This is a genomic window from Kocuria sp. CPCC 205263, from assembly GCF_040981075.1.
Taxonomy (GTDB): domain Bacteria; phylum Actinomycetota; class Actinomycetes; order Actinomycetales; family Micrococcaceae; genus Kocuria; species Kocuria rosea.
In genome coordinates this window covers 225,934-339,594 of record NZ_JAVKPV010000003.1, presented here as the reverse complement: position 1 = coordinate 339,594, position 113,661 = coordinate 225,934, and the positions used below count along the sequence as shown (strand labels likewise).

At 73.1% G+C, this 113,661-nt stretch carries 104 protein-coding genes and 2 pseudogenes (2 of these 106 cut by a window edge); 33 read left to right on the top strand and 73 right to left on the bottom strand.

The genetic code is table 11. The features are described from left to right. Together hemW and lepA are read right to left on the bottom strand one after the other, a co-directional pair. On the bottom strand, window positions 1-300 hold the 5' portion of the coding sequence (hemW, locus tag RF647_RS06340; RefSeq protein WP_368810992.1) for a radical SAM family heme chaperone HemW. The gene continues 945 nt to the left of window position 1, outside the view; the window shows 300 of its 1,245 coding nt (coding positions 1-300); it begins with the start codon at window positions 298-300; its stop codon lies beyond the left edge, outside the window. Further along, window positions 300-2,156 carry a translation elongation factor 4 gene (gene lepA, locus RF647_RS06335; RefSeq protein ID WP_368810991.1) on the bottom strand — a complete coding sequence of 619 codons (1,857 nt, stop codon included), beginning with the start codon at window positions 2,154-2,156 and terminating at the stop codon, window positions 300-302. The genes hemW and lepA overlap by 1 nt, the downstream gene beginning before the upstream one ends. A gap of 169 nt (window positions 2,157-2,325) precedes the next feature. Here lepA and RF647_RS06330 point away from each other — a divergent pair, with 169 nt between their 5' ends. Beyond that, window positions 2,326-2,904 carry a type II toxin-antitoxin system PemK/MazF family toxin gene (locus RF647_RS06330; protein ID WP_368810990.1) on the top strand — a complete coding sequence of 193 codons (579 nt, stop codon included), beginning with the start codon at window positions 2,326-2,328 and terminating at the stop codon, window positions 2,902-2,904. A gap of 201 nt (window positions 2,905-3,105) precedes the next feature. Continuing rightward, a complete protein-coding gene (rpsT, locus tag RF647_RS06325; RefSeq protein ID WP_017833968.1) occupies window positions 3,106-3,366 on the top strand; it encodes a 30S ribosomal protein S20 in 261 nt (86 codons plus the stop codon). Window positions 3,367-3,481: 115 nt separating this feature from the next. Here the strand turns inward: rpsT and holA are convergent, their stop codons facing one another. Continuing rightward, the gene (holA, locus tag RF647_RS06320) at window positions 3,482-4,483 is read right to left on the bottom strand and encodes a DNA polymerase III subunit delta (RefSeq protein WP_017833967.1); all 1,002 of its coding nucleotides are present in this window, start codon (window positions 4,481-4,483) and stop codon (window positions 3,482-3,484) included. A 122-nt stretch (window positions 4,484-4,605) separates the two neighbouring features. On the opposite strand from holA, the gene RF647_RS06315 reads away from it, so the two are divergent. Then, window positions 4,606-5,484, top strand: a complete 879-nt coding sequence (locus tag RF647_RS06315; protein ID WP_368810989.1) for a potassium channel family protein — start codon at window positions 4,606-4,608, stop codon at window positions 5,482-5,484. Here RF647_RS06315 and RF647_RS06310 read toward each other — a convergent pair. The 4 genes from RF647_RS06310 to leuS form a co-directional block, all read right to left on the bottom strand. After that, on the bottom strand, window positions 5,433-8,015 hold the full coding sequence (locus RF647_RS06310) for a ComEC/Rec2 family competence protein (RefSeq protein ID WP_368810988.1): 2,583 nt from the start codon (window positions 8,013-8,015) through the stop codon (window positions 5,433-5,435). The two genes, RF647_RS06315 and RF647_RS06310, sit on opposite strands and share 52 nt — an antisense overlap. Next, entirely contained in the window at window positions 8,012-8,503 is a 492-nt protein-coding gene (locus tag RF647_RS06305) for a helix-hairpin-helix domain-containing protein (protein WP_368810987.1), read from the bottom strand. Before RF647_RS06305 ends, RF647_RS06310 begins: the two co-directional genes overlap by 4 nt. A 263-nt stretch (window positions 8,504-8,766) precedes the next feature. Then, window positions 8,767-9,087, bottom strand: a complete 321-nt coding sequence (locus RF647_RS06300; RefSeq protein WP_368810986.1) for a hypothetical protein — start codon at window positions 9,085-9,087, stop codon at window positions 8,767-8,769. 193 nt (window positions 9,088-9,280) lie between these two features. Continuing rightward, entirely contained in the window at window positions 9,281-11,773 is a 2,493-nt protein-coding gene (gene leuS / locus RF647_RS06295; RefSeq protein WP_368810985.1) for a leucine--tRNA ligase, read from the bottom strand. Window positions 11,774-11,994: 221 nt separating this feature from the next. Here leuS and RF647_RS06290 point away from each other — a divergent pair, with 221 nt between their 5' ends. Both RF647_RS06290 and RF647_RS06285 read left to right on the top strand, forming a co-directional pair. Then, window positions 11,995-13,152, top strand: a complete 1,158-nt coding sequence (locus RF647_RS06290; protein WP_368810984.1) for an alpha/beta fold hydrolase — start codon at window positions 11,995-11,997, stop codon at window positions 13,150-13,152. Next, complete coding sequence (locus RF647_RS06285; RefSeq protein WP_368810983.1) at window positions 13,149-14,270, top strand: glycosyltransferase; 1,122 nt, start codon at window positions 13,149-13,151, stop codon at window positions 14,268-14,270. The genes RF647_RS06290 and RF647_RS06285 overlap by 4 nt, the downstream gene beginning before the upstream one ends. On the opposite strand, the gene RF647_RS06280 is transcribed toward RF647_RS06285, so the two are convergent. The 31 genes from RF647_RS06280 to RF647_RS06130 form a co-directional block, all read right to left on the bottom strand. Beyond that, on the bottom strand, window positions 14,267-15,748 hold the full coding sequence (locus RF647_RS06280; protein ID WP_368810982.1) for a glutamate--cysteine ligase: 1,482 nt from the start codon (window positions 15,746-15,748) through the stop codon (window positions 14,267-14,269). The two genes, RF647_RS06285 and RF647_RS06280, sit on opposite strands and share 4 nt — an antisense overlap. Before the next feature lie 128 nt (window positions 15,749-15,876). After that, a complete protein-coding gene (locus RF647_RS06275) occupies window positions 15,877-17,991 on the bottom strand; it encodes a primosomal protein N' (protein ID WP_368810981.1) in 2,115 nt (704 codons plus the stop codon). A 2-nt stretch (window positions 17,992-17,993) separates the two neighbouring features. Further along, window positions 17,994-19,199 carry a methionine adenosyltransferase gene (gene metK, locus RF647_RS06270; protein ID WP_368810980.1) on the bottom strand — a complete coding sequence of 402 codons (1,206 nt, stop codon included), beginning with the start codon at window positions 19,197-19,199 and terminating at the stop codon, window positions 17,994-17,996. 70 nt (window positions 19,200-19,269) lie between these two features. Further along, complete coding sequence (gene coaBC, locus RF647_RS06265) at window positions 19,270-20,502, bottom strand: bifunctional phosphopantothenoylcysteine decarboxylase/phosphopantothenate--cysteine ligase CoaBC (RefSeq protein WP_368810979.1); 1,233 nt, start codon at window positions 20,500-20,502, stop codon at window positions 19,270-19,272. 34 nt (window positions 20,503-20,536) lie between these two features. Then, entirely contained in the window at window positions 20,537-21,094 is a 558-nt protein-coding gene (gene rpoZ / locus RF647_RS06260; protein ID WP_017832309.1) for a DNA-directed RNA polymerase subunit omega, read from the bottom strand. 29 nt (window positions 21,095-21,123) lie between these two features. Beyond that, on the bottom strand, window positions 21,124-21,723 hold the full coding sequence (gene gmk / locus RF647_RS06255; RefSeq protein ID WP_368810978.1) for a guanylate kinase: 600 nt from the start codon (window positions 21,721-21,723) through the stop codon (window positions 21,124-21,126). Window positions 21,724-21,791: 68 nt separating this feature from the next. Continuing rightward, window positions 21,792-22,106: an integration host factor, actinobacterial type gene (gene mihF, locus RF647_RS06250; protein ID WP_368810977.1), complete on the bottom strand. Its 315-nt coding sequence runs from the start codon at window positions 22,104-22,106 to the stop codon at window positions 21,792-21,794. Window positions 22,107-22,282: 176 nt separating this feature from the next. After that, window positions 22,283-23,200: an orotidine-5'-phosphate decarboxylase gene (pyrF, locus tag RF647_RS06245; RefSeq protein WP_368810975.1), complete on the bottom strand. Its 918-nt coding sequence runs from the start codon at window positions 23,198-23,200 to the stop codon at window positions 22,283-22,285. Further along, complete coding sequence (carB, locus tag RF647_RS06240; RefSeq protein WP_368810974.1) at window positions 23,193-26,513, bottom strand: carbamoyl-phosphate synthase large subunit; 3,321 nt, start codon at window positions 26,511-26,513, stop codon at window positions 23,193-23,195. The genes pyrF and carB overlap by 8 nt, the downstream gene beginning before the upstream one ends. 1 nt (window position 26,514) lies before the next feature. Next, window positions 26,515-27,771: a glutamine-hydrolyzing carbamoyl-phosphate synthase small subunit gene (carA, locus tag RF647_RS06235; RefSeq protein WP_368810973.1), complete on the bottom strand. Its 1,257-nt coding sequence runs from the start codon at window positions 27,769-27,771 to the stop codon at window positions 26,515-26,517. Between the two features lie 61 nt (window positions 27,772-27,832). Further along, window positions 27,833-28,336 (bottom strand): ABC transporter permease, encoded by a 504-nt coding sequence (locus tag RF647_RS06230; RefSeq protein ID WP_368810972.1) that lies wholly within the window; start codon window positions 28,334-28,336, stop codon window positions 27,833-27,835. Between the two features lie 40 nt (window positions 28,337-28,376). After that, on the bottom strand, window positions 28,377-29,693 hold the full coding sequence (locus tag RF647_RS06225; RefSeq protein ID WP_368810971.1) for a dihydroorotase: 1,317 nt from the start codon (window positions 29,691-29,693) through the stop codon (window positions 28,377-28,379). Window positions 29,694-29,699: 6 nt separating this feature from the next. Continuing rightward, window positions 29,700-30,698 (bottom strand): aspartate carbamoyltransferase catalytic subunit, encoded by a 999-nt coding sequence (locus RF647_RS06220; RefSeq protein WP_017832301.1) that lies wholly within the window; start codon window positions 30,696-30,698, stop codon window positions 29,700-29,702. Continuing rightward, the gene (pyrR, locus tag RF647_RS06215; RefSeq protein ID WP_017832300.1) at window positions 30,695-31,318 is read right to left on the bottom strand and encodes a bifunctional pyr operon transcriptional regulator/uracil phosphoribosyltransferase PyrR; all 624 of its coding nucleotides are present in this window, start codon (window positions 31,316-31,318) and stop codon (window positions 30,695-30,697) included. The genes RF647_RS06220 and pyrR overlap by 4 nt, the downstream gene beginning before the upstream one ends. A gap of 127 nt (window positions 31,319-31,445) precedes the next feature. Beyond that, window positions 31,446-32,237: an ABC transporter permease gene (locus tag RF647_RS06210; protein WP_368810970.1), complete on the bottom strand. Its 792-nt coding sequence runs from the start codon at window positions 32,235-32,237 to the stop codon at window positions 31,446-31,448. Then, window positions 32,227-33,159: an ABC transporter ATP-binding protein gene (locus RF647_RS06205; protein ID WP_368810969.1), complete on the bottom strand. Its 933-nt coding sequence runs from the start codon at window positions 33,157-33,159 to the stop codon at window positions 32,227-32,229. The genes RF647_RS06210 and RF647_RS06205 overlap by 11 nt, the downstream gene beginning before the upstream one ends. A 70-nt stretch (window positions 33,160-33,229) precedes the next feature. Further along, a complete protein-coding gene (gene nusB / locus RF647_RS06200) occupies window positions 33,230-33,640 on the bottom strand; it encodes a transcription antitermination factor NusB (RefSeq protein WP_031282389.1) in 411 nt (136 codons plus the stop codon). After that, the gene (gene efp, locus RF647_RS06195) at window positions 33,637-34,200 is read right to left on the bottom strand and encodes an elongation factor P (RefSeq protein ID WP_133410212.1); all 564 of its coding nucleotides are present in this window, start codon (window positions 34,198-34,200) and stop codon (window positions 33,637-33,639) included. Before efp ends, nusB begins: the two co-directional genes overlap by 4 nt. A 76-nt stretch (window positions 34,201-34,276) precedes the next feature. Next, complete coding sequence (gene aroB / locus RF647_RS06190) at window positions 34,277-35,392, bottom strand: 3-dehydroquinate synthase (RefSeq protein ID WP_368810968.1); 1,116 nt, start codon at window positions 35,390-35,392, stop codon at window positions 34,277-34,279. After that, the gene (locus RF647_RS06185; protein ID WP_368810967.1) at window positions 35,389-36,000 is read right to left on the bottom strand and encodes a shikimate kinase; all 612 of its coding nucleotides are present in this window, start codon (window positions 35,998-36,000) and stop codon (window positions 35,389-35,391) included. The genes aroB and RF647_RS06185 overlap by 4 nt, the downstream gene beginning before the upstream one ends. Continuing rightward, a complete protein-coding gene (gene aroC, locus RF647_RS06180) occupies window positions 35,997-37,307 on the bottom strand; it encodes a chorismate synthase (RefSeq protein ID WP_368810966.1) in 1,311 nt (436 codons plus the stop codon). Before aroC ends, RF647_RS06185 begins: the two co-directional genes overlap by 4 nt. Before the next feature lie 63 nt (window positions 37,308-37,370). Further along, the gene (locus RF647_RS06175) at window positions 37,371-38,258 is read right to left on the bottom strand and encodes a shikimate dehydrogenase (protein ID WP_368810965.1); all 888 of its coding nucleotides are present in this window, start codon (window positions 38,256-38,258) and stop codon (window positions 37,371-37,373) included. Next, the gene (mltG, locus tag RF647_RS06170) at window positions 38,255-39,232 is read right to left on the bottom strand and encodes an endolytic transglycosylase MltG (protein ID WP_368810964.1); all 978 of its coding nucleotides are present in this window, start codon (window positions 39,230-39,232) and stop codon (window positions 38,255-38,257) included. Before mltG ends, RF647_RS06175 begins: the two co-directional genes overlap by 4 nt. 244 nt (window positions 39,233-39,476) lie before the next feature. Next, window positions 39,477-40,163, bottom strand: a complete 687-nt coding sequence (gene ruvX / locus RF647_RS06165; protein ID WP_368810963.1) for a Holliday junction resolvase RuvX — start codon at window positions 40,161-40,163, stop codon at window positions 39,477-39,479. Next, window positions 40,160-42,856, bottom strand: a complete 2,697-nt coding sequence (alaS, locus tag RF647_RS06160; protein WP_368810962.1) for an alanine--tRNA ligase — start codon at window positions 42,854-42,856, stop codon at window positions 40,160-40,162. The genes ruvX and alaS overlap by 4 nt, the downstream gene beginning before the upstream one ends. Further along, complete coding sequence (locus tag RF647_RS06155) at window positions 42,856-43,227, bottom strand: hypothetical protein (protein ID WP_368810961.1); 372 nt, start codon at window positions 43,225-43,227, stop codon at window positions 42,856-42,858. The genes alaS and RF647_RS06155 overlap by 1 nt, the downstream gene beginning before the upstream one ends. Beyond that, window positions 43,224-43,652, bottom strand: coding sequence for a DUF948 domain-containing protein (locus tag RF647_RS06150; protein WP_368795952.1), 429 nt, complete (start codon window positions 43,650-43,652; stop codon window positions 43,224-43,226). Before RF647_RS06150 ends, RF647_RS06155 begins: the two co-directional genes overlap by 4 nt. A gap of 193 nt (window positions 43,653-43,845) precedes the next feature. After that, a complete protein-coding gene (gene rpsD / locus RF647_RS06145; protein ID WP_017832285.1) occupies window positions 43,846-44,478 on the bottom strand; it encodes a 30S ribosomal protein S4 in 633 nt (210 codons plus the stop codon). A gap of 365 nt (window positions 44,479-44,843) precedes the next feature. Next, window positions 44,844-46,367: a glycerol kinase GlpK gene (gene glpK / locus RF647_RS06140; RefSeq protein WP_368810960.1), complete on the bottom strand. Its 1,524-nt coding sequence runs from the start codon at window positions 46,365-46,367 to the stop codon at window positions 44,844-44,846. A gap of 62 nt (window positions 46,368-46,429) precedes the next feature. Then, window positions 46,430-47,212 carry an MIP/aquaporin family protein gene (locus RF647_RS06135; RefSeq protein WP_368810959.1) on the bottom strand — a complete coding sequence of 261 codons (783 nt, stop codon included), beginning with the start codon at window positions 47,210-47,212 and terminating at the stop codon, window positions 46,430-46,432. 112 nt (window positions 47,213-47,324) lie between these two features. Further along, window positions 47,325-49,124 carry a glycerol-3-phosphate dehydrogenase/oxidase gene (locus RF647_RS06130; RefSeq protein ID WP_368810958.1) on the bottom strand — a complete coding sequence of 600 codons (1,800 nt, stop codon included), beginning with the start codon at window positions 49,122-49,124 and terminating at the stop codon, window positions 47,325-47,327. Window positions 49,125-49,192: 68 nt separating this feature from the next. On the opposite strand from RF647_RS06130, the gene RF647_RS06125 reads away from it, so the two are divergent. Continuing rightward, a complete protein-coding gene (locus tag RF647_RS06125; RefSeq protein ID WP_035928524.1) occupies window positions 49,193-50,149 on the top strand; it encodes a sugar-binding transcriptional regulator in 957 nt (318 codons plus the stop codon). A 9-nt stretch (window positions 50,150-50,158) separates the two neighbouring features. Here RF647_RS06125 and RF647_RS06120 read toward each other — a convergent pair whose 3' ends face one another. After that, window positions 50,159-51,625: a replication-associated recombination protein A gene (locus tag RF647_RS06120; RefSeq protein ID WP_368810957.1), complete on the bottom strand. Its 1,467-nt coding sequence runs from the start codon at window positions 51,623-51,625 to the stop codon at window positions 50,159-50,161. 181 nt (window positions 51,626-51,806) lie between these two features. Here RF647_RS06120 and RF647_RS06115 point away from each other — a divergent pair, with 181 nt between their 5' ends. Beyond that, window positions 51,807-53,111: a cation:proton antiporter gene (locus RF647_RS06115; RefSeq protein WP_368810956.1), complete on the top strand. Its 1,305-nt coding sequence runs from the start codon at window positions 51,807-51,809 to the stop codon at window positions 53,109-53,111. Window positions 53,112-53,133: 22 nt separating this feature from the next. On the opposite strand, the gene dtd is transcribed toward RF647_RS06115, so the two are convergent. After that, window positions 53,134-53,586 (bottom strand): D-aminoacyl-tRNA deacylase, encoded by a 453-nt coding sequence (gene dtd, locus RF647_RS06110; RefSeq protein ID WP_095650955.1) that lies wholly within the window; start codon window positions 53,584-53,586, stop codon window positions 53,134-53,136. A gap of 55 nt (window positions 53,587-53,641) precedes the next feature. Here dtd and RF647_RS06105 point away from each other — a divergent pair, with 55 nt between their 5' ends. Next, the gene (locus tag RF647_RS06105; RefSeq protein WP_368810955.1) at window positions 53,642-53,821 is read left to right on the top strand and encodes a hypothetical protein; all 180 of its coding nucleotides are present in this window, start codon (window positions 53,642-53,644) and stop codon (window positions 53,819-53,821) included. A gap of 60 nt (window positions 53,822-53,881) precedes the next feature. Here the strand turns inward: RF647_RS06105 and RF647_RS06100 are convergent, their stop codons facing one another. Further along, complete coding sequence (locus RF647_RS06100; RefSeq protein WP_368810954.1) at window positions 53,882-54,508, bottom strand: maleylpyruvate isomerase N-terminal domain-containing protein; 627 nt, start codon at window positions 54,506-54,508, stop codon at window positions 53,882-53,884. A gap of 328 nt (window positions 54,509-54,836) precedes the next feature. Between RF647_RS06100 and RF647_RS06095 the strand changes: the two genes are divergently transcribed. From RF647_RS06095 to RF647_RS06085, 3 genes are read left to right on the top strand one after another with little or no spacing between them, the layout of a single operon-like run. Then, the gene (locus RF647_RS06095) at window positions 54,837-55,265 is read left to right on the top strand and encodes a hypothetical protein (protein ID WP_368810953.1); all 429 of its coding nucleotides are present in this window, start codon (window positions 54,837-54,839) and stop codon (window positions 55,263-55,265) included. Beyond that, the gene (locus RF647_RS06090) at window positions 55,265-56,503 is read left to right on the top strand and encodes a glutathionylspermidine synthase family protein (protein WP_368810952.1); all 1,239 of its coding nucleotides are present in this window, start codon (window positions 55,265-55,267) and stop codon (window positions 56,501-56,503) included. Before RF647_RS06095 ends, RF647_RS06090 begins: the two co-directional genes overlap by 1 nt. Next, a complete protein-coding gene (locus RF647_RS06085) occupies window positions 56,500-57,795 on the top strand; it encodes an amino acid permease (RefSeq protein WP_368810951.1) in 1,296 nt (431 codons plus the stop codon). Before RF647_RS06090 ends, RF647_RS06085 begins: the two co-directional genes overlap by 4 nt. 105 nt (window positions 57,796-57,900) lie before the next feature. Here RF647_RS06085 and aspS read toward each other — a convergent pair whose 3' ends face one another. Then, entirely contained in the window at window positions 57,901-59,721 is a 1,821-nt protein-coding gene (aspS, locus tag RF647_RS06080) for an aspartate--tRNA ligase (protein WP_368810950.1), read from the bottom strand. 144 nt (window positions 59,722-59,865) lie between these two features. On the opposite strand from aspS, the gene RF647_RS06075 reads away from it, so the two are divergent. Beyond that, window positions 59,866-61,179, top strand: a complete 1,314-nt coding sequence (locus RF647_RS06075; RefSeq protein WP_368810949.1) for an APC family permease — start codon at window positions 59,866-59,868, stop codon at window positions 61,177-61,179. Window positions 61,180-61,333: 154 nt separating this feature from the next. Here RF647_RS06075 and hisS read toward each other — a convergent pair whose 3' ends face one another. Beyond that, complete coding sequence (hisS, locus tag RF647_RS06070; RefSeq protein ID WP_368810948.1) at window positions 61,334-62,692, bottom strand: histidine--tRNA ligase; 1,359 nt, start codon at window positions 62,690-62,692, stop codon at window positions 61,334-61,336. Between the two features lie 387 nt (window positions 62,693-63,079). Between hisS and RF647_RS06065 the strand changes: the two genes are divergently transcribed. After that, window positions 63,080-64,507: a DUF349 domain-containing protein gene (locus tag RF647_RS06065; protein WP_368811126.1), complete on the top strand. Its 1,428-nt coding sequence runs from the start codon at window positions 63,080-63,082 to the stop codon at window positions 64,505-64,507. A gap of 91 nt (window positions 64,508-64,598) precedes the next feature. Next, on the top strand, window positions 64,599-65,195 hold the full coding sequence (locus tag RF647_RS06060; RefSeq protein ID WP_368810947.1) for a type IV toxin-antitoxin system AbiEi family antitoxin: 597 nt from the start codon (window positions 64,599-64,601) through the stop codon (window positions 65,193-65,195). Window positions 65,196-65,229: 34 nt separating this feature from the next. Here the strand turns inward: RF647_RS06060 and RF647_RS06055 are convergent, their stop codons facing one another. The 10 genes from RF647_RS06055 to RF647_RS06010 form a co-directional block, all read right to left on the bottom strand. Continuing rightward, window positions 65,230-67,515, bottom strand: coding sequence for a bifunctional (p)ppGpp synthetase/guanosine-3',5'-bis(diphosphate) 3'-pyrophosphohydrolase (locus tag RF647_RS06055; protein WP_251355872.1), 2,286 nt, complete (start codon window positions 67,513-67,515; stop codon window positions 65,230-65,232). 251 nt (window positions 67,516-67,766) lie between these two features. Next, a complete protein-coding gene (gene secF, locus RF647_RS06050; protein ID WP_368810946.1) occupies window positions 67,767-68,786 on the bottom strand; it encodes a protein translocase subunit SecF in 1,020 nt (339 codons plus the stop codon). Further along, on the bottom strand, window positions 68,786-70,639 hold the full coding sequence (gene secD / locus RF647_RS06045; protein ID WP_368810944.1) for a protein translocase subunit SecD: 1,854 nt from the start codon (window positions 70,637-70,639) through the stop codon (window positions 68,786-68,788). The genes secF and secD overlap by 1 nt, the downstream gene beginning before the upstream one ends. A gap of 90 nt (window positions 70,640-70,729) precedes the next feature. Continuing rightward, the gene (gene yajC, locus RF647_RS06040) at window positions 70,730-71,182 is read right to left on the bottom strand and encodes a preprotein translocase subunit YajC (protein ID WP_095650942.1); all 453 of its coding nucleotides are present in this window, start codon (window positions 71,180-71,182) and stop codon (window positions 70,730-70,732) included. Window positions 71,183-71,288: 106 nt separating this feature from the next. Next, on the bottom strand, window positions 71,289-72,410 hold the full coding sequence (gene ruvB, locus RF647_RS06035; protein ID WP_368810943.1) for a Holliday junction branch migration DNA helicase RuvB: 1,122 nt from the start codon (window positions 72,408-72,410) through the stop codon (window positions 71,289-71,291). Window positions 72,411-72,412: 2 nt separating this feature from the next. Beyond that, window positions 72,413-73,057, bottom strand: coding sequence for a Holliday junction branch migration protein RuvA (gene ruvA / locus RF647_RS06030; RefSeq protein ID WP_368810942.1), 645 nt, complete (start codon window positions 73,055-73,057; stop codon window positions 72,413-72,415). A 90-nt stretch (window positions 73,058-73,147) separates the two neighbouring features. Continuing rightward, window positions 73,148-73,744, bottom strand: coding sequence for a crossover junction endodeoxyribonuclease RuvC (gene ruvC, locus RF647_RS06025; protein ID WP_232035300.1), 597 nt, complete (start codon window positions 73,742-73,744; stop codon window positions 73,148-73,150). 26 nt (window positions 73,745-73,770) lie between these two features. Further along, on the bottom strand, window positions 73,771-74,532 hold the full coding sequence (locus RF647_RS06020; protein WP_368810941.1) for a YebC/PmpR family DNA-binding transcriptional regulator: 762 nt from the start codon (window positions 74,530-74,532) through the stop codon (window positions 73,771-73,773). Between the two features lie 141 nt (window positions 74,533-74,673). Then, window positions 74,674-75,396, bottom strand: a complete 723-nt coding sequence (locus RF647_RS06015) for a type 1 glutamine amidotransferase (protein ID WP_172604363.1) — start codon at window positions 75,394-75,396, stop codon at window positions 74,674-74,676. Between the two features lie 11 nt (window positions 75,397-75,407). Continuing rightward, window positions 75,408-76,715 (bottom strand): MurT ligase domain-containing protein, encoded by a 1,308-nt coding sequence (locus tag RF647_RS06010; RefSeq protein ID WP_368795970.1) that lies wholly within the window; start codon window positions 76,713-76,715, stop codon window positions 75,408-75,410. Between the two features lie 161 nt (window positions 76,716-76,876). Here RF647_RS06010 and RF647_RS06005 point away from each other — a divergent pair, with 161 nt between their 5' ends. Beyond that, the gene (locus RF647_RS06005; RefSeq protein ID WP_368810940.1) at window positions 76,877-77,179 is read left to right on the top strand and encodes a hypothetical protein; all 303 of its coding nucleotides are present in this window, start codon (window positions 76,877-76,879) and stop codon (window positions 77,177-77,179) included. Between the two features lie 155 nt (window positions 77,180-77,334). Here RF647_RS06005 and RF647_RS06000 read toward each other — a convergent pair whose 3' ends face one another. Further along, window positions 77,335-78,153: a hypothetical protein gene (locus RF647_RS06000; RefSeq protein WP_368810939.1), complete on the bottom strand. Its 819-nt coding sequence runs from the start codon at window positions 78,151-78,153 to the stop codon at window positions 77,335-77,337. Window positions 78,154-78,189: 36 nt separating this feature from the next. On the opposite strand from RF647_RS06000, the gene RF647_RS05995 reads away from it, so the two are divergent. Next, the gene (locus tag RF647_RS05995) at window positions 78,190-78,582 is read left to right on the top strand and encodes a VOC family protein (protein ID WP_368810938.1); all 393 of its coding nucleotides are present in this window, start codon (window positions 78,190-78,192) and stop codon (window positions 78,580-78,582) included. A 208-nt stretch (window positions 78,583-78,790) separates the two neighbouring features. Further along, complete coding sequence (locus RF647_RS05990; protein WP_368810937.1) at window positions 78,791-79,387, top strand: hypothetical protein; 597 nt, start codon at window positions 78,791-78,793, stop codon at window positions 79,385-79,387. A gap of 37 nt (window positions 79,388-79,424) precedes the next feature. On the opposite strand, the gene RF647_RS05985 is transcribed toward RF647_RS05990, so the two are convergent. The 4 genes from RF647_RS05985 to RF647_RS05970 all read right to left on the bottom strand — a co-directional run bounded on the left by RF647_RS05985 (window position 79,425) and on the right by RF647_RS05970 (window position 84,379). After that, window positions 79,425-80,882, bottom strand: a complete 1,458-nt coding sequence (locus tag RF647_RS05985) for an amino acid permease (RefSeq protein ID WP_368811125.1) — start codon at window positions 80,880-80,882, stop codon at window positions 79,425-79,427. A gap of 117 nt (window positions 80,883-80,999) precedes the next feature. After that, complete coding sequence (locus tag RF647_RS05980; RefSeq protein ID WP_368810936.1) at window positions 81,000-82,403, bottom strand: aspartate ammonia-lyase; 1,404 nt, start codon at window positions 82,401-82,403, stop codon at window positions 81,000-81,002. A gap of 109 nt (window positions 82,404-82,512) precedes the next feature. Beyond that, window positions 82,513-83,511 carry an asparaginase gene (locus RF647_RS05975; RefSeq protein WP_368810935.1) on the bottom strand — a complete coding sequence of 333 codons (999 nt, stop codon included), beginning with the start codon at window positions 83,509-83,511 and terminating at the stop codon, window positions 82,513-82,515. Between the two features lie 172 nt (window positions 83,512-83,683). Continuing rightward, window positions 83,684-84,379, bottom strand: a complete 696-nt coding sequence (locus RF647_RS05970) for a FadR/GntR family transcriptional regulator (protein WP_133410245.1) — start codon at window positions 84,377-84,379, stop codon at window positions 83,684-83,686. Window positions 84,380-84,638: 259 nt separating this feature from the next. Between RF647_RS05970 and RF647_RS05965 the strand changes: the two genes are divergently transcribed. Then, a complete protein-coding gene (locus RF647_RS05965; protein ID WP_368811124.1) occupies window positions 84,639-85,409 on the top strand; it encodes a hypothetical protein in 771 nt (256 codons plus the stop codon). A 209-nt stretch (window positions 85,410-85,618) separates the two neighbouring features. Beyond that, window positions 85,619-86,110, top strand: coding sequence for a beta-class carbonic anhydrase (locus tag RF647_RS05960; protein ID WP_368810934.1), 492 nt, complete (start codon window positions 85,619-85,621; stop codon window positions 86,108-86,110). Window positions 86,111-86,171: 61 nt separating this feature from the next. On the opposite strand, the pseudogene RF647_RS05955 reads toward RF647_RS05960, so the two are convergent. Next, a pseudogene (locus tag RF647_RS05955) lies at window positions 86,172-86,282 on the bottom strand (type I methionyl aminopeptidase); the annotation flags it as partial. On the opposite strand from RF647_RS05955, the gene RF647_RS05950 reads away from it, so the two are divergent. The 4 genes from RF647_RS05950 to RF647_RS05935 all read left to right on the top strand — a co-directional run bounded on the left by RF647_RS05950 (window position 86,280) and on the right by RF647_RS05935 (window position 88,104). After that, the gene (locus RF647_RS05950; protein ID WP_368811123.1) at window positions 86,280-86,525 is read left to right on the top strand and encodes a helix-turn-helix transcriptional regulator; all 246 of its coding nucleotides are present in this window, start codon (window positions 86,280-86,282) and stop codon (window positions 86,523-86,525) included. The pseudogene RF647_RS05955 and the gene RF647_RS05950 overlap by 3 nt on opposite strands. A gap of 197 nt (window positions 86,526-86,722) precedes the next feature. Further along, the gene (locus RF647_RS05945; RefSeq protein ID WP_368810933.1) at window positions 86,723-87,052 is read left to right on the top strand and encodes a hypothetical protein; all 330 of its coding nucleotides are present in this window, start codon (window positions 86,723-86,725) and stop codon (window positions 87,050-87,052) included. Between the two features lie 82 nt (window positions 87,053-87,134). Further along, window positions 87,135-87,710, top strand: coding sequence for a dihydrofolate reductase family protein (locus RF647_RS05940; protein ID WP_368810932.1), 576 nt, complete (start codon window positions 87,135-87,137; stop codon window positions 87,708-87,710). A gap of 7 nt (window positions 87,711-87,717) precedes the next feature. After that, entirely contained in the window at window positions 87,718-88,104 is a 387-nt protein-coding gene (locus tag RF647_RS05935; protein ID WP_368810931.1) for an MmcQ/YjbR family DNA-binding protein, read from the top strand. 74 nt (window positions 88,105-88,178) lie between these two features. On the opposite strand, the gene RF647_RS05930 is transcribed toward RF647_RS05935, so the two are convergent. Beyond that, window positions 88,179-89,099 carry a LysR family transcriptional regulator gene (locus tag RF647_RS05930; RefSeq protein ID WP_368810930.1) on the bottom strand — a complete coding sequence of 307 codons (921 nt, stop codon included), beginning with the start codon at window positions 89,097-89,099 and terminating at the stop codon, window positions 88,179-88,181. Window positions 89,100-89,210: 111 nt separating this feature from the next. On the opposite strand from RF647_RS05930, the gene RF647_RS05925 reads away from it, so the two are divergent. The 3 genes from RF647_RS05925 (at window position 89,211) to RF647_RS05915 (ending at window position 93,497) form a co-directional block, all read left to right on the top strand. Further along, entirely contained in the window at window positions 89,211-89,903 is a 693-nt protein-coding gene (locus RF647_RS05925; protein ID WP_368810929.1) for a LysE family translocator, read from the top strand. 238 nt (window positions 89,904-90,141) lie between these two features. Then, entirely contained in the window at window positions 90,142-92,679 is a 2,538-nt protein-coding gene (locus tag RF647_RS05920) for a PEP/pyruvate-binding domain-containing protein (protein ID WP_368810928.1), read from the top strand. A 137-nt stretch (window positions 92,680-92,816) separates the two neighbouring features. After that, window positions 92,817-93,497 (top strand): hypothetical protein, encoded by a 681-nt coding sequence (locus RF647_RS05915; RefSeq protein ID WP_368810927.1) that lies wholly within the window; start codon window positions 92,817-92,819, stop codon window positions 93,495-93,497. Here the strand turns inward: RF647_RS05915 and RF647_RS05910 are convergent. After that, window positions 93,460-93,897, bottom strand: coding sequence for a VOC family protein (locus RF647_RS05910; protein WP_368810926.1), 438 nt, complete (start codon window positions 93,895-93,897; stop codon window positions 93,460-93,462). The two genes, RF647_RS05915 and RF647_RS05910, sit on opposite strands and share 38 nt — an antisense overlap. Before the next feature lie 108 nt (window positions 93,898-94,005). Next, a complete protein-coding gene (locus tag RF647_RS05905; protein WP_368810925.1) occupies window positions 94,006-95,478 on the bottom strand; it encodes a PLP-dependent aminotransferase family protein in 1,473 nt (490 codons plus the stop codon). Window positions 95,479-95,485: 7 nt separating this feature from the next. On the opposite strand from RF647_RS05905, the gene RF647_RS05900 reads away from it, so the two are divergent. Beyond that, window positions 95,486-96,130 carry a YitT family protein gene (locus tag RF647_RS05900; RefSeq protein WP_368810924.1) on the top strand — a complete coding sequence of 215 codons (645 nt, stop codon included), beginning with the start codon at window positions 95,486-95,488 and terminating at the stop codon, window positions 96,128-96,130. A gap of 386 nt (window positions 96,131-96,516) precedes the next feature. Continuing rightward, window positions 96,517-97,184 (top strand): annotated as a pseudogene (locus RF647_RS05895) (DUF305 domain-containing protein). A 399-nt stretch (window positions 97,185-97,583) separates the two neighbouring features. On the opposite strand, the gene RF647_RS05890 reads toward RF647_RS05895, so the two are convergent. From RF647_RS05890 to RF647_RS05875, 4 genes are all read right to left on the bottom strand, one after another. Further along, the gene (locus tag RF647_RS05890) at window positions 97,584-97,949 is read right to left on the bottom strand and encodes a hypothetical protein (protein WP_368810923.1); all 366 of its coding nucleotides are present in this window, start codon (window positions 97,947-97,949) and stop codon (window positions 97,584-97,586) included. A gap of 93 nt (window positions 97,950-98,042) precedes the next feature. Then, window positions 98,043-98,942, bottom strand: coding sequence for a dihydrodipicolinate synthase family protein (locus tag RF647_RS05885; protein ID WP_368810922.1), 900 nt, complete (start codon window positions 98,940-98,942; stop codon window positions 98,043-98,045). A 71-nt stretch (window positions 98,943-99,013) separates the two neighbouring features. Continuing rightward, entirely contained in the window at window positions 99,014-99,760 is a 747-nt protein-coding gene (locus RF647_RS05880) for a B3/4 domain-containing protein (RefSeq protein WP_368810921.1), read from the bottom strand. Then, a complete protein-coding gene (locus RF647_RS05875) occupies window positions 99,757-100,359 on the bottom strand; it encodes a helix-turn-helix domain-containing protein (protein WP_368810920.1) in 603 nt (200 codons plus the stop codon). Before RF647_RS05875 ends, RF647_RS05880 begins: the two co-directional genes overlap by 4 nt. Window positions 100,360-100,735: 376 nt before the next feature. On the opposite strand from RF647_RS05875, the gene RF647_RS05870 reads away from it, so the two are divergent. Further along, entirely contained in the window at window positions 100,736-100,861 is a 126-nt protein-coding gene (locus tag RF647_RS05870) for a hypothetical protein (protein WP_368810919.1), read from the top strand. Between the two features lie 35 nt (window positions 100,862-100,896). Next, window positions 100,897-102,015, top strand: a complete 1,119-nt coding sequence (locus RF647_RS05865) for an MFS transporter (protein WP_368810918.1) — start codon at window positions 100,897-100,899, stop codon at window positions 102,013-102,015. 157 nt (window positions 102,016-102,172) lie between these two features. Here the strand turns inward: RF647_RS05865 and RF647_RS05860 are convergent, their stop codons facing one another. From RF647_RS05860 to RF647_RS05850, 3 genes are all read right to left on the bottom strand, one after another. Further along, window positions 102,173-103,048: an NAD(P)-dependent oxidoreductase gene (locus RF647_RS05860; protein ID WP_368810917.1), complete on the bottom strand. Its 876-nt coding sequence runs from the start codon at window positions 103,046-103,048 to the stop codon at window positions 102,173-102,175. 35 nt (window positions 103,049-103,083) lie between these two features. Then, window positions 103,084-104,511, bottom strand: coding sequence for a GntP family permease (locus RF647_RS05855; RefSeq protein WP_368810916.1), 1,428 nt, complete (start codon window positions 104,509-104,511; stop codon window positions 103,084-103,086). Between the two features lie 882 nt (window positions 104,512-105,393). Continuing rightward, window positions 105,394-106,053, bottom strand: coding sequence for a GntR family transcriptional regulator (locus RF647_RS05850; protein WP_368810915.1), 660 nt, complete (start codon window positions 106,051-106,053; stop codon window positions 105,394-105,396). 385 nt (window positions 106,054-106,438) lie between these two features. Here RF647_RS05850 and RF647_RS05845 point away from each other — a divergent pair, with 385 nt between their 5' ends. Continuing rightward, window positions 106,439-107,302 carry a transketolase gene (locus tag RF647_RS05845; protein WP_368810914.1) on the top strand — a complete coding sequence of 288 codons (864 nt, stop codon included), beginning with the start codon at window positions 106,439-106,441 and terminating at the stop codon, window positions 107,300-107,302. Then, window positions 107,299-108,327: a transketolase family protein gene (locus tag RF647_RS05840; protein WP_368810913.1), complete on the top strand. Its 1,029-nt coding sequence runs from the start codon at window positions 107,299-107,301 to the stop codon at window positions 108,325-108,327. The genes RF647_RS05845 and RF647_RS05840 overlap by 4 nt, the downstream gene beginning before the upstream one ends. Before the next feature lie 455 nt (window positions 108,328-108,782). Here the strand turns inward: RF647_RS05840 and RF647_RS05835 are convergent, their stop codons facing one another. After that, window positions 108,783-109,556, bottom strand: a complete 774-nt coding sequence (locus RF647_RS05835; protein WP_368810912.1) for an SDR family NAD(P)-dependent oxidoreductase — start codon at window positions 109,554-109,556, stop codon at window positions 108,783-108,785. A gap of 29 nt (window positions 109,557-109,585) precedes the next feature. Then, window positions 109,586-110,410, bottom strand: a complete 825-nt coding sequence (locus RF647_RS05830) for a sugar phosphate isomerase/epimerase family protein (RefSeq protein WP_368810911.1) — start codon at window positions 110,408-110,410, stop codon at window positions 109,586-109,588. Window positions 110,411-110,577: 167 nt separating this feature from the next. Here RF647_RS05830 and RF647_RS05825 point away from each other — a divergent pair, with 167 nt between their 5' ends. Further along, complete coding sequence (locus tag RF647_RS05825; RefSeq protein WP_368810910.1) at window positions 110,578-111,297, top strand: alpha/beta hydrolase; 720 nt, start codon at window positions 110,578-110,580, stop codon at window positions 111,295-111,297. A gap of 261 nt (window positions 111,298-111,558) precedes the next feature. On the opposite strand, the gene RF647_RS05820 is transcribed toward RF647_RS05825, so the two are convergent. Together RF647_RS05820 and RF647_RS05815 are read right to left on the bottom strand one after the other, a co-directional pair. Next, the gene (locus RF647_RS05820) at window positions 111,559-112,335 is read right to left on the bottom strand and encodes an HAD-IIA family hydrolase (protein WP_368810909.1); all 777 of its coding nucleotides are present in this window, start codon (window positions 112,333-112,335) and stop codon (window positions 111,559-111,561) included. Between the two features lie 177 nt (window positions 112,336-112,512). After that, on the bottom strand, window positions 112,513-113,661 hold the 3' portion of the coding sequence (locus RF647_RS05815; protein WP_368810908.1) for a heparan-alpha-glucosaminide N-acetyltransferase domain-containing protein. Its footprint extends 165 nt past the window's final position; the window shows 1,149 of its 1,314 coding nt (coding positions 166-1,314); its start codon lies beyond the right edge, outside the window; the stop codon is at window positions 112,513-112,515.

Genomic DNA, 113,661 nt, shown 5'->3' with positions numbered 1-113,661 from the left:
GGGGGTGCCGCCGCCGAAGAACACGCTGTGCAGCGGGCGGGGGGCCACCCCGGAGTCCTCCAGCACCCGGCGCGCCCAGCGGACCTCCGCCGCGGCGTCCCCGGCGTAGGCGTCCTGGGACACCCCCGCCCCGAGCTCCACGGCCGTGTAGGTGTTGAAGTCGCAGTAGCCGCACCGGACCGCGCAGAACGGCACGTGCACGTAGAGGCTGAGCGTGCGGTCCGCGGAGCCCACCGCGGCGGAGGGTGGCAGCAGTCCGTCGAGCGGGCCGGGCAGACCCTCCGGCTGGGCGGGGGCCACTACTTCTTCTTGTCCTTCGCCCCGGACTCGTCGGAGGACAGCGCCGCGACGAACGCTTCCTGGGGGACCTCCACCCGGCCGACCATCTTCATCCGCTTCTTGCCCTCCTTCTGCTTCTCGAGCAGCTTGCGCTTGCGCGAGATGTCGCCGCCGTAGCACTTGGAGAGCACGTCCTTGCGGATCGCCCGGATGTTCTCGCGGGCGATCACCCGGGAGCCGATGGCCGCCTGGATGGGCACCTCGAACTGCTGGCGCGGGATGAGCTCGCGCAGCTTGCCGGTCATCATCACCCCGTAGGCGTACGCCTTGTCCCGGTGGGTGATCGCGCTGAAGGCGTCCACCGGCTCGCCCTGCAGGAGGATGTCGACCTTCACGAGGTCCGCGGCCTCCTCGCCCTCGGCCTTCCAGTCCAGGGACGCGTAGCCCTTGGTGCGGGACTTGAGCTGGTCGAAGAAGTCGAAGACGATCTCGGCCAGGGGCAGCCGGTAGCGCAGCTCCACCCGGTCCTCGGAGAGGTAGTCCATGCCCTTGAGCTGACCGCGCTTGGACTGGCACAGCTCCATGATCGCGCCGATGAACTCGGACGGGGCCAGCACCGTCGCGGCCACCATGGGCTCGCGGATCTCGGCGATCTTGCCCTCGGGGAACTCGGAGGGGTTCGTGACCGCGCGCTCGGAGCGGTCCTCGAGGGTGACGTTGTAGCTCACGGAGGGCGCCGTGGAGATCAGGTCCAGGTTGAACTCGCGCTCGAGGCGCTCCCGGACGATCTCGAGGTGGAGCAGGCCCAGGAACCCGCACCGGAAGCCGAAGCCCAGGGCCGCGGAGTTCTCGGGCTCGTAGACCAGGGCGGCGTCGTTGAGCTGGAGCTTGTCTAGGGCGTCGCGCAGGACCGGGTAGTCGGAGCCGTCGATGGGGAACAGCCCCGAGAAGACCATCGGCTTGGGGTCCTCGTAGCCGCCCAGGTTCTCGGCCGCTGGCCGCTGGTGGTTGGTCACGGTGTCACCCACCCGGGACTGGCGCACGTCCTTGACCCCGGTGATGAGGTAGCCCACCTCACCCACGCCGAGCCCCTCCGTGGGCTTCGGCTCGGGCGAGATGACCCCGATCTCCAGCAGCTCGTGCTGCGCGCCGGTGGACATCATCCGGATCCGCTCGCGCGGGGTCAGCTTGCCGTCGACCACGCGGATGTAGGTGACCACGCCGCGGTAGGTGTCGTAGACGGAGTCGAAGATCATGGCCCGCGAGGGCGCGTCCGCGTCCCCCTGCGGGGCGGGGACCAGCTCCACGATCCGGTCGAGCAGCGCCTCGACGCCCGCACCGGTCTTCCCGGAGACCCGCAGCACGTCCTCGGGGTCCACGCCGATGAGGTTGCCGAGCTCCTGGGCGTACTTCTCCGGCTGGGCCGCGGGCAGGTCGATCTTGTTCAGCACCGGGATGATCGTGAGGTCGTTCTCCATGGCCAGGTACAGGTTCGCCAGGGTCTGCGCCTCGATGCCCTGCGCGGCGTCCACCAGCAGCAGCGCGCCCTCGCAGGCGGCCAGGGACCGGGAGACCTCGTAGGTGAAGTCCACGTGCCCCGGGGTGTCGATCATGTTCAGCGCGTAGTCCGTGCCCCCCACGTTCCAGGGCATCCGCACCGCCTGGGACTTGATGGTGATCCCGCGCTCGCGCTCGATGTCCATCCGGTCCAGGTACTGGGCCTTCATCTCCCGCGTGGTGACCACGCCGGTGGCCTGGAGCATCCGGTCCGCGAGCGTGGACTTCCCGTGGTCGATGTGGGCGATGATGCAGAAGTTTCGGAGGATCGACGGGTCGGTCGAGGCGGGAACCGGGGCATTGACGGCCAGCGGTGACACGGGCGGTCCTTTCTCCGGGAGAACGTCGCTTCCGGCAGGTCCTGGGGCTACCGGCGGGTGGACCGCGCCGGGGATTCAACTGTCTAGTTTCCCACGTTCGGTCATGGAGAGCCATTTCGGCCCGCGGGGGCCCCGACTGCGCGGGAGGGCCCCTGGCTAGAGTGGGCGCATGAAGCTGAACCTCGGCACCTTGGCCCGGCTCGCCGCCCGCGCCGTGGACGTCTACCAGCGCTCCGGACGGGGCCGCCCGGAGCAGCCCCGTCCGGGTCGACGCGCCGCGTCGGCCTCCGCGCGGCCCCGGCCCACCACCGTGCTGTCCCGGGCCGGCGACGGCCGCCCCGAGGGGCTCTCCCGCCCCTACCCCGGGGACTGGACCGGGCCGGTCCGGCTCGTCTACCGCCCACTGTCCGACGGCGAGGCCGATCCCGGCGAGATCGTGTGGACCTGGGTGCCCTTCGAGGAGGACCACCGCCGCGGGAAGGACCGGCCCGTGCTGGTCGTGGACCGGGCCGGGGACCGCCTGCTGTGCCTGATGCTCACCTCCCGGGACCACGGCGACGGGCCCGCGCAGGACCCCGACTACGTGGACGTCGGGACGGGGCCGTGGGACCCGCGGGGCCGGCCGTCCGAGGTCAAGCTCGACCGTGTGGTCCAGGTGCTGCCCGCCGACGTCCGGCGCGAGGGCGCGGTCCTGCCCGAGCACCTCTTCGACCGGGTGGCCGGACGGCTCCACCGCCTGCGCGGCTGAGCACGCGGGCCCGGCGCGCTCCGTGTCGGCACTGTCCGGCGGCGGGGCGTGGTCTGCTAGACTTTTTTGCTGTGTGTCCGCGCTGGTCGTCGGGCACTGCAGGGCGGTCGCCACACGGGCGTCCCCACTCCCACTCAGTCACATGGCTGTCCTGTTTGCCCTCACTGACCGAATTCCGCACCCATCGCCAAGGAGTGACACGTGGCCAACATCAAGTCCCAGAAGAAGCGCAACCTCACCAACGAGAAGTCGCGTCTGCGCAACAACGCGTACAAGTCCGAGCTGAAGACGCTGGTCCGCCGCGTCGACGAGGCCGTCGGCGCCTCCGACAAGGAGACCGCCCAGGACGCCCTGCGCGTCGTCTCCCGCAAGCTCGACAAGGCCGTCAGCAAGGGCGTCCTGCACAAGAACAACGCGGCCAACAAGAAGTCCGGTCTGGCCAAGCTGGTCGCCAAGATCTGATCCCGGTTCCCCGCGAACCGCGCCCGCCGCTCCGGCGGGCCGCACGGAGGCCCCGTCCCACTCAGGGACGGGGCCTCCGTCGTCCCCCGGGCCCGTTCGGCCCGGGGTTCGCCGCTCAGCGGCGGCCGGACAGGGCGATGGTGGTGATCGCCCGCTCCACCGCGTAGGCGGGGTCCCGCCCCTCGCCCTTGACCTGGGCGTCTGCCTCGGCCAGCGCCCGCAGCGCCCGCACGAGGTCCTCCTCGGAGAAGCGCCGGGACTCCTCCTGCGCCCGCTCGACCATCCACGGGGCCGCCCCGATCCGCTGGGCGAGCTGACCCGCGCCGCCGCGGGTCCCGTGCACCTGGGCGATCGTGCGCAGCTTCGCGGCCAGCGCCCCGACCATCGGGACGGGGTCCACCCCGGTGTCGAGGGCCTGGCGCCACAGCTTGAGGGCGCTCTCGGCGCGTCCGGCCAGCGCGGCGTCCGCGACCTTGAACGCGGTGGCCTCCACGCGCCCGCCGTAGTACTTCTCCACGTCGTCGAAGCTGATGCTCTCGGGGCCGTCGGACAGCAGCTGGGCGCATGCGGCGGCCAGCTCGGCCGTGCTGCTGCCCACGGCGGCGGCGAGCGCGCGGGCGGCGTCGGGGTCGATGCGGCGCCGGTGGGTGCGGAACTCGGTGACGATGAAGTCGGTCTTGTCGCGGTCGTTCTTGAGGGGCTTGCACTCCACGACGGCGGCGCCGGCGGCCTTGAGGGCGTCGAGGAGCTTCTTGCCGCGGTTGCCGCCGCTGTGCTCCCAGAGCACGACGACGTCCGGGTCGGGGGCCTGGACGTAGGCGAGGCCGTCGGCGAGGCAGTCGTCGTTCATGGCGGCGAGATTGCTGACGTGGATGAGCTTCGCGTCGTCGAACAGGGAGGGGCTGGCGAGCGCGGCGAGCTGTCCGGGGGCGTAGGCGGCGGCGTCGACGGTGGAGAGCTCGACGGGGCCGCGCCGGTCCTTGAGGGCGGTGCGGACGCGGTCGCGGGCGCGGGCGGCGAGGTAGTCCTCGGGGCCGGTGAGCAGGATGAGCGGGGTGGGCTCGACGTCGCGCCAGGTGGGTCCGGCGGTGGGTGCGGGGCGCCTCGGTGGGGTCATGGCCGCGTCCTCCTGTGGTGGCGGCCGGACGGGGCCGCCTGCTGGGTGGGGTGGTCTCCAGCTTCCCACGTCCGGGCGACATGTGGTGGCTTGGTCCCGGGTGGTGGGGTCATGATCGTGGCATGCGGAGGGGTCGCGGGGAACGGGTGGCCGGGCGGGTGCTGACGGGGGCCGCCGTCGTGTTCCTGGTGGCGTGGGCGTGGCCCATCCTCGATCCGGGGCTGGATCCGCGGCTCGTGCTGGTGTGCCGGGTGGTGCTGGGCGCGGTGTGGGCGCTGTTCGTCGGGGACTACGTGGTGCGCCTGGTGCGGGCCGGGGACTACGTGGTGCGCCTGGTGCGGGCCGGGGACCGGCGGGAGTTCGTCTCCCGTCATCTGCTGGACCTGCTGGTGCTGGTCTTCCCGGTGCTCCGGCAGCTGGAGCTGGTGCGGCTGGTCGCCCTGGTGCTCGTCGTCAACCGGCGGGCCTCGGCGGACCTGCGGGGGCGGGTGGCCGTGCACCTGGCCGGCGGGGCGCTGCTGCTGGGCGTGGTCGGGTCGCTGGCCGTGCTGGACGCCGAGCGGGGCGCTCCCGGGGCGGGCATCACGAGCTTCGGGGACGCCGCGTGGTGGACGGTCACGACCATGAGCACGGTGGGCTACGGGGACCTGTACCCGGTCACCGTGCTGGGCCGCGGTGTGGCGGTGGTCCTGATGCTGGGCGGTGTGGGGGTGCTGGGCCTGGTCACGGCTCTGCTGGCCTCCTGGCTGGTGGAGACGGTGGCCGCCCGCGGGGGCCGTGACCTGTCCCCGGAGGTCGCGGCGCTGCAGGCGCAGGTGGCGGAGCTCACCGAGCAGCTGCGCCGGCGGGAGGAGCGCGGGCCGGGTCCCCCGGACCGGGGTGCGAGGGGCGAGGACCCGCCGAGGCCCGGGACGGTGGTCCGGGGGCCGGCAGACCAGGGGGCGGCGGCCTACGGGTCGGCGGGCACGGCACGGAGCCGGCCGCCCTCGCGCAGGATATAGGCGCTGCCGTGCTCGTCCGTGCGCACGAGAGGGATCCCCCGGGTGCGCAGGTGGTCGAGGATCCGGGGGTGGGGGTGGCCGTAGTCGTTGTCCCGGCCGGCGGAGACGACAGCCAGCCGGGGACCGGCCGCGTCGATGACGGCGGTGCCGCCGTTGCGCGCGCCGTGGTGGGAGACCTTGAGCACGTCGACGTCGACGAGCGGCCCGGCGGTGCGCAGGAGGGCGCGTGCGCCCTCCTGCTCGAGGTCCCCGGTGAGCAGCCAGGAGGTGGACCCGCCGTCCTCGCCGGTGAGCTCGGCGCGCAGCACGAGGGAGGCGTTGTTCTCGTCGGAGGAGGACGGGTCGCTCCAGCGCCCCGGAGCGGTCGGTGCCGGGGCGAGGACGGTCAGGCGCAGTCCGCCCAGCGTCCGGGTCTCCCCCAGGGACGGTCGGCGGGCCGGGGTGCCGGGCAGGGCGTCGGTCAGCCCGTCCGGCGGTGCCGCGGCCGCCGTGGCGTACCAGACCTCGTCGATCCGCCCGTGCCGGGCGAGGGCGGGCAGGCCTCCGGTGTGGTCGGCGTGGGCGTGGCTGAGGACCACGAGGTCCAGGTGCTCCACCCCGCTGCGCCGCAGGCACCGTGCCAGGGCGTGCGGGTCGGGACCGGTGTCCACGAGGACGGCACGGCCCGGCGCGGTGCGCAGGAGGACGGCGTCCCCCTGGCCCACGTCGCACAGCACGGCCTCCCAGTCCGGCGGCGGACGTCGGGCGTCCACGGCGGCGCGGAGGGCCAGCGCCGCGAGGACGAGGAGCACGGCTGCGGTGGCCGCGATCCGCCGCCGCCGGCGCCGGCGGGACCGCTCCCGCCAGTGCTCCTCCGGGACGGGGACCGGCGCGGGGCCCTCGTGCAGGGACCCGGACGTCGGCCGGGGGCGCTGGCGGCGCACGTCGAGGGCGTGCACGGCGAGCAGGAGCGTCGCGCTCGCCAGGGTCATCAGCAGCACGCCCGGCAGGCCCCGGGGCCACGGAGCCAATGCCCCGGGGGCCCCGGCCAGCGCCCGGGCGGTGCCGGCGACGAGGCGCGCCCCCAGTGCGCCGACGCCCAGGGGCAGCACGGCCGCCGGGGCGCCCGCCTCGTCGGGCAGGTTCAGCAGCAGCAGTCCCGCGAGGCCGCAGACGGTCACCACCGGCACCAGCGGGGCGGCGAGGACGTTGGCCGGCAGCGAGTACACGGGCACGGCGGGCTGGAGGAGCACGAGCACCGGGGCGCACCACAGCTGGGCGGCCGCGGGGATCGCGACCGCCACGGCGAGCACCTCCGGGACCCGGGTGCCCAGCCACCGGGTCAAGGGCCGCCCGCTCACCACGATCCCCGCGGTGGCCAGCACCGAGAGGACGAAGCCGTACTCGGCGGCGAGCGCCGGCCGGACGACGACGAGGGCGATCACGGCGCCCGCAAGGGTGGCCAGGGAGACGGCGGTGCGCCCCGTGAGGAGGCTGAGGGCGGCGAGTCCGCCCATCACGGCGGCGCGCAGCACGGACGGGTTGGGACCGACGAGGAGCACGAACGCCGCCAGGGCGCCGAGGCCGGCGGCCAGGCAGGTGCGCCGACCCGCGCCGAGGGACAGCGCGGCGTGCCCGGCCAGGGCCGTGACGAGGGCGCAGTTGGCGCCGGAGACGGCCGTCAGGTGGGTCAGTCCGGTGTCCCGCATGGCCTGGTCGAGCTCCGGGCCGATCCCGGAGCGCTCGCCGAAGGTCATCCCGGGCAGCAGCCCCGCGGCGTCGGGGCCCAGTCCTGCGGTGCCGGCCACGAAGCGCTCTCGGACCTGCTCCCGCCGGCCGGGCTCCCGTGCAGGGAGGTCCGTCGGCGGGGCGGCGGCGCGCAGCACCGGGGGTCCGGGGGACGGGGGCCCGGCGGTGAGCACGGCGGTGATCCGCTGCCCCGGGACCAGCCCGGCCCAGGCGGGCCCGTCCGCGAAGACCGTGACGTCGACGTCGGCGGGTCCGCCGCGGCCCTCGTGGGTGACCTGTTCGAGGCGCAGCCCCAGGACCACGCCGGTGCGGTCCTCGTCCTCGTGGCCGGTCCCGGGGGCGGGCGCCGTCCACCGCCGGGGCGGCTCGGCCACCTTCGCCGTGACGGCCACCGTCCCGGCCCTGGCGAGCGCCGCCCCGAGCGGGCCGTGGGCGGTCTCGCGCTGGGCGGCCGTGGTGCTCAGCAGCACGGCTGTGACGGCGAGGGCGCTCAGGGCCACGGCCGACCAGGGCAGGGCCCGCCACAGCCCGGGGGCGCGGGGCCGCCCGGGAGGGGGCTCCTCCCGCCGGAGGGCGCGGGCCACGACGAGGACCAGGGCGGCGCCGAGCACCAGCGCCGCCAGGTAGAGCGCCCCGGCGGCCGCGACCCGTGCCGGGGGCAGGTGCGCGGCGACCAGACCGGTGAGCCACGCGCCCAGCGCGGCGGGGACAAGCCGCAGGTCCCAGGTGCGGCCCGGCGCGCGGGCGTCGCGGTGCTCCTGGTGCTCCAGGGCCCCGGCCCACCACTCGGCGGGGCGCCTCACACGCTCACCAGCGGGCCGAGCGACTCCATCAGGGCGGGGCCGATCCCCGGCACGGCGTCGAGGTCGGCGACGGCGGCGAATCCGCCGTGCTGCTGCCGGAACTCCACGATCCGTCCGGCCAGCACGGGCCCGACCCGCGGGAGGGTCTCGAGCTCGGCCGCGGTGGCCGTGTTGAGGTTCAGCGTCCCGCCCGGGGCTGCGCCCCCCGGTGCCCCGGTCCCGGGCGGTGCACCCGGGACCCCTGGCGGCGCCGCCGCTCCCGGCGCCGCTGCGGCTCCGGGCGCCGGACCTCCGGGAGCAGGGGCGGGAGCGGTCTCGGTGTCCGGGACGAGCACCTGCTGGCCGTCCGTGACGGGGGCGGCCAGGTTCACGGACTCCGTCACGGCGGCATCGGTGAGGCCCCCGGCGGCTTCGACCGCGTCGACGACCCGGGCCCCGGCCTCGAGGGACACGACGCCGGGGCGGGCCACCTCCCCGGTCACGTGCACGTGCAGCGTCGAACCCGCCGCGGGCGGCTGGGCCGCGGCGGGCCCGTCCCGGATCCGGTCGCCGTGCCCGCACCGGCCACGGCTCCGTCCCCGGCCCCTCGCCCGGTGTCGCCCCCGCCGTGCCGGCCGGGGTCCTGCCCGGGGTCTTGCCCGGGGTCCTGTCCGCGGTCGCCGCCCAGCTCCGCCTCGGCGAGGACGGGCCGCGCGGCAGTCTCCGGGACCTCCCCGCCGTCCCTCCCGGGCCCCAGCACCGTCCAGCTCAGCTAGGCGAGCGCGGCCAGGGCGATCAGCAGCAGCGAGGCCGGAACCCGGGTCCGGGCGGCGACCGGCCGGCGGTGGGCGGGAGCGGCCCCCGGTGCCCCGTCCTGGGGCGACGGCGCCCGGCCGGGGCCGTTGGCCTCGCCCCGGGCCTCGGCCAGCAGCGACGCCAGCCGTTCGGCGGGCGGCGGGGCACCGGGCGCGGGAGCACTGCCGGAGCCGGCCCCGGCAGCCGCCGGAACGGACGCGGAAGGCACGGGCGGGACGACGGGCGCGGGCGGGGTGGGGTTCGCTCGCCGTCGGGCGCGCGGCACGGTACCGGTCATGGCCCCAGCCCACCCCGGCCGGCCGGTCCCGCGCGCCGGACGGGGCCCCGCTGGGGACGCGCGCGGTCCCGTGGGAGACCTGTGGAGCCCGGACACCGGCCCGGCCCCCGGTCCGAGCGCCGGCCCCCGGGTGCGGGGCGGGGGCCGGGAGCGGCGGGGCGTCGTCGTCGTGCTCCCGTGCGGGAGCGGCGGCTCAGGCCACGATGTTGACGAGCTTGGGCGCGCGCACGATCACCTTGCGGATCTGGGCGTCGCCCAGCTGGCGGCGGATCGTCTCCGAGCCCAGGGCGAGCTCGCGCAGGGCGTCCTCGCCGATGTCGGCGGGCACCTCGAGCCGGTCCCGGACCTTGCCCTTGATCTGCACCACGGCGGTGACGGTGTCGTCCACCAGCAGCTCCGGGTCGACGGCGGGCCAGCCGGCGACGACGACGGAGCCCTCGTGGCCCAGCGCATGCCACATGTCCTCGGCCGTGTACGGGGCGACCAGCGACAGCAGGACCGCGACCGCCTCGACGGCCTCGCGCACGGCGGGGTCGGCGGGCCCGCAGCCGGAGTCGATGGCCTTGCGGACCACGTTCACCAGCTCCATGGTCTTGGCGATCACCACGTTGAACTTCGCGGCGTCGAGCAGCTGGGCGGCGTCGTCGACGGCCCGGTGGGTCGCCCGGCGCACGGACAGGTCCCCGTCGGCCGGGTCGGCCCCGGGGTCGCCGGTCACGTCCTGGGCCAGGCGCCAGGCCCGGGCCAGGAACTTCTGGGAGCCCTGCGGGGAGACGTCGGCCCAGTCCACGTCGTCCTCCGGCGGGGAGGCGAAGACCATGGTCAGGCGCACGGCGTCCACGCCGAACCGGTCGAGCTGCTCGCCCAGGTCCACGCCGTTGCCCAGGGACTTGGACATCGCCCGGCCCCCGTTGAGCACCTGGCCCTGGTTCAGCAGCGCCTTGAACGGCTCGGTGAAGTCCACGAGCCCCAGGTCGAAGAGCACCTTGGTGAAGAACCGGGAGTAGAGCAGGTGCAGGATCGCGTGCTCCACGCCGCCCACGTACTGGTCCACGGGCAGCCACTTGCGGGTCTGCTCGAGGTCGAACGCCGCGGTCTCGTCGTTCGGGGAGGCGAAGCGCAGGTAGTACCAGGAGGAGTCCACGAAGGTGTCCATGGTGTCGGTGTCGCGCAGGGCGGGTCCGTCGCAGGAGGGGCAGTTCACGTGCACCCAGGACTCGGCCGCCGCGAGCGGGGACCGGCCCTTGGGCGCGAGCTGCTCGCCGCGCAGGTCGTCGGGCAGCCGCACCGGCAGCTGCTCCTCGGGCACCGGCACCTCGCCGCAGGCCCCGCAGTGCACGATCGGGATGGGCGCCCCCCAGAAGCGCTGGCGGGACAGCAGCCAGTCGCGCAGCCGGAAGTTGACCTGGCGGTTGCCCGTCCCGGCGGCCTCGACCAGACCGATGGCGCGCTCGATGGCCTCGGTCTTCTCCAGCCCGGAGAGCTCGCCCGAGTTGATCAGGGTGCCCTCGCCCGTGGTGGCGGTCCCGGTGACGGCGGGGTCCTCCTCGCCGGTGTCGAGCACCGCGCGCACGGGCAGGTCGAAGGTGCGGGCGAAGTCGAGGTCGCGCTGGTCGTGGGCGGGCACGGCCATGATCGCGCCGGTGCCGTAGTCGGCCAGCACGTAGTCCGCGGCCCACACGGGCAGCTTCTCGCCGTTGAGCGGGTTGACGGCGTGGCGGCCCAGGAACACCCCGGTCTTCTGCCGGTCGGTGGCCTGGCGCTCGATGTCGGACAGCGCCTTGACCTGCTCGCGGTAGGCGGCCAGCTCCGCCGCGTGCTCCGGGGCGACGATCTGCCCGGCCAGCTCCGCGTCCGCGGCGACCACGAAGAACGTGGCGCCGTAGAGGGTGTCGGGGCGGGTCGTGAACACGGTGACCTCGCGGTCCGTGCCGCCCTCGCCGGCGCCCTCGATGGCGAAGCGCACGTGGGCTCCCTCGGAGCGCCCGATCCAGTTGCGCTGCATGGCCAGCACCCGCTCGGGCCAGTGGCCCTCGAGGGCGGCCATGTCCTCCAGCAGCCGGTCGGCGTAGTCGGTGATCTTAAAGTACCACTGGTTCAGGGCCTTCTTCGTCACCGGGGTGTGGCAGCGCTCGCACGCCCCGTTGACGACCTGCTCGTTGGCCAGCACCGTCTGGTCCTTGGGGCACCAGTTGACCGGCGAGTTCTTCCGGTACGCCAGGCCCTTGCGGTGGAACTGCAGGAACAGCCACTGCGTCCACCGGTAGTACTCGGGGTCGGAGGTGTGGATCTCCCGGGACCAGTCCGCGCTGATCGCGTAGCGCTGGAAGGAGGCCTTCTGCGTCTCGATGTTGGCGTAGGTCCACTCCGCCGGGTGGGCGTCGCGCTTGATCGCCGCGTTCTCCGCCGGCAGCCCGAAGGAGTCCCAGCCGATCGGGTGCAGCACGTCGTAGCCGCGCTGGCGCCAGTACCGGGCCACCACGTCCCCCATCGCGAAGGCCTCCGCGTGCCCCATGTGCAGGTCGCCCGAGGGATAGGGGAACATGTCCAGGACGTAGCGGCGCTCCCGCGAGCCGTCGTCGGCGGGCGCGTAGACCTGCTGCTCCGCCCAGAACGACGGCCACGCCGCCTCGATGGCACGGAAGTCGTACCCGGTGGTCTCGGTCGTGTGCTGCTGTTCGGTCACGGTCCTCGCCTTCGCGGTCGTGGACCGCCGCCGGCCCCGGAACGGGCGGCGCGCGGTCGCGTGTGCGGCACCCGGGCATCACGGATGCCCGGCGGTGCGCCGACGGTGGTGGAATCCGTCCCATCCTAGCCCAGCGCCGCCCGGCCCCCCGGCCCGCAGCGGCTAGCATCGACAGCGGGCCGGGACGCACCGGGCGCCTGCCGGGCCCGCAGGGAGGAACCATGGCGGCAGCGGCCGGCGCACGGCACGGCGCGGCGGACGGCGGCAGGCCCACCGGCACGGGCCGCGACGCCGACGTGCCGGACAGTGCGGTGCAGAACCCCTGGGCAGAGCGGCGCAGCATGGTCCTGGGCGGGCACAAGGTGCGCTACTGGTTCTACGACGTCGACCGGGCCCCCAAGCCCCTGCTCGTGCTGGTCCACGGCTTCCGCGGCGACCACCACGGCCTGCAACTGGTCGCCGACCGGCTCCGCGAGCGCTACCACGTGGTCGTCCCCGACCTGCCCGGCTTCGGCCGCTCCGAGCCCTTCCCCGACCGGCCCCACGACATCGCCGGGTACGCGGAGTTCCTGCGCGGCTTCGTGGAGACCCTCACCGACGGCGCGGTGCACGACGGCGCCCCGCACGGGGTCGCCGTGCTGGGCCACTCCTTCGGCTCGGTGGTCGCCGCCCACTTCGCCGCCGCCCACCCGGCGATGGTCGAGCGGCTGGTGCTCGTCAACCCGATCTGCGAGCCCGCGCTGGAGGGCGAACAGGCGCTGCTGAGCCGCCTGACGGTGGGCTACTACCGGCTGGGCCGGGCCCTGCCCCGGCGGCTGGGCCGGCGGCTGCTCTCCAGCTGGCTCGTCACGGACGCGATGAGCGGGGTGATGACCAAGTCGCAGGACCCCCGGGTGCGCGGCTACGTGCGCCACCAGCACCGCGCCTACTTCTCGTCCTTCGCGGACCGGGACGTGCTGCTGGAGGCCTACGAGGCCTCCGTCTCGCACACCGTCGCGGAGGTCGCGATGCAGCTGAGCATGCCGACCCTGCTGGTCGTGGGCGCGCAGGACGAGCTGGGCTCGCTCGCCGCGCAGCGGACCATGGCCTCCTGGATCCCCCGGCACCGCCTCGAGGTCCTCGACGGCGTGGGCCACCTCATCCACTACGAGGCCCCCGGGCGCACCGCCGAGCTGGTCCACGACTTCCTCTCCTCCCCGGCCCCCGAGCCGGTCCCCGGCCCGCCCCCCGGACCGGACGGCGGGCCGCCCGCGCTGCACACGCAGGCGCCCCCCGCCGACGCCCCCGCCCCCGACACCGCCCCGTTCACCGGTCTGCAGCGCATCGTGCGCCGCGGGCACCGGGCCCGCCGGGACCAGCCCGGAGGACGCCGCCGGTGAGACTGCTCCTGGACGCCCGCTACACCCGTCCCGACCGCCACGACGGGATCAGCCGCTACGGGGCGAGCCTGGCCGAGGCCGTGGCCGGTCTCGCCGGCGCAACCCCCGGCCTGGACGTGGCCCTGCTCGTCAGCGACCCCCGCCAGCTCGCCCGGCTGCCGGAGCTCCCGCACGTCACCGGGCCCTCCCCCGTGTCGGCCGCCGAGGCCGCCACGGCGCTGGTGCTCAACCGGTACGCGCCCGACGTCGTGTTCTCCCCCATGCAGACCATGGGCTCCGCGGGCCGCCGGCACGGGTTGATCCTCACCCTGCACGACCTCATCTACTACGACCACCCCGAGCCGCCCGGGGACCTGCCCGCCGCCGTGCGGGCCGGCTGGCGGCTCTACCACCGGGCCTGGTGGCCCCAGCGGGTCCTGCTGGACCGCGCCGACGCCGTGGTGACCGTCTCGCACACCACCCGGGAGCTGATCGCCGCCCACCGGCTCACCCGCCGCCCCGTGCACGTGGTGCCCAACGCCCCCCAGCCCGGTTCCGTGCTCCCCACCGGGCAGGCCCTGGCACGGCTGCCCCGGCGCAGCCGGAAGCTGCTCTACATGGGCTCCTTCCTCCCGTACAAGAACGTGGAGACCCTGCTGCGCGCGGCCGGCCGGCTCCCGGACCACGAGCTGCACCTGCTCTCCCGGATCTCCCCCGCCCGCCGCGCCCAGCTGGAGGCCCTCGTCCCGGACGGGGCGCGGGTCGTCTTCCACGACGGGGTGGACGAGACCGAGTACGCCGCCCTGCTCGCCGAGGCGGCCGCCCTGGTGCACGCGTCCCGGGCCGAGGGATACGGGCTGCCGCTCGTGGAGGCGCTCGCGGCGGGCACGCCCGTGGTGTGCAGCGACCTGCCGATCTTCCGGGAGGTCGCCGGGGGCGCCGCCGGCTACGCCGCGCCCGGCGACGACGCCGGGTTCGCCGCCGCCGTGCGCGCGCTCGAGGACCCGGCCCGGGCCCGCGCCCGGGTGCTGGCCGGGCTCGAGCGGGCCCGGGCCTACTCGTGGGATGACTCCGCGCGCGAGCTGCTGGCGGTCGCCCGCGGCGTCCACGAGGCCCGCACCCGGCGCCGCCGCGCCTAGGGCACCGACCAGGTGTGCACCGGCTCGTTCTCGTCCATGTGCTCGGCGTAGGCCTCCAGCATCCGGCGCAGGGCGGTGGGCCGGTCCGCGCCGTGGCGCTCGAAGTGCTCCACCGCCCGGGTCTGCCACACCGCGCCGTTGACCCCCGAGACGCACCGGCCCTCGATGATCCCCAGATAGCGCTCGCGCACCTCCGGGGCGACCCCCCACTCCTCGAGGCCCTGGTGGGCCAGCGGGAGGAGGTGGCGCAGGACGAGCTCGTCGGCGCTGACCTCCCCGAAGCCGGGCCAGTACAGCCGGGCGTCGATGCCGTCCCGGGCGGCGCGGGTAAAGTTCTCGGCGCAGGCCGGGAAGCTCATCCGGGTCCACACCGGCCGCTCCTGCCGGGCCAGCACGCGCGCGGCCCCGTAGTAGAACGCGGCGTTGGCCATCACGTCGGTGATCGTCGGGCCCGCGGGCAGCACCCGGTTCTCCACCCGCAGGTGCGGGCGGCCGCCGACGACGTCGTAGATCGGCCGGTTCCAGCGGTAGACCGTCCCGTTGTGCAGCCGCAGCTCCGAGAGGTCCGGGGCGATCCCGGCCCGCAGCTTCGCGGCCGGGTCCTCCTCGGAGCTCTCGGCCAGCAGCGCCGGGAACCAGCGGACGTTCTCCTCGAACAGGTCGAAGATCGAGGTGATCCACCGCTCGCCGAAGAACACCCGCGGGCGCACCCCCTGGTTCTTCAGCTCGACCGGGCGGGTGTCCGTGGCTTGGGTGAACAGCGCGATCCGGGTCTCGGCGTGCAGCCGCCGGCCGTAGAAGAACGGGCTGTTCGCGCCGAGGGCGATCTGCGGGGCGGACAGCGCCTGGGCGGCGTTCCAGTGCGACGCGAACTGGGCGGGGGCGACCTGCAGGTGCAGCTGGACGCTGGTGCACGCCGACTCGGGGGCGATCGAGTCGCACCAGGTGTCGACCCGCTCACCGGTGGGCCCCTCGATCTCGAGGCGGATGTCCTCCCCGCGCGCCACGAAGATGGAGTCGTTGAGCGCCGTGTAGCGGTTGTTGTCGCTGATCCACTCCTGCTCGTAGTGCTCGGGCCGCAGGGTGGGCAGGATGCCGATCGTCACGATCCGCGAGCCGACCCCGCGGGCCGCGGCGTCCGCGGCGTTCAGCGAGGCGCGCAGGTCCTCCTCGAGCTCCAGGGCGGCCCGTCCGGGCAGCGGGCGGGGAGGCACGTTGAGCTCGATGTTGTACCGCGCCAGCTCGGTCTGGTACCCGGGGTCGGCGATCGCGGCGAGCACCTCGTCGTTGTGGAAGTGCGGGTCGAACCTCCCGTCGACGAGGTTGAGCTCGATCTCCAGCCCCGTCATGGGCCGGTCGAACTCGAACGAGGCGCGGGCGAGCATCTGCTCGAACACGTCAAGGTCCTCGCGGACCTTCTCCCGGTAGCGCTGGCGCTGCTCGCGCGTGTAGCTGCGGGAACTGACCTCTTCGCCCACGGTGGCCTCCGACTCCCGGCCGCGGCGCGGCCCCAGGACACCAACCAACCACACAGCGGCCCGTGCGCCAACACCCGGGCGCACCCGCCGCTGCGCCGTCCGCGGGTGCGCCCCGGCCGGCGTGGTCCTCAGAGCAGGTCGGTGACGTCGCAGCGCACGTGCACCGGGGCGTGCTTGCGCAGCGCAGAGGCTTTCGACCGGGCGGCCCGCAGCCGCCGGGTGACCTCCCCGGCCACGCCGTAGCCGAAGAACAGCAGCGCCCGGTGCGGGGCCGGCTCCCCGTCGGGCCCGGGCTCGTGGTCCTCCAGGGGCGCGGGCCCGATGACCCGCACGGCGGGCGGCAGCTCGAGGTCGGCCAGGAACGCCGCGACCGCCGCGGCCGGGCCCGTCACGGCCGCCGAGCGCACGGCCGGGGGCAGGCCCAGGGACTGGCGCTCCACCAGCTCGCGCTCGGCGTACCCGGCCGGGTCCCACCGCACGAGCGCGCCCACGGCGGCCTCGTGCTCCGCGGTGACCACCACGATCCCGCCGTCCCGGGCGCGGCGCACCAGCGCGGCGGCGTTGAACCACCGGCGCAGCGTCTGCTCCGCGGCGCGCAGGGCGGGGCGCATCAGCATCCGGTTGCCGTCCAGCAGCAGGGCGGCCGCGTAGCCGCCCTCCGCGACCGGCTCGGCGCCCGGGGTGGCCACGACGAGGGCGGGCGTGCCGGGGACGTCCGCGCGCACCGCGTCGCCCGAGGACGCCACGACGGGCACCTTCGGGAACGCCCGCCCCAGCTCCTCGGCGGTGCGCAGCGCCCCGACGGTGACCAGGCGCATCCGGGGGGACCCGCAGGCGGCGCAGGACCAGGCGTGCGCCGAGCGGCCGCACCAGCCGCACCGGGGCACCCCGCGCCGGGACACGACCCCGAGGGGCCCGTCGCAGGCGGTGCAGCGGGCGGGCTCCCGGCAGCGCTCGCAGGCGAGGTGCGGGGCGTAGCCGGCGCGGGCGACCTGGACCAGGACGGGGCCCCGCTCGAGGGCCTCGCGGGCCGCGCGGTAGGCGGTCTCGGGCAGCCGGGCCCGGGAGGCCATCGGGTCCCGGGCTGCGTGGAAGGAGTCGGCGGTGGAGACGATCCGCGGGGCGTGGACGCGCAGCACGTCCCGCGCGGGGGCGATCCGGCGGGCCCACCCGGAGACGACGAGCCGCTGCGCCTCGGGGCTGACCGCGTGACCGGCGAACAGCGCCGCGCACCCGCTGCGCCCGGCGCGCAGCAGCAGCACGTCCCGGACGTGCTGGTAGGGGGCGCGCTGCTCCACGAGGTTCTCGTCGCCGTCGTCGAAGCACGCCACGAGGCCGAGGTCGTCCACGGGGGCGTACGCGGCGGAGCGGGTGCCGAGGACCACCCGGACCTGCCCGGTGGCCGCGGCGAGGAACGCCCGGTAGCGGGGCGTGGGCCCGTCCTCGGCGTGCAGGCGCACCAGGTGCTCCCCGCCGATCTCGTCCGCGACCGAGCGCTCGAGCCGCGCCAGCGCCTTCTGGTCCGCGACGACGGCGACCGCCCCGCGCCCGGCCCGCCACGCCGCGCCGATCGCGGCGGCCAGGACGTCCGTCCAGTCGTGGGCGGGATGGGCGGGCAGCACCTCGACGACGGCCCGCGGGGAGGCCCCCGCCGCCAGCTCCGCCAGGAACTGCGCACCGCCGGCGTAGTCCGCCAGCGCGGCGTCGTGGGAGGGGCCCGGGGCGTGCGGGGACAGCCCGGTCGAGTGGCCGGGCACCTCGGCCAGCCGCTGCTCGACCTCCTTCTCCACGCGGGCGACGCGGGGCGGGACGGCCACCCGGACGACGTCCGCGGCCGTGCCGGCCGAGCGGGCGGCGACGTCCTCGGCCAGCCGCGCGATCTCCGGGGCCAGCACGGGCAGCGGGGACAGCACCCGGCGCAGGGGCTGGATCCGGTGCATGACCTCGGACTCGCCCGTGCGCTCGAGCACGAAGCCCGTCAGCTCCTGCCCGCCGAAGCCGACCTTGACGCGGGCGCCCGGCACCGCCGCCCCGGCCAGCTCGGCCGGCACGAGGTAGTCGAACGGACGGTCGAGGTGCGGGACGTGGGTGTCCAGCAGCACCCGGGCCACGGGGTCGTGCTCGGCCGGCAGCACCGCGCCCACACCCTTCGCGTCCTCGCGCGGCGGCCGGGGCGGGAAGCCCGAGAGGAGCGACAGCTGCCGCGGGCCCTCCGCGGCGTCCCCGGCGCCCTCCGGGTCCACGGTCAGACCCCGGCGGCCGACCGCAGGTCCGCGACGCGGTCGGTGCGCTCCCAGGTGAACTCGGGCTCGGAGCGGCCGAAGTGCCCGTGCGCGGCGGTGCGCGCGTAGATGGGGCGCTTGAGGTCCAGGTCCTCGATGATGGCCAGCGGCCGCAGGTCGAAGACCTCACGGATGGCGTGCTCGATCCGGGTGGGGGCGACCTTCTCGGTGCCGAAGGTCTCGACGTAGAGCCCGACGGGGGCGGCGCGCCCGATCGCGTACGCGACCTGGACCTCCACGCGGTCGGCGAGGCCGGCCGCCACCACGTTCTTGGCCACCCAGCGCATCGCGTAGGCGGCGGAACGGTCCACCTTCGAGGGGTCCTTGCCGGAGAAGGCGCCCCCGCCGTGGCGGGCCATGCCGCCGTAGGTGTCCACGATGATCTTGCGGCCGGTCAGACCGGCGTCCCCCACGGGCCCGCCGCGCACGAAGTTGCCGGCCGGGTTGATGATCACCTGGGTGCCGGAGAGGTCCAGCCCGGACTCCTCGAGCACGGGGCTGATCACGCTGCGCCGCAGGTCGGAGGCGAGCTGGTCGAGGTCGTAGCCCTCGACGTGCTGGGCGGAGACCACCACGGTGTCCACGGCCACCGGGCGGTCGCCGTCGTAGCCGAGGGTGACCTGGGTCTTGCCGTCGGGGCGCAGACCCGGCAGCACGGCGGTCTTGCGCACGCGGGTGAGCTGCTCGGAGAGGCGGTGGGCGATGTGGATCGGCGCCGGCATCAGCACCTCCGTCTCGTTGGAGGCGTAGCCGAACATGATGCCCTGGTCCCCGGCGCCCTGGACGTCGCGGGCGTCGCGGGCGGTGCCCTCGCGGACCTCGAGGGACTGGAACACGCCCTCGTAGATCTCCGGGGACTGCTCCCCGACGCTGATGGACACCCCGCAGAACTCGCCGTCGAAGCCGTGCACCGAGGAGTTGTAGCCGATGTCGAGCAGCGTCTTGCGCACCACGTTGGGGATCTCCACGTAGCCGCGGGTCTTCACCTCGCCGGCGACGTGCACCAGCCCGGTGGTCACCATGGTCTCGACCGCCACGGAGGACTCGGGGTCCTGGCGCAGGAGGTCGTCCAGGATGGAGTCGCTGATCTGGTCGCAGATCTTGTCGGGGTGTCCCTCCGTGACGGACTCGGAGGTGAACAGTCTCAAGTGCTGGGTCGTCTCGCTCACGGGAGACCACACTACCGGGCGCCCCGGACGGCGCAGCGCCGCACCGGTCGGCGCCGCCGGCCCGGGCGGGTCAGGCTCCGGCGCGGACGCCGGCCAGCTCCTGCGAGATCCGCGCCACGAGCCCGCGGGCCACGTCCGCCTTGGAGCCCTCGAGCACCTGCTCGGGGGCACCGGCCGCGCTGAGCACGGTCAGGGTGGTGGTGTCCTGGCCGAAGACGAGGTTCTCGCCCACGTGGTTGACGGCCAGCAGGTCGCAGCCCTTGCGCACGAGCTTCCGGCGCCCGAACGTCAGGGGGTCGGTCTCGGCGTCCCCGGTCTCGGCGGCGAAGCCGACGAGGAGCTGGCGGCGCCGGGCGGTGTTGCGCAGGTCCACGAGCTCCCTGAGGACGTCGGGGTTGCGCACCAGCTCGAGCACCGGGTTGGACCCATCCTCGGCCTTCTTCAGCTTGGCGTCGGCGATCCGGGCCGGGCGGTAGTCGGCCACCGCGGCGGCCATCACCACGACGTCGGCCCGCGCCGCGGCGCGCACGCAGGCGCGGCGCAGCTGCTCCGCGGTGCCGGCGTGCACGACCTCGACGCCGGCGGGCACCGGCGTCTCGAGGTGGGCGGCCACGAGGGTGACCGCGGCGCCGGCGTCCCGGGCGGCGGCGGCGATCGCCACGCCCTGCTTGCCGGAGGAGCGGTTGCCCAGGAAACGGACGGGGTCCAGCGGCTCGCGGGTGCCGCCCGCGCTCACGAGCACCCGCGTGCCGGCCAGCGGGCCGTCGGGGGCGCCGCCGTCCCCGGCCAGGCGCAGCGCGGCGTCGCGGACGACCTCGGGCTCGGGCAGCCGGCCGGGGCCCGAGTCGGGGCCGGTGAGCCGGCCGTCGGCGGGCTCCAGGACGGTGTGCCCGTGGGCGCGCAGCTGCGCGACGTTGGCCTGCACGGCCGGGTTGAGCCACATCTCGGTGTGCATCGCCGGGGCGAACAGCACCGGGGCGCGCGTGGCGAGCAGCGTGGTGGTCAGCAGGTCGTCGGCGTGCCCGTGGGCGGCGCGCGCCAGCAGGTCGGCGGTCGCCGGGGCGACGACGACGAGGTCGGCGGCCTGGCCCTGGTGGACGTGGTTGACCTCGTCCACCCGGTCGAAGACGTCCGTGCTGACCCGCTGACCCGAGAGCGCCTCCCAGGTGGGGGCGCCGACGAAGCGCAGCGCGGCCTCGGTGGGAACGGGCACCACCGTGTGGCCGCTCTCGGTGAACAGGCGCAGGAGCAGCGCCGCCTTGTACGCGGCGATGCCCCCGCCGATGCCGAGGACGATCCTCACGCCGCCGCGCCCCGTCGTCGGGGTGCCGGCCCGCTCACAGGTCCTGGAGGTCCCCGGGCTCGCGCCCCGGCTCTTCCGGAGCGGCGTCCGCCGCGTCGCCGGCGCCGTCGGAGGCGTTGTCGGCGGCGATGGCCGCGCCGCTGCCGGGCAGGTCGCCCAGCGGCTCGGCCGGGCTGTCGTCGCCCGAGGAGAAGTCCACCGAGGTGCCGCCGGAGAAGGCGGCGTCCGCGGAGAAGTCCACGGCGCTCTCCTCGGTGCCCTGGGCGAAGAAGTCGGCGCCGAAGACGTCGGCGGCGAGGTCGGCCTCCGTGGTGAGCTGGCCGTTCTCGGCGAACCCGGCGTGCTCGACCGGGCGGCCCTCGATGAGGCCCTCGTCGATCTCGCGGAAGGCGATCGACAGCGGCTTCTCGTTGAGCTGGGTGTCCACGAGGGGACCGACGTACTCGAAGAGGCCCTCGTGCAGCTGCGAGTAGTAGGCATTGATCTGCCGGGCCCGCCGGGCGCCGAAGATCACGAGCCCGTACTTGGAGTCGGACTTCTTCAGCAGGGCGTCGATCGGCGGGTTGATGATGCCTTCGGTGTGGGTAGACAAGCGATTGCTCCAGACGGGGTGGACGGGTCTCAGGATGCCGGCTCGGGGTCGACCCCCATGAGCTGCACGAGTTCGGCGGCGGCGCGCTCGACCCGGTCGTTGATCACGGTGTGGTCGAACTCCGGCTCTGCCGCGAGCTCCAGTTTAGCGGTTTCCAGCCGGACCCGCTGTTCGGCCGCCGTCTCGGTGCCCCGGCCGACGAGCCGGGCGACCATCTCGTCCCAGCTGGGCGGGGCGAGGAACACGAAGTTGGCCTCCGGCATGGTGTTGCGGATCTGGCGGGCGCCCTGCAGGTCGATCTCGAGCAGGACGCTGAGCCCGCGCCCGAGGGCCTGCTCCACGGTGGAGCGCAGCGTGCCGTAGCGGTGCGAGTTGTGCACCACGGCCCACTCCAGCAGCTGCCCGTCGCGGGCCATGGCGTCGAACTCCTCGTCGGAGACGAAGAAGTAGTGGGTGCCGTCGATCTCCCCGGGGCGGGGGTCCCGGGTGGTCGCGGACACGGACAGCCACACCTGCGGGTAGTGGTCCCGGACGTAGGTCGAGACCGTGCCCTTGCCCACGGCCGTGGGTCCGGCGAGCACGGTCAGGGACGGGCGCGCGGCGCGGGGCGCGTCGAGGCTCACGGGCATCCTCCTGGGACTGGGGTGTTTCCCCCAATCTAGCGGATCGCGCCCGGGGCCTCGGCGCCCCGCCCGGCTCAGCGGTCCAGATGCTCGATGAGCGCCCTGCGCTGGTGCACGCCGAGCCCGCGCAGCCGCCGGGTGCGGGCGATGCCGATCTCGTCCATGATGGCCGCGGAGCGGACCTTGCCGATGCCGGGGGTGGCCTCGAGCAGGTCCGAGACCTTCAGTCGGCTCACGGCCTCGTCCCGGTCCGCGCGGTCGAGGATCTCGGCGACCGTCATGCGGCGCTCGTGCAGCCCCTTCTTCACGTCGGCGCGCGCCGTCCGTGCCCGGGTGGCCTTCTCTCTCGCGGCGGCTCGCTCCTCGTCGGTCAACGGACGCAGTGCCATGTGGTTCCTCCTCGTCGCCACGGACTGCAGCCCCCGTCCCACGAGAGGACGGACAGCCCGTTTGCTAAAGAAACTACATGAAGATCGATGCTTCGCAAGGCGACACGACCGTGGTGTGACCAGGGGTGTCGTCGCCGGGGAGCCGGCGGGAGGAGGCGCGGGACCACCGCGAGGGCTCAGTCCAGGGCTGCCGCCAGCTCTCCTGCCGAGCGCAGGACCGCCTCCCGCAGCGCAGGCATCTCCGGTCCCCTGCGCAGGATCGCCCGGCTCGAGGCCGCGAGCACCTGCCCGGCCGCGGCGCCGAACACGGCCGGGAGCTCCTCGGCGCGGGCGCCCTGCGCGCCGTAGCCGGGGGCGAGCAGCGGCCCGCGCACGGCCGTCAGGTCGATGCCGAGCTCGGTCAGCGCGCTGCCGACCGTCGCGCCCACCACGAGCCCGCAGGAGCCGAGACCGGCCCGGACGGCAGGCTCTCCCCCGGAACCGCGGAGCCGGTCGTTCTCGGCGGCGGCCGCGGCGCACACGGAGCCGGCCACCGACTCCCGGCCCCCGACGTGCTGGACGGAGCGACCCTCGGGGTTGGAGGTCAGCGCCAGCACGAACGTGCCGCGGCCGGTGCGGGCCGCCAGGTCGAGGGCCGGTCGCAGCGACTCGAAGCCGAGGTAGGGGCTCAGGGTCACGGCGTCCGCCGCGAGCGGGGACCCCTCCCCCAGCCACGCGGCCGCGTAGGCCTCCATCGTGGAGCCGATGTCCCCGCGCTTGGCGTCGGCGACCGTCAGCAGCTCCGCCGAGCGCGCCTGCGCGAGCAGCTCCTCGAGCACGGCGAAGCCGGCGGCGCCGTAGGGCTCGAACAGCGCCACCTGGGGCTTGATCGCGGCGGCGTGCCCGGCGGCGGCCTCCAGGACAGTCAGCGCGAACCGGCGCAGGCCCTCGGCGGAGCGGGGCAGGCCCCACGCGTCCAGCAGGCCGGGGTGCGGGTCGATGCCCACGCACAGGGGCCCGTGCTCGTCCATCGCGGCGCCCAGCCGCGCGCCGAAGGGCGCCCGGCCGGGCGCCGGGGTCACCGGGCCGGGCACCGGGGCGGTGTCCTCAGGCACGCACGGCCTCGGGCTCGTCGGCGCGCAGGAGGGCCTCCAGGCGCTGCTCGTGCTCCTGCAGGCTCGTCACGTCCCACGAGTAGGCGCGCAGCGCGGTGACGGCCTGCAGGGCGGCGCCCAGCACGGAGACCGTGGTCATCAGGGGCACGCCCACGCTGGTGGCCGCGGCGCGGATCTCGTAGCCGTCGCCGCGGGCGGCGCCGCCGGCCGGGGTGTTGAAGATCAGGTCGATCTCCCCGTCGGCGATGAGGTCCACGATGGTCCGCTCCCCGGGGGCCGTCTCGCGGATCTTGCGGACCACGGTGGACTCGATGCCGTTGCGGCGCAGCACGTCCGCGGTGCCGCCGGTGGCGAGGATCTCGAAGCCGAGGTCACGGAACATCCGCACGTAGGCGATCGAGGAGCGCTTGTCCTTGTTGGCCACGGACACGAACATCCGCCCGGACGTGGGCAGGGAGACGTTCGCCGCCGCCTGCGCCTTGGCGAAGGCGGTGTCGAAGTACTTGTCCAGGCCCATGACCTCGCCGGTGGAGCGCATCTCCGGGCCGAGCAGGGAGTCGACCACGGCCCCCTCGGCGGTGCGGAAGCGCGCGAAGGGCAGGACGGCCTCCTTCACGGCCACGGGGGCCGAGGCGGGCAGCGTGGACCCGTCGATGCGCTGCGGCAGGTGGCCCTGGGCCCGCAGCTGGGCGATGGTGGTGCCGGTGCCGATCAGGGCGGCGGCCTTGGCCAGCTGCACGCCCGTGGCCTTGGAGACGAACGGCACGGTGCGGGAGGCCCGCGGGTTGGCCTCGATGACGTAGAGGATGTCGGAGGCCACGGCGAACTGGATGTTGATGAGCCCGCACACGCCCACGCCGCGGGCGATGGCCAGGGTGGCCTCGCGCACGCGCTCGACCACGTCCGGGCCGAGGGTGATGGACGGCAGGGTGCACGCGGAGTCCCCGGAGTGGATGCCGGCCTCCTCGAGGTGCTCCATGACGCCGCCCACGTACAGGTCCGCCCCGTCGTAGAGGGCGTCCACGTCGATCTCGATGGCGTCCTCGAGGAACTTGTCGATCAGCGCGGGCCGCGAGGCGGAGACCTCGGTGGCGTTCTGCAGGTAGCGGGCCAGGGCCGGCTCGTCGTACACGATCTCCATGCCGCGGCCGCCGAGCACGTACGAGGGGCGCACGAGCACCGGGTAGCCGATGTCGTCCGCGATCCGCTTGGCGGCCTCGAAGGTGGACGCCGTGCCGTTCTTCGGCTGGCGCAGCCCGGCCTCGGCGAGCACCCGGGCGAACTCCCCGCGGTCCTCGGCGAGGTCGATGGCCTCCGGGGTGGTGCCGAGGATCGGCACGCCCGCGGCCTTGAGCTGGGCGGCGAGCTTGAGCGGGGTCTGCCCGCCGAGCTGCACGAACACCCCCAGCAGCCCGCCGGTGCGCCGCTCCGTCTCGACGACCTCCATGACGTCCTCGAAGGTCAGCGGTTCGAAGTACAGCCGCGTGGAGACGTCGTAGTCGGTGGAGACGGTCTCCGGGTTGCAGTTGACCATCACGGTCTCGTGCCCGGCCTCGCGCAGCACCATGGAGGCGTGCACGCACGAGTAGTCGAACTCGATGCCCTGCCCGATCCGGTTCGGCCCTGAGCCGAGGATCATGATGGAGGGGCGCTCGTGCCGCCCGACCTCGCTCTCCTCGTCGTAGGAGGAGTAGTGGTACGGGGTGAACGCCTCGAACTCCGCCGCGCACGTGTCCACGGTCTTGAACACGGGGCGGATGCCCAGCGCGTGGCGCACGCCGCGGACCACGTCCTCGGCCAGGTGGGCGAGCTCGCCGATCTGGGCGTCGGAGAAGCCGTGCCGCTTGGCCAGGCGCAGGGTGCGCACCGTGAGGTCGGCGTCCTGGCGCACCACGTCCGCGACCTCGTTGAGCAGCACCAGCTGGTCGAGGAACCAGGGGTCGATGCCCGTGGCCTCGTAGAGCCGCTCCACGGACGCGCCGGCCAGCAGGGCCTGCTGGACCTGCTGGATCCGCTCGGTGGTGGGCGTGCGGGTGGCGTCGACGAGCCGCGCCAGGGCGTCGTCGTCGAGCTCGGGGCGCACGAACGAGAAGCTGGAGCCCTTCTGCTCGAGGGAGCGCATGGCTTTCTGCAGCGCCTCGGTGAAGTTGCGCCCGATCGCCATGGCCTCGCCGACCGACTTCATGGTGGTGGTCAGCGTGGGGTCCGCGGCCGGGAACTTCTCGAACGCGAAGCGCGGGATCTTCACGACGACGTAGTCCAGCGTCGGCTCGAAGGACGCGGGGGTCTTGCGGGTGATGTCGTTGGGGATCTCGTCGAGGGTGTAGCCCAGCGACAGCTTCGTGGCGATCTTGGCGATCGGGAAGCCCGTGGCCTTGGAGGCGAGGGCCGAGGAGCGGGAGACGCGCGGGTTCATCTCGATGACGACGACGCGGCCGGTGTCCGGCTCGATCGCGAACTGGATGTTGCACCCGCCGGTGTCCACGCCGACCTCGCGGATCACGGCGATCGCGATGTCCCGCAGGTTCTGGTACTCGCGGTCGGTCAGCGTCATGGCCGGGGCCACGGTGATCGAGTCCCCGGTGTGCACGCCCACGGGGTCGAAGTTCTCGATGGAGCACACGACCACGACGTTGTCGTGCTTGTCGCGCATCATCTCCAGCTCGTACTCCTTCCAGCCGAGGATGGACTCCTCGAGGAGCACCTCGGAGGTGGGGCTGTACTGGATGCCGGCGCCGGCGATGCGGTGCAGGTCCTCCTCGTCGTAGGCCAGGCCCGAGCCGAGGCCGCCCATCGTGAAGGACGGGCGGACCACCATGGGGTAGCCCAGCTCCTCGGCGGCGGCCAGGGCCTCGGGCATGGAGTGCACGATGACGGAGCGGGCGGACTCGGCGCCGCAGCGCTCCACCACCCCCTTGAACTTCTCGCGGTCCTCGCCCAGGTTGATGGCCTCGACGTTGGCGCCGATCAGCTCCACCCCGTACTTGTCGAGCACTCCGTTGGCGTCGAGGGCGATCGCCGTGTTGAGCGCGGTCTGCCCGCCCAGGGTGGGCAGCAGGGCGTCGGGCCGCTCCTTGGCGATGATCTTCTCCACCACCTCGGGGGTGATGGGCTCCACGTAGGTCGCGTCGGCGAACTCGGGGTCGGTCATGATGGTCGCCGGGTTGGAGTTCACGAGGATGACACGCAGGCCCTCCTCCTTGAGCACCCGGAGGGCCTGCGTGCCCGAGTAGTCGAACTCCGCGGCCTGTCCGATGACGATCGGCCCGGAGCCGATGACCAGAACGCTGGTGAGATCTGTCCTGCGCGGCATGTCAGTTCTGCCCTTCTTCCTGTGCGTTCGGGGTGTCCTCGGAGCTCTGGGCGCCTTGGGCGCCGCCGGGGACGGCGTTGTCGATGGTCGGGTCGGCGCGGCCGTCCCGGTGGCTGTCCATCAGCTCGATGAACCGGCCGAAGAGGTAGGAGGCGTCGTGCGGGCCTGCGGCGGCCTCCGGGTGGTACTGCACCGAGAACGCGGGCAGGTCGAGGCAGTTGAGGCCCTCCACCACGTCGTCGTTGAGGCACACGTGGCTGACCTCGACGCGGCCGAACTCGCCCAGGGGCGCCTCGACCGGGCCGTCCAGGGGCGCGTCCACCGCGAAGCCGTGGTTGTGGGCGGTGATCTCCACGCGCCCGGTCCGCCGGTCCAGGACCGGCTGGTTGATCCCGCGGTGGCCGAAGACCAGCTTGTAGGTGCCGAAGCCCAGGGCCCGGCCGAGCAGCTGGTTGCCGAAGCAGATGCCGAAGAACGGGATCCCGGCGCGCAGCACCTCCCGCAGCGTCTCGATCTGCCGCTCGGCGGTGGCGGGGTCGCCGGGGCCGTTGGAGAAGAACACCCCGCGCGGGGCCAGGGCCCGGATCTGCTCGAAGCCGGTGTCGGCGGGCACCACGTGCACCCGCACCCCGCGCTCGGCGAAGCGGTGCGGGGTCATCGACTTGATGCCGAGGTCCACCGCCACCAGCTCGTGCAGGACCTCGCCGGTCCAGCCGTGCTCGGCGGGCTCCACGACGTAGGCCTCCGGGGCGGAGACGGTCTCGGCGAGCCGGCGCCCCTCCATTCGTTCGGCGGCGCCGACCTCGGCCACGAGCTCGGCGTCGGGGCGCAGCGCGGCGTCCCCGGAGAAGATCCCGCCGCGCATCGCGCCGCGGTCCCGCAGGTGGCGGGTGATGGCCCGGGTGTCGACGTCCTGGATGCCGACGACGCCCTGCGCCACCAGCTGCTCGTCGAGGGACCCCTCGGAGCGCCAGTTGGACGGGCGGCGGGCGGCGTCGCGCACGACGTAGCCGGACACCCAGATCTGCCGGGACTCGGCGTCGGCGGCGTTGACGCCGGTGTTGCCGATGTGCGGGGCGGTCTGCACGACGAGCTGGCCGGCGTAGGACGGGTCGGTGATGGTCTCCTGGTAGCCGGTCATGCCGGTGGAGAACACGGCCTCGCCGAGGGCGGTGCCGAGGGCGCCGTAGGCGCGGCCGCGGAAGACGCGGCCGTCCTCCAGCACGAGCACGGCGGGGTCAGTGGTGATCGAGCTCAAGGTCGTCCTCACGTTCGGGTCTGTGGGTCTGGAAGGCGGGGCGGCGGGTGCCGCCGGCGGGTCAGGAGTGCGGTGCCGGGACGATCGCCTCCACGGCGTCGAGGAGGCGCTGCTTGTCCTCGGCCCGCTGGGTGCGGAAGCCGGTGTCCACCACGGTGGAGCCCAGCCGCCAGGTCAGCACGGCGAGCCCGTCCCGCTCCACGAACTTGCCGACCATGCCGGAGCTGGTGCCCACGGTCACGAGGTCGGCGGCGGGGACGAACAGGCCCGGGGCGCCCTGCCGGTCCAGGAGCACGCCGTCGTCGTGGACCAGGGCCGTCGCCCGGGCGCGCACGCCCAGTCCGTGGGCCGCGATCCGCTCGAGCGGGGCGCCGGTCTCCGTGGTGCTCACGTACATGCCCGGGACCACGAGCCGGGGCTCGCGCTCCTCGATCCCCTCGGGCGGCGCGGCCGGCGCCGCGATCCCCGACTGGCGTCGCACGCGCGTGCGCCAGCCCCGGCGGAGCAGGGCGAAGAGCACGGCGAGGACGATGACCGTGACGAGCACGGTGCTGAGCTGGTCCATGGGACGGGGGCCTCCGGGCGGTGGAAGGGGGTCGGCGCGGTCAGGCGGCGGGGGTCGGGGCGGGGGTGTTGAGAGCCCCCTCGAGGACGGTGGGGTGGCCGCGGAAGAAGGTGGCGCGGACCGCACCGGGCAGCTCCATGCCGCGGTAGGGGCTGTTGCGGCCCTTGGACGCGTGCCGGGCGGGGTCCACCACGGTGGTCGCGGCCGGGTCCCACAGGGTGATGTTCGCGGGCTCGCCCTCCTCGAGGGGCCGGCCCTGGCCCGCGAGGCGCCCGATCCGGGCGGGGGTCGCCGAGGTGATCCGGGCGACGTCGCGCCAGGTCAGCAGGCCGGTGTCGACGAGGCTGAGCTGGACCACGGACAGCGCGGTCTCGAGCCCGGTCATCCCGTTGGCCGCGCAGGACCACTCGCACTCCTTGTCCTCGGCCGGGTGCGGGGCGTGGTCGGTGCCGATCACGTCGATGGTGCCGTCGGCCACGGCTTCGCGCAGGGCGTGCACGTCCTCGTCCGTGCGCAGCGGCGGGTTGACCTTGAACACCGGGTCGAAGCTGCGGACCCGCTCGTCGGTGAGCAGCAGGTGGTGCGGGGTGGCCTCGGCGGTGACGTCGATGCCGCGCTGCTTGGCCCAGCGGACGATGTCTACGGAGCCCCTGGTCGAGAGGTGGCAGATGTGCACGCGGGAGCCGACGTGCTCGGCGAGCAGCACGTCGCGGGCGATGATGGCCTCCTCCGCGACGGCGGGCCAGCCCGTCAGCCCGAGCTCGGCGGACACGGCGCCCTCGTTCATCTGGGCGCCCTCCGTCAGCCGCGGCTCCTGGGCGTGCTGGGCCACGACGCCGTCGAAGCCCTTGACGTACTCCAGGGCCCGGCGCATGAGCACCGGGTCGTGCACGCACATGCCGTCGTCGGAGAACATCCGCACGCCCGCGCGGGACTCGGCCATCGCCATGATCTCGGACAGCCGCTCGCCCTGGAGACCCACGGTCACGGCGCCCACGGGACGGACCTCGACCCAGCCCGCGGAGCGGCCCAGCTCGTGGACCTGCTCCACCACACCGGCGGTGTCCGCCACGGGATCGGAGTTGGCCATCGCGAAGACCGCGGTGTAGCCGCCGAGCGCGGCCGCCCGGGTGCCGGTCTCGACGGTCTCGGCGTCCTCCCGGCCGGGCTCGCGCAGGTGCGTGTGGATGTCCACGAGCCCGGGCAGGGCCACGAGCCCGGCGGCGTCGAGGACCCGGGCGTCGCCCGCGTCCGCGGCGAGGTCGGGGCCGATGCGCCGGATCACGCCGTCCTCGACGAGGATGTCGGCGGTCTGCTCGCCGAGCAGCTGGGCGCCCTGGATGAGGTACGAGGTCACGAGAGGTCAGCGCTCCTGGGGGTGCGGGGTGGAGGTGGGGTCGAGGTCGTCGCCGGAGAGCAGCAGGTAGAGCACCGACATCCGCACGGAGACGCCGTTGCGCACCTGGTCCAGGACCGTGGAGCGCGGGGAGTCCGCCGCGGCGGAGGAGATCTCCAGCCCGCGGTTCATGGGCCCCGGGTGCATGATCGCCGTGGCGGCCCCGGCGGCGTCGAGGGCGGCGACCCGCTCGGGGGTCAGCCCCCACTCCCGGGCGTACTCCTGGGCGGTCGGGAAGAACGCGGCGTGCATCCGCTCCCGCTGCACGCGCAGCATCATCACGGCGTCCGGGGCGGGGTCCAGGGCCTCGTCGAGGGAGAAGACCACCCGGCACGGCCAGTCCGCGATGCCGACGGGCAGCAGGGTGGGCGGGGCCACGAACGTGACCCGGGCGCCCAGGGTGGTGAACAGCCACAGGTCGGAGCGGGCCACCCGGGAGTGCAGGACGTCGCCGACGATCACCACGTGCATGCCCTCGAGGTCGAGCCCGCGGGTGCTCTCGCGGCCCTCGGTGCGGGCACGGTGCTGGCGCAGGGTCATGGCGTCGAGCAGGGCCTGCGTGGGGTGCTCGTGGGTGCCGTCGCCGGCGTTGACCACCGCGGCGTCGATCCAGTCGGACTCCGCGAGCTGTTGCGGGGAGCCGGAGGCCGAGTGCCGGATCACCACGGCGTCGGCGCTCATCGCCGCGAGGGTCTGGGCGGTGTCCTTGAGGGACTCGCCCTTCGAGACCGAGGAGCCCTTGGCGGAGAAGTTGAGGACGTCCGCGGACAGGCGCTTGGCGGCCGTCTCGAAGGAGATGCGGGTGCGGGTCGAGTCCTCGAAGAAGAGGTTGACCACGGTGCGGCCCCGCAGCGCGGGGAGCTTCTTGACGGAGCGCTGGCCCACGGCGGCCATCTGGTCCGCGGTGTCCAGGAACGTCAGGGCGGCGTCGTAGGAGAGGTCCTTCGTGGACAGCAGGTGCCTCATGCGCCGGTTCCCGGCACGGTGGTCTCGATGACCACGCAGTCGGCGTTCTCTGCCGCGCGGGGCTCCGGGTCGGTCTCGGCCAGCCGGACCCGGACCTTCTCCTGGGAGGAGGTGGGCAGGTTCTTGCCCACATGGTCGGCACGGATGGGCAGCTCCCGGTGGCCGCGGTCCACGAGCACGGCGAGGCGGACCACGCGAGGGCGCCCGACGTCCACGAGGGCGTCGAGGGCCGCGCGCACCGTGCGCCCGGAGTACAGGACGTCGTCGACGAGGACCACGGTGCGCCCGTCGATGCCCTGCACGGGGATGCGGGTCGGCTGGGGGGCGCGGGCGGGGTTCTTGCGCAGGTCGTCGCGGAACATTGTGACGTCGAGCTGGCCGAGGCTCGCGGCGGCGTCGAAGCCGGTGTCAGAGGCGGCGATCTTGGCGGCGATCCGCTGGGCCAGCGGATAGCCGCGGCGCGGGATGCCGAGCAGGACGAGGTCCGAGCTGCCCCTGTTGGCCTCGAGGATCTCGTGGGCGATGCGCGTAAGGGCGCGGTCGATGTCGGCTGCCGAGAGGATGACGCGCGCGGCCGCGGGTCCCGTCGAGGGACCGGCCGCGGAGGTGTCGTCGTTCATGGGTGCCGCCTCCTTCCCCGCCTCACAGGACGGACTTAAAGGTTGCTTGCTCGCCCCAAACTAGCACAGCGGCCCTGACGCCCCGGGCCCGGTGTGACGCCCGCCTCCCCCGGCGACCCCGCCCGGGCTAGGCGCTGTGGTCGGTCCGCTCCCACCAGGCGGCGGTGGCCGCGGCGGAGCCGAGGGCGACGAGCACGACGCCCAGGACGCCGCCCGGACCGGCGCCGGCGGCGTCCGGGCCGGCCGTCCCGGCGAGCAGGGCGGGCACGGCCCAGGGGAACCACGCGCCGTGCCCGACCGCGGCGAGCACCTGGGCCACGAGGACGGTGAGGAACAGGACCGCCACGGCGGGCAGGTAGCCCCGGCCCACGCTGGCGGCCAGCCCGTAGGACGCCGCCAGGCCCGCCGAGAGCAGCCCGGTGCCGAGGACACCGCCGGCCCCACGCAGGGCGACGCCGGCCGACCAGCCGGGCAGCCCCAGGGCCGCGCCGAGGGCGAGCACCAGCACGAGGAGGAGCACGGCCAGCGCCGCGCACCAGGCGAGCAGCAGCAGCATCTTGGCCAGGACCACGGCGGTGCGGGAGGTGGGCAGGGCCAGCAGGTCGGTCGTGGTCCGGTCGGAGAACTCCCGGCCGAAGAGCCAGATCGCGGCGGTCCCGAAGATGATCAGCCCGCCCACCGCGACGGTCTGCGCGGTGAGGGCGAAGTACCCCGGCCAGTCCGCGTTGCCGCCGGTGAGCTGCGCCTTGGCGCCGAGCAGCCCCAGCGCCCGGGCCCGGTCGACGTCCTGGAGCACGTACATGAAGAACGCCCCGACCGCGGCCGCGAGGGCCACGGCCCCGGCGGTGGCCCAGGGCACGCGGGAGCGGCGCAGCTTCAGCGCCTCCGCCCCGAGGGCGGCCGCCTGCTCACCGGTCACCGGAGCGCTCTTCCAGGTGCTGCGCGCCCACCAGGCGCAGGAAGTAGGCCTCGAGGTCCTCGCGGACCACCGCGAGGCCGGTGGGGGGCACGCCGCCGTGGACGAGGGCGGCGGACACGGCGTCCGGGCGGTCCGCGGCCCGGGCGTCGCCGAGCACGACCGCGGGCCCCGCGCGGTGCGCGTCGTAGCCGGCGGCGGCCAGGACCCGCACCGCCCGGGCGTCGTCGCGGGTGCTGAGCTCCAGGTGGCGGCGGACCCGGTCGGGCAGGGCGGCCGTGGCGAACTCGTCGAGCAGCCCGCCCCGGTGCAGGACGCCGATCCGGGTGGCGAGGCGGGCGACCTCGCCCAGGATGTGGCTGGAGAGCAGCACGGCGGTGCCGTGCTCGCGGGCGAGGCACTCGAGCAGGGTGCGGACCTCGACGACGCCGGCCGGGTCCAGTCCGTTGACGGGCTCGTCCAGGACCAGCAGGGACGGGCGGTGCAGCACGGCCCGGGCCAGGGCCAGGCGCTGCAGGTTGCCCCGGGACAGGACGCGGGCGCGGCGGTCGGCGTGCTCGCCCAGCCCGAAGAGCTCCACGGCGTCCTGCACCGCGCTCGGCGACCGCAGCCGGCGCAGCCGGCGGGCGACCTCCAGGTTCTCGCGCACGGTCAGCTCCGGGTAGGCGGAGGCGGTCTCCACGAGGTAGCCAACCTCCGCCCAGACCGACCGGTCGCCGCGCCCGCGGCCGAGGACCGTGACGGTCCCGGCCGAAGGCCGGACCATGCCGAGGACCGTCCGCATGACGGTGGTCTTGCCGGCGCCGTTGAGGCCCAGCAGCGCGTAGACCTCCCCCGGGCGGACCTCGAAGGTGACGCGGTCGACCGCGCGCACGGTCCCGTAGTGCTTCGAGACGCCCTGCAGGCGCAGCGCGGGAGCTGTCATGCGGACCTCCCCGGGACGCACGGTCGTGGTCCCGGAATGGTAGCGCCCCGGGCGGGGTCCGGAAGCCCCGTCAGCCGAGCAGGGTCGGCTTCATCTGCTGCAGCCGGCCCAGCAGGCCGTTGACGAAGCGCGGGGAGTCGTCGCCCGCGAGCTCCTTGGCGAGGCTCACGGCCTCGGCCACGGCGACCCCGTCCGGGACGTCGTCGTTGAACAGCAGCTCCCAGGCCCCCACGCGCAGCACGTTGCGGTCCACCGCGGGCATCCGCTCGAGGGTCCAGCCCTGGGAGTACGTCTCGAGGTACTCGTCGAGCTCACCGCGGCGCATCGTGACGCCGAGCACGAGCTCCTCGGCGTACGGGGAGACCTGCGAGTCGCTGTGCATCCGGCGCCGCTCCATGACCTCGCGGGCGTCCTCGGAACGCTGCTCGGCCTCGAAGAGGATCTCCACGGCGCGCCGGCGCGCCTTGCCCCGGGCGCTCACTCGTTGACGCGGCCCAGGTAGTCACCCGTGCGGGTGTCGACCTTGACCTTGGTGCCCTGCTCGAGGAACAGCGGCACCTGGATCTGGTAGCCGGTCTCCACGGTGGCGGGCTTGGTACCGCCGGTGGAACGGTCGCCCTGCAGGCCCGGCTCGGTGTAGGTGATCTCGAGGACCACGGACGCGGGAAGCTCGATGTACAGCGGGGCCCCCTCGTGCAGCGCGATGGTCGCGTTGAGGTTCTCGAGCATGAAGTTGGCGGCGTCGCCCACCACCTCACCGGGGACGGTGATCTGGTCGTAGGTCTTGTTGTCCATGAAGACGTAGTCGGCGCCGTCCTGGTACAGGTACTGGTACTCGCTGCGGTCCACCGTGGCGGTCTCGATCTTGGCGCCGGCGTTGAAGGTCTTGTCGACGACCTTCCCGGAGGTGATGTTGCGCATCTTGGTGCGCACGAACGCCCCGCCCTTGCCCGGCTTCACGTGCTGGAACTCGATCACGTTCCAAAGGTTGCCCTCCAGCTTCAGGACGGTGCCGTTCTTGATGTCGTTGGTGGTAGCCACAGGTTCTCTCTCTGGTTGTCTGCGAAGTCGGCAGGTCGGCGCGGACAGGGGGTGTCGTCCCGGACCGCGGACCAGTCTAGCTGGGCGCGCCCTCGGCGATCTCCTGGTAGCTCGCGAAGAGGATCGCGGGGTCGGGGACCTCGAGCACGCGGGGCCGGCCGACGGCGTCGAGGACGACGAAGCGCAGCAGATTCCCGCGCGTCTTCTTGTCCCGCTTCATGACCTCCAGCAGCCGCGGCCACTGGTCCCACCGGTACGCGGTCGGCAGGCCGAGGGAGGCGAGGATGCTGCGGTGGCGCTCGACGACGTCGTCGGCCAGGTTCCCGGCGGTGCGGGCGAGCTCGGCGGCGAAGACCAGCCCCACCGAGACCGCGGCGCCGTGGCGCCACTGGTAGCGCTCATTGTGCTCGATCGCGTGGCCGAGGGTGTGCCCGTAGTTGAGCATCTCCCGGCGGCCGGCCTCGCGCAGGTCGCCGGAGACGATCTCGGCCTTGACCCGGATGCTGCGCTCCACGAGCTCGCGGACCACCTCGGACTGCGAGTCGCGCACCGCCTCCGGGTGGGCCTCGATCAGCTCGAGGATCCGCTCGTCGGCGATGAAGCCGCACTTGACGACCTCCGCCATGCCGGTGAGCAGCTCGTTCTCGGGCAGCGTCCGCAGCGTGTCGAGGTCGCAGAGCACGGCCGCGGGCGGGTGGAAGGCGCCCACGAGGTTCTTGCCCTCGGCCGTGTTGATCCCGGTCTTGCCGCCCACGGCGGCGTCGACCATGCCGAGCAGGGTGGTGGGCACGTGCACCACGCGCACGCCGCGCAGCCACGTGGCGGCCACGAACCCCGCGAGGTCGGAGACCGCTCCCCCGCCCACGGACACGATCGCGTCCGAGCGGGTGAAGTCGTTCTGCCCGAGGACCTGCCAGCAGAAGGACGCCACCTGGACGTGCTTGCCCTCCTCGGCGTCGGGGATCTCGGCGGTGAACGCCTGGTAGCCCTGTCCGCGCAGCTCCTCCATGACCACGTCGCCGGTGCTGCGCAGCGCCCGCGGGTGGATGACGAGCACGCGCTGGACCCGGTCGCCGAGCACGCGGGGGACCTCGCCGAGCAGCTCGTGGCCCACGAGGACGTCGTAGTTCTCGGCCGGGCGCTCCCCGGTGACGGGGATGGTCGTGACGGTGCGGGGAGCGGACTCGCTCATGCCTGGGCCTCCTGGGTGCTGTCGGTGGTGCCGCCGGCGCTCCGCGCGGAGCGCAGGCGGGTGAGCTCCGCCTCGAGGTCGGCGCCGATCTCGGCGACGGGCCGGTCTCCGCGGCCGTCGAGGGTGATGTCGGCGAGCTCCTCGTAGCAGGCACGCCGGGACTCGTAGAGCTCCTGCCAGCGCCGCTCCGGGTCCGGCTGGAGCATGGGGCGGGTCCGGTTGCCGCTGATCCGGGGCAGCACGGTCTCCGTGTCCACCTCGAGGTAGGCGACGAGCTCGTGGCGCAGCAGCTCGCGGGTGGACGGGGTCATGGGGGCGCCGCCGCCCACGGAGAAGATCGCGTTGGCGTGGTCCGGGTCCCGCAGGATCTCGGCCACGGTGTCCGCCTCGAGGTCGCGGAAGTACTTCTCGCCGTGCTCCGCGAAGATCTTCGAGATCACGCCGTACCGGGAGACGATGACCTGGTCGGCGTCCACGAAGTCGTAGCCGTAGAACTTGGACATGTGCAGGGCCAGGAAGGACTTCCCGGCGGCCATGGGCCCGATCAGCACCACGGGCCGCTGCGGGGTCTCGGCGGCGTCGGCCGGGGCGGGGAACTGCGCGTTCACGCCTGGGCCTCCCCGGGCTCGGTGGGCGCCGCGGTCTCGGCGGGGGCCACGAGGGGGTCACCCATGTGGTCGTCGCGCGCCGCGGCGGCGTCGTCCCCGAAGGCCCCGAGCTCGCCGGCGGAGTGCAGGGACTCCGGGATCGCGGCGAGGTAGGCGTCCTTGTTGCGGGCGGTCTCGGTGATCGAGTCCCCGCCGAACTTCTCCGTCACGGCGTCGGCGAGCACGAGGGCGACCATCGCCTCGGCGACCACGCCGGCGGCGGGCACGGCGCAGACGTCCGAGCGCTGGTGGTGGGCGCGGGCGGCCTCGCCGGTGGCGACGTCGACGGTGCGCAGCGCCTTCGGCACGGTGGCGATCGGCTTCATGGCCGCGCGCACGCGCAGGACGTCACCGATGGACATGCCGCCCTCGATCCCGCCGGCGCGGTTGCTCACGCGGCGCACGACGCCGTCGGCGCCGCGGGAGATCTCGTCGTGGGCCTCGGAGCCGGGCCGGGCGGCGGTCAGGAAGCCGTCCCCGACCTCGACGCCCTTGATGGCCTGGATGCCCATCAGGGCCCCGGCCAGGCGCGAGTCGAGCCGCCGGTCCCAGTGCACGTACGAGCCGAGCCCCGGGGGCAGCCCGTAGGCGAGGACCTCGACGACGCCGCCGAGGGTCTCACCGTCCTTGTGGGCGGCGTCCACCGCCGTCACCATGGACTCCGCCGCGGCGGGGTCGAAGCAGCGCAGGGGGTCGGCGTCGAGGGCGGTGACGTCGGAGGGCAGCGGGCGCGGGGCGTCCACCGGGGCGCTGACGGCGCCCACGGCCGTGGTGTGGGAGACGAGCTGCACGCCCACGGCCTCGAGGATCTTCGCGGCGACGGCGCCGAGGGCCACGCGCGTAGCCGTCTCCCGGGCGCTGGCGCGCTCGAGCACGGGCCGCGCCTCGTCGAAGCCGTACTTCTGCATGCCGGTGAGGTCCGCGTGGCCGGGGCGGGGGCGGGTCAGGGGGGCGTTGCGGGCGCGGCCCGCGAGCACCTCCGGGTCCACGGGGTCCGCGGACATCACCTCGCGCCACTTGGGCCACTCGGTGTTGGCGATCTCGATCGCCACCGGTCCGCCCTGGGTCACGCCGTGGCGCACGCCGCCGAGCAGGCGCACCTGGTCCTGCTCGAACTTCATCCGCGCGCCGCGCCCGTAGCCGAGCCGGCGGCGGGCCAGGGCGTCGCGGACGTCCTGGCTGGTCAGGCTTACCCCCGCCGGGACGCCCTCGATGATCCCGACGAGCGCCTCGCCGTGCGACTCGCCGGCCGTGAGCCAACGCAACATAACAACTCTTTCCGTTCGGGGTCTCGGCGACAGGGCCCCGCGGGGCGCGGCCGCCGACAGGTCTCAGGTGCGGGGCAGGGACGGGGCGGCGAGGATGGGCCGCCCCACGGCCGCGCACATCGCGGCGACCACGTCCTGCTCGCGGGGCAGGGGTGTGCCCGGATCGCGGCCGGTGAACAGGCGGATCTGGTCCACCGCCTGGAAGATCAGCATATCGAGTCCCGGGGCCACCGCTCCCCCGGCCCGGGACCAGGCCGCGGCCACCGCCGACGGCCACGGGTCGTAGGCGGCGTCCAGGAGGACGCCCGTGGTGGTCGGGGCGGCGGCCTCCAGCTGCGCCGCCAGCTCGTCCGCGCCGTGCGGCGGGAGGGTCGAGACGACCACGTCGTACGCGGCCAGGAGGCCCGGCGCCTCGTCCCACGCCCGCAGGTGCACGGGGATCCCGAGCCGGCGCCCCGCCTCGAGGGCGCGCCCGGCGCGGGTGGCGGAGCGCACGAAGACGTCCACGGAGGCGGCCCCGAGCCGCTGCGCGGCGGCGACGGCGGCCGTGGCCGTGCCGCCCCCGCCGAGGACGGCGGCCCGGGGGACGGCCGGCACGGTGCCCGCGGCGAGCACCGCGCCCACGATGCCGGTGACGTCGGTGTTGTGGCCGAGCACCGTCCCGTCCGGGCGGAAGAGCAGGGTGTTGACCGCGCCCACCGCCGCCCCGAGGACCGTGAGCTCGTCCGCGCACGCGGCGGCCACCGACTTCAGGGGCATCGTCACCGACAGCCCGCGCCAGGCGGGGTCGGGCCGGCGGGCGTCGACGAACGGCGGGAGCTGCTCCTCGACCAGGTCGTGGGCGTCGTAGTGCACGTCCTCGCCCAGCACCGCGTACGCGGCGCGGTGCAGGTCCGGGGACCTCGAGTGGCCGATGGGGTGGCCCACCACGGCGGCGCGGGCGGGACTCACCCGCACCGGCCCTCGTTCTCGCTGCACCACTGGTTGTACTCCTCCACGTACCCCAGGTGCTCCGCGTAGGTCTCGGCGAACTTCGTCTCGCCCGTGTCCAGGTCCACGGTCACCCAGAAGTAGTAGTCGTTGTCCTGCGGGTCGGCGGCCGCCACGATGGCGGCGTCGCCCGGGGAGCCGATGGGGCCCACCGGCAGGCCCGGGTTGGCGAAGGTGTTGTACCGGTTGGACTCGTCGCGGCGCTCCTCCTCCGAGAAGTCGTAGCTGCGGCGGTCGAGGCCGTAGGTCACGGACGCGTCGGACTGGATGAACCCGGAGGTCTCGCCGTCGGGGTTCTCGAGCCGGTTCTCGATCGCGCCGGCCACCACGTCGTAGTGCTCGGGCTGGACCTCGAACTCGATGATCGAGCCGATGGTGAGCACCTCGAAGATCTGGTCCTCGTCGCTGATGCCGTTGTCGTCGAGGGTCGTGCGGGTACGGTCCACCATGGTCCGCAGGATCTGCTCCGCCGTGGCGTCCAGCGGGAACCGGTACTCGCCCGGGTGCAGCCAGCCCTCGAGGGTGGGGAAGCGGTCCGGGATCCCGAACGTCGCCGTGTCCTCCCGGTAGGCCTCGAACTCGGAGACGGGGATGCCGGTGGACTCGCTGAGGACCCCGAACACGTCGCTCATGCGCAGGGTCCGGTTGACCGCCGCGTAGTGGCTGGCCTCGTCCTCCTCCATGAGCGCGTCCACGGCGGCCTCCGAGCTCATCTCCGTGCGCAGCTCGTACTCGCCCGGCTGGATGAACTGCTCGGCGTGCTCCTCCTGGTAGGTCTCGACGAACGTCTCGGCGTCCGCCACGATCCCCTGCGCCTCGAGGGCCACGGCGATCTGGCCGGTGGTGGCGCCGTCGGCCACGGAGAAGGTCACGGGGTCCTTGCCGTCGCCGCGGTAGTCGCGGACCTCGAACCACCGGAAGGTGGAGCCGAGCACGGACACGGTGATCAGCGCGGCGAGCAGGAACAGGGCGATGGCCGTGGTCAGGGAGACGCGGCCGCGGCGCCGGCGCCGCTTGACCTGCTCGGGGGTGAGCTCCTCGTGCTCGAAGACGCCGCGCAGGCCCGTGGAGGGCTCCCGCGAGGACGGGGCGTCCAGGAGGCTGCCCAGAGACCGCCGCCGGACGACTCCCGGGGCGCCTCGGGTCGGCGGGGCGCCGACTGGTCGTACGGATCGTCGCTCACGAATGCTCTCCGTCCGGATCGGTGGTCGTCAACGGTGCCGTGCGCGCCCGGTCGGGCGCTCCGGCGGTGTCCCCGGCGGTGTCCTCGGCCGTGTTCCCGGCTCCGGTGGACGACTCCCCGCGGCGGGCCGCGACGGGACCCTGCCCGTCGCGGTCACCCCCATTATGCGGGACATCGGGTGCCGCGGCGCCGGGGACCGGCGGGTCCACCGGCGCGCCGGGCTCCGCCCCGGTCGCCCTGGCCCGGTCCACGGCGCTCTGCAGGATGGTGGCCGCGGCCACCTGGTCGACCTTGTCCATGTGGTCGCGGCGGGCGACCCCGGCCTCCAGCAGCGCCCGGTGGGCGTCCACGGTGCTGAGGCGCTCGTCGACCAGCCGCACCGGCACGTCGCGGCCCTTCACGCGCAGCCGCCGCACGAGGGCCTCGGCGTAGTCGCGCGCCATCGCGGTCGAGGCGTTCTCCCCGCCGTCGAGGCTGCGGGGCAGCCCCACGTAGACGGCGACGACGTCGTGCTCCTGGACCAGACCGGCCAGCAGCTTCACGTCGAAGCCCTTCCGGGGGTCGCGCCGCAGCGTGGTGAGCGGCGTGGCGAGGATGCCGTCGGGGTCGCACAGGGCGACCCCGACGCGGACGAGGCCGACGTCGACCCCCATCCGCCGTCCCCGGGCGTAGGCGTCGCTCACGCGGCGGCGCCGCCCGTCGCCCGGGCGATGTCGGCCAGCACCGCGTCCAGGGCGTCCCCCGTCCGGGCCGGGTCCTGCCCGCCGCCCTGGGCGATGTCGTCCTTGCCGCCGCCGCCGCCGCCGAGGACCTTGGCGGCCGTGCGCACGAGCCGGCCGGCCTGCACCCCGGCCTCGCGGGCGCCCTCGGTGGTCGCCACGAGGACCAGGGGACGGCCCTTGGCCGTGCCCGTGACGGCGACGACGAACGGCTCCGCCGTCATCCGGCCGCGCAGGTCGAGGGCGAGCGAGCGGACGTCGTCGGCCCCGGAGACCTCGCCCATGTCGTGGGTCAGGACCTTCACGGCGCCGAGCTCCCGCACCCCGTCGAGCAGGGAGCCGGCCTGCGCCTGGAGCTTCTCCCGGCGCAGGACCGCGAGCTCCTTCTCGGCCGACTTCAGCTTCTCGAGGGTGCCCGCCAGGCGCTCGGGCAGCTCCGCGGAGGACTGCACCTTGAGCATGCCGGTGAGCTGGTGCACGAGGGTCCGCTCGGCCGCGAGGTGGCGGAACGAGTCCAGGCCCACGAGCGCCTCGACGCGGCGGTTGCCCGAGCCCACGGACTGCTCGGTGAGCAGGGTGAGCGAGCCGATCTGGGCGGTGCCGTCCACGTGCGTGCCGCCGCACAGCTCCCGGGACCAGGGTCCGTTCAGCTCGACCACGCGCACCCGGTCCCCGTACTTCTCGCCGAACAGGGACATGGCGCCCATGGCCTTGGCCTCGTCGAGGGCCATCTCCTGCGTGACGACCTCGTGGTTGGCGTGGATCGCCGCGTTGGAGACCTCCTCGATCTCCTGGCGCTGGGCCTCGGCGAGCCCCTCGCCCCACGCGAAGTCGAAGCGCAGGTACCCCTCCTTGTTGAAGGAGCCGCGCTGGACGGCCTCGGGGCCGAGGATGTCGTGCAGGGCTGCGTGGACGATGTGGGTGCCGGTGTGGGCGGCCTCGGCGGCGCGCCGCCGGGCGACGTCCACCTGGGCGAGCACCGTGGCCCCGGAGAGGGCCTCGCCCTCCCGCACGACCGCCTGGTGCACGGACAGCCCCTTCACGGGCTGCTGGACGTCGGTGACCTGGAGCACGAAGCCGTCGCCGCTGATGGTGCCCCGGTCGGCGGCCTGGCCGCCGGCCTCGGCGTAGAACGGCGTCTCGTCGAGGACGACCTCGACGTGCTCCCCGGCCGACGCGGCGGGGACGGTCACGCCGTCCTGCAGCAGGGCGCGCAGCACGGTCTCGTGGCCGAGCCGGGTGTAGCCGGTGAACACCGAGCCGCCCTCGTCGACGAGCCGGCGGAACACCGAGAGGTCGGCGTGGGCGCCCTTCTTGGCGCGGGCGTCCTGCTGCGCGCGGTGGCGCTGCTCCTCCATGAGACCGCGGAACGCCGTCTCGTCGACCGCGACCCCGGCCTCCGCGGCCATCTCGAGGGTCAGGTCGATGGGGAAGCCGTAGGTGTCGTGCAGGGCGAAGGCCTCCGCGCCGGAGACGGCCTGGCCCTGGCGCCGGGCGCCGGCCACCGCCTCGTTGAGCCGGGTGGTCCCGGACTCGATGGTCTTCAGGAACGCCCGCTCCTCGGCGTAGGCGATCCGGGAGATCCGCTCGAAGTCCTCGGCCACGTAGGGGTAGACGCCGCGCATGGCGTCCCGGGAGGCGGGCAGCAGCACGGGCAGGCAGGGCTCGGTGACGCCCATCAGGCGCATGGCGCGGATCGCGCGGCGCAGCAGGCGGCGCAGGATGTACCCGCGGCCCTCGTTGGACGGGCTCACGCCGTCCGCGATGAGCATCAGCGAGGAGCGGACGTGGTCGGCGACCACGCGCATCCGCACGTCGTCGTCGTAGCCCTCCTCCCCCGGCTTCTCGGAGCCGTGGTACCGCTTCCCCGACAGCTCGGACGCCCTGTCCAGCACGGGGCGGACCTGGTCGGTCTCGTAGAAGTTCTCGACGCCCTGGAGCAGCATGGCCAGGCGCTCGACGCCCAGGCCGGTGTCGATGTTCTGCTCGGGGAGGTCGCCCAGGATCTCGTAGTCCTTGCCCGAGCCCTCACCGCGCTGGTACTGCATGAAGACGAGGTTCCAGATCTCGATGTACCGGTCGTCGTCGACGGCCGGCCCGCCCTCCCGGCCGTACCGGGGCCCGCGGTCGTAGAAGATCTCGGAGTCGGGGCCCGCGGGGCCGGGCTGGCCGGTGTCCCAGTAGTTCTCGTCCCGGCCCAGCCGCTGGATCCGCTCGGCGGGCACGCCCACCGTGTCCTTCCACAGCGTGTAGGACTCCTCGTCGCCCTCGTAGACGGTCACCCACAGCCGGTCCGGGTCCAGGCCGAAGCCGCCCTTCTCGAGCGGGCTGGTGAGCAGCTCCCACGCCATGGGGATGGCCCGCTCCTTGAAGTAGTCGCCGAAGGAGAAGTTGCCGGCCATCTGGAAGAACGTGCCGTGCCGGGCGGTCTTGCCCACCTCGTCGATGTCCAGGGTGCGGATGCACTTCTGGATGGACGTGGCACGCCGGTAGGGGGCGGTCTCCTGGCCGAGGAAGTACGGGATGAACGGGACCATGCCCGCGATCGTGAACATGGCACCCGGCTGGGAGGAGATCAGCGAGGCGGAGGGCACCACGGTGTGGCCCTGGCCTTCGAAGTAGTCCAGCCAGCGCTTGGTGATTTCCTGAGAGAGCATTACCGGTGCTTTCCTTCGCGTTCGGTCGAGGGGTCGGTGGGCTCCGCCACGGCCCCGGCCGCGCGGGGGGCGGCGGTGCCGTCGAGCACCGGCGGGGCGGTGTGGCCGGCGGCGAGACGGCCGGCTTGCGGCCGGGGGGCGGCGACGCCGAACGACTCGCGCAGCTCGGCCTCGCGCTCGTCCATGCCCGCGCGCACGGTGGCGGCGAAGCGGTAGAGCCGGGAGCGCCAGTCCCCGGGGCGGGGGGCGCGCGCGGCGCCGGTGCCGCCCGGCACGGAGAGGTCCTGGCCGGGTGACCGGGCGAGGCGGGTGGCTGCGGCGCCGAGCACGCCGCCGGCGGCCACGAGGGCGAGCCGGCCCCAGAAGCTCATGGCCGGTCCTCCCCCGGGGCGCCGGGGACCTGCTCGTCGGCGGCCCCGAAGCGGTCGGCCCGGTGGGAGCCGTGCGGGGCGGTGTCGCCCGTGAACGCCCGGCGGACGCCGTGCGAGAACGCGGCGACCTTGATCAGCGGCTGGCCCACGGTGGAGGCCACCAGGGAGGACAGCGCGGAGACGTTCGCGGAGGCGTCGGAGACGTTGGTCGTGATCCCGTCCACCTTCTCGAGCTGCGAGTTGGTGGTCGAGACGGTGCGGGTGACCTCGTCGATGAGGGGGACGGTCTCGTTGTTGAGCGAGCGGATCGTCAGCCGCAGCTCGTCGAAGACCTTGCCGAGCTTGAGGATCGGCACCGCGAGCAGGAGCACCAGCACGGCGAACACCCCCGCGGCGAGCAGTCCTGCGATTTCTCCACCGGTCATGGGGCGGCGCGCTCCTTGCTGGTCGGGTCGGGGGGCCGGGGCGGGGGACCGCCCGGGCGTGCGGGGACGGGCACCGGCGCGGTGCCCGGGGATCAACTGTACCGAACGGAAGAGCCCGCGGCGCAGGCGCCGCGGGCTCTCCGCAGGGAAGGCCCTGCCCCCGGGGGTGTCCCGGCGGCAGGAGCCCGCAGGATCAGGCCATGCGGGCGTAGTACTCCACCACGAGCTGCTCCTCGCACGTCACGGGGACCTCGGCGCGCTTGGGCTTGCGGACCAGCTTGGCCTGCAGCTTCTCGATCTGCACGTCGAGGTAGCCCGGGGTGTCGGGCAGCACGGCCTGGTGCGCGCCGGCGGCGGCGACCTGGAAGGGCACCATCTTCTCCGACTTGGCGTGCACGTGGATCAGCTGACCCTCCTTGACCTGGTAGGAGGGGCGGTCCACCCGCTCGCCGTCCACCAGGATGTGGCGGTGCACGACCATCTGGCGGGCCTGGGCCATGGTCCGGGCGAAGCCGGAGCGCAGGACCAGGGCGTCCAGGCGGGACTCCAGCAGGGCGACCAGGTTCTCACCGGTCTGCCCCTCCTGGCGCTTGGCCTCGACGTAGGCGATGTGCATCTGCTTCTCGCGGATGTTGTACTGCGCCCGGAGACGCTGCTTCTCGCGCAGCCGGACGGCGTAGTCCGAGTCGGCCTTCCGGCGGGCACGGCCGTGCTCACCGGGGCCGTAGGGACGGCGCTCGAAGTACTTTTCGGCCTTCGGGGTCAGGGCGATCCCGAGGGCGCGGGACTTGCGCACCTGGCGGCGCGCACGCGTGTTGTTAGCCACGTTTACCTTTCACAATGCGGTGCCCTCCCCCGTCCGGCGGGCGGTGCGGGGGGAGCGTGTTCTGTTCGGTCCGGCCTCCGAGGACGGGATCGGTCCCGCCGGAGAGGTGAGGATCAGCCGCAATCCTCCTGTCCTGCAAGCGCCGTGGCCGCGCGCCGCGCACCGTGGTTGAGGCGGTGCGCCGGGCGTGCGGGAGCACGGGCCTTGCCGGCCGACGTCCCACTATAGCGTGTGCGGGGCCGTGGCGCGCCCCGGGGTGCTCGCGCCGGGACCGGGCCGGCCCCCGTCCCGGTCCCGGCGCGCCGGAGCGCCGCCCGGGGGTCCCGGACGGCGCTCCGGCGCACGAGCCCTCTGCGCGGACGCGGTCAGTCGACGTCCTCGTCCACCCAGTCGAAGGTCTTGGTGACGGCCTTCTGCCAGTTGCGGAACAGCCGGCCGCGCTCGGCGTCCTCCATCTGCGGTTCCCAGCGCTTGTTCTCGGCCCAGTTCGCGGTGACCTCCTCCGTCCCGGACCAGAAGCCGACGGCGATGCCCGCGGCGTAGGCGGCGCCGAGGGCCGTGGTCTCGGTGACCTCCGGGCGGATCACCGGGACCCCGAGCTGGTCCGCCTGGAACTGCATGAGCAGCTCGTTGGCGGTCATCCCGCCGTCCACCTTGAGCTCGGTGATGTCCACCCCGGCGTCGGCGTTCATCGCCTCGACCACCTCGCGGGACTGGTAGGCCGTGGCCTCCAGGGCAGCCCGGGCGATGTGGCCCTTGTTGACGTAGCGGGTCAGGCCCACCAGGGCGCCGCGGGCGTCGGAGCGCCAGTACGGGGCGAACAGGCCGCTGAAGGCCGGGACGAAATAGGCCCCGCCGTTGTCCTCGACCGACGCGGCCAGGGACTCGACCTGCGGCGCCGAGGAGATGATGCCCAGGTTGTCGCGCAGCCACTGGACCAGGGACCCGGTCACCGCGATGGAGCCCTCCAGGGCGTAGACGGCGTCCTGGTCGCCGATCTTGTAGCACACGGTGCTCAGCAGCCCGTTCTCCGAGTGCACCACCTCGGTACCCACGTTCATCAGCACGAAGCTGCCGGTGCCGTAGGTGTTCTTGCCCATGCCCTTCTCGAAGCACGCCTGCCCGAACATCGCGGCCTGCTGGTCGCCGAGGATGCCGGCGATCGGCACGTCCTTGAGGAAGCCGCGGGTACGGCCCTTGCCGTAGACCTCGGAGGAGGAGCGGATCTCGGGCAGCATCGACGTGGGGATGCCCATGTCGGCGCAGATCTCCTCGTTCCAGTCGAGGGTCGCCAGGTTCATCAGCATGGTGCGCGAGGCGTTGGTGACGTCGGTGACGTGCACCCCGCCGTCCACGCCGCCCGTCATGTTCCACACCAGCCAGGAGTCGGTGTTGCCCATGAGCAGGTCCCCGCGCTCGGCCCGCTCCCGGGCGCCGTCCACGTTGTCCAGGATCCACTTGACCTTCGGGCCCGAGAAGTAGCTGGCCAGGGGCAGGCCCACCCGGTCCTTGTACCGGTCCGGGCCGACTTCCCCGCCGAGCTCCTCGGCGATCTTCTGGGTGCGGGTGTCCTGCCAGACGATGGCGTTGTAGACGGGCTGCCCGGTGGTGCGGTCCCAGACCACGGTGGTCTCGCGCTGGTTGGTGATGCCCACGGCGGCCAGGTCCCGGGCGTTGATCTCGGCTGAGGCCTCGGCGTCGGCGACGACCTTGCGGACGTTGCGCCAGATCTCCATGGGGTCGTGCTCCACCCAGCCGGCGCGCGGGAAGATCTGCTCGTGCTCGAGCTGGCCGGTGCTGACGATCGTGCCCCGGTGGTCGAAGATGATCGCGCGGGAGCTCGTGGTGCCCTGGTCGATGGCCATGACGTACTTGGTGTCGGTGCTCATGGGTGGTCCCTCACTTCGTTGTGGTGTCGTGGACGGGTCGGTCGGTGGTGGTGGTGCGGGCGTCAGGCGGGAACGTTGGCGTACAGCTGGAAGAAGCCGCCGGCGAGCACGGCGCCGATGAGCGGGCCCACGACCGGGACCCAGGCGTAGGCCCAGTCGCTGGAGCCCTTCCCGCGGATGGGCAGCACGGCGTGGGCGATGCGCGGACCGAGGTCACGGGCGGGGTTGATGGCGTAGCCCGTGGGCCCGCCGAGGCTCGCGCCGATGCCGACCACGAGCAGCGCCACGGCCAGCGGCCCGATCTCCGAGGGCGTGTTGCCGAAGAGCAGGATCACGATGACGAGGACGAACGTGCCGATCACCTCGGTGACCACGTTCCAGCCGTAGGAGCGCACGGCGGGGCCGGTGGAGAACACGGCCAGCTTGGTCTCCGCGTCGATGTCCTCGTCGAAGTGCTTCTTGTAGGCGAGGAAGGCCAGCACGGCGCCCAGGAAGGCGCCGATCAGCTCTCCGGCGAAGTAGACGAGCGTGCTGACGAGGGTGACGGCCACCCCGGGGGCGTACTCCTCGGCGCCGCTGGCCCACAGGCCCACGGTCACGGCGGGGTTGATGTGCGCACCGGACTGCCAGGCGACGTAGACGCCGGCGAACACGGCCAGGCCCCAGCCGAAGTTGATCATCAGGAACCCGCCGCCGAGTCCCTTGGTCCTCGGCAGCACGGCGTTGGCGACCACGCCGGCGCCGAGCAGGATCAGCATCGCGGTGCCCGCGACCTCGGACCAGAAGACGGTGGACAGGGAGATGGGCACGGTGGGCGCGACGGCCTGTACCACTGCGTTCGACATCGACAGCACTGCGACTCCTCAGGTGGTGCGGATTGGATGGACCGGCCGCCCGTCGGGGACGGCCGGTGGGGGGTGGGGTCAGGGGACGGGGCTCGGTGGGACGGATGGGTGCTCAGGCCTCGGAGGGGCGCACGAGCTCCAGGACGTCGGGGGCCGCTGCCCGTGCGGCGGCGGCGGCGGTGTCGTCCGGGGTTCTCGCGGCCTCGTCCTCCGCCGCGCAGCGGAGCCGGTAGGCCTCGACCTCGACCCCCCGCCGCCGGTCGTCCCAGCCGAGGGCCTCGGCCGCGAGGTCCGCGATCTCCTCGACCGCGTCGAGACCGTGGCGGGCCTGCTCCCACGTGAGCCGGGTGCGCGTGTCGAAGATGTCCTCGAGGTGCAGCGCGCCCTCGTGGGTGCAGGCGTGCACGATCTCCGCCCGCAGGTAGGCCGGGGCCCCCTCCAGGGGGCGGCCCAGGTCGGGGCGGTCCTCCACGAGCTCGGCGATCTCGGTGATCGCCGACCCGTAGCGGCCGAGCAGGTGCTGCACCTGCTCCTCGTTCCAGTCGTGCCGGGCGCCCAGGCTGCCGGCCTGGTGGCTGAGCGCGAGATAGCCCTCGGCGCCCAGCAGCGGAGTGCGGCCGGTGACCGAGGGCACGGCCTTGGCCCGCTCCTCGCCCAGGGCGAGGTCCACGGCGTCCTCGGCCATCACCCGGTAGGTGGTGAGCTTGCCCCCGGCGATCGTGATCAGCCCGGGGGCGACCTCGGTCACGGTGTGCTCGCGGGAGATCTTCGTGGACTGCGCGTCCCCGCCGCCCTTCTTCGTTCCGGGCTGCAGCAGCGGCCGCAGCCCGGCGTAGGTGCCGATCACATCCTCGCGGGTGAGCGGCCGGTCGAGGACCACGTTGGCGTGGTCGATGACGTAGTCGATGTCCTCCGCGGTGGCCACGGGATTGACGAGGTCCTGGTGGTAGGGGGTGTCGGTGGTGCCGATGATCCAGTACCGCGCCCACGGGATGATGAAGAGCACGGACTTCTCGGTCTGCAGGATCAGCCCGCTCTCGCCGCGGATCCGCTCGCGGGGCACGATGATGTGGATGCCCTTGGAGGCGAGCACCTTCAGCCCGCCCTCGGCGTGGGCCAGGTCCTGGGTCTGCTCGGTCCAGACCCCGGTGGCGGCGATGACGGTCTTCGCCCGCACCGTGTGCTCCGCCCCCGTCTCGAGGTCGCGCACGGTGGCGCCGACCACCCGGCCGGTTTCGTCCGTGGGGAAGGACACGGCCCGCGTGCGGTTGGCGGCGAGCGCGCCGTAGCGCACGGCGGTGCGCACGATGGTGACGACGAGGCGGGCGTCGTCGACCTGGCCGTCCCAGTACTTGACGGCGCCGACCATGGAGCCGGGCTTGATGTCGGGGAAGACCCGCTGGACGCCCTTGAAGCTGTAGTGCCGCTGGTAGGGCAGGGTCGCGACCTTGGCGCCGATGTGGGCGAGGGCGTCGTAGAGGCCGATCCCGGCGGTGACGTAGGGCCGCTCCCAGAAGCGGTGGGTCAGCGGGTAGAGGAAGGGCACGGGCTTGACGAGGTGGGGGGCGAGGAAGTCCAGGAGCAGCTCGCGCTCGCGCAGCGCCTCGGAGACGAGCTTGAAGTCGAGCTGCTGGAGGTAGCGCAGGCCGCCGTGGACGAGCTTGGAGGACCACTGCGAGGTGCCGCCGGCCCAGTCCTGGGCCTCGACGATGCCGGTGCGCAGTCCGCGGGTCACGGCGTCCAGGGCGATGCCGGCGCCGGTGATGCCGCCTCCGACCACGAGGACGTCGAGCTCGGGGCCGTCGGAGAACTCGGCGAGTGCGCGGTCCCGTTCGGCGCTGGAGAGGGTGGGGTGGGCCATGGTGGGGAACTCCTCGGGGCGGGTGGTTGCGGACGGGAAGGTGCTCTGCATCACACTCTGTCCTGGGTTGCACCTATGCTCAAAGCAAATGAACGGACGTGCATGGAAGGGAGGGTCACATGCACGGTGATGCCGAGCTCCACCACGCGGCGGAGCTGTACTACGTGCAGGGCATGACGATGGAGGCGGTGGCGGACCGCTTCGGGGTCTCCCGCCCCACGGTCTCGCGGATGCTGCAGGCCGCCCGGGAGCGGGGCATCGTGCGGATCAGCCTCGCGGCTCCCCCGGACGCGGGACACGACCTGTCCCACCGGCTGCGGGAGGCCTTCGGGGTGACGGTGCACGTGGCGGGCACGCCGCGCACGGCCACGGAGCCGCAGCGGCTGGAGTCCGTGGCCCGGGCCGCGGCGGGGCTGCTGGGCGACTGGTTCGGGGACGGGATGACGCTGGCGGTCGCCTGGGGGATCACGACCTCGGCGATCGGGGGCCACCTGCAGCCGAAGGCCACGCGGGACGCGGTGGTCGTGCAGATGAACGGCGCGGTCAGCGCCCGCTCCACGGGGGCGGCGCAGTCCTCGGCACTGCTCGGGCAGATGTCGGCGGCCTTCGGGGCCGCGCTGCTGCCCTTCCCCACCCCCGCGTTCTTCGACCAGGAGGAGACGCGGCGGCTGATGTGGCAGGAGTCCTCGGTGCGGCGGGTGCTGGCGGTGCGCAACGCGGCGGACCTGGCCGTGTTCAGCGTGGGGGCCTTCCGCGGTCCGATGATCTCCCAGGTGTACACCAGCGGCTACCTGCCGGAGGACGCGCTCCGGGAGCTGTCCGCGCACCGGGTGGTCGGCGACGTGTGCACGGTCTTCCTGCGGGAGGACGGGACCTACGCCGACATCGACTACAACCGACGGGCGAGCGGGCCCACGCCCATGGAGCTGCGGCGGATCCCGCGCCGGCTGTGCGTGGTGGCGGGGGACCACAAGGTGCCCGGCGTGGTGGGCGCCCTGCGGGCGGGCGTGGTCACGGACCTGCTCATCGACGAGCGCACGGCCGCGTCGGTGGTGCGCCACCTGTTCGGCCGCTGAGCCCGGCGGTCACCGGCCCCGGACGATGCCCCGCAGGATGTCGAGGCGGTGGGCGATCTCGCGCTCGCGGCCGTGCTCGGTGGGCCGGTAGTAGTCGGTGCCGACGAGCTCGTCGGGCGGGTACTGCTGGGCGGCCACGCCGTTGGGCTCATCGTGGGAGTAGACGTAGCCCCGGCCGTGGCCGAGCTGGCCCGCGCCGGGGTAGTGGGCGTCGCGCAGGTGGAGCGGGACGGGTCCGGCCCGGCCGGCGCGGACGTCGGCGATCGCCTCGTTGATCGCGGTGTAGGCGGCGTTGGACTTCGGGGCGGTCGCCAGGTGGGCCACGGCCTGGGCCAGCGGGATCCGCCCCTCGGGCATGCCGATGAGCTGCACGGCGTCGGCGGCCGCCACCGCGGTCTGCAGGGCGGTCGGGTCGGCGGTGCCGATGTCCTCGGAGGCGGAGATGATGAGCCGGCGGGCGATGAACCGCGGGTCCTCCCCCGCCTCGATCATCCGGGCCAGGTAGTGCATCGCGGCGTCGACGTCGGAGCCGCGGATCGACTTGATGAACGCGCTGACCACGTCGTAGTGCTGGTCGCCGTTCTTGTCGTAGCGCACCGCCGCCCGGTCGAGGGCCTCCTCGGCGTGCTCCCGGGTGATCACCGGCGCCGGCCGCGCGCGGTCCGCGCCCTCGTCCCCGTCCGCGCCCTCGACCGCGTAGTGGCCGTCCGGCTGCTCCGAGAACGCGACCCCGGCGGCGGCCTCGAGAGAGGTCAGGGCCTTGCGGGCGTCCCCGCCGCACAGGTCCAGGAGGTGCTCGCGGGCCTCCGCGGAGAGCTCCACCTCGCCGTTCAGTCCCCGGGGGTCGGCGACGGCCCGGTCCAGCAGCGCCCCGATGTCGGCCCGCTCCAGCGGCTGCAGCGTGAGCAGCAGTGAGCGCGAGAGCAGCGGCGAGATCACCGAGAAGGACGGGTTCTCCGTGGTGGCCGCGACCAGCACCACCCACTGGTTCTCCACCCCGGGCAGCAGCGCGTCCTGCTGGGCCTTGGTGAAGCGGTGGATCTCGTCGAGGAACAGCACCGTGGTGCGCCCGTGCAGATCCCGGTCCGTGAGCGCCTCGTCCATCACCTTCCGCACGTCCTTGACGCCGGCGGTGATCGCGGAGAGCTCCACGAACTTCCGGGACACGCCCCGGGCGATCACGTGGGCCAGGGTGGTCTTGCCCGTGCCCGGGGGGCCCCACAGGATGATCGACGACGGTCCCGCCGGGCCGCGGTCCTCCCCCGCCAGCACCTGCAGCGGGGAGCCGGGCTTGAGCAGGTGCTGCTGGCCCACGATCTCGTCGAGGCGGCGCGGGCGCATCCGCACCGCCAGCGGCGCCCGGGAGCGGGAGCGCCGCGCCCGGCCGGCGGGACGGGCGGCACGGTCCGCCCCGTCCCCGGTCGCACGGGGACCGGGGTCGGGGGCGTCGAGGTCGTCGAAGAGGGAGCCGGTCACCCCCTCAGGCTAGCGGCTGCGCCCGTCGCGGCCTGTCGGAAGCGGGGCGGATGGGCGTACGATCAGCACGCTGATCACGTCGGTGCCGTCGCCGGGCGCGCTCCGCCCGGCGACGGCCACGGCCGCTGCGGCGCGGGGTCCATCGGGGATCCCGCCCGGCCGTTCCAGGAATGAGGTACCGGTGTTCGAGGCCCCGAGTCTGCTCTTCGCCGCCGCCGGGCTCGCCGTGTTCGCGGCCGCCCTGCTGCCCCGCCTGCTCGTGCGGGCCCCCGTGTCGATGCCCATGGTGTTCCTGGCCGCCGGGGCGGTGATCTTCGCCCTGGCCGACACCCTGCCCGACCCGGACCCGGTGGCCCACAGCGCCGTCACCCTGCACCTGAGCGAGATCTGCGTGATCGTCTCGCTGATGGGCGCCGGCCTGGCACTGGACCGACCGCTGGGCTTCCGGCGGTGGGCCACGACCTGGCGGCTGCTGGGGATCGCCATGCCCCTGAGCCTGCTCGGGGCGGCCCTGCTGGGCTGGTCGGTGCTGGGGCTGAGCGCGGCCGGGGCCGTGCTCGTGGCCGCGGCGCTGGCCCCCACCGACCCGGTCCTGGCCTCCGAGGTGCAGGTCGGGGAGCCCTCGGAGTCGCAGGAGGACCTCGAGGGCGAGGACGAGGTCCGTTTCGGGCTCACCTCGGAGGCGGGGCTCAACGACGGCCTGGCCTTCCCGTTCGTCTACCTCGCCATCGCCCTGAGCGTGGTGGGCACCGCTCCCGGCGCGTGGCTGCCGCACTTCCTGACCGTGGACGTGGCCTGGCGGATCGCGGTCGGCTGTCTCGCCGGGGTCCTGGTGGGCCTGCTCCTGCGGCGGCTCTTCTTCCGCTCCCCGCTCGACAGCGTCCGCACGACCGCGCAGACCGAGGGGTTCGTGGCCCTGGCCGCCACCTTCCTCACCTACGGTCTGACCGAGATGGTCGAGGGCTACGGCTTCGTCGCCGTGTTCGTGTGCGCGGTGACCATCCGGGCGGGCGAGCGGGTGCACGGCGCCCACGGCGTGCTGCACAGCTACATCGAGCAGCTCGAGCGGCTGCTCACCGTGGCGGTGCTCGTGCTCCTGGGCGGCGCCGTGGCCCGGGGGCTGCTCGCCGGGCTCACCTGGCGGGAGGTGCTCGTCGCGGCGGCCTTCCTGCTGCTGGTGCGCCCCCTCGCCGGCTGGATCAGTCTGCTCGGCGGCCGGACGGGACCCTGGGAGCGCGGCGTGCTCGCCTTCTTCGGCGTGCGCGGCATCGGCTCGATCTACTACCTCGCCTACGCCCTGTCCGAGGGCGAGTTCGCCGCGGAGGACCAGGCCCTGTGGCGCTTCGTGGGGCTGGTGATCGTCGGCTCGGTCCTGCTGCACGGGGTCTCCGCGGGGCCCGTCATCGCGGCCCTCGACCGCGCCCGGGAGCGGAAGGCCCGCGAGGAGACGGGCTCCGAGGAGGCCGCTCCCCGCACGGCGATCTGACGGCCCGCGCCGGGCCCCGGTCTCAGCCCCGCCGGGGCCGTTCCAGCTCGGCGCTGTCCAGGACCAGGGTGAACGGGCCGTCGTTGACGAGCTCCACCTGCATCGCCGCCCCGAAGCGGCCGGTCGCCACGCGCGCGCCGAGCTCCCGCAGCGCGGCGACGTACGCCTCGAACACGGGTTCCGAGACGGGGCCGGGCGCGGCGGCCGACCACGAGGGGCGCCGGCCCCGGCGGGCGTCGCCGTAGAGGGTGAACTGGCTGACGGCGAGCACCGGGGCGCCGAGGTCGGCGCAGGACCGCTCGCCCTCCAGGAGCCGCAGCGTCCAGGTCTTCTCGGCGAGCTTCGCGGCCGTCGCGGCGTCGTCGTCGTGGGTCACGCCCACCAGGGCCAGCAGCCCCGGCTCCTCGACGGCCCCCACGACCTCTCCTCCGACGGTCACGGCGGCCCGGGACACTCTCTGCAGAACGATGCGCATGGGCCCCAGTCCACCACAGGACCGACCGCACTCGGGGCCCCGCTGGCCTCGTCCCATGACCGCCGCGCGCAGCACGTCCCGTCCGAGCACCCTGGTGGCCGAGGTGTTCGCGCCCGCCCCGCTGGTGCTGTCCCTGCTGGTGCTCGTCGGCTGGTCGGGGGCCGGGTGGTCCGGGGCCCTGATCGGCGGGCTCGTCGCGCTGGGCTGGGCGTCGGTCGCGCGCACGGTGCTCTGACCGGCGCCCGGGCCGGTTCAGCCCAGGACCGGCGCCCCGGTCGGTGCAGCCCAGGCCGCTTCAGCCCAGGACCGAGAAACCCGGGGGCAGCGGTCGCCGGCCCGTGAGCGCCAGCAGGGCCCCGGGCAGGTGCCCGCCGTGGGCGGCGAGCTCCAGCGCCGTCCGTCCGGCGTCGGCCAGGACGTGCTCGGGGGGTCTCCGGTCCAGCCCGCAGGCCTGGGCGACGTCCAGGCCGTGGACCGCCAGCTCGAACGTGCGGGTGGGCACGTAGGCGCGCAGCCGGGTGCCGCCCACCAGGGTGCGGATCAGCGGGTCCTCGTCGACCGGCACCTGCACCAGGGCGTCCCGGGCCCGGTCCAGCGAGGCCCGGACGGTGGCGGCCGGGTGCCGGCCGAGCTCGCGGCCGGCGGCGACACCCCGGGCCGCGACCTCCGCGGGGTCCGTGGCCGCGGCGGAGAGCGCGTAGTACTGGGCCGTGCCGGTGCAGGTCTCGTCGTCGGCGGGGACGGTGAGATAGGTGCCGAGCGTGACGAGCGCGCGGTGGGTGTGCCCCACGAGCGCCCGGACGTCCCAGGCGCCCAGTCCCGGCCGGGTCCAGTGGTGCGGGCGGATGTCCCCGACGAGATCGGCGAACCAGGCCCCGGCGTCGAGGAGGGCGGTGCGGGCGGCGGCGGGATCACGGCTCATGGGCTCCCCTGGGTGCTCGGCGCGGGGCGGGTCCGGTCGGCGGGACCCGGCCCCGGAGGTGCCCGAAGCCTACTGCGCGGCGACGGCGGGCGGGCCGATGTTGCGCCTGGTTGCGCCCGCACATCCGGCGGCCGGACGCCGGCGGCGCCCGGGGTCCGGGACACGGGCCGGGGCGGGGCGCCCGGACGGGGCCGGGACGTCGTACGCTCAGAGGACCCCGCACGGGCGGGCCGGGTGCGCCGGCGCCGCCGTGCGGACCGTGCCGGCCGGACCGGCGCCACCGCAGCCCTCGACCGCCCCGTCCCGTCCTCGTCCCGGAAGGCCCCGCATGCCGCCCCGCCCCTCCTCACGGACCATGGCCGCCGCCTCGATCGGCGCCCTGACGATTGCCCTGACCGGCTGCGGGCAGGAGGCCCAGGACGTGCGGGAGGTGGACTCGGACTACGCCCAGATCTGCGTCGAGGACCCGGACGGGGAGGGCGGCGCCGAGCCCGTGCGGGTCGACGACGACGAGTGCGACGACGACCGCGGGCCGCGGGTGGGCGGCTTCTTCCCGATGTGGGTGCTCATGAGCTCCGCCCGGGCCACGGCCGTCCCCGCCGTGGGCTCACCGGTGTCGTCCGCGGCGGGCTGGAGCACCGGCCGTCCGCCGGGCTCGGCCACCGTGGCCCGCGGTCTGCCCCGTGACGGGGCCGCCGTGGGCAAGAGCGGCGTCTCGCGCGGCTTCGGCGGGTCGAAGAGCGGCTGGGGCTCCTGATGCGGCGCATCGACGGCCTGGCGCCGCGCCCCGGCTGGGAGCGCACCGTCCGCGCCGAGGGGCTCACCTACGCCCGCACCGAGCGGCCCGACGGCCGGTCCTTCTCGTACTGGAACGAGACGGCCGCCTACGTCTTCTCCCCCGACGAGGTGGACGAGCTGGAGTCCGTCACCGACGAGCTGCACCGGATGTGCGCTGAGGCCGCCCGGTACCTGGCCACCGGCGCCCTGGGCACCCTCGGGCTCTCGGACGCGGCCTTCGAGCTGGCCCAGCACTCCCTCCGGCTGCGGGAGCCCTCGGTCTACGGCCGCTTCGACCTGGCCTGGGACGGGACGGGCCCGCCGAAGATGCTCGAGCTCAACGGCGACACCCCCACCGGCCTGGTCGAGGGGGCGATCTGCCAGTGGAGCCGTATGGAGGCCCTGTTCCCGGGCCTGGGCGAGGACCACCCGGAGTTCGACCAGCTCAACGGGCTGTGGCCCATGCTCGTGGACCGGTGGCGGCAGCGGCTGCCGTACTCGGCCACGAAGACCCTGCACGTGGCCTACACCCGCGAGGAGGAGTCCGGGGAGGACGCGGCCAACGCCGCCGTCATCGCGAACACCGCGGTCGAGGCCGGCTACCGGGCCGTCCTGCTGCCCGTCGAGGACGTCCGCTACGACACCCGGTCCGGCGGCTGGGTGCACGCGACCGGGGACGTGGACGACCCCGTGGTGGTCGGCCCGATCGAGGAGATCTTCGCCCTGCACCCGTGGGAGCACATGGTCGACGACGGCCCCGGCGCGTTCGTGCTCGACGACCCCACCCGGATGCACCACTGGTACGAGCCGGCGTGGAAGATGTTCCAGTCCAACAAGCTCCTGCTCGTGGCGCTGTGGCGGTGCTTCCCCGGGCACGAGAACCTGCTGGCCGCCCACCCGGACGGGCCCGGCGAGCTGCGGGAGTGGGTGCGCAAGCCCGTGTTCGGCCGCGAGGGGGACGGCATCGAGATGCACGCCCGCGACGTGCGGATCCGCTCCGAGCACCCCCACCCGTCCACGCTGGACGTGTGGCAGGCCTACACGCCCATCCGGAACTTCCCGGGCTCCGACGGCGCCCCCAACCACCCGGTCATCGGCTCGTGGGTGGTGGGCGAGGCGGGCGCGGCGGGCATCGGCATCCGAGAGTCGGACGGCCCGCTGACCGACTACTACTGCCGGTTCGTGCCCAACGTCATCGACAAGAAGGGTCTGCTGTGACCGCCCACCTGCTCCCCCGGTCGATCTCCACCGCGACCTCCGCGGTCATCGGGTCCACCTCGATCGCCCCGCTGTACTCGGCCGTGGTCACGGTGGGCCTCATCCACGCCCTGGTCGGTGCCTGGACCCCCGTGGTGCTGGTCGGCGCCGTGCTCCCCATGGTGGTCGTCTCGGTCTGCTTCGCCCGCCTGGACGCACTCTACGAGGACCAGGGCACCGTCTACCGGTGGGCCCGGGAGGCCTACGGCGCGTTCGCCGGGTTCCTGGGCGGGTGGGGGCTGTGGCTCTCGGCGACCCTCGTGCTCGCCTCCCTCGCCTGGGTCACGGCCGACTCCGCCCTGTTCGCCCTCGGGATCGGCGCCGGGCCCTGGACCACCACCGCCGTGGCCGCCCTGCTCATGGCGGCCTTCGCGGCGGTGTCCGCCACGGGGATCAGGGTCTCGGCCGCCGTGCAGTGGGTCCTGGCCGTCCTGCAGCTGATCGGAGTGGGCGTGCTGGTGTGGGCGGTGCGCACCGCGCCGGCCCTGCCGCCCGGCACGGGCGCCGAGGACGGGGAGTGGACCGGCTTCTACGGCGCCGCGGAGCTCGCGACCGGCACCGGGGTCTCGGCCGGGGACGTGGCGGCCGCCCTGCTGCTGGCCCTGTTCCTGTACTGGGGGTGGGACTCCACGTTCTCGCTGACCGAGGAGTCCACCACGCAGCGGGCCCCGCGGGTCTCGGCGTGGGTCGCGCTGGGCGTGGTGGCGGCCGCCTACGCCGCCATCGGCTGGGCCTACGCCCCGGGGTCCTCGGTGGCCTCTCCGGTGCTGGCCGCGCTCGTGGCGGTCTCGGCGGGGGCGTCCATCGGCACCACGATGATCCCCACCTCCCGCGGCCTGATGTCCATGGCCCGCGGCGGGCACCTGCCGCGCCGCTTCCGGTCCCTGTCCTTCGCCACGTGGACCACCGCCGCCGTCGCCGCCGTCTGGATGGCGTTCTCCGGGCCGCTCTTCGACGACTCGATCGGCATCATCTCGGTGCTCGTGGCCCTCTACTACGGCCTGGCCTGCGCCGCGGTCGCGAAGCTCGGGCGGACCGCCGCGGCGCGGGCGCTCGGCGTGCTGGGCGCCGCGCTCATGGCCGTCGCCCTCGTGCTGACGGGTGCGGAGTACGCGCTGACCGCCTCGTGGGTGTGGGTGGGCCTGGTGCTCGCGCTGCTCGTGGTCCCGCTGTGGTTCCTCCTGGGCCGGGGCCGCGAGCCGCTGCCGGGCGCCCACGAGCGCACCCCGCACCTGGAGAGCCTGCTCGACTGAACCTGCTGGACCGAGCCGGCCCGGCGGCGCGGGCGCGCGCGAGGGCCGGGCCCTGTCGTCGTCGTGCACGACCGGACCCGGCCCTCGCGGGGTGCCGCCGTCGGGTCAGGCGTCGACCGGCTTCTTCTCCCGGGGCCCGGACTGCGCCGAGGTGTCGGACGGGGTCTTGGCCTCGGGCTTGACGTCCACCCCGGCCTCCTTGCGCTGCTGCGGGGTGATCGGCGCCGGGGCGGCGGTCAGCGGGTCGAAGCCGTTGCCGGTCTTCGGGAACGCGATGACCTCGCGAATGGAGTCGGTCCCCGCCAGCAGGGCGACCACACGGTCCCAGCCGAAGGCGATGCCGCCGTGCGGGGGCGCGCCGTACTTGAAGCCCTCGAGCAGGAACCCGAACTTCTCGTCGGCCTCATCCCGGCCGATGCCCATGACCTCGAAGACCCGCCGCTGCACGTCCTGCTGGTGGATGCGGATCGAGCCGCCGCCGATCTCGTTGCCGTTGCACACGATGTCGTAGGCGTAGGCCAGGGCGTGCTCGGGGTCCTGGTCGAAGGTGTCCAGGAACTCGGGCTTGGGCGAGGTGAACGCGTGGTGCACCGCGGTCCACTGGCCGGCGCCGACGGCGACGTCGCCGGACTCGACGGCCTCGGCCGCGGACTCGAACAGGGGCGCGTCCACGATCCACACGAACGCCCAGGCGTCCTCGTCGATCAGCCCGGTGCGGTGGCCGATCTCCACGCGGGCCGCGCCGAGCAGCGCGCGGGAGGACTTCTTCTCGCCGGCGGCGAAGAAGATGCAGTCCCCGGGCTGCGCGCCGGTCGCGGCGGCGAGGCCCTCGCGCTCGGCCTCGGTGATGTTCTTGGCCACCGGTCCCGTGAGGGTGCCGTCCTCGCCGACGAGCACGTAGGCCAGGCCCTTGGCCCCGCGCTGCTTGGCCCACTCCTGCCAGGCGTCCAGGGTGCGGCGCGGCTGGGACGCCCCACCGGGCATGACCACGGCGCCCACGTAGGGGGCCTTGAACACGCGGAAGGTGGTGTCCTGGAAGTACTCGGTCAGCTCGGTGAGCTCGAGGCCGAAGCGCACGTCAGGCTTGTCGGAGCCGTACTTCGCCATCGCCTCCGCGTAGGTCATCCGGCGGATGGGGGTGGGGATCTCCACGTCGATGAGCCTCCACAGCGCGGCCACGATCCGCTCGCCGAGGGCGATGACGTCGTCCTGCTCCACGAAGGAGGCCTCGATGTCGAGCTGGGTGAACTCGGGCTGTCGGTCGGCGCGGAAGTCCTCGTCCCGGTAGCAGCGGGCGATCTGGTAGTACTTCTCGATCCCGCCGACCTGCAGCAGTTGCTTGAACAGCTGCGGGGACTGCGGCAGGGCGTACCAGGAGCCCGGGGCCAGGCGGGCCGGGACCACGAAGTCGCGGGCGCCCTCGGGGGTGGAGCGGGTCAGAGTGGGCGTCTCCACCTCGGTGAACCCGTCCTGGTGGAGCATCTCGCGGGCCACCCGGTTGGCGTCGGAGCGCAGGCGCATGATGCGGGCCGGCTCCGGGCGGCGCAGGTCCAGGTAGCGGTGCCGCAGGCGGGCGTCCTCGCCGACCTCCACGTGCTCGTCGATCTGGAAGGGCAGCGCGGCGGCGGTGTTGAGCACGGTCACGGTCTCGGCCATGACCTCGACCTCGCCGGTGGCCAGCGCCGGGTTCTCGTTGCCCTCGGGGCGGCGCTCCACGGTGCCGGTGACCTGCAGGACGAACTCGTTGCGCAGGTGGTGGAAGTCCGCCTCGTCGCGCACCACGATCTGGGCGACCCCGGAGGCGTCGCGCAGGTCCAGGAAGGCCACCCCTCCGTGGTCGCGGCGCCGGCCGACCCAGCCGGCCAGCGTGACGGTCTCTCCGATGTGCTCGGCGCGCAGGGCGCCGAGGTTGTGGGTGCGCAGCACTGAAAAACCCTTCGTTGTTCGGGAGGTGCGGACGGGGCCGCGCCCGCGGCGCGTTTCCCCAGGATTCACCGGGGACCCCTACTCTCGTTCCGTGCACGAGTTTACAGCCCGGGCCTCCGGCACCAGGACGACGACAGGACGACCATGAGCAGCTTCCCCGGCCACCCGGCCCTCGCCCGCCGCCTGGGCACGCTCGACGCGACGGTGATCGGGGTGGGCTCGATGGTCGGCGCCGGGGTGTTCGTGGCCTTCGCCCCGGCCGCGGGGTTCGCCGGCCCGTGGCTTCCGCTGGCGCTGCTGCTGGCCGCGGTGGTCGCCTGGTGCAACGCCACCTCCACCGCCCAGCTGGCCGCCGTCCACCCCGCCTCCGGCGGCACCTACGTGTACGCGAACCGGCAGCTGGGCCGGTGGCCGGGCTTCGTGGCCGGCTGGGGCTTCGTGACCGGCAAGACCGCGTCCGCGGCGGCGATGGCGCTGACCTTCGGCCTCTACGCCGCGGAGCTCACGGGGGCCGACGACGCCGGGGCGCGGCTGCTCGCCGTGGCCGCCGTCCTCGGTCTCACGGCGGTGAACCTGGGCGGGGTCACCCGCACCGCCCGGCTGACGAGGCTGCTGGTCGCCCCGGTGCTGGTGGTCCTGCTGGCCGTGGTCGTGCTGCTGTTCTCGGGCACCGGCCCCGCCGCGGGAGGGGCTGCTCCCGGCGGGGCCCCTGCGGGGGACGGCCCCGGGTGGGACGGGACCGGCTGGGGCGTGCTGCCGGCGGCGGGCACCCTGTTCTTCGCCTTCGCCGGCTACGCCCGGGTCGCCACCATGGGCGAGGAGGTCCGGGACCCGGCCCGCACCATCCCCCGGGCCGTGCTGGGGGCGCTGGCGTTCACGCTGCTCCTCTACGGGTTGCTCGGCCTCGGGCTGCTGCGCTTCCTCGGCGTCGACCGGCTCGCGGCGTCGGCCGTCCCGCTCCTGACGGTGGTGCGCGAGGCCGGCTGGGCGGCCGGGCCGGCGACCGCGGGCGCCGTCGTCGTCACCGCGGCCGCCGCCCTGGCCACGCTGGGGGCGCTGCTGGCGCTGGTCGCCGGGATCTCGCGCACGGCCCTGGCCATGGCCCGCGAGCGGGACCTCCCGGGGCCGCTGGGCGCGGTGTCGCAGCGGCACCGGGTGCCGTGGGCGGCTGAGCTGGCCGTGGCCGGGCTCGTGGTGGTGCTCGTGCTGGTCGGCGACGTCCGCACGGTCATCGGCTTCTCGAGCTTCGGCGTGCTCGTCTACTACGCGCTGGCGAACCTCTCCGCGCTCACCCTCCGGCAGCGCCCGGGGTGGGCGCCCCGGGCGGTCAACGCGCTCGGTCTGGCCGGCTGCCTGGTGCTGGCGTTCACGCTGCCGTGGCAGTCCGTGGTCACGATGCTCGGGGTCTTCGCCGTGGGCCTGGCCGGACGCGCCCTGGTCCTGTCCCGGCGGCCCTGACCTCCCCCGCGCCGCGCCCTCACCCTCCCGTCACCCATGGCGCCGAGCCCCCATTCCCTTGCCGTTTCCCCAGATATTCTCTGGGGAAACGCGGCAGGAGTGGGGGCTCGGTGGTACGGGGCGGGGTGGGGCGGCGAAGTCGGTCGGGAACCGGTCAGGAGCCCGCAGCGCGCACGACCGGGCGCAGGTCCTCGGCCGGCGGGGACCAGGAGGCCGGGTCGGCGGAGACCTGCTCGCCGGAGCGGATGTCCTTGACCTCGTGGGCGAGCGAGCCGTCCTCGCCGCGGACCGTGAACCACACGTAGGGGATGCCGCGGCGCTCGGCGTACTTGATCTGCTTGCCGAACTTGGCGGCGCTCGCCGAGACCTCGCACGCGATGCCGCGCTCGCGCAGCTGCTGGGCCACGTCCTGGGCCGGGGACCAGGACTCCTCGTCCACCAGGGAGATCAGCACCGCGGTGGGGACCTTGCGGGAGGGCACGGCCATCCCCTGCGACAGCATGCGGGTGACCAGCCGGGTGACGCCCACGGACAGGCCCACGCCGGGGTAGACCTTCTTGCCGGTGGACGCGAGGGACTCGTAGCGGCCGCCCGAGCACACGGAGCCCAGCTGCTCGTGGCCCACCAGCACGGTCTCGTAGACGGTGCCGGTGTAGTAGTCGAGGCCGCGGGCGATCGAGAGGTCGGCGACCACCGTGCCGGGGGCGCGCCGGGAGGCCTCCCCCACCACCTCGGCGAGCTCGCCCAGCCCCTCCTCGAGCAGCTGGGTGTTCACCCCCAGCGCGCGGACCTGCTCCACGAAGGAGGTGTCCTCGGTGCGGATCGCCGCCAGCTGCAGCGCGGCCTGCGCCTGCTCGGGGGTGGCGCCGACCTCGTCGCACAGGGCTTGGGCGACCCGCTCGGGGCCGATCTTGTCGAGCTTGTCGATGTTGCGCAGCACCCCGGCGGTGTCCTGCAGCCCGATGCCCTGGTAGAACCCCTCGGCGAGCTTGCGGTTGTTGACGCGCAGCACGAACGGCGGGATGGGCAGCCTGGACAGGGCGTCGATCATCACGAGCGCGAGCTCCACGTCGTAGCGGAACGGCAGCGCGCCGTCGCCCACCACGTCGATGTCCGCCTGGGTGAACTCGCGGGCCCGGCCCTCCTGGGGGCGCTCGCCGCGCCACACCTTCTGGATCTGGTAGCGGCGGAACGGGAAGGCGAGGTGTCCGCCGTTCTCCACCACGTACCGGGCGAAGGGCACGGTGAGGTCGAAGTGCAGCGCCAGCTGGTCGTCACCGCGCTCGGCGGGGGCGGCGTCCTCGTCCTCCTGCAGCCGGGAGACGACGTAGACCTCCTTGTCGATCTCGCCCTTGCGCAGCAGCTGGCCGACCGTCTCGACGGCGCGGGTCTCGATCGAGGAGAAGCCGTGCAGCTCGAAGCTCTCCCGCAGGACGTCGAGGACGTGCAGCTCGACCAGACGCTCCTCCGGAAGCCATTCGGGGAAACCGGACAGGGAGGTCTTGCGGGCCATGGGGACGTGCTCCTCGGGTGGATCGGCGGCGGGACGGATGGACGGCCGGCCCGGATGGGCCCGACGGTTCCGCACTCATCCTAGGGATCCCCGCGCGCCCGGCCCAAAGCCCCGCCCGGACCGGCCCCGGACCCGGGCCTGGACCCGTCCCCGCGCCCTGCCCCCGTCCCGAGCCCGCCGGGCGCGGCGTGGGGGCACCGGGGAGCGCCCGGCGGCCGGAGCAGGCGGCCTCGGTAGTATGGGGAGGACGATTGTCCGAAGCCGGGCGACGACGCGGGGCACGCTCCCGGGGTCGCCGCCGGCGAGAGCGAAAGAGTTCCAGCGGTGACAGAACGTCTCGAATCCGACGACCAGCCCACGCCCCGCCCCGTCCCCGCCCCGGGACCTGTGCCGAAGCCGGGGGTCCCCCGGCCGGGTACCCCCGCGGCGCCGGCGCAGGCCTCCCCCGGCCCGGCTCCCACGCCCGCGGCGGTCCCGCCGTCCGCGCCCCCGGCGGCGACCCCGTCGGTGACCCCGAGCGCGACCCCGTCGGCGACGGCGCCGGCCCTCGCCTCCCCGGAGTCCGTGGCCCGCGCCCGGGCCTTCGGGCGGGTCACGGAGGACGGGCACGTCTACGTGGTCGTCGACGGCGAGGAGGTCCTCTGCGGCCAGTTCCCGGACGCGACCGAGGACGAGGCGCTGGGCTACTTCGCCCGGAAGTTCGACGACGTCGAGGCGCAGGTGGCGCTGCTCGAGCAGCGCGTGGCCGCGGGCGCGCCCTCGGCCGACATGCAGAGCACCGTGGACCACCTCTCCGAGCAGGTCGGCCAGCGCAAGATGCTCGGGGACGTCAAGGCCCTCGAGTCCCGGCTGGAGGCCCTGCGCCCGGCGATCCGGGAGCTCGAGGCCGCCGAGCGGGCCGCCCACGAGGCGCAGCGCGCCCAGAACGTCGCGGCACGGGAGGCGATCGTGGCGGAGGCGGAGCAGATCGCCGCCCAGGACCCGCAGCGCACGCAGTGGAAGCAGTCCTCGGCCCGGATGGCGGAGCTCTTCGACCAGTGGAAGACCCACCAGAAGTCCGGCATCCGTCTGGGCCGGGCCGCGGAGGACGCCCTGTGGAAGCGGTTCCGCGCGGCGCGCACCACGTTCGACCGGCACCGCCGTGCGTTCTTCTCGCAGCTGGACGCCGACAACTCCGAGGCGAAGAAGGCCAAGGAGGCCCTCATCGCCGAGGCGGAGGCCCTGTCCGGCTCCACCGACTGGGGCGCCACGGCCGCGGAGTACCGGCGTCTGATGGACCGGTGGAAGGAGTCCAAGCGCGCCTCCAAGAAGGACGACGACGCCCTGTGGGCGCGGTTCCGCGCCGCCCAGGACACCTTCTTCGCGGCGCGCAAGGCAGACAACGACCGGATCGACGAGGAGTTCGAGGGCAACCTCGCCGTGAAGGAGCAGCTGCTCGCCGAGGCGAAGGCGCTGCTGCCGGTCACGGACCTCAAGGCCGCCAAGCGGGCCCTGGGCGACATCCTGGACCGGTGGGAGCAGGCGGGGAAGGTCCCGCGCGCCCACATGCGCCGGGTCGAGGCCGAGCTGCGCACCGTGGAGGACGCCGTGCGCCAGGTCGAGGACGAGAAGTGGCAGCGCTCCAACCCGGAGACGAAGGCACGGTCCAATTCGATGCTCACCCAGCTCGAGTCGAAGATCGAGGACCAGGAGGACGCGCTGGCCCGGGCGCAGGCCACCGGGGACACCAAGCGCGCGGCCAAGCTGGAGGGCGAGCTCGCCACCAGCCGCCAGTGGCTCGAGACGCTGCGCCGTTCGGCGGCCGACCTGCGCTGACCGGGGACGCCCCGGAGGGCCCCGCGGCCGCGCTGTCCACAGCGCGCCGCGGGGCCTTTCCCGTGCCGCGGCCGTGGACGAGAGTGGGCCCATGGACGCCCCGCCCTGGCACCCCGACACCCTGTTCCTGCCCGCACGGCCGTTCTCGCGCGCCGAGCTCTCGGCCCTCGTCACGGACGGGGTGCTCGTGCCCGTGGTGCTGGAGGCGCACGTGCTGCGCGGGCGCCCGGTGACCCGGGCGGTGAAGGTCGCGGCGCTCGAGGCGCAGCTGCCGCTGCACCTGCTGCGGCGCGGGGTGCTCGGGCGGCTCTCCGCCGCGTGGTTCTACGACTGCGCCGGGCGCCCCAGCATCCTGCCGGTCCTGCTGGACAAGCTGCGCCGCACCACGATGTCCCCCGTGCCGGAGGGCCTGGCGCTGCACCAGGTCACGCTGGGCGGCTACGACGTCCACGACGCCGGGCCGGTGCACGTCACCACGCCGCTGCGCACCGCGGTGGATCTGGCCCTGCACGTGCCGGGGAAAGAGGGGACCGCGGCCCTGGAGAAGCTCATGCACGCCCCGCACCTGCACTGCCCGCCCCCGCTGGTGCAGGCCGCGCTCGAGAGCTTCGAGCGGATGCCCGGCCGGCAGGCGGCGCTGCTGCGGGTCCGCCGCGCCGCCCGGGCCGTCGGCCGCCCCCTGCGCTGACAGGGGCGTCCGCGCGGCTCACCGACCGGGCGGCTCACCGGCCGGAGGGCTCCGAGATGGGGCGGTTGCCCGAGGTGCGGTAGACGTCGTAGACCCCGTCGATCCGGCGGACCTGGTTGAGCACGTGGTCCAGGTAGCGGGGGTCGCCCATCTCGAAGGCGAAGCGGGAGATCGCCAGCCGCGACTTCGAGGTGTGCACGGACGCGGAGAGGATGTTGACGTGGTTCTCGGAGAGCACCCGGGTCACGTCCGAGAGCAGGGATTTGCGGTCCAGGGCCTCCACCTGGATCTCGACCAGGAACACGCTGGACTGGGTGGGCGCCCACTCGACCTCGACCACCCGCTCGGTGGAGGTGAGGGCGAGCATGTTGGCGCAGTCCTTGCGGTGCACGGAGATCCCGGCGCCGCGGGTGACGAAGCCCATGATCTCGTCCGGCGGCACCGGGGTGCAGCAGCGGGCCAGCTTGACGTAGACGTCCGAGGCGCCCTGGACCGTCACCCCCGAGTCGGACACGCGCGGGCGCACCGGCTGGGTGGCGATGGTGGTCTCCGCGAAGTCCTCCTCGGCGCCGTCGGCCCCGCCGAGGTCGCCCACGATCTTCGCGACCACGTCCTGGGCGCTGACCACGTCGGAGCCGATCGCCTCGTAGAGGGAGCTGATGTCGGTGCGGTGGAAGTCCTGTGCCACCGCGAGCAGGGACTCCTGGGTGAGCGTGCGCTGCAGGGGCAGGTGGTGCTTGCGCAGGGCTCGGGTGAGCGCGTCCTTGCCCTTCTCGATGGCCTCCTCGCGGCGCTCCTTGGAGAACCACTGGCGGATCTTGTTGCGCGCCCGCGGGGACTGCACGAACTTCAGCCAGTCCTGGGACGGTCCGGCGTGCTCGGACTTGGAGGTGAGCACCTCCACCCAGTCCCCGTGCTGGAGCTCCGAGGACAGCGGCACGAGCTTGCCGTTCACCCGGGCCCCGATGGTCTTGTGCCCCACCTCGGTGTGCACGGCGTAGGCGAAGTCCACGGGCGTGGAGCCGGCGGGCAGGGCCATGACCTCGCCCTTGGGGGTAAAGACGTACACCTCGGACGTGTTGATCTGGTAGCGCAGGGAGTCGAGGAACTCGGAGGAGTCCTGGGTCTCCTCCTGCCAGGACACGAGCGAGCTCAGCCAGGCGAGGTCCCCCTCCATGGCCTTCGGGGTCGCGGAGTTCGCCTGGTTGGCCTGGTCCTTGTACTTCCAGTGCGCGGCCACGCCGTACTCGGCGCGGCGGTGCATCTCGTGGGTGCGGATCTGGATCTCCACGGGGCGCCCGTCCGGACCGATCACCGTGGTGTGCAGGGACTGGTACATGTTGAACTTCGGCATGGCGATGTAGTCCTTGAACCGCCCCGGCAGCGGCCGCCACCGCGCGTGCAGGGCGCCCAGCGCCGCGTAGCACTCGCGCACCGTGTTCACCAGGACCCGGACTGCCTGCAGGTCCTGGATCTCGTCGAAGTCCTTCCCGCGCACGATCATCTTCTGGTAGATCGAGTAGTAGTGCTTGGGGCGGCCGGTGATGGTGGCCTCGATGCCGGCCTCGGAGAGGTCCAGGGCGATCCGCTCGCGGATCTTGGCCAGCGACCGCTCGCGCTGGGGCTGGCGCTCCCCCACCATCCGCACGATCTCCTCGTAGACCTTGGGGTAGAGCGCCGCGAAGGCGAGGTCCTCCAGCTCCCACTTGATGGTGTTCATCCCGAGCCGGTGGGCCAGCGGGGCGAAGATCTCGAGGGTCTCGCGGGCCTTCTTCGAGGAGGAGGACTGGGAGACGAAGCGCCAGGTGCGGGCGTTGTGCAGGCGGTCGGCGAGCTTGATGACGAGCACGCGGATGTCCTTGGCCATCGCCACGATCATCTTGCGCACGGTCTCGGCCTGCGCGGCGTCCCCGTACTGGACCTTGTCCAGCTTCGTCACGCCGTCCACGAGGGCGGCGACCTCGTCGCCGAACTCGGCGCGCAGCTGCTCCAGGGTGTAGTCCGTGTCCTCGACCGTGTCGTGGAGCAGGGCGGCCACCAGGGTGGCGCCCGTCATGCCGAGCTCCGCGAGGATCGTGGTCACGGCCACGGGGTGGGTGATGTAGGGGTCGCCGCTCTTGCGCTTCTGGCCCTCGTGGCACTTCTCGGCGACCTTGAAGGCGCGCTGGAGGACCTCGAGGTCCTCCTCTGGGTGGGTGGCGCGCACGGTGTGCAGCAGCGGCTCCAGGATCGGCGAGTGGTCCATGGGCCGGCCGGAGAGGTAGGACAGGCTCGACCGGGTGCGGTCGCTGCGGCCCGGGAACACGGCCCGGCCCAGCATCGGCCGGGACGCGGGCACCACGTAGTGGGTGCCGGCCATGTCCGAGCGGCGCGGCGGGGTCGGTGCGGCGCTCTGGCCCGTGGGGACGGCCCCGTCGTCGGACGAGCTCATGACCGAGACTTCCTTCCCAATCGATGCACGCGGGGCGGCGGCCGTGCGGCCGCCGCCCCTGTCGTCGTCCCCGGTGCGGGTCCGACGTGTGCTGCTGTGGCGGTCCGCTCCTGCACGGCCCGCCCTACGGTGGCTACAGTCTAGTGCGCGAGCGCCTCCTCGGAGGCACGCTCGGCGGACGCCCCCGCACGGGCCTCCTGCTCCTGGATGGCGGGCTCCCCGCGGCGCAGCAGCGCGTAGAGGGGCGCGGCCACGAACAGGGTGGCGGCGGTGCCCACGATGATCCCGACGAACAGGGACAGGGACAGGTCCTTGAGGGTGCCCGCGCCCAGGACGAGCCAGCCGATGAACAGGATCGAGCCCACCGGCAGGATTCCGACCACGGAGGTGTTGATCGAGCGCACGAGCGTCTGGTTGACGGCGAGGTTCACCTGGTCGGAGTACATCCGTCCGGCCCGCTCCGGCGGGGCCGTGCCGTCGAGCAGGCCCTCGGTGTTCTCCCGGACCTTGTCGAAGACCACCACGGAGTCGTAGAGCGAGTAGCTGAGCACCGTGAGGAAGCCGATCACCGCCGAGGGGGTGACCTCGAAGCCCACGAGCGAGTAGATCCCGGCGGTGATCGCCACCGAGGCGAGCATGCCGGCGACCGCCGAGACGGACATCTTCCAGGTGCGGAAGTACAGGGCCATCAGGGCGGTGGCCAGGACCACGAAGACCACCAGGCCCTGCAGGGCCTGGCTGGTGACGCCGGCGCCCCAGGTGGGCCCCACGAAGTTCGAGGTGACCTCCTGCTCGCTCACGCCGTAGGCCTCGACCAGGGCGTCCTTGACGGCGAGCGTCTGGTCGTCGTCGAGCTGCTCGGTGCGCACCCGGACGGTCTCCGGGGCGATGTTGGTGACCTCGACCTCCGCGGCGTCCGAGGAGCCGTCGACGGCGCGCTGGCCGGTCTCGATGTCCGGATCGGCCACGGCGGACACGGTGAACTCGGACCCGCCGGTGAAGTCGATGCCGAGGTTGAAGCCGCCCTTGGCGACGGGCACGAGCAGGGAGAGCAGCACGAGGACGCTCACGATCGCGAGCCACCGCTTGGCCCGGCCCACGAAGGGGTAGGAGGTCCGCCCGCTGTGCAGGGCGTTGCCGAAATCTGCGAACCGGGACATCAGGCGTTCTCCTCGGGGGTGCGGGCGGCGGACGACGGCGCGCCGACCGGCGCGCCGACCGGCGCGCCGTCCGGTGCCGCCGCGGACGGGGGGTCCTGCGGCGCGGTCCGTCCCGCGCGCCGGCGCCGCTCGGCGATGGTCAGCCCGTCGTGCTCCGCCGAGGGCTCGCGCAGCCGTCCGGCGCCCCGGTACAGGGGAACCGCGTCGAGGGCCTCGGGGCTGAGCCCCGAGTGCTTCCCGCCGCCGCCGAAGTAGCGGGTGCGGGCGAGCATGACCATCACCGGGTGCGTGAAGAGGAAGACGACGAGGAGGTCGGCGATCGCGGTCAGCCCGAGGGTGAAGGCGAAGCCGCGCACGTTGCCCACGGCCACGAAGTACAGCACCGCCGCGGCCAGCAGGTTCACGGCCTTGGACGCGAGCACGGTCTGGCGGGCGCGCTGCCAGCCGTGGTCGACCGCAGCGGGGATGGAGCGGCCGCTGCGGATCTCGTCGCGGATGCGCTCGAAGTAGACGATGAACGAGTCGGCGGTCTGGCCGATCGCCACGATCAGGCCCGCCACGCCGGCCAGGGACAGCCGGTAGTTCGCGGACCAGCCCAGCAGCGTGATCGCCAGCCAGGTGAGCACGCCCGCGACCACGAGCGAGCTGATCGTCACCAGCCCCAGCAACCGGTACTGGAAGAGCGAGTACACGCACACGAGCACCAGGCCGATGATCCCGGCGATGATGCCCATCCGCAGCTGGTCGGCGCCCAGGGTCGCGGAGATCTGCTGCTCGGACTGGATGTCGAAGCTCATGGGCAGCGCGCCGTACTTGAGCTGCTCGGCCAGGAACTGCGCCTGCTCCTCGGTGAACTGACCCGTGATCTGTGCCTGGCCGTCGGAGATCACGGCGTTCATCGACGGGGCGGAGACCACCTGGCCGTCGAGCAGGATCGCGAACTGGCTGCGGGGGTCGCCGGGGGTGGCGCTGCCGATGCCGTAAAGCCGCTCGGAGAGCTCCCGGAAGGTGTCCGTGGCCTCGGGGCCGAACTGCAGGTTCACGGCGAACTGGTTCAGGGAGACCCCGGTGGAGTTCTGCGCCGTCCCGTAGGACGCGTCCTCGATCCCGGTGCCCTGGATCTCGACCGGGCCCAGGAGGTACTTGGTGCCGGTCTCGGGCTCGCAGGCGATGGTCGGGGCGTCGGCGTCCTGGGCCTCCCGCTCCTCGGGGGACTGCGGCACGGTGCAGTCAGCCTCCTCGAACTCCCGGAACAGGTCCGGGGTGATCCAGTTCGGGTCGGAGGCGTCGGTGGGCTCGGCCGTGGGCTCGGGCACCTCGTCGTCGGCGACGCGCTGGTCCTCGGGCACCGGCTCCGCCGCGGCGGTGGTGAGCACGGGGCGGAAGTTCATCTGCGCCGAGGTCTGGATGAGCTCGCGGGTCTGGGCGGAGGGCACGCCGGGCATGGAGACCACGATGTTGTTGCCGGACTGGGTGGCGATCTCCGCCTCCGCCACGCCCGAGCCGTCGACGCGCTGACGGATGATCTCGACGGCCTGGTCCAGCTGCTCGGCGGTGATCTCCTGGCCGGCGTCCTCCCCCTGCAGGGACGGGGAGAGGATCATCTGCGTCCCGCCCTCCAGGTCCAGGGCGAGCTTGGGGCCCCAGCCGGTGCGGTCGGTGCCCGCACCCCAGGCCAGGAGCCCGGCCAGCAGGGCGAGCAGCACGGCCAGCCCGATCAGGGACCGCCGGGCGGTCGAGAGGGCGGCCCGCACCCCCGAGCGCGCCGGCGCGGTCGAGCCGCCCCGCCCGGACGGGCCGTCCGGGGCGGCGGGTCCCGGGTCACCGGGGGTCTTGCGTGTGGTCAGTGCCATGGTCTTCCTTACGAACGACGGCCCGGTGGGGCCGGGCCTGTGCATGGGAACGGGCCGACCAGTGGTCGGCCCGTCGTCCCGTGTGGGGGGTCAGTCGTTGCGCTGCCCGGGCTCGCGCCGGGCGTCGTCGTCGAGGGGTTCGACCGGGGTCGATCCCGCGCCGGGGGCGTCGGGCTCGACCACCGACGGCGCCGCCTCGGTCTCGGCGGCGGGGGCCGCCTCGTCCTCGACGACCGTGGTGACGGTCTGCAGGTGCACGGTCACGGCGGTGCCCGGGGCGATCTCGAGAACGACCTTGTTGGTGTCCCGGTCGATCGAGCGCACGGTGCCGTAGAGGCCGTAGTTCGTCATGACCTCGGTGCCGGGGCCCATGGCCGCCTGCTTCTCCTTGACCTGGGCCACGGCCTTCTTCTGTCGGCGCATGGGCAGCCAGAGCAGGAGCACCATGGCCACGAGCATCAGGGGCAGCAACCAGGCGGTGCTGCCTCCCGTGGGCTGGGCAGCCTGGGCGGGGAGGGACTGGACGAGGAGGAGCGGGCTCACGGACTTCCGTTCGATCGGTGGTGGGTGTCCTCACCATGGTAGGTGATCCGGCCCGTCAGCGTCCTGGACGGCACCCGGGAGGCAGCCCCCGGGTCTGCGGCCGTGCTCAGTCCTCGAACAGCGGCGGGACGTCCTCGGCGGCCGGGGCCGCGGCCGTCCCGCCGAAGGCGGCCCGCAGCCCGGGGTCCTTGAACGCCGCGTGCTCGGGCGGGCGCAGACCCAGGTGGTCCCAGGCGGCGGCCATCGCGATCCGGCCCCGGGGGGTCCGGCCCAGCAGGCCCTCGCGGACCAGGTAGGGCTCGGCCACGGTCTCGACCGTCTCCGTCTCCTCCCCCACGGCGATCGCCAGGGTGGACAGGCCCACCGGCCCGCCGCCGAACTTCGTCACGAGCGCCTCGAGCACCGAGCGGTCCAGCCGGTCGAGGCCGCGGGTGTCCACCTCGTACATGTCGAGGGCCGCGGAGGAGGTGCGGGCGTCGATCCGGTGGATGCCGTGCACCAGCGCCCAGTCCCGCACCCGGCGCAGCAGCCGGTTGGCGATGCGCGGGGTGCCCCGGGAGCGGGAGGCGACCTCAAAGAAGCCCTCCGCGGTCATCGCGAGGTCCATGAGACCGGCGGAGCGGCGCAGCACGAGCTCGAGCTCCTCCACGGAGTAGAACTCGAGGTGGCCGGTGAAGCCGAAGCGGTCACGCAGCGGGCCGGGCAGCAGGCCGGCCCGCGTGGTGGCCCCGACGAGGGTGAACGGCGGCAGGTCGAGCGGGATGGAGGTGGCGCCGGCGCCCTTGCCGACCACGATGTCCACCCGGAAGTCCTCCATGGCCATGTAGAGCATCTCCTCGGCGGGCCGGGACATGCGGTGGATCTCGTCGAGGAACAGCACCTCCCCCTCGGTCAGGGAGGACAGGATCGCGGCGAGGTCGCCGGCGTGCTGGATGGCCGGGCCGGAGGAGATCCGCAGGGGCGCGCCCATCTCCTCGGCGATGATCATGGCCAGGGTCGTCTTGCCCAGACCGGGAGGACCGGAGAGCAGGACGTGGTCGGCGGAGCGGCCCCGCAGCCGCGAGGCCTCGAGCACCAGGGACAGCTGCTGGCGCACCCGCTTCTGCCCCACGAACTCGTCGAGGTTCGCGGGCCGCAGCGCCGACTCGAGCTGCTTCTCGTCGGGCTCGTCCTCCCCCGAGACCAGCCGGTCCCGGGAGTTCACGGCGGCGCCGTCGTCGCGGGCCACGCTCAGGCCCCTCGCTCCGCCGGGACCCGGGGCCCGGCCTTGGCCGCGCCGAGCCACCCGAGCACGGTGCGCAGGATCGCGGGCACGTCACCGGAGGCGGCGAGCTCCTCCCGGCCGGAGAGGGCGTCTGCGATGCCCCGGGCGGCGTCCTTCTCGTTCCAGCCCAGGCCCACGAGGGCCTCGAGCACCTGCTCCCGCCACGGCTCCATCGGGGTGGCGGCGACCGGCTGGGCGGGGCGGTCCGGGACGATGAGCTTGTCGGCCAGCTCCAGCACGATCCGGCGGGCGCCCTTGGGGCCGATGCCGGGGACGGTGGTGAACGCCTTGGCGTCCCCCTGCGCGATGGCGCGGTGGACGGCGTCCGGGCCGAGCACGGAGAGCACCGCCAGCGCCGTGCGGGGGCCCACGCCGCTGACGCCGAGCATGATCTCGAAGACCTCGCGCTCGGCGGGGCTGCGGAAGCCGAAGAGCAGCGGGGACTCGTCCTTGCGGGCCACGTACGCCGTGTCGAGCCGGACCTCCCCGCCGATCCGTAGGCCGGACAGGGTCTCCGGCGTCGCCTGGACCTGGACGCCGAACCCGCCCACCGCCACGACGGCGGTGGTGAGGCCGACGTGCTCGACCTGTCCCGTGATGGACGCGATCACCGCGCAACTCCTTCCCGTGCCCGGCGGGGGCCGTGCACGGTCGATCGAACAGATCTACGAATGACGACCACTCTAGCAGTGGGCGCCGGCTCAGCGGCGCCCGCCCCGCTTGGCGCGGTGCTCCGCCTCGGCCCAGGCCCGCTGGGCGGGGGTCATGCCGGAGCGGGCGGCGGCCAGGGGGCGGGCGCCCTGGTGCGTCTCGGTCCGGGCGGTGGCGTCCACGCCCGTGCCGCCGCCGCGCCAGCCGTGGCAGATGGCGATGGCCAGGGCGTCGGCCGCGTCGGCGGGCCGGGGCGCCTCGTCGAGCCGGAGGATGCGCACCACCATACGGGCCACGGACGCCTTGTCGGCCCGCCCCTCCCCCGTCACCGCGGCCTTGACCTCGGACGGGGTGTGCCAGGCCACCGGCACGCCGTGGCGGGCGGCCGAGGCGATCACGGCGCCGGAGGCGTGGGCCGTGCCGATGACGGTGTTCACGTTGGTCTGGGCGAACACCCGCTCCAGGGCGAGGGCGTCGGGCCGGTAGCGCTCGATCCACCGCTCGGTGGCCTCCCAGATCCGCAGCACGCGCACGTCGAGCGGGTCGGCGGCGTCCGTGCCGGCCACCCCGACGTCCACGAAGGACGCGGTGCGGTTGCCGGCCATGTCGATCAGGCCGAACCCGCACCGCGTCAGTCCGGGGTCCACCCCGAGGATCCGCTGCGTGGCCGTGGTCAGTCCTCGGAGTCGAGCTGCGCCAGGATCTCGGCGGGGATGTCCGCGTTGGCGTAGACGTTCTGCACGTCGTCGAGCTCCTCGACGGCGTCGACCAGGCGCAGGAACTTCCGGGCGCCCTCGGCGTCGAGCTCCACGAGCATGCTCGGGCGGAACTGCGGGTCGTCGTTGTTGTACTCGAGCCCGGCCTCGTCGAGGGCCGCGCGGATCGCGGGCAGGTCGGTGGCCTCGGAGACGACCTCGAAGACGTCCTCCTGCTCCACGACCTCGTCGGCGCCGGCGTCCAGGACGGCCATGAGGACGTCGTCCTCGGTCAGCCCCTCGGTGCGGGTGACCTCCACGACGCCCTTGCGCTCGAAGAGGAACGCCACGGACCCCGAGTCGGCCATGGTGCCGCCGTTGCGGGTCACGGCCACGCGCACCTCGGAGGCGGCGCGGTTCTTGTTGTCGGTGAGGCACTCGATGTACAGCGCCGTGCCCTGCGGCCCACGGGCTTCGTAGAGGATCTCGGTGTAGTCGACGACCTCACCGGTCAGGCCGGCGCCGCGCTTGACGGCGCGGTCGATGTTCGCGACCGGCACCGAGTTCTTCTTGGCCTTGGACACGGCGAGGTCAAGCGCCGGGTTGCCCGCGGTGTCGGGCCCGCCCATGCGCGCGGCCACCTCGATGCCCTTGATGTACTTGGCGAAGGCCTTCGCCCGCTTGGCGTCGATCGCGGCCTTCTTGTGCTTGGTCGTGGCCCACTTGGAGTGTCCTGACATGCGTCCCTCCTCGGGAAGTCGTTCGCGGTCGGCCGGGACGCGTCGTGCGTCGTCCCGGCACGGCCCGTCCCGGCGGTGGCCGGGACGGGCCGGAGAAGTCCTGGTCCATTCTACCGGGTGCGCGCCGCCCCGGCCGGGGCCCTAGCGGGGCCGGGCCTGCGCGACCTCCCGGGCCCGCTCGGCCAGGGTGTCGTCCAACGGTGCGGCGTCGAAGACGCCGAGCCGGCGCTCCACCGCGGCGCGGATGAGGTGGTCGGCCACGGCGGGGTTCTTGGGCAGCATCGACCCGTGCAGGTAGGAGCCCACCACGTGGTGCACGCGGGCGCCCTCGGTGCCGTCCTCGCCGTTGTTGCCCGCGCCCTTCACCACCCGTCCCAGCGGCGTCTGGTCCGGACCGAGCCGGGTCACCCCGGAGTGGTTCTCGTAACCGACGACGGTCCCGAACTCCGGGGACTCCAGCACGATGTTGCCGATCAGGCGCGTGGGCCCGCCCACCGTGGTCAGGTCGAGGATGCCGATGCCAGGCAGGGTCTCGCCGGCGCCGGTGCGGAACTCGTGGCCGAAGAGCTGGTAGAGGCCGCAGATCGCGAGCATCGGCACGCCGTCGGCGGCCATGGCCCGCAGCTCGGGGGCGATCCGCTGCAGGTCCTCCTGGACCCGGAACTGCCCCGAGTCCTGGCCGCCGCCGCCCACCAGCAGGTCGGCGTCGGGCGGGAACGGGTCCCCGGGGTTGTGGTCGCTCAGCCGCACGGCGTAGCCGTACTTCTCCAGCCGGCGCTTGAGGGTGAGGGTGTTGCCCCAGTCCCCGTAGATGTTCATGTCCCGGGGGTAGAGCTGGACGAGGTGGACGGTGCGGTCGGTCACGGGGGCTCCGCTCAGATCTCGGCGACCTCGGCCACGCGGGACAGCTCCCGGCGCAGCTCGAGCATGGACGTGTAGGTGCAGAAGACGCGCATCGGCCGGTCACCGGCCCCGGCGACGAAGCGCCGCAGGGCGTCGCCGAGACCCGGGACCACCTCGCGCACCGCGACCTCGTCGTAGTCCAGCCGCAGGGCCATGTCCCACGCCCGGGTGCCGGACACCGTGTCCACGCCGCCGGAGCGCAGGGAGTGGAAGTCCACGTCCCACAGCCAGGAGACGTCGCGGCCGTCGGCGTACTCGTCGTTGATGGCGATCATCGTGGCGTAGTCGCCCGGCCGCGCCGAGGCCAGCGAGAGGCGGAACCCGGCGGGGTTCTTCACGAGCAGCAGCTGCAGCGGCCGGCCGTCCACGGTGATGGTCTCCCCGCGGCCGAAGGCGGGGGTGACGCGGGAGAGCTCGTCCACCAGCGCGGCGCGGTCCGCGTCGGGACCGGCCACCGCGAGCGCCAGCGCGAGGGCGGCCGCCGCGTTGTACATGTTGTAGACGCCGTAGAGCTCCACGGTGGTCTCGACGGCCTCCCCGCCCACCGTGAGCCGGACCCGGTTCGCCTCGAAGGACGTCAGCTCCACGTCGGCGGCCGGCCGGGGCGCCAGCTCCGCCTCGTGGTCGGCCTCGGCGTCGGGTCCGCCGGCCGAGCGCATGTCGTCGTCGGAGGGGAACATGGGCCGCAGCGGGGCGGACAGCCCGAACCAGCGGGTCTGCGTGCCCTCGGGGACGTGCTCCGCGAGGGACACGATCCGGGGGTCCTCCCGGTTGAGGACCACGGTGCCCGTGGTGGCCGCCGCGATCTGGGCGAGCATCCGCCGGGTGGTGTCGATCTCGCCGAAGCGGTCGAGCTGGTCGCGCATGACGTTGAGCAGCAGCGCGTGGCGGGGCTTGACCTGCTTGACGAAGTGCACGGCGTGCGCCTCGTCGAGCTCGAGCACGGCGACGTCCGCGTCGAGGCGTCCGGTGAGGCTCATCTCCCCGAGCAGGGCGGCGGCCACGCCTCGCACGAAGTTGGAGCCGGTGCGGTTGGTGAAGACCCTGTAGCCCTGCGAGCGCAGCAGTTGGACGGCCATCTTGGTGGTGGTCGTCTTGCCGTTGGTGCCGCTGATGAGCACCACGCCGTGCGGCAGCTTCGCGAGCTCCTCGGCCACGAACCCGGGGTGCAGCCGCTCCATCACGAGGCCGGGGAAGGCGGAGCCTCCGCCGCGCAGGGTGGTCAGGTACCGGATGCCTTGGCCGAGCAGGCGCACGTGGGGTCTGGACATGCGCTCCATCCTATGGTCTGCTCCCCGGCGGCGACGGGCACCCGGGTGCCCCCGGGGCGGGCGGTCCGCGCGTCCCCCCAGGCCGCCGGGGGACGGGCGACGACGACGCACGGCACGGTGTCGCCGCGGGGTGCTGTGGCCGGGCGGCGCACCGGCCGTAGGGTCGGGCCATGAACGCCACCGGCCCCGCCGCCCCTCCGTACGTTCCGCCTCGCCGGATGCCGCCCTGGTGGGTGGTCCTGGCGTGTCTCGGCGGTCTCCTGGTGCTGGGCGGGGCGCTGCTCGTGCTGCTCCATCCGGCGGAGGCGTCGTTCGGGTGGTTCGCGGACGCCCCGCCGGGCGACGCGGCGTTCCCGGCCATGACCCTGGTGGCCCCGGAGGCCACGGCGGGGTGGACCGGTGTGGTGGCCGGGCTCGTCCTGTGGGCCTTCTACGCCGGCTGGCTCGTGGGCCGGCGCGCCTCGCGGCGGTGACCGGAGGGTCGAGGACCTCGGCCGCGCCGTTCCCTCAGGTCAGGCTCGGTCCACGGGGTCCTCGACGGCCACCGCGTACCCGATGCCGCGGCGGCGGGAGACCCCGGTGACCAGTGCGGTCCTGCCCCGCAGGGGGTGTGCGAGGGAAAGGTGAGTCATGCCGGTGCTCCTGACGTCCGCGGGCGGCGGCCCGGCTGCTCCGGTCCCTGCGGCGGAGGGTCCAGCGGTGCGTCGACGGCGTGGAGCTCGTTGCCGAGGCTGGTGCCGTAGAGGCCGTCCAGCGGGGTGATGTCCACGACGATGCGCGTCTGTACGTCGAGGTGCACGCAGTAGACCGTGGCGAGGTCGCCGTCGGTGAGGGTCGGATCCTCGCGGCCGTACTCGTGGATCCGGCTGGCGGGACCGTCCAGCAACGGGCAGCACCCGCACCGCGGGGTGTAGCCGTTCTCCCAGTCCTCCCCGGCACCGAGCAGCGGCCGGCAGGCGGCCGACCAGGTGAGGCGGCCCCGCTGTGTCGTGGCGACGACCTCGCTGACGTCCACTCCCCGGCTCAGCTCGGCCGGGTCGAGCATGGCCGTCCACCGGTAGTCCTGCCACATCGGATCACCGTGGTCGAAGTGCCGGTCCTCCGGGCGCCGGGCGACCAGACCGTCCGGGCGCAGCACCACCTCCGGCTCCGGCGACGGCGGTGACGGAACGGCGCCCGCCGCGTCGTCGTCGTCGCAGGTCATCAGGCTCACCGCCGCACCGTAGGGAGGCCCTTCGGCGACCTCGACGCCCCCGGAGGTGCGGACGACCACACGGCCGAGGCGCCGGTCGAGCCGCGCCTCGACCGGTTCGCCGTCCGGAGTGCTCCCGGCGTCCCGCTGCCGCCGGTGGGTGAAGTGCACGGTGGTGAACCGCCACGGCGAGCTGCGCGCCAGTGCGCGGAAGTCATCGGCCGTGGGGACCTCAGGCAGGGAGTCACCGCTCATGCGACCGAGTAGAGCACATCCCGGTACTGTCGGACCATGACCGGGCACGAGCTGTTCCCCATCGTCAACTGTGCGGATCTGGTCGGCACCGGGGCCTTCTACGAAGAGGTGTTCCACGCCGTGCCGACGTACCGGTTCCCCGGGACGGGAGAGCCGGCCTTCCTCGTCCTGCGCGTGGGAGACGGCCAGCTGGGCCTGGGCGTCGGCACCACGGCGGCGCTGTACGGCGACACCCCGCTGCCCGCGACCGGCCACGCGGTGGACCTGTGCGTCTACGTCGAGGACCTTCCGGCCGTCCTCGACGCCGCCCGCCGGGCCGGTGCGGCCGTGCCTGTCGATGCGGAGGCCATGCCGTGGGGCGAGACCGTCGCCTACGTCCGTGATCCCGAGGGCACGATGCTGCTGGTCGTCCAGTCCGGTGCGGGCTGAAGCGCCCCAGGCTCCTGCCCACAAGCCGGCCCCGGGTCCGGAGAACACCACCGACGAGCCGGCAGAGGAGGCAATGCCAGTGGATCGCGACGTCGACCCGGTTCCCCCGGAGGGGTCGGGCCCTCCCCCGCACGCGTGCGCGGAGCCTTCCTCGAGGGCTCCCGCGGCGCCCCGGCCCGCTGCCGGAGCCGACGCGCAGCGGCGGGAGGTGAAGGCCGCCCTGGGCCGGCGGACAGCTCCGCTGTGGCCGGCCCACGCGGCAGTGCGGCCGACGACGACGGCACCGACCCGGCGGGACTGGCAACAGGTCCTGCGGCGGGCCGGACTGGAGCTGCAGCACCACGCGCTGGTGCTGCGCCGGATCACCACCGCCTACGTCGTGGCCGTGGCCGGGCCGCACTTCGAGGCCGGGTGGACCGTCGCCGACGTCCTGCACGCCCTGGACTGGACCCCGCAGGGCGTGCGCTACACCCACGACTCGGTGACCGGGATCGACAACCCCGGGGCCTGGTTCGCCGCCCGCCTGCGCACCTGGACCCACCAGGACGGCACCCCGATGCGCTCTCCGGACCAGCGCGCCGCGGCGGAGGCCGAGCAGCGCCGGGCCGAGGCGGTGGCGGCCGCCCGACGCCACGCCTCCCCTCGGCCCCGGCAGCAGACCCCCGGGGTGGACACCGGGGCCGCGGAGCCGGCCGTCGAGTCGCCGGGAACGACGGACCCGGATCGGCGGCCTTTCCGGGTGCGCTGGGCCGCCCAGATCGCCGCAGGCCGGGCGGAGGCGAGCCGGGGGTCCGGACGTCCGTGAGCCGGGGGCGCGGATGCCGCGCCCCCGGGGCGGAGCCCTACCGGACGGGCGGCCCCGTCTCCTCGGAGGCCGCAGGGGCGGTCCGGGCGAGGGCGGCGTGGGCCGCGGCGATCTCGTGCACCCGGTCACGGCACCGGTACCAGCCGAGGACCAGCAGCGGCACGAGCAGCAGCAGGGAGGCGACGGTCCAGGTCCCGATCGGGGAGTCGAAGGCCATCAGCACGACGACGCTCACGAGGAACGCCAGGGTCAGCCAGCCGGTGAAGGGCGCGCCGGGGAGCCGGAAGCCGGGGCGCTCCGCCCTGCCCTGCCGGGACCAGGAGACGAGCCGGAGGTGGCAGAGCATGATCATCGCCCAGGCGCTGATGATGCCGACCGAGGCGAGGTTCAGCACGATCTCGAAGGCCTGGGCCGGCACGAGGGCGTTGAGCACCACGCCCAGCACGGCCACCGCCGCTGTCAGCACGATGCCGCCGTACGGGACGCCGGCCCGGTTCATCCGGCCCGCGAAGCGGGGGGCCGATCCGGCCAGGGACATGGAGCGCAGGATCCGGCCCGTGGAGTAGAGCCCGGCGTTGAGCGAGGACAGGGCCGCGGTGAGCACCACGAGGTTCATGACGGTGTCCATGCCGGCCACGCCGATGGAGCCGAAGAACGTCACGAACGGGCTCTCCCCCGCCTTGTAGGCGGTGTAGGGCAGGAGCAGGGACAGCAGGGTCAGCGACCCGACGTAGAAGACCGCGATGCGCACGATCACCGTGTTCACGGCGCGCGGCATGACCTTCTCGGGGTGCTCCGTCTCACCGGCGGCGGTGCCGATCAGCTCGATGGACGCGTAGGCGAAGACCACGCCCTGGATCACGACGACCGCCGGCAGCAGACCGTTGGGCAGGAGCCCGCCGTTCTGGCCGATGAGGGACAGGCCCACCTCCTGGCCGTCGGCCGGGGTTCCGAAGAGCACCAGCCAGATCCCGACCACCAGGAACGCGGAGAGCGCGGCCACCTTGATGAGGGCGAACCAGAACTCGAGCTCGCCGAAGACCTTGACCGAGACGAGATTCAGCCCGAGGACGAGCAGCAGGGCGGCCAGGGCGTACTGCCACTGGGGGACGTCCCCGATGGGAGCCCAGTACCGGGCGAAGAACTTCATGTACAGCGCCACGGCGGTGATGTCCACGATCGCGGTCATGGCCCAGTTGAGCCAGTACAGCCAGCCGGTGAAGAAGGCCGCCTTCTCCCCGTAGAACTCCCGGGCGTAGGAGACGAAGGAGCCGGAGGACGGGCGGCGCACGACGAGCTCGCCCAGGGCGCGCAGGATGAGGAACGCGAAGAAGCCGCAGACCGCGTAGACGAGCACGAGGGCGGGCCCGGCGCTGGCCAGCCGCCCGCCGGCGCCCATGAACAGGCCGGTGCCGATGGCGCCGCCGATCGCGATCATCTGGATCTGCCGGGGCTTGAGCCCCTTGTGGTAGCCCTCGTCCTCCGCGTGGAGCATGTCGAGGGCGGCGGTTGGTGGCTGGGCCGGGGTGGCGTGGCGCCGGTCCGGGTGGTGGACGGACACAGGGGGCATGGCTCGGTCTCCTGGGTGGTGGCGGAATAGCTCGTGGACGGGTCAGACGGTGAGGTTGGCGAGGCGCTCCGGGCGCAGGATGCGGCCCAGCTCCTCGGCGGTCAGCAGACCGCGCTCGCGCACCAGCTCCGCGACGCCGGCGCCCGTGACCAGGGCCTCCTGGGCGATCGCGGTGGCCGTGGCGTATCCCAGGTGGGGGTTCAGTGCGGTCACCAGGCCGATGGAGTGCTCCACCGACGCGCGCAGGTGCTCCTCGTTGGCGGTGATGCCGCGCACGCAGCGCTCCGTGAGCGTGGTGCAGGCCGCCCGGAGGTGGGCGACGCTCTTGTGCAGGCTGTGGACGATGATCGGCTCGAAGGCGTTGAGCTGCAGCTGTCCGCTCTCGGCGGCCATGGTGATCGTGACGTCGTTGCCGATGACCTCGTAGGCGACCTGGCTGACGACCTCGGGGATCACCGGGTTGATCTTGCCCGGCATGATCGAGGAGCCGGACTGCACGGCGGGCAGGGTGATCTCGCCCAGCCCGGCCCGGGGCCCGGAGGAGAGCAGCCGCAGGTCGTTGCAGATCTTGGACAGCTTCACGGCCACCCGCTTGAGCACCCCGGACAGGTGCACGAAGGACCCGACGTCCTGGGTGGCCTCCACGAGGTCGACGGCGGTGACCAGCGGCAGGCCGGTGACGGCGGCCAGGTGGCGGCAGGCCGCGGCGGCGTAGCCGTCCGGGGCGTTGAGCCCGGTGCCGATCGCCGTCGCCCCGAGGTTGATCTCGTGGACCAGCAGGCTCGCCTCGGCGAGGCGCTGGCGGTCCTCCCGGATCATCACGGCGTAGGTGCCGAACTCCTGGCCCAGGGTCATGGGCACGGCGTCCTGCAGCTGGGTGCGGCCCATCTTCACGACGGTGCGGAACTCGCGAGCCTTCGCCGCGAAGGCGTCCTCCAGCACCTCCAGGGCCGCCAGCAGCTCCTGCACGCCGGTGATCGTGGCGATCTTCACGGCCGTGGGGTACGCGTCGTTGGTGGACTGCGACAGGTTGACGTGGTCGTTGGGGTGCAGCCGGGAGTACTCCCCCTTGCCGGCGCCCAGCAGCTCCAGGGCCCGGTTGGCGATCACCTCGTTGGCGTTCATGTTGGAGGAGGTGCCGGCGCCGCCCTGGATCACGTCCACGCGGAACTGCTCGTGGAGGCGCCCGTCGAGGATCTCCTGGCAGGCCGCCACGACGGCGTCGGCCCGGGCGGTGTCGAGCAGCCCGAGCTCGTGGTTGGCGCGGGCGGCGGCGAGCTTGACGGCCGCAAGGCCCCGCACCAGGTGGGCGTGGCCGCCCAGGGGAAGGCCGGTGATGGGGAAGTTCTCCACGGCGCGCAGGGTCTGCACGCCCCAGTAGGCGTCGGCGGGGACCTGGCGGTTGCCGAGCAGGTCGTGCTCGGTGCGGAAGGCGGGAGCGGTCATGGTTCTCTCGGTTCTCTCGGGTGTCACGAGGTGGTGGACGGCAGCGGGACGGTGGGTCAGCGGGACGAGGGGCCGTCTCTCTCGGAGCGGAGGGACAGCGGGCAGTGGCTCAGCGGGCGGCGGCGAGGGCGACGGCGTGCAGCGACCCCACGGTGCGGCCCCCGCCGAGCACGGGGACCCGGCCCAGGCCGGCGAGCGCTGCGGGGTCCACCCCGAGCCGCTGCAGGGCCTGCACGGTGACCGGCATCCGGGCACGGTCGGCGCCGTCGGCGATCTTCACGGCCAGACCGCGCCCGTCCGGCAGGCCCACGAGCTGAAGGCCCTCGAAGCCGTCCTTGGCCAGCAGGCCGGGGACCCTGCGCATGAGCTCCGTGACGTCACGGCCCTCGCCGGCCACCTGCTCGGGGTGCCCGGTCATGGCGGACGCGACCCAGGCCTCGGGTGTGCCCGGGGCGGCGGAGGCCAGCCGGGCGAAGGCGGTGGCCATGCCCCGGAGGGTGACGGCGTGCAGGGGGGTGCCGCAGCCGTCGGTGCTGCCGGGCCCCAGGGGTTCGCCGGTCAGCTCCGCCACGACCTCGGCGATCAGCAGCTGCAGCGGGTGGCCGGGGTCGGTGTAGCCGGCCACGGGCCAGCCGTTGACCCGGCAGGTGGCGACCATGGCGGCGTGCTTGCCGGAGCAGTTCTGGGCCAGGCGGGTGGGCCCTTCGCCGGCGCGCAGGGCGGCGGCCCGTTCGGCGGGTCCGTACGGCAGGTCGGGCACGTTCTCCAGGGCGGTCTCGTCCGCGCCGTGGCCGGCGAGGATGCGGCCGGCGCCGTCCCGGTGCCGGGGCGCCCCGGAGTGGCTGGCCGCGGCCAGGGCCAGCAAGGACCCGGGCAGCTCGAGGCCGGCGCGGAGCATGGCCACCACCTGCAGCGGCTTGAGGGATGAGCGGGGGTAGAAGAGGGCCAGGGGGTCTCCGGCCTCGAGCAGGATCCGCCCGGCGGCGTCCGTGGCCACGAGCGAGCCGTGGTGGACGCTCTCGACGACGCCGTCGCGGACCTGTTCGGCGACGGGCACGTGCTGCGGGCGGGCGGTGGACAGGGGTGCCCCGAGGGCTGCGGTGGTCATGCTGGGTCCTTGCTGGAGGTGATCGGTGCGGGCGGGGGTGCGCGCCGGAGGGAGGCGCCGGAGGGTGTCCCGCGCGGAACGGAGGGCAGGAGGACGGGCGAGCAGGGCGAGGACCGCGCCTGCTCGAGCGGAAGCCGGGGAGGCTGGAACAGTGGCCGGGACGACCGGCGGGCTACTCGCCGGTGATGGCGCCGAGAGCGCCGCGCACGGCCGCGAGGTGGTCCTGCATGGCGGCCTCCGCCTCGTCGGCCGCGCCGTCGCGGATGGCGTGGAAGATGCGCAGGTGCTCCTCGTCCGAGCGCTTCTGGCGGGCCGCCACCACGTTGAGGGTCTCGGACTGGTGGAAGAGCGCCTCGCGGATGTCGGCGATGACCTTCTCGAACACCCGGTTGTGGCTGATCCGGGCGACAGCGGCGTGGAAGCTCGTGTCCAGCTCGACCCAGGCCTGAGGGTCGTCCTCGGCCGCCATCGCCGCCACGACGTCCTGCAGGAAGCGCACGTCCTCCTCGGTGCGGCGGCGCGCGGCGAGACCGGCCGCGGGGACCTCGATGTGCGGCCGGGCCTCGTGCAGGTCCCGGGCCGAGTACGCGCCCAGGGCCAGGTCCTCGGCCACCCGCTGGGAGACGACGAACGTCCCCTTGCCGGTGCGGCTGACGGTCAGGCCCAGTGCCGCGCAGGAGCGCAGCGCCTCGCGGATCACGGACCGGCTCACGCCGTACCCCTGGGCCAGCGCGGCCTCCGAGGGCAGCTTCTCCCCCACGGCGAGGCGCCCCTCCTGGATCTGCGCGAGCAGGTCCTTGAAGACGGCCTCCGCCGCGCTGAAGCGCTCCACCGGCTGTCCGGCTGTCCGGCTGTCTGACAGGTTCATGTGGTCCAGCATGATACGGATCACACCGGGCTGTCAAGGGGTCACGAGCCGGTTTCCCGCACGACTCGTGCAGGTTCTCGCCAGGTCCGCCTGCTGTGCTGGAGCCGGCATCCCCACACCCGAGCGGAAGCAGGTGCATCATCGTCGGCAGGACCGCCAGGACCGGCGTCGTCGGCGTCGTCGGATCAGCCGTGGCCCCCGAGGCGATCGGCACCCGAGCCCATGCGCTCGCCGTGCTCCCCGCACGACCGCACGCGTGATGACCGCCGGCGCCGCGCACCGGGACCGGAGCCGCCCCCTGCGCTCGCTCCTCGCCCTGCTTCTCGTGCTCGGGATGCTGGCGGGAGCACTGGTGCTCCTCGGGCCCGGCCTGCTCAGCGGCCTGCGCGCCGGGGACGGCGGGCTGACCTGGGGTGCCGAGTGCGTCGTCGAGACCGCGGACGGAGAGGTCGGGCTCGACCGCGAGGAGGCGAAGCGGGCCACGACCGCGGTGGCGCTCGCCGCCCGCGGGGTGGAGGCCCCGGACACCTCCGGTCTCGACGCGGCGGTGTTGCGGCGCCTGGCCGACGGACCGCCCGAGGACGCCGGTGCGAGCCTGAGCTGCCGGGGCTCAGCGGCCGATGACCTGCCGCAGCAACAGCTGACCGCAACCGGCCTGACCCCGCGCGCCGAGCGGGTGCGCGGTGCGATGACCGAGGTGTTCGGAGAGCAGAGTCTGGGTGGGTTCGCCCCCGGCGGCGTCGGCCAGGGCCACGGCGAGGAGTCGACGCACTACGACGGCCGCGCCGTCGACGTCTTCTTCCGCCCTGTGACCGAGGAGAACCGGCGCGAAGGGTGGCTGCTGGCCCACTGGCTGGTTGCGCACGCCGAGGACCTGGACGTCCAGTACGTCATCTTCGACGACCGCTTCTGGAGCGCTCACAGCTCGCGGGGGCGGTGGCGGGACTACGACGCGCCCGAGCCCGGCAACGAGATCCTGCGCCACCTCGACCACGTGCACGTGGACGTGCTGCGGGGCGATCCGGAGTGAGGAGCCGGTCGCAGCGCCGGGTCCCGCAACCGATCTCAGCGTCGCGACCGATGACGACGGGAGGGGTGTGCACGGGCGACGCCCGGTCCTAGGGTGAGGAGCGGACCGGGCGGCTCCGGACGGGTCGGACCGCAGCGCCCGGGGACACCGGGGACCGAAGCCGGCCCCCGGGACGCGGTCCGCCACACCTGTCGAGGAAAGGACCCGCTATGAGCGCCACCGATGACCTCCTGCACCACGCCGAGGCCTACGCCGCCGCCTTCACCAAGGGCGATCTGCCCATGCCCCCGGCTCTGCCGGTGGCGGTGGTGGCCTGCATGGACGCCCGGCTCAACCCCTACGGACTGCTGGGGCTGAGCGAGGGCGACGCCCACGTCATCCGCAACGCCGGCGGGGTGATCACCGACGACGAGGTCCGGTCCCTGGTCATCAGCCAGCGTCTGCTGGGCACCCGGGAGATCATCCTCATCCACCACACCGACTGCGGCATGCTCACCTTCACCGACGACGCCTTCACGGCACAGATCAAGGCCGACACCGGGATGCGCCCGCCGTGGTCACCGGAGTCCTTCACCGATCCCGACGACGACGTCCGCCGGTCCATGGCGCGCATCACCGCCAACCCCTTCATCCCGCACCGCGACAGCGTGCGGGGCTTCGTCTACGACGTCACCGACGGCTCCCTCCGCGAAGTCCGCTGACTCCCGCTCGGCCGACCGAGAGCGCTCCGGCTGCAGGACGTCACCGTGTGGCCGCGTCGGTGATCCCGGCGTGCAGGGCGCGTTCGGTCACCTCGATCATCACGGCGCTCTCCGGGGGCCTTGCCTCCCCCACGATGAAGCTGATGGCCTAGTCCGCAGCGATGCCGCCCTGCTGCGCCGGGCCACGGGTGAGCGCCCGATGCTGGAGGTCGCCCTCGATGCGGGCGTCCCGCCGGAGACCCTGCGGAAGATCGAGTCGGGCCGTGTGGCGACCCCTGCCTTCCCGACCATCGCGGCGATCGCCGATGTTCTCGGCCTGCCCCTCGATGAGCTGTGGGCCGAGATCAGCCGACCCGGACGTGGTGCTCCACCGGCCTGCTCCGGCCACGACACGCGGGAGCGGCTGGTCTCGTAGGAGTCGGCTCCCCCACCTGCCCCGGACGGAGCCGCCGCGGTGGGCCGCGGCAGGAACCGCATCCCAGGGCTCCGCGACGCGGCGGACCAGGGCCGGCGGGGCTCCTTTCCACCTCCGGGGACGGTTGATTCATCACAGGGGACGGGGTGGTGGGCTATGAATGGAAGGACCACGGACGGACCCCCCAGGAGGACACGGTGACGAAGCACGACGACTCCCAGCCCATCACCTCTGTGATCAACACGGGCGAGCTGATGCGGCAGCTGGCGCAGAAGGAGGCCGACCACCGACGCCGGGTCCAGTCCTGGACCGTCGACGGGGTCGAGGAGCTGACCGGCACGGCGGAGCTGCTCGACATCGCCCTGCACCACAGCGACGTCGACGTGGCGGCTGCCGCACTCGGCAGTGACCACCTGAGCGCCGCCGACCGTCGCTACGCGGCCGACAACGCCACCAATTTGCACGTGCGTGCTGCCGCGCGGGCGGAAATGACCCGCCGCGGCGAGGACCGGGACGGGCACAGCTGACGGCCCGCCGCTGGAGGCACGACGGACCTCGGAGGCACTGCCCCTCTTGTGCCCGGGCGGCTCCGGCGGGTTGAGTGGGGGCATGGGGAAAGTGATCTACTCCGTCGCCTCCTCGTTGGACGGCTACAACTCGGACGAGCAGGGCAGCTTCACCTGGGCCGTGCCCGACGAGGCCGTCGTCGCCGCCCTGACCACGGACCTGGCATCGGTCAGCACCTACCTCTACGGGCGGCGCATGTACGAGACCATGGCCGTCTGGGAGACCGATCCGTCCGCGGCGACATGGTCCCCGGAGACGGCGCGCTTCGCGGAGACCTGGAAGCGCGCCGAGAAGATCGTCTTCTCCTCCTCTCTCGGCCGGACCTGGACCGAAGGCACCCGGCTCGAGCGGGAGTTCACCGCCGAGGCCGTCGAACGCGCGAGGTCCGAGGCGTCCGGAGACCTCACGATCGAGGGCCCGACCCTGGCCGGCAGCGCCCTGCTGCTGGGGCTGGTCGACGTGGTAGAGCTCCTGCTGTGCCCGGTCACGGTGGGCGGCGGCACCCCGGTCTTCCCCGACGGGCTGTCCCTGGAGCTGCGCCTCCTCCGGGAGCGCCGCTTCGACAACGGCATGGTCCAGGTCAGCTACGAGGTCCAGCACCCCCGGTCCCGCGGATAGCAGCGGCGTGGACGGGACGAGACTTCAGCAGATCGCCATGGAGGCGGCCGCCGGGCTGCCGGCCGTGACGCACACCTGTCCCTTCGGCCCGGAGCACGACGTGTTCAAGGTCGTGGGCAAGATCTTCCTGATGACCACGGAAGCACCCGGGGAGCCGATCGTGACGCTCAAGTGCGAGCCCCCGCACGCGACGGCGCTGCGCCAGGAGTTCCCCACGATCACGCCCGGCTACCACATGAACAAGCAGCACTGGATCTCCCTCGCCGCCGGCCCGGGGATCACCCCGGAGCTCGTCGGGGAACTGGTGCTGAACGCCTACGAGCTCGTCGTCGAAGGACTCCCTCGGGCCAGGCGCCCGGTGCTGCGCCACACGCGCACCGGAGCACAGCCCTGAGCGGGCGTCCTGCTGTCCGCGGGCGGCGTCGGGGGCCCGATGCGATCACGGGGTCCGTCGGAGCGGTGGTGGGGTCAGCGCTCGTCCGGTGGTGCGGGCCGGCTCCGTCGAGCGGCTTCGCGCAGCGCCGTCAGGGCCGTGTGGATCAGCCGCGCCCGGGTGGGGTGGGTGCGGGTGTGGGCGACGATGCGCCGGTGGACGGCCGGGGCGACCAGCGGCCTCGAGGTGAGAGTCGCCGGCAGCCCGGTGAGCGCGATCCGGGGCAGCACCGTGATCCCCAGCCCGGCCGCGGCGAGGCTGGTGGCCGCGTGGTGGTCGTCGAGACGGGCGACGTAGTGCGGGGTGTAGCCGGCGGCGTGACAGGCGCGGGTGATGATGCGCCCGGTGGGGCCGTCGTGGGTGTCGTGGTCGATCCAGGGCTCGTCGCGCAGCTGGGCCATCGTCACCGTGGGACGCGCGGACAGCGGGTGGTCGACCGGCAGCACCACGCAGAAGTCCTCCTCGTGCAGGGCATGGCGCTGGTATCCCTCCAGGTGGACGAGGGGCCCGTCGAGGGACTCGTTGCGCACGTCGACGTCGGGGGCCCGGCGGCCTCCGGTGGGGTGCAGCTCGTTGATGCTGATCTCCACCACCACGTCCGGGGACCGGGCACGCAGGGCGACCACCACCTCGGGCATCCAGGCCTGGGCCAGGGACGCGAAGCAGGCGACGGCGATCTGCTCGGCCCGGCCCTGCCGCAGATCCTCCACGGTGCGCTCGAGGCGTTCCAGGCTGCTGAGGGTGTCCGCGCTGGCCTCGCACAGGTGCCGGGCGGCCGGGGTGGCCTCGATGCCCCGGCCGTTCTTCTCGAACAGCACCAGCCCGGTCTGCCGGGCCAGGGCGCGGAGGTGCTGGCTGACGGTGGCCGGGGCCAGGTGGAGGTTCCGGGCGGCGGCGTGGACCGAGCCGGCAGCGATGACGGCGCGCAGGATGGTGAGCCGGTGCGGATCGAGCATGCCCCGATCGTATGCTTTCACCTGCCAATGACACGGAAATCATTGCTGGTGCTGAAGGGTCACGCGGTGGCACGGTAGGGGTCACGAACCACTGACCGACAAGGAGCTGCCGTGGACACCTCGAGCTATCTGGCCCTGCTGGGCGTGGCCGTGGTCCTGGCCCTCACCCCGGGACCCGACACCGTCCTGACCCTGGGCTACGCCCTGCGGCAGCGCCGGGCCGGGATGCTGGCCGCCGCCGGGTCCGCGGTGGGGGTCTTCGCCTGGGCGGGGCTGGTCGCGGTGGGCGTGGCCGCCTTCCTGGACAGCTCCCCGGCCGCCTTCCAGGCTCTGCGGATCCTCGGGGGCGCCTACCTGTTCTACCTGGGCTACCGGGCGATCACCGCCCACGCTCCCGCCCCGGCCACCGCGGTGCCGATGGCCGTCGGCGTGACACGGGCCGCGGGGTCGACCGTCACCGCCGCCCTGGACCGCCCGGAGCCCTCCGGGCCGAGAGCGCGATCGGCCTTCGCCGCAGGACTGGTGTGCTGCCTGACCAATCCGAAGACCGGGCTGTTCTTCCTGGCCCTCCTGCCCCAGTTCACCCCGCCCGGGGCCGGGGCGCTGTTCGTCATGGTGGTGATGGGCGGAACGGTGGCGGCAACCATCGGGATCTACCTGCTCCTCGTGGCCCTGGCCGCCCACACCGCCGGCACCTGGCTCAACCGTCCCACCGTGACCCGCAGGATCGAGCTCACCTCCGGGGCGGTCTTCGTGGCGCTGGGAGTGATGACCACCGTCCCCGTGCTCGCCACCTGGATCTGAGCGGACTCCCCCGCGCGACCGGCCGGAACGACCGGGGTGGAGGCACCGGCCACGCCGGCGGAACCGGTCCGTGTCGACCGCCGGCACCTCCGCGCCGTCACGCTGGTGCCTCACGGCACGGGGAGGTTGACCTGCCGACCGGCCGACCGGATCATCGGCTGTGAACGGGCACCGGACGCCCCATGGCGCTGCCCGTTCCGCACCCCCTGTCAGCCCCGGGGCACCAGAGAGGCATCCCATGGACGTGATCGACCTGGCCCACATCACCTCGGCGACCACCGAGCTCGTCGGGGGCAAGGCCGTCGGTCTCGGAGCCCTCCTGTCCGCGGGCGAGCGCGTGCCGGACGCGTTCTGCCTGACCACCGAGGCCTACCGCTCGGGCGCCGTCCCCGAGCGGGCCGTCCTGACGGCCTACGAGCATCTCGGCGGTGGTCCCGTCGCCGTCCGCTCCAGCGCCACGGCGGAGGACCTGCCGGACGCCAGTTTCGCCGGCCAGCAGGACACCGTCCTCGACGTCGAGGGCGGGGACGCACTGCTCGAGGCCATCCGGCAGTGCTGGGACTCCGTGCACAGCGAGCGCGCCGCCGCCTACCGGGCCGGGCAGGGGTTGGAGACCGGCGACCTCGCGATGGCCGTCGTCGTGCAGCGCATGATCATCCCGACGGTCGCCGGGGTGATGTTCACGGCCAACCCGCTGACCGGCACCCGCACGGAGACCGTCATCGACGCGGTCCCGGGGCTGGGCACCGGAGTCGTGGACGGCACCATGGACACCGACCACTACGTCCTGCCCGGGCACGGCCCGCTCCCCGGGCCACAGGAGCACGGCTGTCTCTCCCCCGACCAGCTCCGCGAGCTCCAGGCGACCGGGCAGCGGGTCCAGCGCGCCCTCGGCAGCCCGCAGGACATCGAGTTCGCCTACGACGCCGAGGGCACGCTCTGGCTGCTGCAGTCCCGGCCCATCACCACGCTCTTCCCGCTCCCGGCGGGGTCCGACCCGGTACAGGGTGACCCGCGTGTCTACATGGAGGTCGGCCACATGCAGGGTCTGCGGCGCCCGGTCACCCCCATGGGCGTGTCCGTGCTGCGGGAGACGACCCGCCGCTGGCTGCAGATCATCGGCGTCGACGACGCCGTGGTCGATCCGTTCCTCGTCGAGATCGGCGGCCGGCTGTTCATGGACCTCACCGGCCTCGTCCGCAGCCCGCGCCTGCACTCCCGCGTCCCCGCGATGGTGCAGGTCTACGGTCCGGCCGTGGCACGGGGCTTGCGGCGCGTCCTGGACGACCCCCGCTACGCGCCCCGTCCCGCCCGTCCCGGTCAGCGCGTGTTCTCCGCCGGTGCGACCGCGCGGCTGCTCCTGGCCACCGTGCCCGCCTCGCTGCTCGGCGCGCTGCGGGCCCTGGCACGGCCCGCTGCCGCCCGCGAGCGCGCGTTCCACGAACTCGAACAGGTCCGCCGGCAGCCCCGGACCGAACCGGCGGACACGGCGGACCGGGTCCGTTCCGCCGCCGGTCTGCAGGACGCGACGATGACCGGACCGATGATGCGCTCCCTGCCGCCCCTGTGGGCAGCGCTCATCGCTCAAGGGGTGGCCGGCTGGCTGCTGGACGGTATCCTGCAGCCCGGCGAGCTGAACGCGACCCTGCGCGGGATGCCCCACAACGTCACCACCCAGATGGACCTGAAGCTCTGGTCGGTGGCCGAGGCCGCCCGCCCGCACCGCGATCTGCTGGTCGGCGCTACCCCGGACGAGCTCGCCGCACGCTTCTCGCGCGGCGAGCTGCCCGAGTTCGGCCTGTCGGCCTTCCTGGCGGAGTACGGGATCCGCGGCAGCGCCGAGATCGACGTCGGCTCCCCCCGGTGGGCCGACGACCCCACCCCCGTGTTCGCCGCCCTGGCCGGGTACCTGCAGGTGACCGAACCGGAGCAGGCCCCGCCGGCCCGGTTCGCCCGCGCCGCCGTCGAGGCCGAGGCCGCCCTGGCAGACCTCGTCGCACGCGCCAGGCGCACCCGGCCGCTGCGGGCCCGCCTCGCCGGGTCCATGCTGCGCCGCAGCCGGGAGCTGGCCGGCCTGCGCGAGCTGCCCAAGTTTCTCTGGCTGACCCCGCTGGCCGAGGTGCGCCGGCAGCTGCTCAGCGTGGGGGCCGAGCTCACCGGGCGCGGCCTGCTGGAGCAGTCGGAGGACATCATGTTCCTGACCCTGGACGAGGCCCTCGACGCCTCGCGCGGCGCGGACCTGCGCGCGGTGGTGACCGGCCGGCGCAGGGAGCGCCACCGCGAGGCCCGACGGCGGCAGGTCCCCGGCCTGCTGCTGTCCGACGGCACGAACCCCCAGGCCCTGCCCGACGACACCGCGCCCGAGCACGGGCCGGACGTGCTGGTCGGCCAGCCGGCGGCCACCGGGATCGTGACCGGGCCGGTGCGGATCGTCCACCACCCGTCCGAGGCGAGGCTGCAGCCCGGTGACATCCTCGTCGCCCCGACCACCGACCCGGGCTGGACCCCGCTGTTCCTGACCCTCGGCGGACTCATCACGGAGACCGGCTCCACGATCGCCCACGGCCCGACCGTGGCCCGCGAGTACGGCATCCCGGCCGTCATCTGCGTGCCCGACGCCACCACCCTGCTGACCGAGGGCCAGATCGTCACCATCGACGGCGCCACGGGGCTGATCCGGATGCACGACACGGCCGGCGGTGCACAGCCCCTGGACGGCCCGGACGCTCGAGAACATCGGGCCGGGCGACCGGGCTCGGCCGCACCAGGGGAATAGGCACATGTCAGGACGGTTCGCATGGGTGTCCGACAGCGAGGCCCCGCTCGAGACGCAGCGCACCACGTGGGCGCGGGCAGCGGAATCGTTCGGCACGACCATGCACGCCGAGGCGCAGTACTCACGGCTCGTGCGGCATGACCATTCCGACGCCGGAGGAGCGATCGCCGCGGACGGCCGGCGCTGCACGCTTCGTGCTCGAGTCCCGCGCGGTCCTGCCCGCCCGGGACACCGCCGATGACCTCCCCCGGGCCGGCGACGTGCTCCATCGCCCCGCGCCATCGCACGGGCAGCTGGCGCCCATGGGCTCGGTGGAGCGGAGGAGACGTCTCATGATGAATACCAAGAGATTCGGCGCAGCAGGAATGGCGCTCGCGATGGTATGGGCAGCCTCCGCCTGTGCCTCCACCGGTGACGGCCTCGCTGTTCTCGACTCCGAGTCCTCCACCCGACCGGTGCCGGAAGTCATCCGGTCCGACGAACAGTTCGCCGGCGACTCCGCCCGCTACCTGGGGGAGATCGACGGCTACTCCTACTTCGCGGCGCGACCGGCCTCGGGCGCCGACCACGAGGCGTGCCTGATCCAGGTCGGCGCCACCTCCGACGACTGGATCGGTGGATGCTCCACCATCCGGAGCGACAAGGTCGTCGAGCTCTCAGGTGGACTCCCCCGGCAGGACGTCGCCCTCGTCAGCGACGACCCCTCGACCGACACCCTCGAGGAAGCCGGCTGGGAGCAGCAGGCCGAGAACCTCTGGCAACGTCCGAATCGACCCGTCGTCAGTGGCTGTGCAGATCCTCGGCGAGCATCACGATGATGCCGCTGGGGCCGCGGACATAGGCGAGCTTGTAGGCGTCCCCGTAGGTCCCTACCCCGCGCAGCGGGTGACAGCCGTGCCTCGCGGCGATCTCGAGGGCGTCGTCGATGTCGTCGACCGAGAAGGCGACGCGGTGCATCCCGATCTCATGGGGCCGGGTGGGCTGTGTCTCGATCGCCTCGGGGTGGATGTACTCGAAGAGCTCGAGGCGACCGCTGCCGTCCGGGGTCTGGAGCATGGCGATGTTGACGTGGTTGCCGTCGAGGCCGACGGCGGTGTCCGCCCACTCGCCGCTGACCGTGTCCCGGCCCAGGACGGTCAGTCCGAGGTCGGTGAAGAAGGCGATCGCCGCGTCGAGGTCACGGACGGCGATACCGACGTTCTCGAACGTGATGGACATGTGTTGCATCGTATCGAACCGCGGTAATCCGGTCCTGCCGAAGCGTCTTCATATTCCGAAGGACGGAACCCGATCTGCAACCTTGATGGTGTGGCCCGCCCCGATGGCCTAGTAGACAAGGGCTGGTTCGGCGTCCGTGCTGATCTTGCGACCGGGTATCACCGAGTGCCACGACTGCGCGAGGACCTCCACGGCCTGGCGTGTTTCCTCTGCCGGGTAGCTGAAGGGCAGGCGGAGGAAGCGTTCGAAGACCCCTCCTGGGCCGAACCGGGGGCCGGCTCCCAGCAGAAGGCCGCCGTCCCGGGCTGCGAGGGCGAGTTGGGAGCTGACCGGCTGTCCGATGTTGACCCAGGTGCACAGGCCTCCCGGAACATGGGGGACGTCCCAGGTCGGGAGGTGTTCCCGGAGCAGGGCTTCGAGGTGGTCGCGTCCCTGGGCGAGCTGCAGCGCCCGGAATCGCAGCAGCTCGTCGTAGTTGCCGAGCATTTCCAGGCCGATGAGCTGCTCCAGGATGGGCGTCCCGAGATCATTGGCGTAGCGGGCTTGCTCGAGCCGCCGGATCATCTCCGCCTCCGCACGGATCCAGCCGATCCGCAGTCCTCCCCAGACCGTCTTGTTCAGGGAGCCGATGAGGATGGCTGGACCGTGGGCGGCCAGCGGGAGCTGCGTCTCGCCCTCGATCCGCAGCTCGGCCATGGTCTCATCGGCCACCACCACCGATCCGTGGCGTGCAGCCACCGCCATGAGACGCTCACGCTGGTGCCCCGGCATGACCGCACCGGTGGGATTGTGGAAGTCGGGCATCACATACGCCAGGGCCGGACGGGCCCGTTGGAACGCTTGCTCCAGCCCGTCGTCGTCCCATCCCTGGCGCGCGTCCACGGCGACCGGGACGAGGCGGCGGCCGGCGGATTTCAGCGCCTCGTAGGCGTGCGGGTAGCTGGGGGCCTCCACCAGTGCCGTGTCGCTGCGGCGCAGAAGGGTTCTCGCCACCAGGGAGATGGCGTGCTGCGCGCCGAGGGTGACCATGATCTGCCCGGACTCGGTCGGCACTCCCCGGCCGGTGTAGCGCTCGGCCAGGGCCTGCCGGAGGCGAGGAAGCCCGACCGGGTCGAAGCCGTGGCCGTTCAAGTACGCCGCGAGCTCTTGTACGGCCCGCGCGACGGCTTCACCGACCTGCGGTGCTGCCGGAAGAGCGGCTTTGCTGAAATCGAGGGTGACAGTGGCGGGACCGTCATCTTCCGCAGGTGTGGTGCCTCGCCCGGGCATGACGACCACGCTGCCGGAGCCACGGGTGCTGTGCAGGTACCCGGCCGTGCGCAGGCGCGTGTAAGCCGCCGCGACCGTGGTGCGGCTGAGACCGAGCTCGGCGGCCAGTTCACGCTCGGCCGGCAGCCTCGTGCCGAGGGGGATCCGGCCGTCGAGGGTGAGCAGGCGGATGCGGTCCGCGAGGGCTTCGTAGGCGGGACCGCCCGCACGCCAGGCGCCGAGGTCAGCGGCCAGCCGACGTGAAGAGAGAACCATCATCAGGCCACCATGCCATGATTGGCATCTTGTTGTCAGGCCAATCAACTGTTGCACTTGGCCTATGACCCTCCTCGGCCCCTGGCGTGGCACGCAACTGTTGATCGGCCTGTTCCTCTACGGGTTTGCCCTGGCCATGATGATCAGGGCCACCCTCGGTGTCGCACCGTGGGATGTCCTGAGCCAGGGCTCCTCGCTGCAGACGGGTGTCCCGTTCGGCGTGATGACCAACCTCATCGGGGTGGTCGTGCTGCTGCTCTGGATCCCGCTGCGGCAGAGGCCCGGCGTTGGCACGGTGCTCAACGTCCTGCTCGTCGGCCCCAGCGCGGAGGTCGGTCTGGCGGTGATCGGGGAACCCGAGGCACTGTGGGCGCGGATCCTGCTGTTCTCCGGCGGACTTCTCCTCCTCGCCCTGGCCAGTGGCCTCTACATCGGGGCGCGGCTGGGCCCGGGCCCTCGCGACGGGCTGATGACCGGACTGCACCAGCACTTCGGCCTGCCCATCTGGTTCGTGCGCACGGCCATCGAGGGCACCGTCCTGGCGCTCGGTTGGTTGCTCGGCGGCTCGGTCGGAGCGGGCACCGTAGTCTTTGCGCTGCTCATCGGCCCGCTCATCAACCTGACCCTGCCGATCTTCCGCGTCCCTGAGGGTCGGAACACACCGATCCCGACGTCGCCCGCCCGGCCCGCCATTGAATCCACCCTCTGACACTGTCCCGCGACGGCTTCAGCAGAGGCTCGGTCATGCCGCTTGGGACAGCTGCACGACCAGGTGTCTTCTGAGCTGTGTTGATGGCCGCTGTCCGGGCATACGCATAGCGGAGGTACCGTCGAGCTCACCTCCACCGCGTCCTCCGGCGCACCAGCCGGCGGGAATGTCGGCCCTACCACCGTCGCGGCACCGCCCGCTCGGCCGGCAGCAGGGTCGGCCCTTGAAGGTTCAGTGAAGAAGTCCCGCCCCGCCCTCTGATGCCTGAGAAAGCCGCTCCGGCGGGGCTGCCGTGGAGGAATCGGACGGCTTCAACCGGAGGCTGACCAGAGCAGACACCACGATGCGCGGGCCCGGCACGGGCTCATGCGAAGGAGAGGTTCGTCATGACTTCGACGTTCAAGCACCTGGCTGCCGGGACGGCCCTGGCACTGGCCCTCAGCGGCGCCGGGGCGACCGCGGCGGTCGCCTCCCCGGCCCACGGCGCTGCCTCCGCGACCATTGGCGCCGAGCAGCAGACGAACCACGACCACCACTTCGCCGTGATGATGATCCCCCACCACCAGGGCGCGGTCGACATGGCCGAACTGGCCCTGGAGAAGTCCGAACGCCCCGAGATCCGCGACCTGGCAGAGCAGATCATCGAGGCCCAGACCGAGGAGATCGGACAGTTGCAGGCCGCCGCCGACCGGTTGGCCCCCGAGAGCGACTCCACCCACCGCCACGGCCACCACCACGGGCACGGTCACCACCATGGCCATGCTCACGGAGACGGCATGGGCAACGGCATGAGCGGTGGCATGCACGACGACATGATGGGCGAGATGGATGGCATGGCCCTGGAGGAGCTGGCGGAACTTTCCGGGGCGAGTTCGACCGGGCCTTCCTCGAAGAGATGATCGCCCACCACCAGATGGCCCTCGAGATGGCCGAGATGGAGCTGCAGATGGGCACCGATCCAGAGCTGCGGGCCATGGCGGAGAAGATGATCGAGGACCAGCAGGCGGAGATCGAGCTCATGCAGGGTTGGCTGGAGGAGTGGTTCGCAGCCTGACCGGCGGCCAGGGACTGAGCCACACGTGAAGGGAACGGGTCGATGCCGGGGATCGGCAGTCCCCTCGGCCCGTTCCGCTCCCTGGATCGAGACATGCGAAGCGCCAGGACGAAGATCTCAACGATGGCGGTCGAACTCAGGGCGATCAACGTCTTGACCGACCTCGGGAATGCGTTCCCCCTCCATGCTAGTGGGACGGCCAGGACTGAGGTCCATGCCCGACGAGCGGGACAGCGAGTCGTGTCCCGAAATCCAGGTCCGCACCGTTGTCCCGTTGGGACCGTGCGGAGCCGCCTTCAGAAACCTTCGTCGCCACGTCGCTGCTGTCACCGCCGTGAGCCGGTACCCGGTATCCGGCCATGTGCACAGCAGAGAGGACGGCGTGGGCTGTGGCCTGATTCAGCGCGGGCGGGATCGAGCGGCAACGCTGGCGGTGGCAGCGACGACGGTGAGGGAACTCACCAGTACCAGCGGCGCCCAGGCCGCGTGGGTGATGGTGGCGCCGGCGGCGGCCGGGCCTGCGTCGATCTTGAGCGCGCCCACCCAGATGAAGACCTGACCCCGGGACTCCACAGGTGCGTACTCGCTGCGCGCGGCCAGGGTGGCCGCGAAGATCGGCAGCGCGGCCACGGAGAACGCAACCGTGACGAGGAGTCCGAGCGTGCGGCACAGCGGCCCGCACCTGACGATCAGGCGCAGTGTCCGGGCCGGGGAGGGCACCTCCACGGTTGCATCGCGCCGCTGTTGACGGGGCAGGACGACCACCGCGCCCCGTCGGCGCTGCGCACCGGGGTCGCGGCGAAGACGTATCGCGCCAGTGCTGCACCCCGGCGATCTCGCCCTGCGGAGCTCCTGATGTCAGCGGTGACGGTCGAGCCCGAGGTCGTCGACCACCCGAGCCACCCGATCGCGCTGGCCCTCGTCGAGGCCCTGCAGGGGCAGCGGAAGACAGGGCCTGGGTACCAGGCCCAGCTGCTCGGCGATCGCGGCCACGACCCGCAGGCTCCCGAACTCGGCGAACAGTTCCCACAGCGGTACCAGCCGGTCGGAGGCGGCCGCGGCCTCCTCGGCCCGCCCCTCCAGGGCGGTCCGGGTGATGCGCAGGGCCGGGCCCGGCAGCGTGCCGGCGAGGACCGAGTACCAGGCGTCGCAGCCGGCGGTCAGTCCGGCGGCGGCCGTGGCGTCCCCGGAAATCCCGATGCTCACGTGGGCCGGGACCACCGCGCGGATCTCGCGCACCCGCGCCCGGGCCTGCTGGGGGTCGGCGGGCACACCGGGGATCTTGAGGGAGGCGATGCCGGGCAGAGCGGCGATGCGGCCGTAGAGCTCGGTGGTGAAGGTGACGTGGGTGGTGCCCGGGTTGTCGTAGACGATCACCGGCACCGAGGAGTGCGCGGTGACGGTGTCGAAGAGCCCGGCCACGTCGTCGTCGGTCAGCGGCTGATAGCTCATCGGGGCCAGCAGCACCGCGGCGGCTCCGGCCTGCTGGGCGTGCTCGAGGTGGGTGAGGATCCGGGAGGTGCGCAGCGCCCCGATGCCGACGAACACCGGGACGTCCCCGGCGTGCTCGACCGCCAGGTGGGCGACACGGCGTCGTTCCTCGGTGCTGAGGTAGGCGTAGGAGCCGGTGGAGCCCAGGGCGGTGATGGAGTCCACCTGCGCGTCCGCGAGCCGTCGGATCAGGCCCACGAAAGCGGACTCGTCCACCGCATCGTTGGCCAGGGGGGTGAGGGGGAAGGCGCTCAGACCGGTGAACATGGTGCTGTTTCCTTCGGTGGAACGGATGGTGGATCGCGGCGGCACCGCCGTGGGGGAAGGGGAACGAAGGGTCATGACGAGTCTCCTGGGGTGCGCCGGTCGCCGGCAGTGAGCAGGCGGCGGGCGATCCGCACGTCGGGGCCGAGGTCGGCCAGGCGGGTGGCGAGGTCCTCGGCGGCAGCGTGCAGGGCCTCGTCCGTCATGGGCGCCAGGGCGTCGAGGATGAACAGGGCCGTGGTGGTCTCCGCAGTCAGTGCGGTGCGCCGTCCCTGGCGCCAGTTCCAGCGCCGGCAGGTCACCCCGGCCTCGTCGCACCACACCACCTCGCCCGGTTCGGGGTGCTCGATCACCGGTTCACCGCCGGCCACGGCGTCGAAGGGCTCTTGGCCGGTGGCGCGCACCAGTCGCGGCGCCCCGCGGTAGCCGGCCAGGTCCTCCCCGCCGAGTGGGATCTGGTGCAGGACCGAGACCGCGTTGTAGAGATCGGTCAGCCGGTTCACCCGCGGCAGCCCGGAGCCCGCTCGGCGCGTCAGGGCCTCCAGGCTGTTGCGCGTGCGCTGGGGTTTCGCCCCGAAGGCCCGGTAGGCCTCCCGCCACGCGGCCACGTGCGGCAGCTGGTCCACCGGCCGGCCGGCCAGGGCACGGGCGGTGGCGGCTTCGGCTTCCTGCAGCAGCGCCTCACCGGTCGCATCACTGGGGCCCGGCACGAGCCCGTCGGCGGCCAGCAGCAGGGCCCGGTAGTCCGGGCGCAGCGCGAACACCTCGGCCTCGACCCAGGCCTCCTCGAGCAACCGTTCCAGCGTGTTCGGTTCAGTCACGGGGAAACCTCCTGGTGGTGTCCCGGGCCCACGCCCGGTTCGAAGACGGTCAGCGAGAACCGGGCCGGCGCAGCACCCGGATTGGCGTAGGCATGGGCGACGTCGCCGGGGAAGGAGACCGCATCCCCGGTCTCGAGGGTGATCGACTGCTCGGCGACCTCGATCGTCATGGTGCCGGCCTGGACCTGCAGCAGCTCCTTGGTGCCCCGGGTGTGGGCCTCACTGGCGTGCCGGTCACCGGGGCCCAGGGTCCAGTCCCACAGCTCCACCACGTCCGGTGGTGCGGTCCCGGCCACCAGGAGCCCGCGGCCGCCGGAGTCCCCGCTCCACAGGGCGGCCCCCTCACCGTGCCAGGTGACGGTCACGGCCTTGGGCTGTGGCACCTCCACCAGTGCCGGCAGCCCGATGCCCAGGGCGTCGCTGATCCGCAGCAGGGTCCCCACGCTGGGATTGGTGGCGCCCTGCTCCACATTGACCAGCATCCGGCGGCTGACCCCGGCGATCTCGGCCAGCTGGTCCAGCGTCCAGCGCCGGGCCTGCCGCTGCTGCTTCACCCGGGCGCCGATGGCCGCCGCGAGGGACGTCGTGTTGTCATCCATCAGTGCATCATACTGCACCGATAGTGCATTCTATTCATTCCCGTGGCGGTGTGATCGGACCGCACGGAGCGGAGGCGGAAGCCGGCTTCGAGCTGCGCGTGCTCTTCCCCGGAGGAACCGAACCTCTACGCGAGGATCCGGTGACCGGAAGCCTCAACGCCGCCGCCCGACAGCTCTCCGCTGGTGCGGGGCCAGCCTTGAGCGGAGCGGTCATCGTGGACCGGAGAGGCAATGACACTGATTCGCGGCGCAGCTTTCCGCGATGTTCCCGAGACCGCCCGGTGTGACCGGCCCCGGCCCCGTGATGGGGACCGGCCCCTGTCGCGATCCACCATGTCAAAGGGTCGAAGGGTGCCGGACCTAGGCTGGCTCCATCATGTCGATCATCAATTTCCGCGCCCAGCAGTCACCCGCAGAGCCGCGACGCCGCACCGGGAGCACAGCCCCCGCCGAGGCGCGCCACGAGGGCGGCGCCGTCGTCACCGGCCACGATCGATGGTGAACAACTCGGTCTGGCGGGCGCCGGGGATGCCGTTGATGCTGACGATGACCGCCCTGGGCTTCTCGGGGTATGCCGCGCTGCTGGCAGTCGCGCCGCTGTGGGCGGTGCACGGCGGCGCCGACACCGCCGGCGCGGGGCTGGTCAACGGCGTGCTCATGCTCTTCACCGTACTCACCCAGCTGTTCGTCCCCAGGGCCCTGCGCCGCTTCGGCTGGGCGCCGGTCCTCGTGGCGGGCATGCTCCTGCTGGGACTGCCCGCCCTGGCCCACGGCGTCAGTGACGCCCTGGGGCCGACCCTGGTGCTCTCCGCGGTGCGCGGGCTCGGATTCGGCGTACTGACCGTGACCGGCAGTGCCCTGGTGGCCGAGCTGGTGGAGCCACAGCGTCGCGGGAAGGCGATCGGTGCCTACGGCCTGGCGATCGCGGGACCGCAGATCCTGTTCCTGTCGGCGGGACCCTGGATCGCCGAACAGCTCGGATTCTGGGTCGTGTTCACCCTGGCAGCCCTGCCCGTTGTTGCCGTCGTGCCCGCGATCGGTCTGGCCCGGATGCTGGACGGCGTCCCGGAGGGGGACGAGGAGGAGCGTGCGCCCTACCTGCGCCTCCTCCCTCCGATGGCGCTGCTGACCGGCGTCACCCTGGCCGGCGGCGCGCTGATCACCTTCATGGCCCAGATGAGCAGCAGTGCCGCGCTGACCGCCCTGGCGCTGCTGCTGATGAACGTCGCCGCCGCACTCACCCGTTGGCGGATCGGCGCACTGTCCGACAGGTACGGCCCTCGCCGGTTCATCGCACCGCTGGTGCTGCTGACCACGGCCGGCATGATGACCATCGCCTGGGCGGTCCGCGATCCCCAGGCCACCGAGGCCCCGATGTTGATGATCGGAGCAGCGATGGTGGGCATCAGCTACGGCGGCCTGCAGAACCTCACCCTGGTCGTGACCTTCCACGCCGTCAGCCGGCCGCACTACGGTACCGCCAGTGCGGTGTGGAACATCGGCTTCGACATCGGGACCGGTCTCGGGTCGGTCCTGGTGGGCATGATCGCCGCAGGAACCTCCTTCAGCACCGCGCTGCTGATCACCGGAGCGATCTCACTGCTGACTCTGCCGCTCGCGCTGCGGCGTCGCACCGCCGGGCCGCGTGTGAACTGATGCCTTGGACACTTCTGGCGCGGACAAGCAATCCCGACGGCAACGTTTGTCCGCCGCCGACTGGGCCGCACACAAAGCGGCGACTCCTTTCGCCGCCTCATGTCCGGGGCGGCGACCCAAGGTGCTCGTATGGATGTGCTGGGGTGGGCGAGACGGATCACCGTCGGTAAGTCTGGATGACTTGGGAGTCGTCCTTACGGTCCCAGCCGGCGTCCTTGGCGGCCTGGTATCTCGCCTGGGCGGCGCTGATCATCGGGGCGTCGAAGCCGATCTCGTCGGCGATGTCCTTCACCAGGGTCGAGTCCTTCACGAAGATGCCGATGGTACTCGTCACCTCGGCGTCCAGGCCCTGCAGCATGCGCGGGCCGCGGTCGGAGAGCATCCAGGATCCCCCGGCGCCGCCGGCGACGGCGGGCAGCACCCTCTCCGGGTTCAGTCCGAGCTCCTCCGCGAGCGCGAGTGCTTCGGCGGCGGCCACGATGTGCACCGAGCACAGCAGCTGGTTGACCGCTTTGTAGGCCTGGCCCTGGCCGATCTCCGGGCCGCAGTCGATGATCGCCCCCAGTGCGTCGAGGACCGGCCGCACGTCGTCGATCGTGGTGGGGTCGCCGGCGGCGAACAGGCTGAGCTCCCCGGTGAGCGCGCGGGCTACTCCACCGGTGACGGGAACGTCGAGCACGCTCACCGCAGGTGGGGCCGCAGCGGCCACCTCACGCACCGCACGGGGACCGACGGTGCTCATCACCACCAGGACGCTGCGGGCCGGCATCTGCCGGAGCAGCCCCGCCTCGCCCAGGGTAGCCGTCCGCAGCTGCTCCGGTGTGGCCACCATGCACACGACGACGTCGGCCGCGGCCGCGGATTCCGGGGTCTTCTCGGCGCGCAGGCCCCGTGCGGTGGCCTTCGCCCGCTGCTCGGCGAATGGGTCGACACCGGTGACGTCGAATCCGGCTCGGAGGAGCTGCTCGGCCATGGGCAGGCCGATGGCTCCGATTCCGATGAAGGTGATCCGGGGCGGTGGAACGGGTGACATGGGAGCCTCCTGAGGGCGTGAGGGGCAGGGCGGACTCAGATGAACAGGTCGAGCAGCAGGCACACACCCAGGCCGATCACGGCGAAGGTGGACTGGGCGAGCGTGTAGATCTTGAACGTGCCCTTGGTGGTGAACCCGAGCATCTGCTTGAAGATCCAGAAGGTGTTGTCGGTGACGTGGGCGCCGAACGCGGCGCCGGTGCCGGCGGCCAACAGGATGAGGATCGGCGCGGCCTCGATGGAGCCCATGATCGGGGCGAGCAGGGTCGCCGCGGTGATCGCGGCCACCGAGGCCGATCCCTGGGCGATGCGCAGGACGGCGGCCACGGTCCAGGTGAGCAGCACCGGGATCGCGGCATTGGCCTGGAACAGGGCGGCCATCATGTCGCCGATGCCGACCTCGGTGATCACCTGGCCCAGGGACCCGGCCACGCCGGTGAACAGGAGGATCGAGCCGGAGGTCTGGGCACCCCGCGTGAGCAGGTCGTCGATGCCGTCGCGGGTCACGGCGGGGACCGCCAGAACGATGCCGATGAGCAGGCCGATGAGCAGGGCGACGACGGGGCTGCCGAGGAAGCCGAGGACGGGGACTTCCTGGCCGATGAGTCCGGTGACGGTGTCCAGGATGATGAGCAGGATCGGCACGATCACGGGGAGCATGGCGACGACCAGCGGCATCTGCCGGGTCGGGGCGGTCACGATCAGGGTGCCCGCCGAGGTGCCGGCGACCTCGGTGGTGCCCACGGTGGTGGGGCCCGTCCCGCGTCGGGTCTCGAGGCGGGCGCGTTCCTCCTCGATCGACTCCCCGAAGATGGAGTCGTCGAAGCTGTGGTCCTGGTCCGTGGCGGGGTTGAAGATCTTCCGCATCATCAGGTCGTGCACGAAGATGCTGGAGATGATGAAGAAGATGCCCAGGGGGATGCCCCAAATCAGCATGGTGCCGATCTCCACCCCGAGGGGTCCGGCGACGGCGATCGCCGCCACACCGGGGACCACGATCAGCAGCCCGACCTCGAGGCCGATGGCCAGTGAACCGGCCAGGGTGGCGATGCTCTTGCCGGTGCGCTTGGCGATGGCACCGGCGATCGGGGCGAGGATGACCAGGGCGACGTCGAAGTAGATCGACGGGAAGATGATGCCCGAGGTCAGACCCAGGACGTAGGGCGACCGCTTGGGCCCGACGAGTTTCAGCAACCCGTCGACGACACGCTGCATCGTGCCGGTGGCCGTGAGCGTGGTGCCGATCATGACGCCGAAGCCGATGATCAGGCCCACTTCGGCCATCAGCGCCCCGAAGCCGGCATTGACGGCGGCCACTGATTCGGTGAAGCCGAGCCCGGCGGCGACGCCCAGGTACAGTGCGCCGACGACGAGTGCGACGACGGGGTTGATTTTCGCCCAGACGATCATCAGGACGATGCCGATGACCGAGATGGCGAGATGGACGAGGACGAGCGTGTCCATGTCTGCTCCTCTGCGGATGACGCCGGACGGGCCGGCAAGCGGATGGTGGTCGGGTCCCACGGGCGGTGCTCCGTATGACGGAGGCGAGCCGGACCGTGGCGGGCCGCAGCGACCGGTGATCGGGCCTCACTGCAACGGAACACGGCTGCCCGCCCCGACCGGTCCTCCCGCCCGAGAGCGGCGGTTCCCGGTACAGGCTCGTGGGCGGACGCGTGTCTGTCCTCGGCCGGCTCACCACTGACCACGACTTCAGTTGACTGTTAACAGTCAACTGGTGTTGCTGGAAGTGTGGCACAGAACACACACGGGACGCAATGGTTGATCTACGCGATGGGATGGGTCCATCCAGCAGTGGTGAGGCGCTTCTCCGGTTGTGGCGGGCGGCCCCTCCGGGGAACCTCCGCATGATGCCGCCCACGAAGCCCACCGGTCCCGGCGCGGGCGGGAACCGCAGCCAGAACCGCAACCGGGCGAGGACCGGCATCACAGACGTGGCCCGGTGGACAAGGCGGACAGGCTGTTGTCAGCCAATGGGTCCGGCAGGCCCGCCGTCAGGGTCCGCGACGGGCCGGAGCACCTGCACCCTGGGCCAGAAGTGCTGACAGTCGGGCGAGTTGCGGACGGCATACGGTGCCGTGCGGTGTCTCCGGCCCGCAACACGCCGCACGGGGGTGACATGGCGCAGATCGCGGGCTGCTTCTGCGGATCCGTCCGGGCACGGCCGACCGCCCCCTTGGACAGAGGGGCTCGCGTCGACGGGTCAGCTCAGTTTCGGCGAGACGTCATCCGGCTCCGGGCCATCGACCCGGAGCCGGACATCGCAGCGCCCGGGCCGGCGAGTCCGAGGCCATGGGCCGGGGGCGGCACATCGGCAGCCGGTGCTCAGGAGACGAGGTTGGCCGCGGCTTCGTCCATGTGGGAGAGCATGTAGTCGGCGGCTGCCGGGGCGTCTCCGGCTGCGATGACGTCGACGATGGCGGTGTGCCGGTCCACGCGCATGTTGCCCACGGCCCGGTCCATGCCGGCCCACATGAACGACATCCGGATCGACCCCTCCAGGGCCTGCCACGAGTGCAGGAGCATGGCGTTGTCGGTGAGACGGCACAGCGTTCGGTGGAAGTTCAGGTCCGCCTCGATCCGCTCCTCCAGCGTGTCATCGACAGCTTCGTCCATGGCGCGCACCGCGTCACGCAGTGTGGCCACGGCCGCACCGCGGTGCTCCGCTCGGCTGAGCGTGCGCACGGCCAGGGACTCGAGAGCCGCCCGGACAGCGAAGATGTCGAGGATCTCCTTGGCATCCAGACTGCGCACGGACAGCCGGCCACGGGCTCCGGCGGCGATCAGCCCCTCCTGCTGGAGCTGGCGCATGGCCTCGCGCAGGGTGCCCCGGCTGATCTGCAGCTGCTCGGACAGCTCCGTCTCCACCAGGTGGGTGCCCGGGGGCAGCTCACCGGTGGTGATGGCGCGGCGCAGCGCCGTCAGAGCCTGTTCGCGCAGGTTCACCTTGGCCAGTCCGGCCAGGGCCGCCGTCTGAGAGGTCATCGTGGTCATCCTTCGGAAGCTGGAGGTGGACTGGTCGGACGGGGCGGGGGCGCCGCCTCCTGCCGTGCATCGGACGGAACCCCGGAAGTACCGGTCCGGTCGGCTCCACTGACGACATCAGTGCCATGAACTTGCCGCCGCACAGTGGCTGCGACTCATCCCCTCGATCATACGGCCCTCGTTAACCGTTGACGGAGCCGGATGTGCAGAGCCGACGGTCCCCTGGTAACGGCCAGATCGTCAAGATTTCTGTTGACTGTTAACAGTTGAACCACGTACTGTGATGCCTACCACAGAACTTGTCGACGGGCATCAGTTCCGCGGGCACCAGGACGCCGTATCCCGCGACCAGCTGATCTGACCACCACCACATGAGGGGAAACCCATGCAGCCAACGACTGAGATCGCTCCGGTCGAGCCCGAGCGTCTGACCCGGATCAAGGAGGCGGCTTTCCGCATCCGGACCAACGCACTGATCCAGGGCGAGGTGCAGGGGCAGGGCTACATCGGCCAGGCCCTGGACATCGCCGACGTCCTGGCGGTGCTCTACGCCGACCAACTGAACCTGCGCCCGGAGGACCCGGAGTGGGAGGGCCGGGACCGGTGCCTGCTCTCGATCGGCCACTACGCCATCGCCCTGTACGCCGCCCTGGCCGAGGCGAAGTTCCTGCCGCTGGAGGAGCTGGAGACCTACGCGACCGACGACTCCCGGCTGCCGATGTCGGCGATGGCCTCCTACACGCCGGGGGTGGAGATCTCCGGCGGGTCCCTGGGCCACGGCCTGGTCGTCGCCAACGGCGTAGCCCTGGGGCTCAAGCGCAAGAACAACCCGGCATTCGTCTACAACATCCTCTCCGACGGGGAGCTCAACGAGGGCTCCACCTGGGAGGCCGCCTCCGTGGCCGCCCACCACGAGCTCGACAACCTCATCGCGATCGTGGACTTCAACGACCAGCAGGCCGACGGCAAGAGCCAGGACATGCTGGGCATGGAGCCGATCGAGGGCAAGTTCGAGTCCTTCGGCTGGATCACCCGCCGGGTCGACGGCAACGACGTCGCCGCCGTCCTGACTGCACTGGAGGAGCTGCGGACCATGGAGGCGAACCAGCCGCGGTGCCTGATCGCCAACACCAAGCTCGGCAAGGGCGTGGACTTCCTGGAGAACCGCGAGAAGCTGCACTTCATGACCGTCGCCGCCGACGAATGGAAAAAGGCCCACGACCGACTGAAGGAGTCGTCTCAGGCATGAACACCACCCCGAACACCACGCAGAAGAAGCGGCTGACCTCGGACGCGATGAGCGCCTCCCTGGCTCGGGAGGGCCAGCGGACCACCGCGGCGCCCCTGGGCCACGCCCTGGTGGAGCTGGCCGAACGCGACGAGCGGATCGTGGGCCTGTCGGCCGATCTGGCCAAATACACCGACCTGCACATCCTGCGCGATGCGATGCCCGACCGGTTCTACCAGGTCGGCATGGCCGAACAGGCCCTGCTCGGGGCTGCCGCCGGGCTGGCCATGGAGGGCTTCGTGCCCTTCGCCTCCACCTACTCCGTTTTCGCGACCCGCCGGGCCTACGACTTCCTGTGCCTGGACATCGCCGAGGCGAACCTCAACGTGAACATGGTCTGCGCCCTGCCCGGGCTCACCACCGGCTACGGGCCCTCCCACCAGGCCACCGAGGACGTGGCGATCCTGCGGGGGATGCCCAACCTCACCATCGTGGACCCGTGCGATGCGGTGGACATCGAGCAGGCCGTCGCCCAGCTGGCCGCCCACGACGGGCCCACCTACATGCGGATCCTGCGCGGGAAGGTCCCGCGGGTGCTCGACGAGTACGACTACACCTTCGAGCTCGGCAAGGCCAAGCTGATCCGTGACGGGGCCGAGGTCCTGCTGATCTCCACCGGCCTGATGACCGAGCGCGCCCTGGAGGCCGCCAAGGCCTTGGAGGCCGACAAGGTGGACGTGGCGGTGCTGCACGTGCCCACCCTCAAGCCCCTCGACGAGGCCACCATCCTTGCCGAGCTCGCCAAGGACCGACTGGTGCTCACCTGCGAGAACCACACCGTCATCGGAGGCCTTTTCGACGCGGTCGCCCACACCGCCGTCCGCGACGGCGTCCTGCGGCAGATCACCCCCATCGGGCTGCCCGACGAGTTCCTCGACGCCGGCGCCCTGCCCACCCTCAACGACCGCTACGGGGTCTCCACGACCAAGATCGCCGAGAAGGTCAGGACGCTGCTCCACCCGCGGCACACGGAACGCGTGGACTGAGCACGGCACCGAGCAGCACGACACAGCGGTGGGGGCCGGACGGAGAACTTCTCCGTCCGGCCCCCACCGCTGTCGTGGCACGCGCCGATCGCGCCTGTGCCGGCGCTGCTCATCAGGCGCGCAGCGGACGCGCCATTCTCCAGATGCTGTACTCGCAGGCATGGACCAGTGTCCGCTCGTCTAAGGGACCGTCCAGGACCCAGAGCACATCCAAACGGGGACAGACCACGTCGACCGATCCTCGGTAGCGCACCGTGTCCCAGAGTCGGATCTCGACGACGTCGCCGGCCCGCAGGTCGGACACATCGTGGACCCGTACCCCTGTCGAACCCGGGCGGTGGGGCGAAGCGGAAGGGCCGGAGCGGGCCGGACCGTGCATGGTGCCTCCTGGAAGGTGATGCCGCCGCCTCCCCGCGGGTGCGGGGAGGCGGCGGGCACGTGGCGGGCAGAACGCTCTAGTGCATGTGGCTTCCGCCGTTGATGTCCAGCGTCACTCCCGTGAGGTAGGAGGAGTCCTCGGAGGCCAGGAAGGTGATGGACGCGGCGATCTCCTCGGTGGTGGCCGTGCGCCCGACCGGGATGCCCGCCGCGATGGCCGCCTCCTGCTCGTCGGTGCTCCCCACGCGGATGTTGGTGTCGACCGCCCCGGGGGTCACCGCGTTGACCGTGACACCGGTCGTGCCCAGCTCGCGGGCCAGCGCCTTGGTGAAGCCCAGGATGGCCGCCTTGGCCGCGGAGTAGGGCACCTTGCCGAAGACCCCGCCGCCGCGTTGGGCGGACACGGAGGACATGTTCACGACCCTGCCCCAGCCCTGCTCGATCATCTCGGGCAGGAACGCCTTGGTGACCAGGTAGGTGCCGGTGGCATTGACGTCCATGACCTTGTGCCACAGCTCCAGGGTGGTCTCCAGGAACGGGACCGGGGACGTGATCCCGGCGATGTTAACCACGGCCCCCACCGGCGGCAGATCGCCGGCGGCGACCTCGGCGGCCACCGCGTCGTGGGCGGCGGCCACCGAGACCTCGTCCGCGACGTCGATCGCGTGCCCGAAGGCCGGCACGCCGCACTCCTGCCCGATGTCCTGGGCAACCCGAGCGGATTTCTCGGCGTCGAGATCGAGGATCACCACACCCCATCCTTCACGGGCGAAACGACGGGCAGTGGTGACTCCGATGCCCTTCTCGGACGTGGCTCCGGTGATGACGGCGGTGCGCTGAATGGTCGACATGGTGCTCCTAGGGTGAGTGAGGATGGGTTCTACAGCAGGGACGTGATGTACCCGGCGGCCGCGCGGGCGGCCGCCGGGCGCTGGTCGTGGGTGACGTCGCGGGTCTCGAGCTCGAGCGAGAAGTGGCCGGTGTACCCGACGCGCTGCAGAGCCCGCAGGCCGGCGGCGAAGTCGGCATCGCCGTTGCCGATGCTCAGGTTGATGTTTCCCGCGGTGGCGTCGCGAAGGTGCACGTGGGTGAGCTGCTCGGCGAAGGTCCCCACGAAGCGCACCGGGTCCCCGCCGGAAGCCACGATGTGGCTGAAGTCCATGACCAGACCCACGCCGGTGCCCTCGAGCTCGTCCGCCAGCCGCCGCGCGCGATCCTCGTTCCAGCACAGCCGGAAGAAGTGCAACGACTCGCACCACAGCTCGACGCCGGCCGCCGCGGCCCGCCGGGATGCCTGGGCCAGCTCCCCGGCCACCGTGCGGATGTCCTCCTCGAGGGAGCGGATCGGCTCGTGTTCCAGCGCCCCGCAGGGCAGGACGAGGGCTTCGGCGCCGACAGCGGCCGTGAGCTCCAAGAGCATGTCGAGGTGGTCCGCGCGCTCTGCACGCTGCGCCTCGTCCAGGACCACGTTGAGATCACCCACGTCCCCGTTGACCGAGCGCACGCGCAGACCCGAGTGGTGCACGTCGGCGGCGACCTGCTCGACGGCAGCGGCGTCCAGCCTGCAGGGGACGTGGTCGCAGACCCCGGGCAGGGCTCCCAGATCGATCTCCTCGAAGCCGAGCCCTCCAATGGTGCGCAACGCCTCGGGCAGCGGCTGGTGCCGGAAGCTGATGGACGAGCAGCCCAATCGGGAAGAGATCATGCGATGCGGTCCTTGCCTGAAGCCGTCGAGAACATGTGCTGTGCATCACGCTACTGCGGCTGACTGTTGACAGTCAACATCTGTCGCCTGTGTGCGACTCTTTCGTCAGGAGGCCAAGGGCTGCGCCCAACCCGCGCAGGGACCACAGACCCTGGAATGCTGACGTCATGAACTCACCACAGTCCTCAACGGATCGTGCTGCCGCCTCGGCCGAGAGCGCCACGCGCCCCGCCGAGCCGGACCCGGCCACGCACGTCATCGTTCTCCCCGGAGGCGGGTACGCCGGTCACGCCGACAACGAAGCGGAGCCCATCGCCGAGTGGCTCGGGCAGCTCGGACTGTCAACGAGTGTGTTCCGCTATCCGGTGCACGCCAGGCACCCGGGTCCGCTGGAAGCGGTACGGGCCGAGGTCCGCCGGATCCGGAAGAACGGTGCCGAGCGGGTCGCCCTGCTGGGATCGTCCGCCGGCGGGCATCTGGCCGGCCAGGCCGCCCTGAGCGCTGCACCCTCCACCCTCGATCGAGTCGACGCGGTGATGCTCTGCTATCCGGTGGTGTCCATGGAGCTCGACACCGACAAGGGCAGCCAACAGGAGCTTCTGGGTCCCTCCCCCAGCGCCGAGGCACGGGTCGCAACCTCGCTGGACCGCCTGGTGACTGCGACGGCACCACCGTTCTTCATCTGGCACACCGCCGACGACTCGTCAGTGCCGGTGCAGCACTCCTACCTTCTGGCTCAGGCACTGGCACGCGCGGACGTACCCCACGCCCTGCACGTCTTTCCCGCAGGGACGCACGGCCTCGGACTGGCCGAGGGCAGCGGGGAGCCAGAAGCCTGGCCGGGACTGTGCGCAGCATGGCTGTCCGCATTGGGATGGCCGCGGTGATCCTGGCGCGACACCGCACCGACGGGGCCGAAGCGACTGAGCAGGAGGGGGTAGAAGCAAGGATGTCCATCGCTTGCCGGCCTTGAGCCGGGCCCGACGCGAAGTCGTGGAAACGATCCGTGTCCGACCCCGGCGTCCACAGGCCAGCCGGCGACTGCGCGACCACACCCCCGGGCCGGGGCTGTGACCACTGCCCGGGGCAGGCCGAACAGACGTCAGTGGATCGCGCCCTGGGTGACCGGATGGTGGTGGGGTCCTGTGTCAGATGAGCTCGATGACGTCGGCGATCGAGTCCCGGACCCGTCCGGGACGGTACGGGTAGGTGGTGATGTCGGCGGCTCGGGTGGACCCGCTCAGCACCAGGATCGTCTCCAGCCCGGCTTCGATGCCCGCGACGACGTCGGTGTCCATCCGGTCACCGACCATCACCGTGGTCTCGGAGTGGGCCTCGATGCGGTTCATCGCACTGCGGAACATCATCGGGTTGGGCTTGCCGACGAAGTACGGAACGGCTCCGGTGGCCCGAGTGATCAGGGCCGCGACCGCCCCGGTCGCCGGCAGCGGCCCCTCCGCTGAGGGTCCGGTGGCGTCCGGGTTGGTCGCGATGAAGCGTGACCCGGACTCGATCAGCCGGATCGCCTTGGTGATGGCCTCGAAGGAGTACGTCCGGGTCTCCCCCAGGACCACGTAGTCGGGGCTGACATCGGTGAGGGTGTAGCCCACTTCGTACAGCGCGGTGGTCAGACCCGCCTCACCGACCACGTACGCCGAGCCACCAGGTACCTGGTCGGCGAGGAACCCGGCGGTGGCCAGCGCCGAGGTCCAGATCGACTCCTCGGGCACGGTCAGTCCGCTCTTGGCCAGCCGGGCCGCGAGGTCTCGGGGGGTGTAGATCGAGTTGTTGGTCAGTACCAGGAAACGGCGTTCCTGGTCGACGAGGCGCTGCAAGAAGTCAGCGGCGCCCGGAAGGGCCTCGCCCTCACGGACGAGCACCCCGTCCATGTCCGTCAACCAGCAGTCCGGGCGGGAACGATCCATGACCACACCTCCTGAGATTCGTCATCAACTGTCGACGATGCTACTGCCGGCACCTGATGCCCTCCCTGCGTCCTTCCCACGTCCTGTGCACGGTGACCGGCATCGTCCGTCATCGACGCCGAGGGCAACTGGCCTGTCGGATCGACCGGTGTCCGTCGGCGTGCAGATGCCGTGCTGTCAGCGCGTGCGGTGCCCGGCAAGGACCAGGCGGCGGGTGAGGCCCGCGCCACGGACCACGACGCGTTCGAGAGGTCCCTGTCCGAGGGCGCGGTGCCAGGCGGTGGCGAAAAGCGCGGCCACCCCGATCTGGAGGAAGAACCACAGGTAGGGCTGGTCGTAGTGCACCTCGGCGGACAGGGCCAACAGATGAGCCGAGTACAGGGTGAGGGTCATGGTGCCCATCGCGCTCAACGGCAGCAACCAGCTCCCGAAGCGGCGGGTGAGCAGGAGGAAGCCCCCGAGCACGGCCGCCCCCGAGCCCAGGCCCATCGCCAGGGCCAGGGGCGTGTTGGTGTGCGGGCCGGCAATCGCCAGCCACCACCAGGTGGTGGTCGGCAGCACCGGGTCCGGGCCGAAGACGATGATGTCGTCGATCCCGTCCTCGGTCAGGGCCGGGGTGTGGGTTATGAGCTGGTCGTAGCCACCGGCCTGGAGGATCAGCACCCAGTAGGCCAGCCACGCCACCACGGCGACCCCGAGGCCCAGCAGCAGCAGGCCGACCTGCACCTGGATGCCGGCCAGGTTCAGCCGCCCGATCCCCAGTCCGACCAGCAGGTAGGCCAGGTACGGCAGGGCCGGATAGGTGCCGGTCAGCAGCAGGTGGGCGAGGGTGGCCCCGGGGGCGGCGGCCAGGTCGGCGAAGCCGGGGTTGAGGTCCGCGGTGGCCGGCAGGGCCTCACGGGTGGCGTGCATGAGCACCGGGGCGGCCAGGGCGAACACCGCCGCCCAGGCGAAGAGGGCCTTGGCGGACAGGCTCAGGAACGGGATGGCCAGAACGAAGAAGGCCCCGTAGTAGATCAGGATGTTGATCGCCGGGATCTCCTCGGCGGTGGCGCCCGGGATCAGCGGGTTGATCGCCAGGCCCAGGGCGGTGATCAACCCGGCCCGGACCAGGATACCGGCCCGGGTGGCGTTCATCGCCCGGCCGGTGTGGGCGGTGCGCCCTCCGGAGGTGAAGGCCAGGCTCACCCCGGCCAACAGCGCGAACAGGGCTGCGGACCGTCCGGCGAAGAGCGTCCACTGGACGGTGGGGGCGAAGGTCTCCGGGTCCCAGGCGGGCAGGATGTGGATGGAGACCATGCCGATCAGTGCCAGGCCGCGGGCCGC

Coding starts and splice junctions, on each gene's coding strand:
- RF647_RS06330 (WP_368810990.1), top strand. CDS start 2,326: ATGAAGCTGAACCTCGGCACCTTGGCCCGGCTCGCCGCCCGCGCCGTG.
- holA (WP_017833967.1), bottom strand. CDS start 4,483: ATGACCCCACCGAGGCGCCCCGCACCCACCGCCGGACCCACCTGGCGC.
- RF647_RS06315 (WP_368810989.1), top strand. CDS start 4,606: ATGCGGAGGGGTCGCGGGGAACGGGTGGCCGGGCGGGTGCTGACGGGG.
- RF647_RS06300 (WP_368810986.1), bottom strand. CDS start 9,087: ATGACCGGTACCGTGCCGCGCGCCCGACGGCGAGCGAACCCCACCCCG.
- RF647_RS06290 (WP_368810984.1), top strand. CDS start 11,995: ATGGCGGCAGCGGCCGGCGCACGGCACGGCGCGGCGGACGGCGGCAGG.
- gmk (WP_368810978.1), bottom strand. CDS start 21,723: ATGCCCGTGAGCCTCGACGCGCCCCGCGCCGCGCGCCCGTCCCTGACC.
- mihF (WP_368810977.1), bottom strand. CDS start 22,106: ATGGCACTGCGTCCGTTGACCGACGAGGAGCGAGCCGCCGCGAGAGAG.
- carB (WP_368810974.1), bottom strand. CDS start 26,513: ATGCCGCGCAGGACAGATCTCACCAGCGTTCTGGTCATCGGCTCCGGG.
- RF647_RS06230 (WP_368810972.1), bottom strand. CDS start 28,336: ATGGACCAGCTCAGCACCGTGCTCGTCACGGTCATCGTCCTCGCCGTG.
- RF647_RS06220 (WP_017832301.1), bottom strand. CDS start 30,698: ATGAGGCACCTGCTGTCCACGAAGGACCTCTCCTACGACGCCGCCCTG.
- pyrR (WP_017832300.1), bottom strand. CDS start 31,318: ATGAACGACGACACCTCCGCGGCCGGTCCCTCGACGGGACCCGCGGCC.
- RF647_RS06205 (WP_368810969.1), bottom strand. CDS start 33,159: ATGACAGCTCCCGCGCTGCGCCTGCAGGGCGTCTCGAAGCACTACGGG.
- aroB (WP_368810968.1), bottom strand. CDS start 35,392: ATGAGCGAGTCCGCTCCCCGCACCGTCACGACCATCCCCGTCACCGGG.
- aroC (WP_368810966.1), bottom strand. CDS start 37,307: ATGTTGCGTTGGCTCACGGCCGGCGAGTCGCACGGCGAGGCGCTCGTC.
- alaS (WP_368810962.1), bottom strand. CDS start 42,856: ATGCTCTCTCAGGAAATCACCAAGCGCTGGCTGGACTACTTCGAAGGC.
- RF647_RS06155 (WP_368810961.1), bottom strand. CDS start 43,227: ATGAGCTTCTGGGGCCGGCTCGCCCTCGTGGCCGCCGGCGGCGTGCTC.
- RF647_RS06150 (WP_368795952.1), bottom strand. CDS start 43,652: ATGACCGGTGGAGAAATCGCAGGACTGCTCGCCGCGGGGGTGTTCGCC.
- glpK (WP_368810960.1), bottom strand. CDS start 46,367: ATGAGCACCGACACCAAGTACGTCATGGCCATCGACCAGGGCACCACG.
- RF647_RS06135 (WP_368810959.1), bottom strand. CDS start 47,212: ATGTCGAACGCAGTGGTACAGGCCGTCGCGCCCACCGTGCCCATCTCC.
- RF647_RS06130 (WP_368810958.1), bottom strand. CDS start 49,124: ATGCAGAGCACCTTCCCGTCCGCAACCACCCGCCCCGAGGAGTTCCCC.
- RF647_RS06125 (WP_035928524.1), top strand. CDS start 49,193: ATGCACGGTGATGCCGAGCTCCACCACGCGGCGGAGCTGTACTACGTG.
- dtd (WP_095650955.1), bottom strand. CDS start 53,586: ATGCGCATCGTTCTGCAGAGAGTGTCCCGGGCCGCCGTGACCGTCGGA.
- RF647_RS06105 (WP_368810955.1), top strand. CDS start 53,642: ATGACCGCCGCGCGCAGCACGTCCCGTCCGAGCACCCTGGTGGCCGAG.
- RF647_RS06100 (WP_368810954.1), bottom strand. CDS start 54,508: ATGAGCCGTGATCCCGCCGCCGCCCGCACCGCCCTCCTCGACGCCGGG.
- RF647_RS06095 (WP_368810953.1), top strand. CDS start 54,837: ATGCCGCCCCGCCCCTCCTCACGGACCATGGCCGCCGCCTCGATCGGC.
- RF647_RS06090 (WP_368810952.1), top strand. CDS start 55,265: ATGCGGCGCATCGACGGCCTGGCGCCGCGCCCCGGCTGGGAGCGCACC.
- RF647_RS06075 (WP_368810949.1), top strand. CDS start 59,866: ATGAGCAGCTTCCCCGGCCACCCGGCCCTCGCCCGCCGCCTGGGCACG.
- hisS (WP_368810948.1), bottom strand. CDS start 62,692: ATGGCCCGCAAGACCTCCCTGTCCGGTTTCCCCGAATGGCTTCCGGAG.
- RF647_RS06060 (WP_368810947.1), top strand. CDS start 64,599: ATGGACGCCCCGCCCTGGCACCCCGACACCCTGTTCCTGCCCGCACGG.
- RF647_RS06055 (WP_251355872.1), bottom strand. CDS start 67,515: ATGCTGGGCCGGGCCGTGTTCCCGGGCCGCAGCGACCGCACCCGGTCG.
- secF (WP_368810946.1), bottom strand. CDS start 68,786: ATGTCCCGGTTCGCAGATTTCGGCAACGCCCTGCACAGCGGGCGGACC.
- secD (WP_368810944.1), bottom strand. CDS start 70,639: ATGGCACTGACCACACGCAAGACCCCCGGTGACCCGGGACCCGCCGCC.
- RF647_RS06020 (WP_368810941.1), bottom strand. CDS start 74,532: ATGTCAGGACACTCCAAGTGGGCCACGACCAAGCACAAGAAGGCCGCG.
- RF647_RS06010 (WP_368795970.1), bottom strand. CDS start 76,715: ATGGAGCGCATGTCCAGACCCCACGTGCGCCTGCTCGGCCAAGGCATC.
- RF647_RS06005 (WP_368810940.1), top strand. CDS start 76,877: ATGAACGCCACCGGCCCCGCCGCCCCTCCGTACGTTCCGCCTCGCCGG.
- RF647_RS06000 (WP_368810939.1), bottom strand. CDS start 78,153: ATGAGCGGTGACTCCCTGCCTGAGGTCCCCACGGCCGATGACTTCCGC.
- RF647_RS05995 (WP_368810938.1), top strand. CDS start 78,190: ATGACCGGGCACGAGCTGTTCCCCATCGTCAACTGTGCGGATCTGGTC.
- RF647_RS05985 (WP_368811125.1), bottom strand. CDS start 80,882: ATGCTCCACGCGGAGGACGAGGGCTACCACAAGGGGCTCAAGCCCCGG.
- RF647_RS05980 (WP_368810936.1), bottom strand. CDS start 82,403: ATGACCGCTCCCGCCTTCCGCACCGAGCACGACCTGCTCGGCAACCGC.
- RF647_RS05975 (WP_368810935.1), bottom strand. CDS start 83,511: ATGACCACCGCAGCCCTCGGGGCACCCCTGTCCACCGCCCGCCCGCAG.
- RF647_RS05970 (WP_133410245.1), bottom strand. CDS start 84,379: ATGAACCTGTCAGACAGCCGGACAGCCGGACAGCCGGTGGAGCGCTTC.
- RF647_RS05965 (WP_368811124.1), top strand. CDS start 84,639: ATGACCGCCGGCGCCGCGCACCGGGACCGGAGCCGCCCCCTGCGCTCG.
- RF647_RS05960 (WP_368810934.1), top strand. CDS start 85,619: ATGAGCGCCACCGATGACCTCCTGCACCACGCCGAGGCCTACGCCGCC.
- RF647_RS05940 (WP_368810932.1), top strand. CDS start 87,135: ATGGGGAAAGTGATCTACTCCGTCGCCTCCTCGTTGGACGGCTACAAC.
- RF647_RS05930 (WP_368810930.1), bottom strand. CDS start 89,099: ATGCTCGATCCGCACCGGCTCACCATCCTGCGCGCCGTCATCGCTGCC.
- RF647_RS05920 (WP_368810928.1), top strand. CDS start 90,142: ATGGACGTGATCGACCTGGCCCACATCACCTCGGCGACCACCGAGCTC.
- RF647_RS05915 (WP_368810927.1), top strand. CDS start 92,817: ATGACCATTCCGACGCCGGAGGAGCGATCGCCGCGGACGGCCGGCGCT.
- RF647_RS05910 (WP_368810926.1), bottom strand. CDS start 93,897: ATGTCCATCACGTTCGAGAACGTCGGTATCGCCGTCCGTGACCTCGAC.
- RF647_RS05900 (WP_368810924.1), top strand. CDS start 95,486: ATGACCCTCCTCGGCCCCTGGCGTGGCACGCAACTGTTGATCGGCCTG.
- RF647_RS05885 (WP_368810922.1), bottom strand. CDS start 98,942: ATGTTCACCGGTCTGAGCGCCTTCCCCCTCACCCCCCTGGCCAACGAT.
- RF647_RS05875 (WP_368810920.1), bottom strand. CDS start 100,359: ATGGATGACAACACGACGTCCCTCGCGGCGGCCATCGGCGCCCGGGTG.
- RF647_RS05870 (WP_368810919.1), top strand. CDS start 100,736: ATGTCGATCATCAATTTCCGCGCCCAGCAGTCACCCGCAGAGCCGCGA.
- RF647_RS05865 (WP_368810918.1), top strand. CDS start 100,897: ATGCTGACGATGACCGCCCTGGGCTTCTCGGGGTATGCCGCGCTGCTG.
- RF647_RS05860 (WP_368810917.1), bottom strand. CDS start 103,048: ATGTCACCCGTTCCACCGCCCCGGATCACCTTCATCGGAATCGGAGCC.
- RF647_RS05855 (WP_368810916.1), bottom strand. CDS start 104,511: ATGGACACGCTCGTCCTCGTCCATCTCGCCATCTCGGTCATCGGCATC.
- RF647_RS05850 (WP_368810915.1), bottom strand. CDS start 106,053: ATGACCTCTCAGACGGCGGCCCTGGCCGGACTGGCCAAGGTGAACCTG.
- RF647_RS05845 (WP_368810914.1), top strand. CDS start 106,439: ATGCAGCCAACGACTGAGATCGCTCCGGTCGAGCCCGAGCGTCTGACC.
- RF647_RS05840 (WP_368810913.1), top strand. CDS start 107,299: ATGAACACCACCCCGAACACCACGCAGAAGAAGCGGCTGACCTCGGAC.
- RF647_RS05835 (WP_368810912.1), bottom strand. CDS start 109,556: ATGTCGACCATTCAGCGCACCGCCGTCATCACCGGAGCCACGTCCGAG.
- RF647_RS05830 (WP_368810911.1), bottom strand. CDS start 110,410: ATGATCTCTTCCCGATTGGGCTGCTCGTCCATCAGCTTCCGGCACCAG.
- RF647_RS05825 (WP_368810910.1), top strand. CDS start 110,578: ATGAACTCACCACAGTCCTCAACGGATCGTGCTGCCGCCTCGGCCGAG.
- RF647_RS05820 (WP_368810909.1), bottom strand. CDS start 112,335: ATGGATCGTTCCCGCCCGGACTGCTGGTTGACGGACATGGACGGGGTG.